Here is a 104,384-nt window from a genome sequence, read left to right on the forward strand (position 1 = left end):
CCGAAGGTCAGCGGAATACCGATCAGCAAAATAATCAGGCTGATCATGATGGTCGCACTCAGCGTGGCACGTGAGCCAGACTTGCGGTAAATCCATTGATACCAGGGCCAGGTCATATAGGCAATAATGGCTGCCCAAAGTACAGGCACAATAAAGTATTTGAGGACGTTAAAACTCAAGAAAAGGAGGATGAAAAACAATCCAAATAATAATACTTTTTGTAATGTTGGCGCGTACTGTTGCACTGCATTCACTGATTTGTTTCTAAGGTCCATGCCATCTTAACTGAAAAAAAAGCTCGCGAAAATGAATGCCGAGTAACTTCTAGTGAATAATCAATAAGCAAACACTGCTTCTAGACGGAAAGCTAGACCTTATAAGACCCTAAAACCATTTGGTCGGATCATCAATAATGGCATTTAAAACCGGCTGCCACTGATTTTGCATGCTTAAATAGTTTTTTTGCGTTTTATCAAATACGGTTAGACCTTGCATCGCTAACTGACTATAAGCCGTGCGTTCAGAAATCCAGGCCACCGGTTGCTGTTCAATTTTGTTGAAAAAATCCTGAATTTCTTTAGCGCTGGCACTATTGGCTTTAACGCGATTGGCCAGAAGTAAAATTTGCACTTTACCTTTGCGAATACGCTTGATGTCCTGTAAATGTTTCAAGAAACGGCGCGTGCTGTCGATATCGAAAAAAGAGGGTTGTAATGGGGTGATAATGGCGTGCGCTTCCCCAATCAGTTGTTCAGCATGTTCACCAGAAAGTGCCCCGGGCGCATCAATAATCAGATATTCTAAATTTTTAGGCACATTATCAAATGATTTTCCAGGACGCCAGTCCAGGCTTTGAATCGGGGCAGCATCTTCAGGGCGGTGTTTAAGCCATTGCATAGTTGATTTTTGGTTGTCGGCATCGGCAAGTGCAACCCGATAACCTTTTTGTGCTAAAGCCGCAGCCAGACTGATTGCGGTAATGGTTTTACCACATCCACCTTTTTGATTTGCAATTAAGATTGTTTTCATGACCCTGACGATTTTATTCTGCTCCGCCCTAGCATATCATTGTTTGATGCGATGAATATGACACATGACAAAAGTCTTAAAGATGCATGTCATGTGGTAGTAAATTTTTGAATTAGGAAAGAATAATGTCCATCTGGATGGCAATGTTGATTGGTGCGTGTATAGGAGTGGTATTAACTACCCTGATTTTAAGCAATACCCGTAATGGACGGGTCAAAGCAGAGTATGAGCAATACATTGCTGAGCTGGAGTTAGAGCATCAACAGGCTTTAATCCATGCACAAAAGCGTAGTGTCAATACCAGTCGTGCGGTGTTAAAAGGCAAAATGGCAGAGCAAATGGCGCCGATTATGCCCGAGTTTCAATACCTGCCCAGTGATGCCAAATTCTTGGGTGATCCGGTTGATTACGTGGTGTTTGATGGTTATACCGACCTACGCGATGGTGAAGGGCGGGCAGAAGATATTGAAGTGGTGCTGATTGATATTAAAAGTGGTGGCGCACGCCTTACTAAAGGGCAACAGGCGATTGCCCAAGCGATTCGTGATGGACGGGTGCGTTTTGAAACGGTTCGCATCGACTTTAATGATTAATGTGGTGTAGCTAAACAATTTGCCCAGATTCAATCTGGGCAACAGAGGTATTGAGCAGAGGGTTGAATTTAAGCGAATCCAACCGCTATGCTTTTTCAGCCCGGGCAAAGAACATGCGACTGCCAATTTTAGGAATCCCGGTCGCATCGAAATAATGTTGTTCTTTAAAGCGGAAATTTGCATCTAACAGGGCTTTCTCAATATTACGGTTGAGATGACAACCATCAGCCAAACGCTTTTGAATCGGAGTCAGTAAATTCTGTAAATGCTTAAGCGTCTTGTTGTCCTGATACTGAACATGTTCGACCAAATGCAAAGTACCGGTCGGTTTGAGTACGCGGTGCAATTCAGTTAAAGCCTGGGGTAAATTTTCAATACTGCATAAAGTCCAGGTACTGACAATGTGCTCGATGCTGTTATCCGCAAAAGGTAGATTTTCTGCATTGGCCTGAATATGCTGGACATGTATTGCACTTTCAAGCACGCGTTTGCTTGCCAGTTGATAAATATCTGCATTCGGTTCGAGTGCGTATAACGTATCGACATTTTGATAAAAAGGCAGATTAACCCCGGTACCAAAGCCAATTTCTAGAACTTCACCTGAAATCGGTAACAGTAATTCCCGACGCTGCTCCATCAGGCTAGGCGTTTGCATTACCTGATTGAGTAAATGCGGGAAAATATGCTGCTGATAAAATTTATAAATCATTGATCGCTTAATTTTTCTTTATATCTATTTAGCTTACTGGATATTTCAGTCAATTAATAAGACAAAAAAGTGACTGAATATATCTATATTGTTACCAAGTCCATATAGCCATTTAAGTTTCATGAATTAAGATAAAAGTTGAAAATAAAGAAATTCGTTTTGAGGTATACAGATGACTAGACAATTATTATTCAGTGCTTTACTTGCAACTTGCATGTTACAAGTGAGCGCCAGCGCATCTGTCGATCATAATATTTCTAAAGGTTTGGCACCTGTCTCTAAAGACCAGTCGATTAAAAAACTACAATCCTTTAGAGGTGATTTTCGTATTTTAGGCTCGAAAATTTATACTAACGATGAACAGGCCAAGTTTTCGCCGATTGATTATGCTGTGAGTTGGGGCTTGTTTGCCGAACCTGAAATTGCACGGCATATCTCGGTGAATCAGTATGACCGTTATCTAAACTGGAAAATTGATCGTCTACCTGTGCCTGCCGATCAAGCCATGCAGATGGTGTCGAATATGCACATCATTCCGGCAAACCCGCAAATTGCCAAGCAAATTAAAAATGTAAAACGGGGCGATTTGGTGCGTTTAAAAGGCGAGTTGGTTGAAATTAAAGATAAAGATTTGGTCTGGACCTCATCTCTAACCCCGACAGATACTGGTGATGGTGCCTGCGAATTATTCCGCGTCAGTTCAATTGAATGGATTGAAAAAGTAAAAGGTTAATCCTTTTAAAGGCTCCCTTTTTGAAAGAGAGGAGTAAAAATCCCGCTTTATTAAAGCGGGATTTTTATATTCTAAGACTTATATAGAAACTTATTTTGCAGTTAAAGCCTGACCTTCAAATTGGATACCATCCCAACCATTTTGCATAAACTGGCGAATATTCTGGTGGTCAGTTGCCTCAGGTGTCGCTAGCACGGCAGCATAATGTTCAGCAAACAGGCTTAAAGTCTGTGCTTGATCTAAACCGTTCAATTGCGCAAAAGAAAACACTTTTGCACTGCCCTGATTTTCAGTCGCAGCATTGGCTTGTTGTCCATTTTTAAATGCGGTTGGCGTGTGATTATAACGGGCTTCAATATATGCAATCACATCTGCAAATTTCGCTTCGCCTGCTTGAAGTTGTGCCAATAAATCTTGAGCCATTATTTTCTCAGTCCATATAAATAGTCAATTTAACCGCAAGACTATAGCAATTTTTACGTGTTTTATTCAGCATTATTTCTTTGTAAAAAATACAGAATCATGCAAAAGTATTGTTCAATGAAAACAGGGCTGTGGATAAAACACGGGTTGTGCACACCCGATACTGGATGAAATAAATGAGCTGGTTACTGGTAGCGATGGGTGGGGCGATTGGGGCAAGTTTGCGTTATGGCGCAGGCGTATTTTTACTGAAACCGACCAGCATTTTCCCCTGGACGACATGGTGGGTGAATATCTTTGGCTGCCTGCTTGCAGGCATATTCTTTGCCTATAGCCAAAAATTTCCAAGCTTACAAAATGAAGCACGGCTGTTTTTGATGGTCGGGATTTTAGGCGGCTTCACCACATTTTCCAGTTTTGGTTTAGAAACCTTTCAGCTATTAAAACATGGTCAGACTACACTGGCTTTGGGCTATGTGATTTCAAGTGTGATTATGGGTGTAATATTTTTGGCATTGGGTTTTTATCTGTTTCAATGGTTATTACACAGCAAATAAAACCTGAATACTGTTTCAGCTAAAAAATACAATAGATAAAAAAGAAGCCCAAGCTGGAGGAGAGTGCTTGGGCTTTTCAAGTTTTAAGACTAACCTTGAAATCTTAAAATAATATGAAGTTAATGTGAGCGTTTGAAACGCGCAAAACGCTTATTGAAACTTGCCACGCGACCTTCATTACTGGTTTGACGTTGCTCACCGGTATAAAACGGATGCGATGCACTGGAAATGTCTAAAGTCACATAAGGATAGTCCTGACCTTGGTAACTCTTGGTTTGTGAGGTTTGCAAGGTACTGCCAATAATGAAATAAGCATCTGCATTGGTGTCATGGAACAGGACTTCACGATATTCTGGATGGATATTAGCGCGCATGATAAATTCCAAAATTACTGGTAATATTGTTATGTTATAATATAACATTAAATTTGGCAAATAAAACCCAAATCAGGAGCTGTATTTGGGTTTTAAAAAGGATTTATTGACGCGGTGGCACCAGTTCATCAAACAGGTCATTGAGATTGTCATGCATTTTTAAATGAATCATGTTCCAGTAATGTCCAGACACGGTACGATTCACCATCAATGTTTCTGGTGAAGGCTTGAATATATCCCAATACTTCAATGAGGGTTTAAGCAACTCCATTCCATCATGATGTGCCGAGTTTTCTTCAAAATCGTACAGGGTGGTCAGTGGACGCATCAATACTTCTAACCATTGCTTATACAATTCGGCCGGGAATTTACCTTGTTCTGAAATGGCATGCAGGGCATTCAGCTGCTGTTCCATCTCAGCAATATTGCCTTCTCGGGCAGACTGAACTAAATGTTTAAAGTGCTGCACAGTTGCACTGGATAATGTTTTTACACCGCCGTAATCGTAAATAATCACCGTGCCATCTTCACGGAAAGCAAAGTTGCCCGGATGCGGGTCGCAATGGAAACGTTTTAAATAGAAAATCTCTTGCCCAATGGCACGAAATAAACGGCGACCCAGTTCATTGCGGGTTGCTTGAGACCAGGTGCTCGCAGTTTCAATACTTTCACCCTGTTCTAGGCTCAAGGTTAAAATATGCCGTGAAGAATAGTCTTTATACACTTGCGGAATAATAATTTTAGTATCTAAAGCTTCATGGAATGTACGCGCGACTTCGAGGTTTTGCGCTTCAATCTCATAATTTAATTCATTGTCCAGACTTTCCTGAATTTCCTTGAACAGCCGATCTTGTAATTTGCGATCGACTTTTAGTACACCCATCAAACGCAAAGCCAAACGCACTTGTTTCAGGTCACTTTCGCAGGCTTCATCAACACCCGGATATTGCACTTTAACCACTACTTGCTGCCCATTCGGCAGAAAAGCTTTATGCACTTGCCCAATCGAGGCCGCGGCAAAAGGCTGTTCATCGAAGTGCTTAAAGATTTGATTCAGTGGCTTACCCAGTTCTTTTTCGACTTGCGCTTTAATCTCAGCAAAAGGCATCGCAGGCGCTTGGCGCTGTAACTTGCTGATGGCACGCGCGACTTCAGGTGGAAAGATGTCTTTATATTGTGAAGCAATTTGCCCCACTTTCATGACCGCACCCTTCATTTCCCCAAGGGTATCCGCAATTTGTAGCCCTATATCTTGAAAAAGCTTACTGCGTGAGGCATTTTTTTGTTCTTCGTCGGCATTAAAATTTTTGATTGAATTTGAGACGGTTTTAGTTGCGATGCTCGCCGTCATAGTGGCAAGTTTCATAAAACGACGACCGGGTGTGCTAGCCGTTTTTGCCATGCGATATTCCTCAGGATCATCAAAGATGTGTTTCAATGATCATAGGCGTTAAACTCGATATTGCCTACTTTAAATTGTTAAAAGCTGCATTTTTAATATTCGATTTTAAAAATTATAAGCATTTTTTGAAGCTTAAATTGATGAAGTTTTTATGATTGTTTTTTATTCATGTTGCTGTTCATCTCATTCCTTTTTCATGAGAAAAGGAATGAGATCGAAATATTTAAGCCGTTTTAATCCGGTTATTCATCATAAATAATCGGGTCAATAACAGTATACAGGCAACAGTTAAACCAACAATTAAGCCAACCCAAACTCCAGCCGCTTTCATTTCGGTAAAGCGTGCCAGGTAAATTCCCACAGGGAAGGCAATCACCCAATAAGCGATCATGGTGATCCACATGGGCCCTTTGGTGTCTTGCATACCACGCAGGCAACCTGCTGCACTGACTTGCCATGCATCCATCAACTGATAGGCAATCGCAAATAACAGCAGATACATTGCCACTTGTGCTACCTCATAATCTGAAGTGTAAATCGAAACAATTTCAGGACGGAAGAACCAAATCAATACCATAGTGGCAAGGGCTAAAATCGTACCGGTCAGTAAACCCAGATACTGAACTTTACGCATCGCCAGCCAGTTTTTTTCACCATAATAGGTGCCAACACGTATGGTGAGTGCAATCGCGAGTGACATTGGAATCATGAACAATTGTGAGGTCACAGAAATGGCAATCTGGTGGGCGGCTACCAAGGTTTCACCCAAAGGACTTAAAACAATCGCGGCAGTACTGAAAATACTGACTTCAAAAAAGATGGCTAAACCAATCGGGAAACCGAGCTGTAAAATACGTTTTACCCAATAAGGATCAATTTTTTCCCATGCCGCAAAGACTTGAGTTTTACGGTAAGCCTTGCCTTTAAACACATAAGTGGCCAAAGCAATGAACATCAACCATTGCAAAATAGCCGTAGCAAAACCACAGCCGGCACTGCCCAGTTCAGGAATTGGACCCCAGCCATACATAAAAATAAAGTTCAGTGGAACCAGTGCAACCAATGCACCCAGACTAATTGCCGTGACAGGGCGTGGATAGCCAAGGGCTTCCGAGTAGCCACGTAGCGCTGCATACATGGTGACAGCCGGCATACCCAAACCGATGGCATGCAAGAACAAGCTTGCTTTAGGCAGTAAAGCTTCAGGTACGCCTAAAACAGGCAACAAGAACGGCATGATTTGTAAAATCAGTGCGGCAATGATCCCCAAAATAAAGGCCACCCAAAGTGACTGCCGTGCAATGGTGGCAATTTTTTCAGGGGTACGTGCACCGTTAGCTTCGGCAACCAGAGGTGTGGTTGCAATCATGATGCCACTGAATAACAGCATCACCGGAATCCACAAACCTACCCCGACCGCAATGGCAGCCAGATCAGTTGGGGAAAGATGCCCCGCCATAATGGTATCAATTAGTCCCAAACCAGCTTGGGCAAATTGAGTCACCAAAATTGGAATCATCAAATGGAAGAGTTGTTTTAATTCATAACGGGTCGTTGTAAGCGACGAGACATTAGACACAAAAATTACTCATCATGTGCTTAGAATAATGAGGTGTTAGCGTTGTAAAGTGAGAAGCACACCAATAAAAATCACTACGCCACCGAATAGACGTTGCCAATTGATCGCTGTTTTTTCTGTACCCAATAAACCAAAATGATCGAGGAACATTGAGGTGATGACCTGTCCAAAAACAATCAGTCCTGTGAGCGTGAGAAACCCCAGTTTGGGCGCGGTATAAATGCTGATACTAATTGCATAGACCCCTAAAAACCCACCCAGCCACATAAACCACGGCAGTTGAGCCAAAGTTGTAAGATTAGGTTTATCAACGTTTTGAAAAAACACCAACACAGCGAGTACTATTGTACCAACCAAAAAGGAGAAAAGGGCGGCTTGCAAAGGTGAATATAGAGATTCTCTTAACTGGCTATTAATCGCAGTTTGAAACGTCATGGCTATACCAATACCCATGGCTAAGGGCATCAGCAAGAGTAACTGGGCTGATATTTTCATCATATTAAGCATTTATTCTTGTTGGGTTTTTCTTAGTCTAAAACAATAACACGGAGAATTTCTCAGAGTCTTGATGCAGTCATGTTAAAATATTCATCTTCCTGTTTTGTTGTTTTGAGCTTATTCCTTGGCTGATTTAAATCCTGCACTTGTTCCATTGTCTTTATATATTCACATGCCGTGGTGTGTGCGGAAGTGTCCGTATTGTGACTTTAATTCACATGCGGTACCGGATGGAAAATTGTCTTTAGATTTAGAGCAGCAATATTTACAGGCTCTGGTTGCAGACTTTAAAACTCAGGTTGAATTTGCTCAAGGTCGCCAGATTCATAGTGTCTTTATTGGTGGGGGTACGCCATCTTTAATTTCTGCCAAAGGTTATGTATGGTTGTTCGAGCAACTGAAACATATTATTCCGTTTGAAGATGGCTGTGAAATTACTTTGGAAGCCAATCCGGGAACGGTGGAGCATGATCCCTTTGCCGGTTATTTAGAGGCTGGGATTAACCGTCTTTCCATTGGTGTGCAAAGTTTTAATACGGATCACCTGAAAAAATTAGGGCGTATTCATAGCAATGATGATGCAGTTAATGCCATTCATTTGGCCGGCAATGCCGGTTTTGAACGCATTAATGTCGATTTAATGCATGGCTTGCCTGAGCAGACTCTAGAGCAGGCGTTACTGGATTTAAAACTGGCGGTAGAAAATGGCGCAACGCATGTGTCGTGGTATCAACTGACCATTGAACCGAATACAGTATTTTTCCGTACCCAACCTGTTTTACCCGTTGAAGATGTGTTGGAAGATATTCAGGAACAGGGCGAAGCCTATTTAAAAGCTCAAGGTTTTGTGAATTATGAAGTCTCAGCTTGGCGTAAAGAAAAGCCGTCTGCACATAATTTAAATTACTGGCAATTTGGTGATTATCTGGCGATTGGCGCTGGAGCGCATGGCAAAGTTACCCAGCCGGATGGCGTGTATCGTTTCCAGAAAACCCGTTTGCCAAAAGATTATTTAGCCAAAGTTCCTGCCGAGCATCTTCAGCTTAAACGTATTGAAGATGAAGACATGCCGTTTGAATTTATGATGAATGCCTTACGTTTAAATAATGGCGTAGATGCAAAACTTTATCACGAGCGTACAGGTTTAAATTTGGAAAGTTTGGATGAACTTTTAACTTCATTACGTTCACGTAAGTTGATGGTTGAAGATCAAAACCGTTTGTCTTGTACCGAGCAGGGACATGTGTTTTTAAATTCGGTATTGGAAGAGTTTCTTTAATCAGATATGTTCTTTTATTTATTAATTTTCATTCGATAAATACGGCCTAAGAATTGTCCATTATTGCCTATGGTATATAAAATGTAGAGCTGATGGTTTTGACTATCTACCGTTAGGCCTTCTGGCTCCCAATATTGGATGGCATGATTGGATAAGGAATCAAAATGACCGAGTGTCACATGATCCATTTTTTGAATCAGTTTGCCGGTTAAGTCATAAACATAAATTCTTTTAGGGCCTTTATTTTTATTTCCGCTTAATAAATATACGTAAGTCCCATCGGTGCTCAGGCCTTGAAATGCAGATTTATCATGCGTGAAGTCCGAATCAATCGGCCATTCATCTTCATATAAAAAACGAATATCGGTTAAGCTTTTTTGGGTGATGAGATCTAATTTAAAAATACGGATGACATTCACTTTATGGTTATTGCCTCGCACCAGTAGATATTTTCCATCCGGTGTGATTGAAGGCATGGTGTTGGTGATCTTGCTGTATCGGTTATCAAATACCTGAATGACTTGGGTGTTACTGGGGGCAGCATTGGGCGTGTATTGAAATTTGAGAATATACCAACCTTTATTGGGAATGCCGGTTCCTGCAGAAGCAAAAATAAAGTCACTCTGTGGATCGACTGAAATGCCTTGATGACCAATCAGGGAGGAGGGTTTTTGTGCATCTTGAGCAGACCATAAATTTGAGTGGTGCAACTTAAATCTATTCATCACGCCTTGTTCAGGATTACCCTCGACATGCGTGGTGTACAAAAGCTCGTGCCTGTGATCAAGCGCTAATCCCTGAAGAATATGATCATTGCCCAGTCCTGTTCTGATCAGGGTAATCGGCTGGGCAGCATCACCCCAGTTGGCAGGATCAGGTGAATCAAAATTTTGCTCAAGATGATGGGCATTTAGAGGAGTCGTTGCGCTATAAGTCTGATAAAAGCGACTCAGCAACGAAAATAATTTTTTCATCTAAACGGCCACCGAATTGATTTTTTATTATTCTATTCTTTGGAGGATTGAGCTTGCATTGGGATTATTGTAGCGCATAAAAAAGAGCACCGAAGTGCTCTTTTTTTGATTCTAACTTTACAACTTAGTAGTCAAAGCTGAAGTGTTCAGGTGCTAAAGAAATCATGGTTTTCGATGGATTAACCATAGCTTCTGCATGACCTTGAGTACGAGGCAATATACGCTCGAAGTAGAAATCGGCAACTTTGATTTTTGCTTTATAGAATTCAGGAACTTCTGCACCGTCACCCGATTCCAATTTCTCAGAAGCGACAGCCGCTTGTTGCGCCCAATAGTAAGCCATCATCGCATAGCCAGAGAACATCAAGAAATCAACAGAAGCTGAAGAGACGATGTCACGGTCTTTACGTGCTGCAAGCATGATGCGTACAGTCAAAGCATTCCATTGTGCACAAATCTTGGTTAAGTCCCATGCAAAACGACGCATGTATTTGTTGCGTGCGTGGCGACCACAGAAACGCAAGATTTCAGCAGTATAGTCACGAACCACTTTACCTTTAGAAGAAAGCAGAACTTTACGACCAATCAGGTCAAGTGCCTGAACACCGGTTGTACCTTCATATAAGGTAGCAATACGGGCATCACGTGCAATTTGTTCCATACCATGTTCTTTAATATAACCATGACCACCGAACACCTGCATGCCGTGGTTCGCCGCTTCAAGACCCAATTCAGTCAAGAAACCTTTCAAGATTGGCGTGTAGAAACCAAGTTTGTCATCATATTCTTCAAACTTGGCTTGGTCGCCTTGGGTCAGAGCATCGGTCATTTTGTCAGCAAGCTGTGCAGCATGATAAATCATGGCACGACCACCTTCAGCAATGGCTTTTTGCGTCAGCAGCATACGGCGCACGTCAGCATGGTGAATGATTGCATCTGCCACTTGTTCAGGGTCTTTCTTGCCTGATAGCGCACGCATAGACATGCGCTCTTTGGCATATGGCAATGCACCCTGGAAAGACAATTCTGCATGGGCAATACCTTGCACAGCTGTACCAATTCGTGCAGTGTTCATAAAGGTAAACATGGCATGCAAACCTTTGTGCGGTTCACCAATCAGGTAGCCGGTCGCAGCATCAAAATTTAAAACAGCGGTTGCTGAAGCCCGAATCCCCATTTTGTGTTCAATTGAACCACAGGTCACAGGGTTACGTTCACCTACGCTACCGTCTACAGTCGGGGTAAATTTAGGCACGATAAATAAAGAGATACCTTTGGTTCCTGTTGGCGCATCAGGAAGACGGGCAAGGACAATATGGACAATATTTTCAGTCAGGTCATGTTCACCTGCAGAGATGAAAATTTTGGTTCCAGTAATTTTATAGGTGCCATCCGCTTGCGGTTCAGCTTTGGTTTTGACTTGTCCCAAGTCTGTACCACATTGTGGTTCAGTCAAGCACATGGTGCCCGACCAGGTTCCCGCAGTTAAATGCGGCATATAGATATTTTTTTGTTCTTCAGTTCCGAACTGCATGATGGTATTCATACAGCCCATGCTCAAACCTGGATACATGGTGAATGACCAGTTCGCTGTACCCATCATTTCAGATTTGATCAGGTTAAGTGACATCGGTAAGCCTTGACCACCAAACTCTTCAGGATAAGACAGACCTTGCCAGCCACCTTGTACGAATTGGTCATAGGCTTCTTTAAAGCCTTTTGGTGTTTTAACTTCGCCGTTTTCAAAATGACAGCCTTCTTCATCACCCGACTGGTTTAAAGGAGAGAGTACGTTTTCACAAAAATCTGCTGCCCCTTCAAGAATCATGTCTACAGTGTCAGGATCGGCAGCTTCGCCATTTGATAAAGTTTTGTAATGTTCTGGGTAATCAAAAACTTCATTCATTAAAAAGCGAATGTCGTGTAAAGGAGCTTTATAAGTTGGCATAATGTTAATCCTAATTTAGAAATAGTTTTGGATTATCCGAATCGATAGTTTGATTATTCACATTGTTCATCAAAATACATTGATGGTGTAGCCTTGTAAAAATGTCAGAAAGGCGAATTATAAATAGATGAATTTAGCTCTTAATGTAACTGATTATATTGTTTGCTTCACATTTTTAATGTGCTTGATGCAAACAAATATTGTAAATAATAATTAAATTATAGTGTTAGTACCTGTCTTAAGTTTTGGATAGGTGAATGTTTTAATCATTTTCATCCGCTTTAATGAATGAAGCATGAGGTCATAAAAGCCAGTTTAAATTTTTTATGTGCAATAGTGGAAAGAAGCAAGATTTTACTTCTTTCCACTCACTTTATTTCAAACTGTTAAAGAAAATCTTTCAGGGCTGGCTTTACACCATTCCAGATGGAGAAAGATTCAATCGCTTGACCCACCAACATGCCATAACCTTCTGAAGTTGGAATACCACGAGCTTTGGCTTGATCTAAAAAGCTCGACGGTTTGCCATACGCCATTTCATAGGCATGTTTAAACTGTAAAGATTCAGGTAAAACCAGAGCATCGCCACTTAGGCTGGCAGAGGTCGCATTAATGACCAGATCAAACTCACCCGCCAAATCATCTAAAGAGATTGCAGCCAGTGTTGCTTGTGGAACTGCATCTTTTAAATCGGCAACAAGTTGTTCAGCACGGGCAAGGGTACGATTGGCAATCACGATTTTTTTCACGCCAGCCTGAACCAAAGGGTAGACCACACCGCGTGTTGCCCCACCAGCACCAATAATTAAAAGATCGGTATTGTCCAGATTCCAATCCAGGGCTTTAATCGCATCTACCAAGCCTTGACCATCGGTGTTATCACCATGCAGCTTGCCATCTTGCATCCACAAGGTATTTACCGCTTTGGCAATTTTGGCACGTTCCGTCAGGACTTGGCACTGTGCAAACGCTTGTTCCTTAAAAGGCACGGTTACGTTCATGCCGATGCCACCCTCGGCAAAGAACGCCTGGATACTGGCTTCAAAACCATCAAGAGGAGCAAGACGTTTGCTGTAATTCAGGTCAATCCCTGTTTTTTTGGCAAAAGCATGATGAAGTTCTGGCGAACGTGACTGTTCGATTGGATGCCCAACCACCGCGAATTGTTTGCTCATTTCACAAGGTCCATGTGCGGAAATGGCATTCAATATACGTGATTTTTAAACCAGGCTAAAGGCAGAGGCAGGGAAAAATGAAAAGTTAAGCAGGTATAAAAGTAATTGAGTTAGGTTCAGAGAATTAAAGCGGATTGAAATAATATTAAGGATTACAGATTTCATGAACCATATCTTCTAACCACATTGCTGCGGTAAAAAACAAGGCAAACCCTGCAAAGACAGTAAATGTAATCGATAAACGATCAGAAAGGTTATTGTCTGATGAGAATGTGATGGCGATGGAACATAGGATTAGGGTGAAAATGGACCAAAATAGAATCACCTTGTGATTTAAAATTTTATCTAACATTGTAGGCTTCCTAAAGCACGATTTTTTTAATTGATATGTGCTTTTTAAATATGTGTGAATAGTAAATTGATTTTCTCAGTCTAAACGATTTTATAAAATCTACAGAGTCTAGTGCTGTAAGGAAATATGTCGGTAGAATTATTATAAGTAAAATATGATGAATTTTTGATGACATGAAAATATTGATTTAAATTTTTTTATTGTTCTAAGCATCTAATTTTATGTACAAAGAAAATAATAAATATAAAAAATCCCTTCATCCAAAATGGAAAAAGGGATTAAATATATTTTTAACTATTGAAGTTCAGTCAACCAATCCTGTGGTTTTAAATAATAGTCAGTTAAGCGTTTTTCAGGAGAATTTTCTTCCCATTCCGGACGATACGACCAAGCGGCAAGCGGCGGCATACTGACTAAAATCGATTCAATCCGACCACCGGTTTGTAGGCCAAACAAGGTGCCACGGTCATAAACCAAATTATATTCCACATAACGACCACGACGGTAGAGTTGGAAATCACGTTGCGCTTTGCTATAAGGTTGATTCTGATGGCGCTGGAAAATCGGCAAGATCGCTTCCAAATAACCATTACCGACTGCTTGAATGTATTTAAAGCAGGTTTCAAAATCCCACTGATTTAAATCATCAAAGAACAATCCACCCACGCCACGTTGTTCATCGCGATGTTTTAAATAGAAGTAGTCATCACACCACTTTTTGTGTTCCGCATAAACCGTTTCACCAAATGGCGCGCAAAGATCATGGGCTTTCTGGTGCCAGGTCAACACGTCTTGATCATTTGGATAGAAGGGGGTTAAGTCAAAACCACCCCCAAACCACCACACTGGATCCTGTCCTTCAGGCTCGGCAACAAACAAACGCACGTTGGCATGTGAGGTTGGAACATTAGGGTTCTTTGGATGAATGACCAACGACACGCCCATAGCCTGTGCTTTTGCACCGGCAATTTGTGGATGACGTTCAGTTGCAGAGGCCGGTAATTTTGAAATGTTGATGTGAGAAAACATCACCCCACCTTTTTCAATCACGGTTCCATTTTGTAAAACACGTGAACGGCCGCCACCACCTTCCGGGCGTTCCCAATCATCAATCTCAAAATGAGCAGTGCCACCACTCTCTAATTCTCGTTGTTCTAGACCTGCACAAATACGTGCCTGTAAATCGAGGAGAAATTCGCGAACGCGTTGAATATCAGCGGAATTAGGATGCTGCATCAGAACCCTCATGGGGAAAGATAGAGAATGCATACATCAAAACATAAAATCATAAAAAAATTAAGGGATTTTTACCAATTGATCTGATTGGGAAAAGCCGTGATGCTTTTTTAAAATGGAAAATAAATTCAAGATATTCCGACTAAAAGGCTGGGTTGAATTCATTGATCAAGCTCAGCACAATAAGGAAAAGCAGACTGTGCATCTTAGGTCAGCGTGGTTAATTAAAATGGGGCAATCTTGATGTCAAAGCCGGCAAGTTCTTTAATCCAAAAATATAATGTTCCGGGGCCGCGCTATACCAGTTATCCGACGGTGCCCTATTGGCAAGAGGACTTGTTTTCTTTACAGCTTTGGAAAGAAACACTAAAACGATCTTTTGATGAATCCAATCAAAGTGAGGGGATTAGTCTTTATATCCATCTGCCATTTTGTGAAAGTTTATGCACCTTCTGCGGCTGTCATAAACGGGTCACCAAACGCCATGAGGTGGAACAGCCTTATATACAGGCAGTGTTGAAAGAGTGGCACTTGTATTGCGAACTTCTTGAAGATAAGCCAGTCATTAAAGAGATTCATTTGGGTGGGGGAACGCCGACCTTCTTTTCAGTAGAACACTTACAACAACTGATTCAAGGCATTTTGTCTAAAGCCGAAATTGCACCCCAGCACGAATTTAGCTTTGAAGGACATCCCAACAATACGACCAAAGAGCATTTACAAGCCCTGTATGATTTGGGCTTTCGTCGGGTCAGTTACGGAGTGCAGGATTATAATGAAAACGTGCAAAAAGCCATTCATCGCATTCAGCCTTTTGAGCATGTAGAACGGGTTACACAATGGGCGAGAGAGATTGGCTATGAGTCAATTTCGCATGATCTGGTGTTTGGTTTGCCGTTCCAGAATCTGGAAGATGTGCTAAATACCATCGACCAGACCAACCGTTTAATGCCAGATCGCTTGGCCTTTTATAGCTATGCACATGTGCCTTGGATTAAAGGCAATGGTCAGCGTGGTTTTAAAGATGCTGATGTACCCAAAGATGAGTTGAAGCGCCAATGCTATGAGGAGGGTAAAAATAAATTACTCGCACAGGGCTATCATGAAATTGGCATGGATCATTTTGCCTTGGAAAAAGATGGGATGTATCAGTCTTTTCAAGAAGGGACTTTACATCGCAACTTTATGGGCTATACCGCATCTAAAACGCAGGTGATGATTGGCTTGGGCATTTCATCGATTAGCGACAGTTGGTACAGCTTTGCCCAGAATGAAAAGAAACTGGAAGACTATTACACACGTTTGGAAAATAATGAAATTCCTGTGTATCGAGGCCATGTGCTCAACACAGAAGATTTAATGATTCGTAAACATATCCTGAACTTGATGTGTACGTTTACAACGTCATGGCTAGATGCCGAGATGCAATTTCCTGAAATTGATGAAGTGTTGATGCAACTTGAAGAAATGCAGCAGGATGAACTGATTAAAATTGAGAACCGGTCGGTCACGATTTTAGAAAAAGGGAAGCCCTTTGTACGCAATATCTGTATGGCGTTTGATTTGCACTTAAAGCGTAAAAAGCCTGAAAACCGGATTTTCTCGATGACGATTTAATGTTATTTAATCCCTCCAACCTCCCTTTAAAAAAGTGAGGCTTTTTCCCCTCTTTTTCAAAGAAGGGTGAGGGGAGATTTATAAAATAAGTAGGATTTAAAAATCGCCTTTCTTATACATATGCGCCATGCGTTCATGTTTGGTTTTTAGATATTCTGCATTGAACGGATTTAAGCCCACGGTGAGGGGAACACGATCTATCACATCAATACCCAGTTCTTCTAGTGCTGCAATTTTTGAAGGATTATTGGTCACCAGTTTAACTTGTTTGACCTTTAAATGATCCAGCATGATGGTGCACATGTCATAACGTCGCGCATCTGCAGGTAAATTCAACATCAGATTGGCATCCACGGTATCATGTCCCTGATCTTGCAGGGCATAGGCGCGAATTTTATTGGTTAGTCCAATACCACGACCTTCCTGGCGCAAGTATAAAATCACGCCTTGACCGACTTCATTAATGAGTTTCATGGTGGCCTGGAGTTGTGGTCCGCAATCACATTTCAGTGAGGCAAAGGCATCACCGGTTAAACATTCAGAGTGAATCCGAACCAGTACCGGATCGGTCGGTGGAATTTCGAGTCCTTTAGAAAGTGCGACATGTTCTTCACCGGTTTGAGGATCTTGAAATACAGTGATTTTAAATTCACCAAAAGCGGTTGGTAATCTTGAAGTTGCGACAAATTCTATAGGCACTGCTTAACCCGTCAAATAGTTCATTAATTGGCTAAAGTATAGCGTAATGCTTGGACATTGGTAGAATTGCTATGATGAAATTATGCAGAAGATTTTCTTTTTTGTATAAAGCGAACGATAATGGTTGATAAATAGTAAGATTATTCAGGATAATCTCGCTCATGAACAAACACCCAGTGTAGAGATCTGCCTCTAAACTGCATCGCTAGAAATGTGGCTGATTTAAAGGTGATACAATTCGACACTTGCTTGTGCTCGAATAACCCATTTACCTAGCTTAGGATTTGCCAGGCTTTAGAAGGCTTTGCCATTTATGTTGTATACAGAAATACCGACTCATCGCCCTGTAACACCGTTGCTGGATGCAATTGATCATCCCCAACAATTACGATTGCTCGAGCGCAGCCAATTAGAAAAAGTGGCGGATGAGTTACGTCAGTACATTTTGTATGCAGCAGGACAAAGTGGCGGGCATTTTGGTGCCAATCTGGGTGTGATTGAACTGACGGTGGCTTTGCACTATTGTTTTAATACCCCGCATGACCGTCTTATTTGGGATGTGGGTCATCAGGCTTATCCGCATAAAGCCTTGACTGGTCGCCGTGAGCAATTGACCACCATTCGTGCCAAAGATGGCTTGGCAGCTTTCCCATCCCGTGAAGAATCAGTTTTTGATACTTTTGGTGTAGGCCATTCATCAACAGCAATTTCAGCTGGACTGGGTATGGCACTGGCACGTCGTTATCAAAAAGACCCATGTGAAGTGGTTTCGATTATCGGTGATGGTGCAATGACCGCAGGGATGGCTTTTGAAGCCATGAACGATGCGGTGGCACACAATGCTGATTTAATCGTGGTGCTGAATGACAATGACATGTCTATTTCATGCAGTACCGGTGGTTTTGCCAAACACCTGGCTGCCATTTGGGAACGTGGTCATTCGGTGAATGTGTCCGATGAGGGTGATGCTTATATTCAGCCGCATCCTGCATGGACCTATAATGCTCGTTTACATAGTGCAGCAACAGATGCCGCAGACAATTTATTTAAAGCCATTGGTTTTGACTACTTCGGTCCTTTCGATGGTCATGATATCAATCAACTGGTACAAGTTTTTGAGGCACTGAAAAAACGTAAAGGTCCGCGTTTAATTCATGTCTATACCAAAAAAGGCAAGGGCTTTGCACCTGCTGAAGCAGATCAGATTAAATATCATGCGATCAGCAAAATAAATTCAACGCCTGCAGTAAATACAGCCCCTAAATATTCGGATGTATTTGGACAATGGCTGTGTGACGAAGCTGCACAAGATGATCGCTTACTCGCGATTACACCGGCAATGTGTGAAGGCTCAGGTATGGTGCAGTTCGCCAAGCAATTTCCTGAACGCTTTTTCGATGTCGCAATTGCTGAACAACATGCCGTGACTTTGGCTGCAGGTATGGCTTGCGAAGGCTTAAAACCGGTGGTTGCCATTTATTCGACCTTCTTGCAACGTGGTTATGATCAACTGGTGCATGATGTCGCTTTACAGAATTTAGATGTGACCTTTGGCATCGACCGTGCCGGTTTGGTCGGTGAAGATGGCCCAACTCATGCCGGTGCTTATGACTATGCCTTTATGCGTACCGTACCGAATATGGTGATTATGGCGCCTAAAGATGAAAATGAATGTCGTCAGATGTTGCATACAGCTTATCAATACAATGGTCCTGCAGCGGTACGTTATCCGCGTGGAAATGGTATCGGTGTTGAAATTCAACAACAATTGACTGCTTTAGAGATTGGTAAAGCAGAAATTGTGGCCAGTTTTAATGAACAGCAAGATGAACAGATTAGTATTCTGGCATTTGGTAGTCGTGTAACGGTTGCGATTGAAGCTGCACAAGCAGTGGCACAAATACATGATGTGGGCGTTCGTGTCGTCAACATGCGCTTTGTGAAACCGTTAGATGAGCAGATGATTGCAGCACTTGCCAGCACCACCAGTTTATTTGTGACGGTTGAAGAACATGCAGTGATGGCAGGTGCGGGGAGTGCGGTCAATGAATATCTGGCTCAAGCACAAATTGTTAAACCGACTTTAAATTTAGGCTTAGCTGATATTTTCATGCACCAAGCATCACATGCACAAATGTTGCAACAGGCTGGACTGGATGCCAAAGGCATTGAAAAATCAATTGAATTGGCTTGGCTAAAGCTTGTGCAAACCGTTTCATCATGATGAATTAAATTTTAGAAACATTTTTCCCCTAAAAGCCCTCATATTTGCTAAAATGTGAGGGCTTTTATGCATTATTCTTTATCAGTATCTTCAAATTTGTAGTGGGTGTTCAATGGAACCTATGGTGGTTATGGCTGCGCGTGCGGCTCAATTAGTTGGTCAAGAGCTTTTAAAAGCGCATCAAAATCGTCATAAACTCGATCTACAAGTCGAAGAAAAAGGGATTGATGGTCCGGTAACGCGTGTAGATCGTTATTTGGAACAGTTGACTATCGATACTCTACGTAAAAGCTATAAAAACCACAGCTTCCTTGGTGAAGAGTTTGGTCTGCAAGAAGGTAAAGGTCACGACGCCGATTGGTGTTGGGTGATCGATCCTTTGGACGGTACTTTAAACTTCATTAACGGTTTTCCACATTTCTGTATCTCAATTGCAGTTCAACATAAAGGCGTAACTCAACACGGTGTTATTTATGACCCTGTGAAAGACGAGCTTTTCTCTGCAAGTCGTGGCCGCGGTGCCATGATGAATCAACGTCGTATTCGCGTAAATATTAAAGATAACCTAGACAAGACCTTCTTGGCTGTAGGTCATGCTTACCGTAATAAACGTAACGGTGAAGTGGTTTCTTATGCGAAAAACCATTTTGATTCATTATTAAACGTGACTGAAGCGGGTGCACAATTCCGTCGTTCAGGTTCTGCTGCGTTAGACTTGGCGTATGTTGCTGCAGGTCGTCTTGATGGCTACTTCGAACTTGGTTTGAAACCTTGGGATATCGCTGCAGGCGAGTTAATCGTAAAAGAAGCAGGTGGTACTGTAGTGGATGCACGTGGTGGTGCCGATTCTATGGACAATGGTCAAGTAATTGCTTGCTCTATGAAAATGCTCAAACCTTTAATGCAAGCTGTCGTTCCAGCTTGGGGTGAAGCCGCAAAGTAATACCGATTTAATCGAGTGATATGACAAAGAAAAGCTCTCCATGTGAGGGCTTTTTTATTGCTACACAAAGTTGATATTCATCTTTAATGCTGGTTTTGATCCCTTTTAAGGAATGATATTAAGAACGGGGGCAATTAAAAAATTTACGATTAAAAAATAAACAAAATTGAGTTGTAAAATAGACTGTTACTGAAAAAAACAGTACCAATTCATAATTCGATCGAAAAAAATGATTACTTTTTAAAATGATTCTGTTATTATGCCGCCACGCACTTAAATTTCCGTTCTTTACCTGAACATTATCTTCTAATCATTGTATGCGCGTCCTGTCCATAGAGAGGACATATCCTTCGCGCCCCAATCGCTTAAGCGATTCCTTCAGGTTTGCGGCCGTAATCATATACGTGCGTTATATCCACATCGTCGTTATTCGGATCGCTGCTGAATCCTTATTTTTCAGCTCTATTTGCTGTGCCGCTTTTTGCCGATGTCCATATTGTAATTTATTAAATGGAGCACCCACTTCAGGGTGAACACTCTCTATGAGCAAAACTTTTGCTGATTTTTCCCTCGATGAGTCTTTAACACAAGCGATCGAAGGTTTAGGTTTTACTACACCAACTCCTGTACAAGAACAAGCGATTCCAGCTGCACTTGAAGGTAAAGACCTTCTTGTGTCAAGCCAAACAGGTTCTGGTAAAACTGCTGCATTCTTGTTACCTACTTTAAATGGTTTAGCAAATCAAGATACGCTTGTATCATTTAAAGATCGCATGAAAGCGGTGACTCAACCGAATATTCTTGTGATTTCTCCTACTCGTGAATTAGCACAACAAGTATGTCAAGATGCGATTGCATTTGTTCGTCATATGAAAGGTGTTCGTGTTGCTGCGATCATGGGTGGTATGCCTTTCGGTAAACAAATTCAACAATTAAAAGGTGCACAAGTTGTCGTTGCGACTCCAGGTCGTTTACTTGATCTTGTAAACCGTCGTCAAATTAAACTTGACATGGTTGACGCGTTAATCGTCGATGAAGCTGACCGTATGCTTGACTTGGGTTTCTCTGAAGACCTAGAAGCAATTGGTGATTTAGCGGCTAACCGTAAACAAACTTTGATGTTCTCTGCAACGTTTGCACCGCGTATCATCACGCTTGCTGAACGCATGATGAATAATCCTATGCGTATTGCGATCGAAACTGGTCACTCTACAAATACTGACATCACTCAAACATTGCATTGGACTGATGGCTTTGAACACAAGAAAAAATTGCTTACTCACTGGTTATCTGATGAATCAGTAGATCAAGCAGTTGTGTTTGCAAGCACTCAAGAAGATACAGACATGTTGGCTGAAGAACTTGCTGAAGCAGGTCTATCAGTTGTAGCACTTCACGGTGCTATGCCACAGACTGTTCGTAACCGTCGTTTACGCAGCATTCGTGAAGGTCGTGCAAAAATCCTGGTTGCTACGGACGTAGCGGCGCGTGGTCTTGACGTACCAACAATTTCACACGTAATCAACTTCGGTTTACCGATGAAAAACGAAGACTATGTACACCGTATCGGTCGTACAGGTCGTGCCGGTCGTACAGGTAATGCAATTACTTTGGCGACTTACCGTGAACGCGGTAAAATCCGTGCGCTTGAAGACTTCCTGGATGCACGTTTAAACGTGTCTGAAATTGAAGGTCTTGAGCCATCTCCACCTCCTGCACGCGGTAGTCGTGATGGCGGCGGTCGTGGTCGTGATGGCGGTCGTGGTGGTTTTGGCGGCGGTCGTGGTCGTGATGGCGGTCGTGGTGGTTTTGGTGGTGGTCGTAGCCGTTTTGAAGGCGAAAGCAACTTCAAACGTCGTGAAGGCGGTGATGATCGTCCACAACGTAGCTTCGATGACAAACCACGTGGCGAACGTCCTTCTTATGGCAATGATCGTCCAAAGCGTGATTTCGGTGATCGTCCAGCACCACGTCGTGAAGGCGGTTATGGTGATCGTCCACAACGTTCTTTTGATGACCGTCCAAAGCGTGATTTCGGTGATCGTCCAGCGCCACGTCGTGAAGGTGGTTTCGGTGATCGTCCACAACGTTCTTTCGATGATCGTCCAGCACCACGTCGTGAAGGCGGTTTTGGTGATCGTCCACAACGTTCGTTTGGTGACAAACCACGTTCGAATGATGACAACCGTGGCAACCGTGTAGATTACAAACCAGCTCGTGAAGGTGATCGTTCAGCTCCACGTCGTGATTTCGGTGATCGTCCAGCTCCACGTCGTGAAGGCGGTTTTGGTGATCGTCCGCAACGTTCTTTCAGCGATGATCGTCCTAAGCGTACTTTCGGTGGTGAAGATCGTCCACGTCGTAGCTTTGATGACAAACCACGTGGCGAACGTCCAGCTTTTGGTGGCGAAGATCGTCCACGTCGTAAATTTAACGACTAATTTAATCGTTAGATTTAGATAGAAAAAACCGGTGGAAACACCGGTTTTTTTATGGATTAATCTTTGATCTTATAAGATAAAAATGTATACTCAATCATGTTTTGTTTTAAAATCGTTAAATATGAACAATAAATCTGCTCATTATATTTGGAATTTTAATCAAGAGGTGATTATGCCTTATATTGGTTTGGCCTTATTGTTATGCAATATTGGGTACTATATCTATAACTCTGTTCTGTAACACAGTGTCCTGTTTTTATATCTGTTTTTTATAAAAAAAAGAATTACAATTAAATTCATTAGAACATTCACTGGATTGGTTAGCTTTTATCTAAAAGTAACATTTTAAACTTTAATCCTTTTATAGTATGCATGCTGAAAAAATGTAGGAAAACGCTCAGCTATGAATAATCAAATACCTCAACAAGCTGAATCTTGGATTGAAGTCAATGATTTGAGCTTTAAACGAGGGAAACGTGTCATTTTCGATCATGTCAGTTTAAAGATTCGGCGTGGTCAGATTACCGCCATTATGGGGCCTTCAGGTACAGGTAAGACAACCATGCTGCGTCTGATTGCTGGGCAGCTCGTTCCAGACCATGGGCAAGTCTTATTGGATGGAAAAGATATTGCACATATGTCGCGCCAAGAATTATTTGCGACTCGGGCACGTATGGGCATGCTATTCCAAAGTGGTGCTCTGTTTACCGATATGAGCGTCTATGAAAACGTGGCTTTTCCGTTACGTGCACATACCCAACTCCCTGAACATCTCATTGCAGAACTGGTGGCACTTAAACTGGAAGCGGTGGGCTTACGCGGTACTGAAAAGTTTATGCCTGGAGAGCTATCTGGAGGGATGAACCGTCGTGTCGCCTTGGCACGGGCCATTGCGCTTGATCCAGAACTGATCATGTATGATGAACCCTTTGCTGGACAAGATCCGATTGTGAAAGGGGTACTCACGCGTTTAATTCGGACCTTGCGTGAAGCACTGGATTTAACCACGATCATTGTCTCGCATGATGTCGGGGAAACCTTATCGATTGCCGATTACATCTATATTATCGCTGAAGGTGTCATTCAGGGTGAGGGAACGCCTGCTGAATTAAAACAACATGAATCGGCATTTGTCCGTCAGTTCCTAACCGGTGCTGCCGAAGGTCCTGTCGATTATCAGTTTAGTCATAAGGCTTATTTAAGTGATGAGGTGCGTTCATGAATGCTATTGCCTCATTAGGTAGACGCGTCATTGAACGTGTGCAGGGTATTGGTGTGGCAACCCAGATGTTGCTGCAAATCCTATTTTCCATGCCGACCTGGCTCGGGGTCAAACTGTTTATTTACCAAATGCACCGTATTGGTGTGATGTCTTTATTGATTATTGCCGTATCAGGTTTGTTCATTGGTTTGGTGCTGGGCTTACAAGGCTATTCCATTTTGGTCAATATTGGCTCAGAAGCCATGCTCGGCACGATGGTATCTTTAACGCTATTAAGAGAGCTGGCTCCTGTAGTTGCTGCATTGTTGTTTGCAGGTCGTGCCGGTTCGGCTTTAACGGCTGAAATTGGCTTGATGAAAGCGACAGAGCAGTTGGCCAGTATGGAAATGATCGGTGTCGATCCGTTGAAACGTATCGTTTCACCCCGTTTATGGGCAGGTATTGTCAGTCTGCCGATGTTATCGATCATTTTTGGTGCCATTGGCATCATGGGCGGTAAAATGGTAGGCGTCGATTTTTTAGGGGTGGATGAAGGTTCCTTCTGGAGCGGGATGCAAAATAGCGTGCAATTCTATAAAGATATTTTCAACGGCACCATTATTAAAAGTCTAGTTTTTGCAGTACTTTGTACCTGGATTGCAGTGTATCAGGGTTATGCCTGTGTGCCGACTTCTGAAGGGATTGCAACATCCACTACGCGAACAGTCGTGTATTCCTCATTGTGTGTTTTAGGTTCTGATTTTGTGTTGACTGCGGTCATGTTTGGAGGTGTTTAATGAAATCACGTACAAGTGAGCTGACCGTAGGTATTTTTGTCATTCTTACCGGTATTGCATTATTTTTCTTGGCCATGAAAGTGAGTGGTCTGGTGGGAACCAACCTGCGCGATAGCTATGACATGACCGCAAGTTTTGACAATGTGAATGGTTTAAAACCGCGCGCAAAAGTCACCATGAGTGGGGTTACAATTGGTCGGGTGACTGATATTACCCTTGATCCGGTATCGCGTTTGGCGACAGTACATTTCGAATTGGATGGTAAGCTGACTTCATTTAATAAAGAACAGCTTAAAACGGTGGAAGCCAATGCTTTAGAAGAACTGCGCTATAGCACAGAATATACTGAAGCGACGCCTGCGAAACAAAAAGAAATGGAAAAACAACTTTTGGATAACATGCGCTCCATCACCAGTATTGATGAAGATGCTTATATTATGGTGGCGACCAATGGTTTATTGGGTGAAAAATACTTAAAAGTGGTACCGGGCGGTGGTTTGAACTACGTGAAACGTGGTGAAAGTATTGCCAATACTCAGGGTACTATGGATCTTGAAGATTTAATTAGTAAGTTTATTACTGGTGGTGCGGGTAAATCATCGGCAAAAGCGGCAGATGCAAAGCCATCGGGTGAATCAACTGATGCAGAAACATCATTTGTTGAATAATTTGGAGAGGAAGTTTTAGTGAATACTTTAGTTAAACAGACACTTGCAGCTAGTGTTTTATCAATAATGATGGCGACTACTGCATTTGCAGCACCGGCAGAAGCACCGCCTGCTTTTGTTAAAAAAGTTGCGGATAGTCTGATTTCACGCTTAAAAGCGGATAATGCGAAATTGCAAAATAATCCGGCTGCAGTGAAAGCTATTGTACGTCAAAATCTTGACCCATATATTGATTCACAATCATTTACCCGTATTGTGATGGGTACCTATGCGACCAATCAATACAGTACCGCTGCCCAGCGTGCTCAATTTGAACGTAACTTCCGTGAAACTTTAATCGAAAATTACGGTAGTGCATTTGCCAAATTCTCAAATCAATCTTATAGCCTTCGTCCATACAAAGACACCAACAGTAAAAACCCTGTTGTGACGATGGACTTTAATAACAAAGGTGAAAAAATTCCTGTATCTTTCCAATTGGTGGATAAAGGCAATCAATGGAAAATCCGCAACATTAATGTTTCGGGCATTGATTTAGGTTTGCAGTTCCGTAATCAGTTTGCTTCAACCGTAAAACTGAATGGCGGTAACTTGGATAAAGCGATTGCAAACTTCAAGCCAGATGCAGATGTAGCTGTTAATAAAAAATAACTAAGTAGGTGTTCGGTGATTGAAATCATTAATCAGGAATTACAGGTTTCTGGAAAAATAGATTATGTAAATGCTGAAAGCTATTACCAGCAGGGTTTGAAACTGATTCAATCTCAAAATCAGTTTCCTGTAGTGGTGAATTTGGCACAGTTAGAGCAAGGTAGTACTTTGGCTTTGGCGGTATTGGTTCGCTGGTTACGTCAAACTCCGAAAGCACAAGGCATCCAGTTTAAAGCTGTGCCTGAAAAAATGATGAAAATTATTCAAGCCTGTCATTTGCAAAATGATCTGCAATTGATTGACTGAACACACACAATAAAAAAGCACCGAAAGGTGCTTTTTTATTGTCTGCAAATAGGCATTTATCAAATCGGGAGCGTTTCTTGCGCTTCGCTTTAAAAGCAGGGCTTTAAAGTTCGCTCAAATCCATTTTTTCCAGCGGAAATAAATCAATGGTCCAATAAAGAAAGCGACCAAAATAATACCGACCATAATGAAGCTGCTTGTTCCTCTCGCAAAAGGCAGTACGTCGGTATTCATGCCATAAACACTGGCCACCAGCATCGGTGGAGCGAGCATACTTGGCAAGATCGAGAATCGACGAATCGTGTCATTCTGTTCGGTGTTAATGAATCCAGATGTGGTATCCAGTAAGAATCGAACCTTCTGGAATAAGAAGGCATCATGTTCAACAAGGGAGCGCACGTCTTCACTGAGCTCTCGAATATCCGCATCGTAAATATGACTGCCCAAAGCACGTGGGCGAGACAAGAAAGTCAGCACACGGCGTAAGTCAATTAAACACAATTGCGCTTTTCCAAGCATGTCTTCTAATTGTGCCAGACGCGTAATCATGTCATCCAAATCGAGCATTTGTTCACGATGACGGTTGTTCAACACTTCGGTGGAATATTTTTCCAGGTCTTTGTGGATATCTTCCAGGATATCCGCAAGTTCATCCAGTTTGGCTTCAAGCAGACCCAGTAACACCCAGGTGGGGTCTTTATAATCAATTTCGTAATCATTACGGCGCGCACGGGCACGAAAGGCACGGAATGCAACCAGCTTTTCACCACGCAAAGTAAACAGATGTTGTTTGTGCAGAATAAAAGCAACGGTTTGTACAGTGGCTAAAATACTCGAATCGTCATCTGTTTCGCCATCAACCTGAAAGTTTTTATTTTTCGTTAAAAAGTAGGTGCTGATGTGTAAAATACCGTCATCATCACGGTAAAATCGTGCTGATGAGGAAATGTCTTCTAATGATTTTAGTGTGGGTAAATTCTGTTCATAAGCATCTAATACCCATTGTTGTTCTTCTTGTGATGGAGCAATTAAATCAATCCACACTAAATCTGGGTGAAGATCGAAGCCCCCATTAATAGTGGCATCTTCCAAACTACCGCGCTCTGTGGCATAAAAGGCTTCAAGCATGCTGTCTTTTCCCTGCGCAGTATAGGTTAATCGATGGGTGTATTTTAGACAAGGAATTGAATAAAAACACTGATTGAATCGCTTATTTGTTAAAAAATCTCCTGAAAATTTACTTTATTAGTATGATATCTTCAAAACATGGTGAAAAAATGACGAAATCAATCGCAATTTTTTGTGGTTCAGCTGTGGGGACAGATTCCATTTTTTTGGACACTGCACAGAAAATGGGTCAAACAATTGCTCGGCAAGGTAAAACACTGGTCTATGGTGGTGGTCGTTCAGGTTTGATGGGTATTGTTGCGGATAGTGCCTTACAGGCGGGCGGTAAAGTTATAGGCGTTATCCCAAATGCATTGGTCGACCGCGAGCTTGCGCATCCACATTTAACTGAATTGCATGTGGTTGCGAATATGCATGAACGCAAGACCAAAATGTCGGAACTTTCCGATGCTTTTATTGCTTTACCGGGTGGTGCTGGAACTTTGGAAGAAATTTTTGAGCAGTGGACTTGGGCACAATTGGGTATTCATTTAAAGCCGTGTGCATTTTTAAATGTGGCGGGTTTTTATGATGATTTGCTGAAATTTATTCATCTGACCACAGTGAAAGGTTTTACTCATCCACGTTTTTCTGACAGCATTATTGCCTCAGATTCTATTGAAGATATTTTAGAGCAATTTGATGCTTTCCAAGCGCCACAACCGAAATGGGGCATGGTGGATCAAGAAGCATTGGTGAAACATGCATGAAAATCATTACTGTGGCAGCAGCCATTATTTTAAATGATCAACAACAGCTTTTAGTGGTGCGTAAACGCCATACCTCATGTTTTATGCAGGTGGGCGGGAAACTGGAACCGAATGAACCTCCTGAACAAACCATGCTGCGTGAAATTCAGGAAGAAATTGGTTGTCAGGCATCGATTGAGCAATTTGTCGGTCGCTTTGAAACAGCCACAGCCAATGAGCCAGATCATTTATTGGTGAGCTATGTTTATGTGGTGACTTTGGATCATGCACCAAAAATTGATGCAGAAATTGCAGAAATGAAGTGGGTTGATTTAGATGATCAGCAAACTAAACTTGCGCCCTTAACCACTGAAATTGTAATGCCGTGGGTGAAGCAATTTTTAACCGAAAGCTCTGTCATTTAATTTGCTTAAAAGGAAAATGACTCCTTCTCCTCTAAAGTGAGGAATGTATTCTGCAAGGAGATGAGGGAAATCAGTCCCCTTTATTTCCTAAAAGCAGAGCAGCCTTTAAATCTCCGCACTCGCGACACATGCAGCATAAATTTTCTGACAACCGAGTTCCTCAAGCTTTTGTTTTAAAGCATAGATGGAACTGCCTGTAGTCACGACATCATCTAAAATAAGTACACGGCGATAACGAAGTTTGGATGTGGTATTAATCTGAAATTGTTGTTCAATATCTTCAAGACGTTCCAACCGGCTTAAGCCTTTTTGTGAATGCTGTTGTAAACGGGTGATGGGTTGCCATATTGGAATATTCAGTGCTTTGGCCATGATTTTAGCCAGTACCAAAGACTGGTTGTAACCGCGTTTGACCAGTCGTTCATTTGATATCGGCATCGGGACAATGGCTTGAATTTTGGATGGGCGAAGTTCCAGTAAGGTGCCTGCAAGCAGGTTTTGAAAATGCAGCTGTTGTTCATATTTAAATTTTTGAATAATGCGATCAATCGGGTAGTTATAATGACAAGCCACCTGAATATCCATTTCCTGTCGCTGAACAGTACCTTTAGACCACGGCAATTGTTGCCAGCAATCTTCACACAGTGAATGGTGTTGCTGTCGGTCGATTCCACAAAGTACACAAGGCGAAATGCTCTGGATTACTTTGTGGAGCAATGGATTAATGAATTGGAGCATGTTTTTATTCTTCTTTTATTTGCGTTCATTTTGTACAGTTTGTATTTAGTTTCAACAACGGCAGCATCCATGCCGCTCATGCAATCATAACTAACTGACTAAGCGTGTTATTTTGTACTGGTTATCAAATATATTTTTTGAAATGATTCTCTACACATAAGCGTATCGTGGTGCTTCAGGCAACCAGCGTTTTAATAAGGCATTGGCATTTTCCGGATAATCTTTGAGAATTTGCTGTGCCACATAATGTGCTTGATTCAGCAGATGGTCATCACGTTCTAACTTGGCAACCCGAAAACCCATATCTCCAGTTTGTTTGGTGCCGAGCAGTTCACCCGGACCGCGAATTTCCAGGTCTTTTTCTGCAATCACAAAACCATCATTACTTTCACGCAAAATGCGTAAGCGTTCCTGTCCATTTTGCGACAGCGGGCTTTTATAGAGCAGGGCACAGAAACTGGCGGTTGCACCACGTCCAACGCGCCCACGCAACTGATGTAATTGTGAAAGTCCTAGGCGTTCAGCATTTTCAATCACCATAATCGAGGCATTCGGAACATCAACCCCAACCTCAATCACGGTGGTGGCAATCAGCAGTTGCAGCTGATTATCTTTAAATTGTTGCATTACCGACTGCTTTTCATCGGCTTTCATTTTGCCGTGTACCAAGCCAATATTTAGATGAGGGAAGCGTTCTTTAATTTCCTGATAAGTTGCTTCTGCAGCTTGGGCATCCAGAGTTTCAGACTGTTCTACGAGCGTACAAACCCAATAAGCCTGCTTGCCTTCAGCACAGTTGCTGGCAATCCGAGCTAACACTTCTTCACGGCGGTCTAAAGGAATGGTCACGGTTTGAATCGGGGTACGGCCGGGAGGAAGTTCATCAATCACCGAAGTATCCAGATCGCCATAAGCCGACATCGCCAGCGTACGTGGAATCGGGGTAGCAGTCATGACCAGTTGATGTGGTGTCATGCCATTTAAGCCTTTGTTGCGTAAAGCCAAACGCTGATCCACCCCAAAGCGATGCTGTTCATCAATAATTACCAAACCGAGTTTGGCAAATTCGACATTTTCCTGAAACAGGGCATGGGTACCAACCACTAAATTGGCGGTGCCTTGTTTAATGCCTTGTTCTGCTGCTGTGCGAGCTTTACCTTTTTGTTTGCCTGAAAGCCAAGAAACATTAAGCCCTAAGGGTTCAAACCATTTTTTAAAGTTCAAATAATGCTGTTCAGCCAAAATTTCAGTCGGTGCCATCAGTGCCACTTGCCAGCCTTCTTCAAGCGCATGACAGGCTGCCACGCCAGCCACCAAAGTTTTACCCGCACCGACATCGCCCTGAACCAAGCGTAACATCGGTTTGTTCTGTTTTAAATCCAGCACAATTTCTTTGGAGACACGTTTTTGTGCAGAGGTCAGGCTAAACGGCAAACTGCCTAATAATTGTTTGGCAAAGTTTTTACTTGGTGAAAAAGAAGGGGCTTCAATTTGCTGAATGTAAGCACGACGTGAAAGTAAACTAATCTGATGTGCGACCAGTTCTTCAAAGATTAAACGTTGCTGAGCCGGATGAGAGCCTTGTGCCAGTTGCAACATATTTGCATTCAGTGGCGGCTCATGAATATATTCCAGTGCCTGTTTCAGCACATAACCATTGGTGAATTTTTCTGGCAATAATTCAGGCAGGTCATCACTGTGCTGTTTCAGTGCCTGTTTGACATAGTCACGGATTTTGGCTTGGGTTAAACCCTCAGTAGCCGGATAAATGGCGGTCAGTTCAGTTTTGGGTAAGGGGGTATGTTCGGTGATTAGCTGGATTTCAGGATGATAAAGCTCCAAACCACGCGCGCCGACACGCACTTCACCAAAGATGCGCAGTTGATTGCCTATTTTGGCACGATCGGTCAGGGCTTTATAGACATGGTAAAAACGCAAGGTGACTTTGCCAAAATCATCCTCTAATAGCACCGCCATCGATTTGCGTTTACCCGGTGGAAAATCCACACCTCTGACCACGCCTTCTAGCAAATAGCTGCGCCCCACGGTCAATTGGTTCATGGGGATGATCGTGCTACGATCTTCATAATCACGCGGCAGATGAAAGAGTAAGTCATCTGTGGTGAAAATATTCAGTTTTTCCAGTAAAGCAGCAGAGGCGTTTCCAACCCCTTGCAATTGATGGAGTGCAGCCATTTACCCTCAACTTAGGTTATATAATCAGGTGTTTAATGCATATATTATTTATTGGTTATGGTAAAACATCTCAGCGCGTTGCTAAACACTTATTTCAGCAAGGCCACCAAATTACCACAATTAGCCGAAGTCCGAAAACGGATGAATTTGCGACGCATCTGATTCAGGATGTCCATCAACTAGATTTAATGCATGTTCCAGCTATCGATTGGGTATATGTATTACTGTCACCTTCGCAAAGTACGGTCGAAGCTTATCAACAGACTTATGTTAATTCTGTTGCACCTATCGTAAAGGCATTAAAACATCATCCAATTCAAAAGATTGTAGTTGTTTCATCCACCCGTGTTTATGATGAAAATAAGGGTGAGCGGATTGATGATGATTCAATCATGCAGCCCAGTGATGAGCAGGGCCAATTACTATTAAAGATGGAACAGCTTTATCAGCAGGCTTTCCCGAATCAATGCATCATCATTCGTCCGACAGGGATTTATGGCACGTCGGTGGCGAGGATGATCAAGCTGGCTGAACAGACCCAAAGCTATCCTCTGATTCACTGGTCAAACCGGATTCATATCGATGATCTGGCCCGGTTCCTGGCGCAATTGCTTCACGTGGAACATCCGGAAAAATCGTATATTGTCAGCAATAATCAGCCGATCCCTTTGCATGAAACCATTCAATGGTTTCAACGGCAGCTGCATTTACCTGAACTGGTTTTGGAAAGTCAGAAGGAATCTGGAAAACGGATTTTTGCGAAGCGGATGGTTGAAACTGGATTTGAGTTGGAACATGCAGATTGTTTTGGGGGTTATTTAAAGATGTTAGAAAATAATTGAAGCTCCTTCTCCTTCTGGGAGAAGGTTGGGATGAGGGTTTTTAATCAACCCTAGCTCTAACTTGCACTTTATAATAGCTTAGGAGTGTATTAATAGACCTCTCCCTTTCCCTCTCCTAGAAGGAGAGGGAAAGGACAAGGAAGATTATTTCTTCTTACGTTTCAGACGACGTTTCGCTTGTTGAGCCGCAACCGCATCCAAAGCTTCCTTCAACTCTTCATCACTAAAAGTGGTAATGTGCTGAAGCATTTGTAAAGTCACATCATCCAAAACCAGATTGGCGTACTGCGCAACATTCTGGAAGTTCTCATCAAATACAATCGCATTATCTTCATTGTTACGAATATAGCCCTGTTGAGTCAGCACCTTAATAAAGCTTTGGAACAGGGCTTTATCAAAGAATTCAGGTGAATTGAACTCATACAGAACAGACAAACGTTGACCAACCAAATGACTGAGTTCTTCCACCTGACGGGTCGAAATATTGCCTGAACCGCGCTGAGTGATCAGTGCCAAAGTCATGTAATAACGTTCAAGACTTTGCATCACTGGGGCAGCTAGAACCACCAGCTGATTATGATCTTCCGAGTTTGGTGCAGGAGATTCCAGGTTGCCTTCCGCATCTTCAGAAATCAGTTTCGCCTTAATTAATGCTTCAACATAGGCACAGATTTGATCTTTCAGTTCATCATCTCGCCATTTTAAGAACAATTCAGCTTTCAAGAATGGATAGAGCGTGCGAATCACATTGATCAAATCGCCACGACGGATCGAACCGTTATGTTCAACCAATGCAGCAATTAAAGACGGTAATACAAAGGCATGCAGAATGTTATTGCGGAAGTAAGTCAGTAATACGGCTTGATTGTCTTCAATCGCAATAATGTCGCCCAACACATGTTTGATGCGTTTAATCAGTTTCAGTTTTAAACCGTAGGCAATAATTTCTTTGCCTGAAAGTGGTGTGACTTGTGTGCGTGCATCATAAGGTAAGGCAGCGACCAGATTGCGATAAGCATCCAGTTGTTTGATGCAGATTTCTTCATCTAAAGTATGTTTTGGTGTTGCCAGTAGAATCAGAGAGAGTAGTGAAACAGGGTTAATCACTACAGCACGGTTAATATTTTCTAGAATCGCATGAGCAGAGCCGTTGACTGCATCCGACACTTCCGACGGAATAGGATCATCATTCTTTTCAATCTTGATTTTATCTGCGCCGTGTTTTTTCAGCATGTCATCTAAAAACACAGGTTCACCGAAGTTCACATGCACTTTACCGAAAATACGCTCGATTTTACGCAAGGTTTTTAAAATGCCCACAATCGATTCAGACTCTTTCGGCTTGCCTTGCATTTCACCAACATAGGTTGAACCTTCCATCAGACGTTCATAACCGATATACGTCGGCAAAAACACGATTGGTTTTGATCGACCGCGTAAATGGCTATGTACAGTCATCGCGAGCATGCCGGTTTTCGGTGGCAACAAACGCCCTGTACGTGAACGGCCACCTTCAATAAAGTATTCAAGCGGGGTGTTACGTGACAAAATGCTGTACAAGTATTCTTTGAATACCGTGGTATACAAGCCATTGCCACGGAAAGTACGGCGAATAAAGAATGCACCGCCACCACGGAGTAATTGCCCCACAAATGGCATATTCAGGTTATCACCTGCAGCAATGTACGGCACCATCATGCCACGCTTGTAAATCACATAAGATAGCAATAGATAGTCGATGTGACTGCGGTGACATGGGGTATAGATAATTTCGTAGTCTTTGGCTAGTTCACGCACAGTGCTGAAGTTATGCACTTCCACGCCGTCATAAAGTTGCGTCCATAAACGGGTCAGCGCCATATCGGCAAAATGCACCGCAGAATGTGAGTAATCAGAAACGATTTCGTTTAAATAACCAATCGCACGACGTTCAGATTCAATCATGCTGACTTTGCTGCGGATGCTTTCACGGCGAATGGCTTCTTGCACATCCGTAGATTTAATTAACGAATGCATCACATTGCGACGGTCTGACAGGTCAGGGCCGAGCACAACTTCACGTTGTCCATCTAAATAGTTATTCAGGGTATTTAGAATGTAAGTCGCTGGTGATAAGTTGGGATGGGTCTTTTTGGCAAAATCGACAAGCGTACGTAAAGATTGCCCTTGATGGAATTCCAAATAAGATTGACGACCATGCAAACCAATATTCACCAATTGTTTAACTGTACCTGGGGTTGCCCAAGTATCAGTAAACAGCAGCTTGAACCAGGAATCTTCTTTATCTGGCGAGCGTCCCCACAGCACAGTCACAGGAATCAGTTCGATATCCACTTCAGGATGATTTTCTAAAATATCGATTAAACGGAGTAAACGTGGCGGAAAAGCATGCGGTGGTGGGTTAAGTAAATTATTTTCATTGTGATGCTGCAAGAACAACACCGATGCTTTTTCTTTCTGATTACCGACCACTAACGGGTTTAGGGCAGGTGAAAGTTTGAGACGTCGTGTTTCACCATCGACAATCAGTGCATTGCTACGCGAGTAATTTTGTAAAACATAGCAGACCATTTTTTGCTTAATCGGTTGATCTGTTGCTGCATTTTTTTCTGTAGTTGTCGGTTCAGTAGGAACCTCACCAAGAACATGTGGGGTTACCACGAGGTCAAGCAGCTTACTGGAAAGCTGACGATACATTTGACCAAAGCCACTCTTGGACATATACACTCCTACTTAAATGACCGAAACCACAGATTTTCTGAGGGGGAAATAGTTTTGCATCATTGTAATTTAAAACAGTATGTCATTTTCTGACAAAATTCATATTGAGTGTTAAATTTTATCGTTAAAAATCGTATTTTTAGCCAATATGAGCTAAAAATAATGTGACACAGCAGTCAGCCTAACTCTAGGGTTTTAATCTGGAATTGTGGCAAAATAGCTGCAATAGCTTATCTGATTGATTTAAATTTTTCGCCTACATTTCAGGTATCCCACATCAAAATAGGTCGCTTATGAATGCGTTAACCCAAGAATTGGTTGAATTACTTAGCCTTGAAAAAATTGAAGAAAATGTCTACCGAGGTATCAGTCGCAACTTGGTCGGAAAACGTGTCTTCGGTGGTCAGGTGTTGGGGCAGGCATTACGCGCGGCATCCTATACCACCGATCGTCCTGCACATTCATTGCATGCTTATTTCTTGTATGGCGGTGATGTCAATGCACCTATTTTGTATCAAGTGGATCGTTTGCGTGATGGGAAAAGTTTTGTCAGTCGCCAGGTTCGTGCCATTCAGCATGGGCGTACCATTTTTACTGCAATGATTTCTTTTGCTTATCCGGAAGAAGGCTTAAATTATCAAATTAGTGAACCTGAATATCCTGCTCCAGAACAGGTAAAATCAGAAGCTGAGCTGAAAAAAACGATCGTGGAATTTGTGCCGGAAAATGTGCGTGCCAGCTTTATGCGCGATCGCCACATTGATATCCGTCCGATTGATCCAAGCAATCCATTTCAACCACAGCCTGAAGCGCCATCTTATGCGCACTATTTACGGACGCATGATCAAATTGCACCAGAAATTGACGAGATTTCTTTACATCAGGCCATTGCTGCATTCTATTCAGACTTTACCTTAATGACCACGGCACTTCGTCCGCATGGTTTAAGCTATTTATCGCCAAGTTTGCAATGTGCCAGTATTGACCATGCTATGTACTTCCATAAGCCATTCCGTGTGGATGAGTGGATGCTATACGACATGGAGGCTACGGTGAGTGCAAGTTCACGTGGCTTGAACTTCGGTCGCATGTGGCAAAACGGTGAGCTGGTATGCAGCACCACCCAAGAAGGTTTAATTCGTATCCGCGAAATTGAAACCCAGTAAGCGATCAGTTGAAATGAAAAAACCGGACAGTTCGTCCGGTTTTTTAATGATTGTGGGTTAATGGCAGCGGGGAATATCTTCCGATACATCTTTATGGCAGCCATGACTTGAATGAGCAAAAGTCTGCCCAATACTTAAAATTAGTGTGGTGATGAGGATTATTTTTTTCATAAGTATGCTCTTTTAATTATGGGTAGGTTAGTTGTAATTCAAAAGCAGATTTTATGCCATTTATTTAGTAAGTCGTTCATGATTCAGACAAAGTGTAAATCATACTTTTACCTGTTTATGCTGAACTTGTGACAAAAAATTCCTCGATTCTAAAAATAGGGCATGGCATAGTGCCTGCAAGACTTAACAATAAAAGCATGCAGAGATGAGCTTAAACACCCAAATTTTGATTGCTGCGATTTTAGGCGTGGCTTTCGGTTTTATCCTGAATCTTTATCCCAATACCCCATTTTTTGATGCCAGTTTGTATGGTTTGGGAATTGCCAGCAGTATTTTTATTGGCTTGTTAAAGATGCTGTTAATTCCCCTGATTTTTAGTTCAATTGTGGTCGGTGTATCTAACTTGCAATCGGGTGGGCAATTAGGCAAAGTCTGGAAAATTACTTTAGCCTGCTGCGTGACCACCACGACCTTGGCATTAATTCTAGGAATCAGTTCTGCGCATTTGTTTGATGTGGGCAAAGGCGTAGACATCGCCATGTTTCAAGATGCGATGAGTACCCATCAAACCCCGGATACCTTAACGCCAACTTCATTTTTGACCAATTTTATTCAAAATACCTTAATTAATCCTTTTAAAGCTTTTTCTGAAGGCAACGTCCTTGCTGTGGTTTTGTTTGCCTTATTTTTTGGGGTGGCTTTGGTTCATGGCGGTGAGCGTTTTAAAACCGTACGTCAGGTCAGCCAGCAGTTTTTTGACATGATGATGTTCATGATCATCTGGGTGATGCGACTGGCGCCGATTGGTATTTTTGCTTTACTGGCAAAACTCATTTCCACCGAGGATATTTCTGTACTGAACCGTCTGGTGGAGTTTGCGGCTGTCGTGACGGGAACCACGATTTTCCACGGTGCGGTGGTTTTACCGCTATTACTGTGGATTTTCGGCAAGATGAATCCGCTGACCTTTTTTAAAGGGGCACGTAGCGCACTGATTACGGCTTTTGCCACCAGTTCCAGTTCTGCCACCATGCCACTTTCCATGAAATGTGCCCAAGAAAACTTGGGGGTACGTCCGGCAACAGCAGGTTTTGTGATTCCACTGGGAACGCAATTAAATATGGATGGAACGGCACTGTATGAAGCTGCCGCGGCTCTATTTATTGCCAATCTGATGGGGCTGGATTTAACTATTGGTCAGCAGTTGATTGTTTGCGTAACAGCAATGATTGCCTCGTTAGGTGCACCGGGCATTCCAAGTGCCGGCATGGTGACCATGATTATGGTGTTGCAATCGGTCGGTCTGCCTGCCGAAGCCATTGCCATTTTATTGCCGATTGACCGTTTACTGGATACGGTGCGCACTGTAGTCAATGTGCAAGGCGACATGATGATTAGTGTGGTGGTGGACCGTCATACCCGTGATGAGAATAAAATTCCAACCTAATCATTTTCCCAGCACGGATTCCATACCACTTCCCATAAATGTCCATTAGGATCTTGAAAATAGCCTGCATATCCGCCGTAAAACGTGGCTTGTGCAGGTTTGATAATTTGAGCACCTGCACGTGCTGCTTGCGCCATGATTTGATCCACTTCTAGTGGACTATAGACGTTATGTCCAAGGGTCATTTGAGTCGGGCACATTGGAGTCAGTTCCAGACCCGTGTCATGCTGAATACTTTGTTGCGGCCATAAGGCGAGTTTTAAATCTGATTGCAGTTCTATAAAAGCGACTGCACCATATTCATAGTCTTGACCTAAAATGCCTTCGTTATGTAAGCCTAAACCTTCACAATAAAACTTCAGTGACTGCTCTAAATCCTTGACGGCAAGCGTGATGACAGAAATATAGGGTTTCATCTTTTATCCTTGTCTTTTTTTCTTATCTGGATTTATTGTAGTGCAAATAAAAGCAGGGCATAAAGCCCTACTGTTTGGTATTTGTGTGATTGTCTTAAGCGAATTTCAGGGTTGCTTGTTTTGTGGCAGGGGAGTTATCTAAATAGGTGATGGCATCTTCAGTTCTGGCTTCATACACAGGATCGTACCAAGGCATTAAATATCCCAGTTGTTGTGAAACCAGCCAGAGTAGATTCGGTATTAAGCGGTTATCTTTATCCTGTTGTTGTTCTGTTCGTGATCAAGAGCACATTAACTTAGAATCAGTATAAAAAAATGTCCTCAATTGTGATGAGCAATAGAGGACATTCAAATATCAATAGATGATGAATTTTGGCAGACAATCGGTATTAGTCAGCTTGTCTGCTTTCATCGGTCACATCGTCGGCAATTTCGATCTCTACTGTCTCATCATCTTCATGCATAGATTCTACTGGCTCATCCAGATCATCGACATCTGCTTCTGGAATGCTATCCAAATCGAATTCAGTCGATTGTTCCAGGGTAAAGTTCAAACGACCTGCCATTACGCTGGCAAGTTCTTCCAAACCTTGTTTGTTCATCGATGAGAACAACTGAATCGAGAAATTAAGCTTCATTTTTCTCAATTGCTGTTGCACTTCTTGTAGCGCTTTTGATGCAGGGCCACGGTTCAATTTGTCTGATTTGGTCAATAACACGTGTACAAACAATTTACGTGAATAGGCCCATTCCAGCATCATCACGTCAAAGTGTTGTAGGGGATGGCGAATGTCCATCAACAACACCAAACCTTGTAGGCTTTGGCGATGAATCAAATAGTTTTCTAGTTCTTTTTGCCAAACCAGTTTCATTGCTTCGGGTACGGCTGCATAACCATAACCCGGTAAATCGACCAGACGTTGGTCAGGATTACCTAAGCTGAAAAAGTTGATCATTTGGGTACGACCCGGTTTTTTCGATGCACGCGCCAATTGTTTTTGATTGGTTAATGCATTGATGGCACTGGATTTACCTGCATTTGAACGGCCTGCAAAAGCAATTTCATAGCCAGTATCTTCCACACAAAGATTGAGCTTTGGCGCACTCATCAAGAATTCGGCTTTGCGTAACCAGTTGAGTGAACGCACAGAATATTCAGTAATGGCAGAATCAACTTTTTTCTCATAGCTGATCTTTTGCTTAGGCGCATTCGCTATCTTACTGTTTTTGGATTTTCCTCTGCTGTGGTGCATAACTCAACTTCAATAAATGATCTACAAAGAAACATTATAAAGGAAGTCGTCTAGGCAAGCGACCTTTGCATTTTGAAAGCAGCAAAACTTCGGCTGATGATTTAAAGATTAATCAGTGAAATGGGGGATAAGGTGGCGACTTTGCTGGAGCTGCTTTGATCGAGCACATCGCTTAAACGATAGTGATCTAAAGATTGGTAAAACTGTTCAAGTGCTTGATATAAAATGCCTTTAAGGCCACAGTTGCTGCGGAGTACGCAGGCTGGAGTATCGCATTCCACAATCTGGTTATTGCCTTGCAGAATACGCACAATGTAACCCAGATTTAAATTTAAAGTTTCTGCATTTAAGCGAATCCCACCGCCTTTTCCGCGGGTGGTAATGATCCAATCCTGTTTTCCCATGAAATGGACAATTTTAACCAGATGGTTTTGAGAGACATGCAAATCCTCTGCAATTTCTGCAATGGTATAAGGGGTGTCTCTAGGTCTGGAGATGTACATCAATAGACGCAAGGCATAATCAGTAAATTTATTGAGTTGCATGGAGTCTTTAAAGGCAGAGGAAAGGTATATATAGCGTAGCTTGAAAGTCCCCCGAAAGGAACTTTCAATAACAAGAAATTAATGATTTATTAAGCATTTAGCCTTTAACTGGCGCAGAAACCTGAACCACATCACCTGCTTTGTAGTTTTCAAGTAAGATGTTGGCAACAGAATATTCTGTATGATTTACTTCAGGTTTTACATCAAAAACAAATTGATCCGCAGATTGGGCGTCAGCAAACGTAAATTGTTGTGGCTGTTGAATGTCATGTCCAGGCACTTGAACTTTCACAGAAATATAGCTTCCTGTTTCGGCACCAACAACAGGCTGAGCATCTTGTGCTTTTAAAGTAAAACGTTTACCAGCATCAGTTGCTTCAACTGCAGCAACTTCAAAGGCACGCCATCCAGCCCAACCGCCATTTTGTGCAGCCAAGTTTTCATATTTCTGTTTTTCTACCCCAGCTAGGATGCCTGCCAATTGCATATACGCTTCTTTCCAGGCAGCAATCAGGTCAGATTCAAACGGTACATTTAACACTTCGCTAATTGAATGCAATAGGTTGTCACCCACAATGGCATATTGATCGGGTTGGATATCAAGGCTGACATGCTTAGTGGTAATGTGCTCGATTGCTTTCGCCAATACACTTGGATTTTCAATATGTTCTGCATAAGCCAATACAGCAGCAGCTAAGGCACGCGGCTGACGACCGCTAGTTTGGTGATCTAGGTTAAAGACATTTTTTAATTCTGGATTGTTATTCAGCATGCGGTTGTAAAAATAGCTGGTCAGTGCAACACCATTTTCACGAAGGACAGGGACAGTTGATTTAACAAGTTCAATATGTTGTGGAGTCATGGCTAGAACATCTGTATTGTGGCTATAAGATGTATTTAAAATACATTTTATAAAATCGGTTGTAAATACATCTTTTATAAAAACCCTAAAATAATTATGGGATATCTGAATATCCCATAATTTTAAAAATTTTGATAGGAATAAAAAGAGTTATTTTCTGCCGAAAAGAGAGCCGAGTAAGCCACGGACAATTTTCTGTCCGGTACTGCCACCTAAACTGTGTGCCGCACTTTTCGCAAATGTTCCGACAATATCTTGGGTCATTTTCTCACGCTGTTTTGATGCGCGTTCAGTTTCTTTCTGCTGCTCACGTGCAATACGCTCTTGTTCGCGTGCTTGCTGCTTGGCAAAAGCTTCCTGTTCTTTGGCTTGTTGTTTGGCTAGAGCCTCTTGTTCCTTGGCTTGCTGTTTCGCTGTTTCCTCGGCAACGGCTTGTTGCTGACGCTGGGCTACTTTTTGCTGCAACATTTCATATGCACTTTCGCGGTCAACAGATTGCTCATAGACCCCTGCAACAATGCTTTGATTCATCAGTATTTTACGTTCATCTACGCTAATCGGGCTAAATGAAGAGTAGGGCGCCATCACCCAGCCACGTTCTACAATTTGTGGAATGCCTTTTTCATCCAGGCAGCTAATTAAGGCTTCACCCACACCCAGTTCGGTAATGGCTTGATCGACTTTAAATTCAGGGGTGGCACGGAAAGTATCTGCTGCGGTTTTTACCGCTTTTTGATCTTTTGGGGTGAAGGCACGTAAGGCATGTTGTACGCGATTACCGAGTTGTCCGAGTACGCTTTCAGGTAAATCCAACGGGTTTTGCGTAACAAAATAAATCCCCACCCCTTTGGAACGAATCAAACGCACAACCTGTTCAATTTTTTCTTGTAGCGCTGCGCTGGCATTATCAAACAATAAGTGCGCTTCATCAAAGAAGAACACCAGTTTGGGTTTATCCATGTCGCCCACTTCAGGCAATTGTTCAAAGAGTTCCGATAACATCCAGAGTAAGAAGGTGGCGTATAGTTTTGGGGTATTCATCAACTTATCGGCGGCCAGTAAGTTGATATTGCCCCGTCCTTGGCTGTCGGTCTGAATGAAATCCAGAATATTTAAACTGGGCTCACCAAAAAACTGATCACCGCCTTGGTCTGCGAGCGCCAATAAATTACGTTGAATAGCCCCAAGACTGGCGAGGGAGAGGTTGCCATATTCCGCCTGAAACTCCGTGGTATGTTCCGACACATAGCTAATAATTGATTTTAAATCCTTAAAATCAATCAATAGTAGGCCTTGATCATCTGCGATGCGAAAAACCGCTGAAAGTACGCCTTCTTGGGTGTCATTCAGATTGAGCATTTGCGCTAATAGTAATGGTCCTATTTCCGACACCGTGGTACGAATCGGATGACCTTGCTCTCCAAATAAATCCCAAAACACCACCGGTGATGCTGCAAACGGGATGGATTCAATATTTAAGACTTTTAGGCGTTCGTCAAATTTGGGATTGCTTGAGCCAGCTTTGGCCAGGCTGGAAACATCGCCTTTGGCATCGGCTAAAAATACGGGTACACCAATTCGTGAAAAGTTTTCAGCCAGTACTTTTAAGGTGATTGTTTTACCTGTTCCGGTTGCACCTGCGATCAGTCCATGACGGTTGGCGAACTGTGAATGTAAAACAATCTCTTGTTGTGTATTTGAGGTTTTCTTGGCAATAACGATAGGTGTACCCATATGTGTTCCTATTTTATATTCTTGTGTCTGAGGTTATTCGAGTTGTGGAGTATTCAATTGTTTTAACGCGTTTTCTATATCTTGTATTAAATCGGTCGGATGTTCTAGCCCTATACAAAAGCGAACCAATAAACCTTGTTGTAAATGTGTAGTTTCCAAAACACGCATATCTTTTAAGTTGTATAGCATGACTAAACTAACCGGACCACCCCAGCTAAAACCCAGCTTAAACAGCTGTAAGGCATCACAGAATTGACGAATATCTGTAAGTGTATATTCAGGTTTAAAAATAACACTGACCAAGCCGGCGCTTTGACCTGTAGTACAAATCTCTTTCCAATAGTCATGTCCAGAAGAAGATTCATCGGCAGGATGCAGTACCTGAATAAATTCTTTTTGTTGTTTTAGCCAATCGAGTAGTTTTAAAGTACTTTGTGACTGATGTTGATAGCGCACTTGCATTGAAGCAAGGCTACGTTGAACTTGTGCAGCATCATCACCTGAAACGGAGATGCCTTGAATGGCATGCATACGGAATAGTTTGTGATGTAGATTCTGATCATGTGTCACTACTGAACCCATCAAGATATCGCCACCACCACTTGGATATTTCGTTAGCGCATGCACGGTGAGATCGACACTTAAATGCTGGTCAGAAAAATCAAAGGCATTAAAGGCAAGACCGGCACCCCAGGTATTATCCAGTGCAGTCAAGACATTGGCTTGTTTGGCTTTGTTGACGAGACCCACCAAGTTGGGGAATTCTAAAGTGACTGAGCCTGCAGCTTCTAACCAAATCAGTTTGGCTTTATTTGTAGGTTGAAAACTATCCACATCTATTGCATTGTAAACCTTAACTGTAATGCCATAACGCGTTTCCAGATTGCGCAAATGTTCCATGTTTGGCCCATAGATGTTGTCTGCAACCCAAACTTCATCTCCGTGTGCCAAAAAGCATGAATTAACCAGGTTGATCGCAGACAAACCACTTGGTGCCAGCAGGCAATATTCACCTCCTTCAATTTGAGCAATGTTGTCGCCTAAGGTGAAAGTTGTCGGTGTGCCGTGGGTGCCATAACTATAGTCATAGTCATCTGTCCAATGGCGATTAAACAGTGCATTGGTATTTTCAAAAATAATGGTCGATGCACGAAACAGGGGAGGTTGAACTGTAGAAATGTATTGCGGGGCTTTTCGTGGTGCATGAATGAGTTCTGTCTGTGGTTTTTTTTTCAAGGTTCTGCTCTAAGTCGTATCAAAATTAGCCTTAGCTTAAGAGAAACTCGCAGATTAGGCTATATAAATGCCTAAATGTATAGAAACGTTAATCTGCACATAAAGTTGGCTTCATTTTTGCTAAACCTATAACAGAACACAACAATAGGTAGGAGCGCATGAAGTCGCATTTAAAAGTACATTATTTTCAGCATATTGCTGGTGAAGGGTTCGGCAGTTGTTATGCATTTTTAAAACAGCACCATGCTAAAATTAGTGCAACGGAGTTTTTTGCATTACCTGTAGATCGTCCTTTGGATATTGAAGCTTTACCTCATGTGGAAGATGTTGATTTGCTCATTATTATGGGTGGACCGATGAGTGTGAACGATGAAGCAAATTTCCCCTGGTTAAAGGTAGAAAAACGCTGGTTGCGACGTTATTTGTCAATGGGTAAGCCTGCAATCGGTTTGTGTTTGGGTGGGCAACTCATCGCTAATGCATTGGGTGCAGCAGTTCGCCGTAATGAAAAACAAGAACGCGGCTGGACAGGGGTGCGCAAAGTTAATCATGTGCCTGAAGAGTGTTTTGAATTACCTGATCAATTTAATGTGATGCAATGGCATAGCGAAACCTTTGAAATTCCGAAAGGAGCGATTCATTTGGCGGAAAATGATGTTTGTCGAAACCAAATGTATCAAATCGGAAAAAATGTCTTGGGATTCCAGTTTCATCCAGAAATCACCCCAGAGGTGTTAAAGCTATTTTTGGAAAATGATGAAGAGCTGGTAAATTTTTCAGGAGAATATGTGCAATCTGAACAACAATTAAAAAAGTCGCCAAAAAGCAATTTTATTCAAGGAAATCAAATATTAAACCAAGCGATAGAGTACGTTTTACAAAAAACCGCAAGTTGATTTATTTTTAAACAATGTTACAAATTTAAGATGTGAGAAATATACTAAAAAGTTGAAAAGGGATTTGCTTAAGTGTTAAACAATAGCTATAATGAGCGGCCTTTTAGTAAAAGGGTTAACTACGAATAAAGTAGTTAATATCGTGACAGTCGTGGCATCGATCATGACCTTAGTGATTTTCACTGCCTTTGACACTTACCAATAGGGTGAGATGCGTCAGAGGTGATTCTTTATATTTTTGGCTTGGAGTTTACTGGTATGTCTAACCAGAGAATCCGTATCCGTTTGAAGTCTTTTGATCATCGTCTGATTGATCAATCTGCTCAAGAGATCGTAGAAACAGCAAAACGTACTGGCGCACAAGTTTGTGGTCCAATTCCGATGCCTACACGCATCGAACGTTTTAACGTTCTAACTTCACCGCACGTTAATAAAGACGCGCGTGACCAGTATGAAATCCGCACTTACAAGCGTTTGATCGATATCGTTCAACCAACAGACAAAACTGTTGATGCATTGATGAAATTAGATCTTGCAGCTGGTGTTGATGTTCAGATCGCATTGGGTTAAGGCTTTCGGGTTAATTAACACTCTAAGTTAATTAAGCCGCTTTTTTAGAGGTTTATGCACATGGCTATTGGTTTAGTCGGTCGCAAGTGCGGTATGACACGTATCTTTACAGATGCTGGTGTTTCTGTACCTGTTACAGTGATTGAGGTTGATCCTAACCGCATCACTCAAATCAAAACGCTTGAAACTGATGGTTATCAAGCGATTCAAATCACTACTGGTGAGCGTCGCGAATCTCGCGTAACTAATCCTCAGAAAGGTCACTTCGCTAAAGCGGGTGTTGCTGCTGGTCGTTTAGTTAAAGAATTCCGCGCTACAGAAGCTGATCTTGAAGGTCGTGAAGTTGGTGGTACGCTTACCGTTGAATTGTTCACAGTGGGTCAAATTGTTGACGTAACTGGTCAGTCTAAAGGTAAAGGTTTCCAAGGTGGTGTTAAACGTTGGAACTTCCGTACGCAAGACGCTACTCACGGTAACTCACTATCTCACCGTGTTTTAGGTTCTACTGGTCAAAACCAGACTCCTGGTCGCGTATTCAAAGGCAAAAAAATGGCTGGCCATTTAGGTGCTGAACGCGTAACTACACAGGGTCTTGAGATTGTATCTATTGACACAGAGCGTTCAGTTCTTGTTGTTAAAGGTGCGGTTCCTGGTGCTACTGGTGGCGACGTAATCGTTCGCCCTACGATCAAGGCCTGAGGGGAAATATTGTGAATTTAAATACTGTTTCCGGCTCTGCTGTTGAATTATCTGAAGTTGCTTTCGGACGTGAGTTTAACGAAGCTCTTGTACACCAAGTTGTTACAGCTTACTTAGCTGGTGGTCGTCAAGGTTCTAAAGCTCAAAAATCACGTGGCGATGTATCTGGCGGTGGTAAAAAACCTTTCCGTCAAAAAGGTACTGGCCGTGCGCGTGCTGGTTCTATTCGTAGCCCAATCTGGGTTGGTGGTGGTAAAACTTTTGCCGCTCGTCCACAAGATTGGTCTCAAAAAGTTAACCGTAAAATGTACCGCGGTGCTATGCAATGCATCTTAGCTGAACTTGTTCGTCAAGATCGCTTGGTATTGGTTGAAGAGTTTGCTGTTGCTGCTCCTAAAACTAAAGAATTGCTTGCTAAACTTAACGACTTAAATGCTGTTCGCGCATTAATCGTTACGGATGCTGTAGATGAGAATCTATATCTTGCTGCACGTAACCTTCCACATGTAGATGTGGTTGATGCTGCTGCAATTGATCCTGTTAGCTTGATCGCGTTCGACAAAGTTGTTATGTCTGTAGCTGCTGCTAAGAAAATTGAGGTAGAACTCGGATGAACAACGAACGTATCTATCAAGTCCTACAAGGACCTGTATTCTCAGAAAAAGCACAAGTTCTAGGTGAAGCTGCTGGTGTTCAAGTTTTTAAAGTTGCGTTAAACGCAAACAAACTTGAAATCAAAAAAGCAGTGGAACAACTCTTTGGTGTTCAAGTTGTTAAAGTTAACACAACGATCACTAAAGGTAAGACTAAACGCTTTGGTAAAACATTAGGACGTCGTTCTGATGTTAAAAAAGCATACGTCACCCTGAAAGCTGGCCAAGATGTTGAAATGGCTGACTTGGGCGATACCGCTGAAAGCGCAGCGGAATAAGGACGAGAATTATGCCTATTCAAAAATGTAAGCCAACGTCACCAGGACGTCGCTTTGTAGAGAAAGTCGTTCACGACCATCTTCACAAAGGCGCGCCTTATGCTCCGTTGGTTGAAGCTAAAAAACGTACTGGTGGTCGTAACAATAACGGTCACATTACGACTCGTCACGTTGGTGGCGGTCATAAACAGCACTACCGTTTAGTTGACTTTAAACGTAACAAAGACGGTATCCCTGCTACTGTAGAGCGTATCGAATACGATCCTAACCGTACTGCACACATTGCTTTAGTTTTGTATGCTGATGGTGAACGTCGTTATATCATCGCTCCTAAAGGTTTGCGTGCTGGTGATAAAGTACAATCTGGTAACGATGCTCCAATTCGTCCAGGTAACTGCTTACCACTTCGTAACATGCCTATCGGTTCTACTCTTCACAACATCGAACTTAAAATCGGTAAAGGCGCGCAATTAGCTCGTTCAGCTGGTACTTCTGTTCAGTTGTTGGGTCGTGACGGTTCTTACGCAATTGTTCGTCTACGTTCTGGCGAAATGCGTAAAATTCACGTTGAATGCCGTGCTGTACTTGGTGAAGTTTCTAACCAAGAAAGCAACCTACGTTCACTCGGTAAAGCGGGTGCTTCACGCTGGCGTGGCGTTCGTCCTACCGTACGTGGTATGGCTATGAACCCAGTTGACCATCCACATGGTGGTGGTGAAGGGCGTAATAAAGGTATTCAACCTGTAAGCCCATGGGGTCAAAAAGCTAAAGGGTACAAAACACGTACCAACAAGCGTACGACTAAGATGATTATTCGCGACCGTCGCGTTAAGTAACAAGTAAAGGAATCTGACAATGCCTCGTTCTCTGAAAAAAGGCCCATTCGTCGATGCGCACTTGTTCGCTAAGGTTGAAGCGGCTATCGCGGCTAATAACCGTAAGCCGATCAAAACTTGGTCGCGTCGTTCGATGATACTCCCAGATTTTGTTGGTTTAACAATTTCTGTTCATAATGGTCGTAACCATGTTCCGGTAATTGTATCTGAACATATGGTTGGTCATAAACTCGGTGAATTCGCGCCAACTCGTACCTATCGTGGTCACGGTGTTGACAAGAAATCTAAACGTTAAGGTGCTATGATGGAAGTTACTGCTAAATTACGCGGTGCCGCTATCTCGGCACAAAAAGCACGTTTGGTTGCAGATTTGATTCGTGGCAAGTCTATTGCTCACGCTTTAAACATCTTAAACTTCAGCAACAAAAAAGCTGCAGTTTTAGTGAAAAAAGCGTTGGAATCTGCAATTGCAAATGCTGAACATAATAACAGTTTAGATGTAGACGACCTTAAAGTTGCTACGATTTACGTTGATGAAGGCACTAGCCTTAAACGTATTTTGCCACGTGCTAAAGGCCGTGCAGATCGTATCACTAAGCGTACTTGTCACATCACCGTTAAGGTAGGGGTTTGATATGGGTCAGAAGGTTCATCCAATCGGTATCCGCCTAGGTGTTGTGAAACGTCATAACGCTAACTGGTATGCGAGTCCGAAACAATACGCTGAATATTTGCTTAAAGATCTTCAAGTTCGTGAGTTTTTGAACAAAAAACTTAAAAACGCGATGGTTAGCAAAATTCTTATCGAACGTCCTACAGGTGCTGCTAAAATTACAATTAGCACTGCTCGTCCAGGTATCGTTATCGGTAAAAAAGGCGAAGACATTGAGAAATTACAACGCGAATTAACATCTATTATGGGTGTTCCTGCGCAAGTAAGCATCAACGAAATCGATCGCCCAGATTTAGACGCTCGTTTAGTTGCTGAAGCAATCGCTTCTCAATTAGAAAAACGTGTAATGTTCCGTCGTGCTATGAAGCGTGCGGTTCAAAACTCTATGCGTGCTGGTGCTAAAGGTATCAAAGTTGAAGTTTCTGGTCGTTTAGGTGGTGCAGAGATTGCCCGTACTGAATGGTATCGTGAAGGTCGTGTACCTTTGCATACACTTCGTGCTGACATCGACTACTCATCTGTACGTGCTGAAACTACTTACGGTACGATTGGTGTTAAAGTTTGGGTATTCCGTGGCGAGATCTTAGGTGGCATGAAACAAGTCATGAACCCTGCTCCTGCTGAAGAACGTCCAGCTAAACGCGGTCGCGGTCGTGGTGAAGGTCAAGAGCGTCGTGGTCGTCGCAATGATCGTTCTGCTGAAAAAGGAGAATAATCCATGTTGCAACCTAAACGTACTAAGTTCCGTAAGGTACAAAAAGGCCGTAACACTGGTCTAGCGCATCGTGGTAGCACTGTATCTTTCGGTACTATCGCACTTAAATCTCTCGAGCGTGGTCAAATGACTGCTCGTCAAATTGAAGCTGCGCGTCGTACAATTAGCCGTCGTGTAAAACGTGGTGGTAAGATCTTTATCCGTGTTTTCCCAGACAAACCAATTACTGAAAAACCATTAGAAGTTCGTATGGGTAAAGGTAAAGGTTCTGTGGAATACTGGGTTTGCCAAATCAAACCAGGTAAGATCTTGTACGAAATGGATGGTGTTAGCGAAGAATTGGCACGTGAAGCGTTTACGCTTGCAGCTGCTAAGCTTCCGTTTAAAACCACTATCGTTACTAAGACGGTGATGTAATGAAAACTAATGATCTACGTGAAAAATCGGTAGAAGAGTTGACAGCTTTGCTTGATGAGCAACAGCTTAACCAATTCCGTCTTCGTATGGCTAAGGCAACTGGTCAATTGGGTAAATCGCATGAAGTTGCGCTTACTCGTAAGACTATTGCTCGTATTAAGACACTCCTTACCGAAAAACAGGGGAACGGACAATGAGTGAACAAACAGTTCGCACGTTAACCGGCAAGGTCGTAAGCGACAAAATGGACAAGTCTATTGTTGTGCTTATTGAACGCCGCGTTCAACACCCGTTGTATGGCAAATCAATCCGCCGTTCAACTAAATTACACGCTCATGATGAGAACAATGTTGCTAAAACTGGCGACTTGGTAACCATTAAAGAAAGCCGCCCAATTTCTAAAACTAAAGCTTGGGCTTTAGTGGAAGTTATTGAAGCTGCTGCTGAGTAATTAGACGTTCTTGTTGCATCATCGGTTAATTTCGAGTACTCTTTGAGCCTTTCGAAATTGTAACCGGTGATGCTCGGTTTTGGAGTAGGGCAATGATTCAAACCGAAAGTATGCTCGACGTAGCAGACAACAGTGGTGCTCGCCGCGTACAATGTATTAAAGTACTTGGTGGTTCACACCGTCGTTATGCTTCTGTTGGCGATATTATTAAAGTTACTGTAAAAGAAGCTATTCCTCGCGGTCGTGTTAAAAAAGGCGACGTGATGAATGCTGTAGTTGTACGTACGAAATTCGGTGTACGTCGTCCGGATGGTTCTATCATCCGTTTTGATGACAATGCTGCTGTGATTTTGAACAACAACAAAGCGCCGATTGCAACTCGTATTTTCGGACCAGTGACTCGTGAACTTCGTACTGAACAGTTCATGAAAATCATTTCATTGGCTCCTGAAGTTCTATAAGAGGCACTCATGGCTAAGATTAAAAAAGGCGATCAAATTATTGTGATCGCAGGTAAAGAAAAAGGCAAACAGGGAACTGTTCTGTCTGTTTCAAATGACCGTGTTAAGGTTGAAGGCCTTAACTTGGTTAAGAAGCATCAAAAGCCGAACCGAGCTACTGGCGCTGAAGGCAGCATCGTAACTCAGGAAGCTACGCTTCATATCTCAAACGTGGCAGTTTTTAATGCTACAACCCAAAAGGCTGACCGTGTTGGTTACCAAGTGATTGATGGCGTGAAAACTCGCGTATTCAAATCAAATGGTGAATCAGTGGCGGTAGCGAAGTAATAGGTTGATATAGGCCATGGCCAGACTTAAAACACGTTACAACGAAGAACTTAAAGCTCAATTGTTAGAAACATTGGGCGTTAAGAATGTGATGGAAATTCCTCGCATTACAAAAATCACCATCAACATGGGTGTTGGTGCTGCATCAGCTGACAAGAAATTGTTAGACGGCGCTCTTTCTGATATGCAAGCAATTGCTGGTCAAAAACCAGTACTTACTTTAGCTCGCAAATCTATCGCTGGTTTTAAAATCCGTGATGGTTGGCCGATTGGTTGTAAAGTTACTTTACGCGGCGAACGTATGTACGAATTCTTAGACCGTTTGATCTCTATTGCGATCCCTCGTATCCGTGACTTCCGTGGTTTTTCTGCGAAATCATTTGACGGTCGTGGGAACTACTCAATGGGTTTGAAGGAACAGATCATGTTCCCTGAAATCGATTTTGATAAGATTGATCGTATTCGTGGTATGGATATTACCGTTACTACGACTGCTCGCACCGATGACGAAGGCCGTGCGCTATTGCGTGCATTCGGCTTCCCGTTTAAATAAGAGGTCGATATGGCTAAGAAAGGTATGATTAATCGCGAATTGAAACGCGAAAAAACTGTTGCTAAATTTGCTGCAAAACGTGCTGAATTAAAAGCTACGATTGCAAACGTAAATGCAACAGAAGAAGAACGTTTCGAAGCGATGATGAAATTTCAGGCATTACCACGTAATGCGTCTCCAGTACGTCTTCGTAACCGTTGTGGTTTAACTGGTCGTCCTCATGGTTACTTCCGTAAGTTCGGCTTAAGCCGTAACAAATTACGTGAAACTGTCATGCAAGGTGATGTACCGGGCATGGTTAAGGCAAGCTGGTAAGGAGCGACTATAATGAGTATGCAAGATACCGTTGCCGACATGCTAACCCGTGTTCGTAACGCACAAATGGCTAAGAAACAAACTGTTTCTATGCCTAACTCTAAGTTGAAGGTTGCTATTGCTAACGTTCTTCAACAAGAGGGTTACATTTCTAACGTAGAAGTTGCTGATGCTGAAGGCAAAGCAACTTTAACAATTACGTTAAAATATTTTGAAGGCAAACCAGTTATCGAAACTGTGAAACGCGTAAGCCGTCCAGGTCTACGTCAGTATCGCGGTAAAGATGCACTTCCGAGCGTTAAGCAAGGTTTAGGTATTGCAATTGTTTCTACAAGCAAAGGCATCATGACTGATCGCGCAGCACGTTCTGCTGGTATCGGTGGTGAAGTTATTGCTTTTGTTTCTTAATAGGTGAATCCTCATGTCTCGTGTGGCTAAAGCCCCAGTAACTGTGCCTAACGGTGTTACAGTTACTCAGAACGGCCGGCAGGTCGAAGTGAAAGGCAGTAAAGGTACATTGTCTTTCAACCTGCATGCGCTGGTCGAGCTAAAACAGGAAGAAGGTCAGCTTCATATTGCTCCAGTTAAAGAATCTAAGGATTCTTGGATGCAAGCTGGTACTGCTCGCGCTGTTCTTAACAACCTTGTTAAAGGTGTTAGTGAAGGCTTCGAACGTAAGTTACAACTAATCGGTGTTGGTTATAAAGCTGCGGTTAAAGGTGATGTTGTTCATCTTAACCTGGGTTATTCACACCCTATCGATTATAAACTTCCTGAAGGTGTAACTGCTGAAACTCCAACTGCTACTGAAATCATTTTGAAATCAGCAAGCAAACATATGTTGGGTCAAGTAGCTGCAGATATCCGTTCATATCGTGAACCAGAGCCTTATAAAGGTAAAGGTGTTCGTTATTCGGATGAAGTTGTTCTTCGTAAAGAAGCTAAGAAGAAATAAGGCGCGAGGTTCTTATGAACGAAAAGAAACAATCCCGTTTGCGTCGTGCGAAAAGCACACGCTTGCACATTCGTGCATTGGGTGCGACTCGCTTGTGTGTAAACCGCACTCCGCGTCACATCTATGCTCAAGTTATTTCAGCAGATGGTGGCAAAGTTTTAGCGCAAGCTTCAACTTTAGATGCTACTTTACGTGCTGGCACAACTGGTAATGTTGAAGCAGCTCAAAAAGTAGGTGCTTTAATCGCAGAACGTGCTAAAGCAGCTGGTGTAACTAAAGTTGCATTTGACCGTTCTGGTTTTAAATATCATGGTCGTATCAAAGCCTTGGCTGATGCTGCTCGTGAAAACGGCTTGGAGTTCTAATCATGGCTAAAGTTGAACAAAACGAAGGTCTTGTTGAAAAGCTGGTTGCCGTTGATCGTGTAGCCAAAGTTGTTAAGGGTGGTCGTATCTTCTCTTTCACAGCATTAACTGTTGTGGGTGATGGTAATGGTCGCGTAGGTTTTGGTCGTGGTAAAGCACGTGAAGTTCCAGCTGCTATTTCTAAAGCACTTGAAGCTGCACGTCGCAACATGATTACTGTTGATCTTGTTAACGGTACTGTACAACACCCTATTAATGCTCGTCACGGTGCAAGCCGCGTTTACATGCAACCTGCTTCTGAAGGTACTGGTGTAATTGCTGGTGGTGCTATGCGTGCAGTTCTAGAAGCTGTTGGCGTACATAACGTATTGACAAAATGCTATGGTTCTACAAATGCTGCTAACGTAGTTAACGCAACTTTCAAAGGTTTGCGTGACATGACTTCTCCTGAGAAAGTCGCTGCGAAACGTGGTCTTTCAGTAGCACAAATTCAAGGGTAATCAATCATGAAAACGATTAAAGTTACCCAGACTAAATCTTCATCGCATCGCTTGAAAAATCACAAGCTTAGCCTTCAAGGTTTAGGTCTGCGTCGTATTGGTCATACTGTAGAAGTTGTTGATACTCCTTCTAACCGCGGTATGATCAACCAAGTCTACTATATGGTTAGTGTAGAGGAATAAGCCATGACTCTGCGTTTAAATACTATTGCACCTGCAGAAGGTGCTAAACGTGACAACCTTCGTCTAGGCCGTGGTATCGGTTCTGGCGTTGGTAAGACCGGTGGCCGTGGTGTCAAAGGTCAAAACTCACGTAAGAGCGGTGGTACACGTCCAGGATTTGAAGGTGGTCAAACTGCATTATATCGTCGTTTGCCTAAATTCGGTTTTACTAGCCAACTCGCTCTAAAAACTGCTGAAGTACGTTTATCAGAGCTTGCTAAAGTTGAAGGTGATATTGTTTCACTTGAAACTTTAAAAGCAGCGAATGTTGTTCGTAGAGATATGACTCGTGCTCGTATCGTACTTTCTGGTGATATTACTCGTGCATTCACTATTCAAGGTGTTGCATTGACTAAAGGCGCTAAAGCTGCTGTTGAAGCTGCTGGCGGCAAAGTCGAGGAGTAATCGCTAGTGTCTATGTCTCCTAGTTCTTCGGGTCATGTTAACATGATGAAAGGGCAGCCGTTTCATGTGAAATATCGTGAAATTATTCGCCGAATGATGTTCCTTATTGGTGCATTAATGGTCTTTCGACTAGGAGCACATATTCCAGTACCAGGCATTAATAATGCCGCACTTGAAAATCTTTTTAATGCAAACCAGGGTACTATCCTTGGTTTGTTTAACATGTTTTCAGGTGGTGCATTAGAGCGGATGTCAATTCTTGCTCTTGGGATCATGCCTTACATTTCTGCCTCAATTATTGTGCAGTTAATGTCAACGGTTGTTCCTTCGCTGGAAGCTTTAAAGAAAGAAGGCGAGCAAGGTAAGCGTAAGATTAATCAATATACGCGACAAGGTACATTGTTGCTTGCACTTGTGCAGTCGGTAGGGATGTGTGCAGGACTTATTAGTCAAGGGATTACTTTGACTGGAGGTCTGGCTTTTTACATTCCAGCCGTGACTTCACTGGTTGCTGGTACTATGTTCTTGATGTGGTTGGGTGAGCAAATTACTGAACGCGGAGTCGGGAATGGTATATCCATGATCATCTTTGCGGGTATTGTTGCTGGATTGCCGAATTTAATTATGCAATCTTTATCATCGGTAGATAATGGTCAAACCAGTCTTATCGGCTTGGCAATCTTTGGCTTGTTATCTGTAGGTGTGTTGGCAGCGATTGTGTTTATTGAAAAAGCACAACGTCGCATACCAGTCAATTACGCCCAAAAACAACAAGGTCGTCGTGTATTTACTGCACAGCAGACACATTTGCCATTAAAAATTAATATGGCGGGTGTGATCCCAGCAATTTTTGCAAGTTCATTGCTTTTGTTCCCCGCGAGCTTGGGGCAATGGGTGGGTAGTGCTGATCCTAGTGCAGGAATTATCAAACGTGGCCTGCAAGATTTGGCGCTCGTGTTGTCGCCTGGACAGCCGTTGTATTTGGTGCTCTTTGGTGCGTTAATTATCTTTTTCTGTTACTTCTATACTGCGCTAGTATTTAGCCCTAAAGAAGTGTCGGAAAACTTGAAACGCAGCGGAGCTTATGTGCCTGGTATTCGTCCAGGTGAGCAAACTGCTCGTTACTTAGATCATATTCTCAATCGTTTGACCTTTATTGGCGCGATTTATATCACAGTGATTTGTTTAATGCCGATGGTGTTACAGAGCTCATTTGGTATTCCATTCTCTTTGGGTGGTACCTCTTTGCTGATCGTTGTGGTAGTCGTGATGGACTTTATGGCTCAGCTACAAGCACATCTCACCTCGCATCAATACGATAATCAAACGTTAATGAGAAAAACGACTGCTCATCCTAAGGGATAAGCGCACTTGAGGTTTCATCATGAAAGTACAAGCTTCTGTAAAAAAAATTTGTGGTAGCTGTAAAGTTATCCGTCGTAATGGGGTTATCCGCGTGATTTGTAGCGCTGAACCTCGTCATAAACAGCGTCAAGGTTAATCTAATCAAGACCTGTTGATTTCAGTAGGTGAATTGGGTTAATATCCGCCCCTCAAGGTTTTTGTCGGGCGGTTGATTATCTCTACTGCCTTTTTGGAGAAAGTGAATGGCTCGTATTGCCGGTGTAAACATTCCGGATAACAAGCATGCTGTTATCTCCCTCACGTATATCTTTGGTATCGGTCGCCACACTGCTAAGAGCATCTTAGCTGCTGTAGGTATTCCAACTACTACTAAGATCCGTGAATTGGATGATGCTCAGCTTGATGCGATTCGTGCAGAAATTACTAAGGTTCCGACCGAAGGTGATTTACGTCGCGAAATTTCCATGAACATTAAACGTTTAATGGATTTAGGCTGCTACCGTGGTCTTCGTCATCGTCGCAGCTTGCCTGTCCGTGGACAACGCACCAAAACTAACGCACGTACCCGTAAAGGTCCGCGCAAACCTATTAAGAAATAAGATTTCTGGAAGCTAAAAGATGGCTAAAGATACTCGCACACGCAAGAAGGTCACCCGTACCGTCTCTGAAGGTGTTGCACACATTCACGCTTCTTTTAATAACACCATTGTGACTATTACCGATCGTCAAGGTAATGCACTGGCTTGGGCCACTTCAGGTGGACAAGGCTTCCGTGGATCACGTAAATCAACTCCGTTCGCTGCTCAGGTAGCTGCTGAAGTTGCTGGTAAAGCTGCTTTAGACTACGGTTTGAAAAACTTGGACGTCCTTGTAAAAGGTCCTGGTCCTGGTCGTGAATCTGCGGTTCGTGCTTTAGGTGCAGTGGGTTATAAAATTAACAGCATTACCGATGTGACGCCAATCCCGCACAACGGTTGTCGTCCACCTAAAAAACGTCGCGTGTAAGGAGAAACATTCATGGCTCGTTATATTGGTCCAAAATGCAAACTCTCTCGCCGCGAAGGGACAGACCTGCAACTTAAATCAGGCGTTAAACCGTTTGACGTTAAGACAAAAAAACATGCGAAAGCTCCTGGCCAACATGGTCAAAGCCGCGCAAAACAATCTGAGTACTCACTACAATTACGTGAAAAACAAAAAGTACGTCGTACGTATGGTGTTTTAGAACGTCAATTTAGTAATTACTATAAAGAAGCTGCTCGTGTTAAAGGCGCAACAGGTGAAAACTTGTTGAAATTGCTAGAAAGCCGTCTTGATAACGTTGTTTATCGCATGGGTTTTGGTTCTACACGTGCAGAAGCTCGTCAGCTTGTATCTCACCGTTCAATCACTTTAAATGGTCGTCGCGTTAACATCGCTTCAATCCAAGTTAAAGCGGGTGACGTGGTTGCAGTTCACGAAGGTGCTAAACAACAATTGCGTATTAAAGGCGCAATCGAGTTAGCTACTCAACGTGGTATTCCTTCTTGGATGGAAGTTGACCATTCTAAATTGGAAGGTACGTTTAAAGCTGCACCGGATCGTTCTGATTTACCTGCTGAAATCAACGAAAGCTTGATTGTAGAATTGTATTCTAAATAATCCCTTGAGGTAGCAATAATGACGCGTACTGCAAATGAGTTTCTAACTCCGCAAGCGATCAAGGTCGAAGCGGCTAGCGGGACCTCGGCAAAAGTGATTCTAGAACCATTAGAGCGTGGCTTTGGTCATACTCTTGGTAATGCTTTACGTCGTATCCTTCTTTCTTCTTTACCTGGCGCTGCTGTGGTTGAAGTTGAAATAGAAGGGGTTGAGCACGAGTACAGTACCTTGGAAGGCTTGCAGCAGGACATCGTCGAGCTCTTGCTGAACCTAAAAGGATTGTCGATTAAGCTGTTCGATCAAAACGAAGCATACTTGACATTAGAAAAACAAGGTCCTGGCGACGTAACTGCCGCTGATCTTCGTTTACCTCATAATGTTGAAGTGGTAAACCCTGAGCATTTGATCGGCACGTTAAGTGCTTCAGGCTCATTAAAAATGCGCCTGAAAGTTTCTCAAGGTCGCGGTTATGAGACTTCTGACTCACGTTTCCCAGAAGGCGAAACTCGCCCAGTGGGTCGTTTACAGTTAGATGCTTCTTATAGCCCAATCAAGCGCGTTTCTTACACAGTTGAAAATGCTCGTGTAGAACAACGTACTGACCTTGATAAATTGATCATTGACCTTGAAACCAACGGTACAGTTGATCCAGAAGAAGCAATCCGCAAAGCGGCAACAATCTTGCAACAACAAATTGCAATTTTTGTTGATCTTCAGAAAGATCAAGCTCCTGTTGCTCAAGAGCCTCGCGAAGAAGTGGATCCAATCTTGCTTCGTCCAGTAGATGATCTAGAGCTTACTGTTCGTTCTGCTAACTGTTTGAAAGCAGAAAATATTTACTACATCGGTGATTTGGTTCAACGTACTGAAGTTGAGTTGTTAAAAACTCCTAACTTAGGTAAAAAATCGTTAACTGAAATCAAAGATGTTCTGGCATCGAAAGGCTTGCAATTGGGCATGCGTTTAGAGAACTGGCCACCGGCTAGCCTCCGCATGGACGATCGCTTTGCTTATCGTAGCCGTTAATTAAGTAGGACTATCACCATGCGTCATCGTAATAGTGGTGTGAAATTAGGCCGTACAAGCAGTCATCGTAAAGCGATGTTCCAAAACATGGCTAATTCTTTGTTCGAACATGAGTTAATTAAAACTACTGTTCCTAAAGCAAAAGAATTACGTCGTGTTGCTGAGCCTTTAATCACTTTAGCTAAAGTCGATTCTGTAGCAAACCGTCGTTTAGCGTTTGCTCGTACTCGTTCAGCTGCAACTGTAGGTAAATTATTTACAGTTCTTGGCCCTCGTTACAAAGAACGTAACGGCGGCTATCTACGTGTTCTTAAAGCGGGCTTCCGTGCAGGTGATGCTGCACCGATGGCTTACGTTGAGCTAGTAGATCGCGAAGTTAAATAATTTCGCAAAAAGAACTTCAGTTGTTCGAAAAAGGCCGGTGTTTCACCGGTCTTTTTTATGCCTGATTGTTTTGTATTGTCAGACAATTTTAGATTTTGTCCTGAACTGATATATTTTTTGTCAGATTTATTGAAACTTGACATTGTGTATTGTCAAATTTATGGTTTAATAAAAGAAAGTTCAACAAGGTTATAAAAAGAACATGGAAAAGCACATTGATATTTTGATTGTGGGCGCAGGTATTTCCGGTATTGGTCTTGCTGCACATCTTTCAAAAAACTGTCCACAACGTCAATTCGATATTATTGAACGTCGTGAAAGTTTTGGTGGAACTTGGGATTTATTTAAATACCCCGGGATTCGTTCAGACTCAGACATGTCGACCTTTGGCTTTAATTTTAAGCCTTGGCAGAAAGCCAATGTCCTCGCAGATGGGGCATCCATTAAAGGCTATTTATCTGAAGTTGTTGATGAATATCAATTAAAAAATAAAATTCATTTTAAGCATCGTGTGCTATCCGCTAATTATGATTCTTCAATCCGTAAGTGGATGATACAAATTGAAGATGCAAATCAAAAACAACAGACCTGGATTGCCAATTTTATATTGGGTTGCACCGGCTATTACAACTATGACCAGGGCTTCCAGCCAGATTTCCCAAATCAAGCCGCATTTAAAGGTCAGTTCATTCACCCACAACATTGGCCAGAAAATTTCGACTATACCGGTAAGAAAATTGTGATTGTTGGCAGTGGTGCAACTGCCATCACACTGGTGCCTGCAATGGCAAAAGGTGGCGCAGCGCATGTCACCATGCTACAACGCTCACCGACCTATATTGCTTCGGTTCCTTCAATTGATTTTGTCTATGGCAAAATGCGCAAAGTACTCCCTGAAGATTTAGCTTATAAGCTAACGCGTGCACGTAACATTGGCATGCAACGTGGTATTTATGCACTTGCGCAAAAGCAGCCGAAATTGCTGCGTAAGCTGTTACTCAAATCAATTGAGATGCAGCTTAAAGGTAAAGTGGATATGAAACACTTTACGCCAAGCTATAACCCTTGGGATCAACGTCTTTGTGTAGTACCTGATGGTGATTTATTCAAGATTTTACGCTCAGGCAAGGCGAGTGTAGAAACGGATCAAATTGAGAAATTTACTGAAACAGGTATTCAGCTTAAATCCGGTCAACATTTGGATGCCGATATTATTGTCTCTGCGACAGGTTTGCAGATTCAAATTCTAGGGGGTATCAAAGCCAGCATTGATGGGAAACCTATAGATACCTCTAAGCATATGTTGTATCAGGGGATTATGGTCAGTGATGTACCGAATATGGCGATGATTATTGGTTATATTAATGCATCCTGGACGCTTAAAGTTGATATTGCAGCTGATTATATTTGTCGTTTGATTAATTATATGGACAAGAACAGTTATGACCAAGTGATTGCCCAAGGTGATCAGACTGAATTGATGGAAGATACCGTGATGGGGAGTTTATCTTCAGGTTATATCGCACGTGCAGCGGATGTCATGCCGAAACAGGGTAAACATGCGCCTTGGAACGTGACCAATAATTATCTGGCTGATCGCAAAGTATTAAAAAATGCCAGATTTGATGATAATGTACTTAAATTTCAAAAGCACACAAGCGTAGATTCGCATAAGCCTAAATTAGTGTCTTAATTCAAACAGTAAATAAAAAAGGAGCCTAAAGCTCCTTTTTTATTTTATTTAGAGAGAACGAGAGATTAACTCTTTCATAATTTCATTGGTGCCTGCATAAATGCGATTTGCACGGTTATCGATATAGGCTCGTGCAATTGGATATTCCATCATGTAGCCATAGCCGCCATGCAGTTGCAGACATTCATCGACCACTTTAGAGAACATCTCTGAAATTTTGTACTTCGCAGCCGCAGCTGCATCAATTCCAAGTTTTTCTTCAAGCTGTAATTGCATGCAGCGGTCTAAATAAGCACGACAAAAATCAATTTCGGTACGCAATTCGGCAAGCTTAAAACGTGTATTTTGAAAAGCGCTGACCGGTTTGCCAAAGGCTTGACGCTGTTTGGTATATTGTACAGTATGCGCGAATGCTGCTTCTGCACCGGATTGACAGATAATGGCCGTTCCCAAGCCAGCTCTTTCATCAGCATCATAAACCCCATGCCTTGCATACCGAGCAAATTTTCTTTAGGTACCCGCACGTTATTGAAGAACAATTCACAGGTATCTTGTCCTTTCATGCCAATCTTGTTGAGTGGTTTTCCTTTGCTAAAACCTGCCAGATCCGCTTCAACAATGAGTAAGGATAAATTGGCAGAACCTTTATCACCACTGCCGGTTTTGCAGACCACAATGACCATATCGCATAAGTAGCCATTGGTGATAAAGATTTTTGAACCATTAATCACGTAATCGTCACCATCCAAAACTGCCGTGGTACGTACAGCTTGCAGGTCAGATCCTGTTCCAGGTTCGGTCATGGCAATGGCTGTAACGACTTTCCCGGTAGCCATTTTCGGTAACCATGTTAATTTCTGGTTTTCATTACCGAAATTATTGAGGTAATTAGCAACAATATCCGAGTGAAGAGAAAAGCCTGTGGAGGAATCCATGGCGTAGGCCTGTTCCTCAATCAGAATCATGCTGTAAAGGCGATCTACTCCCGAACCCCCATATTGTTCTGGCATGGTGGCGCAGAGCAGTCCCATGGCACCGGCTTTATTCCATAAATCACGGTCGACATGCTGTTGCTGTTCATATCTTTCAATATTGGGAACCACTTCTTTTTCATAAAACTTGCGCACAGTTTCACGAAAGGCAGCATGCTCTGCGGTGAATAGATTGCGCGGTAACATATTGGCTATGGGGCGGATCGCAGCTGATTGCATTTTTATTGTGTCCATTTTCAGAGTCATTGTGGTATAGAAAGTAAAAGATCCATCAACAAGCGACAATGTGCTGAATGCTCAAATATTTCGAGGAAATGATGAATTTGGTCAATTGCAGGAAATGGCTCGAAACATGCAGCACTGATAGGGTAAACTAGCAAAAATTTGCACACTATTGGGGAAGACTATGAGTGAAGAAATGAGCTTGGAAGAACGCAAAGTAATTTACCGTGCCCGTCGTGGTTTAAAAGAAATTGATGTGTACTTTGACCCCTATGTTAAGAATCATTATTTACAAGCCGATGCCGCTGAGAAAGAAACTTTTGCTGAATTGGTGGCACAAGAAGATCCAGATTTACTAGATTGGTTTATGGAAGTGTCTGAACCCCCACGTCCTGAAATGAAAGATCTGATTGTTAAGCTGAAACACTACGTACATGGTTAATCTGTCTTTTCAACTGAAACGCAGCCGCTTGGCCTTTGTGTTTCAGTTGATCATTTTTACACTGGTGATTGTCCTTTTGCAGCAACTCTTAGTGCCATGGCTATGGTTGCTTTGTGTGCTGCTGGGTGTGATGGCTTATGCCTATGGTTTAAAAGTACCGCAACCCATTTACTTTGAACATTTAGAAGCGCGAGAGTGGTCACTTTCAAGTGTCAAATCTGAACAGATTAAACGCGTTTCGATCAGTCATATTATTGACCATCAACTTTATATTGTGGTTTATTTCCAGCATTTTCAGGAAAAACCGTTGCTGATTTGGATTGATCAACTACAATTACAGCAGTGGAAAGCATTAAAGAAATTGGCGAAATTGATCTAATTGTTAGACAATTGTATATTTTAATTTATTATTAAAATATTAATAATCAAAAATATAAATATTTAAAACTCATCTTTGTAAGACAACTTTAATATAAAGTTGCAAAATATTCCAATTGTCAGACAATTTTTCCTGTTAATTATTTACGCTAAATGTACATTAAATTTACCAACAGCAAATGAGGAAATCATGATGGTGATTCCAACTTGGATGTTTCTGGTGGTAGCGATTGTTTTGGCAATTGTTATTGGACGACTAGGAACTGTGCTGAAGGAGCGATTTGCACAACATGAAAGCCCTTAGGCTTCGACCCCTTGATAAGTAGCATGTGCCGAACCGTCGCAATGCTACTTTTTTTTGCCCAAAAATTATAACTTCATTCAATCCAGTCAATTTTCCAAACTTTATTTCATGGCAAAGTAGCTGATCTGATTAGAGTAAATACTCTTTTATTCAGATTTCGCATCTGATATGTTTAGTTGCTATGGACATAAACACAATTATAGAGGACAGGAAAATGTCGAGAGTCCAAAAAATATGCCAGGGTATGGCAGTTGTTGCAGTTGCAAGTTCTTTATTATCAGGTTGTTCTCAAGTGGTTAAAACAGGGGCCAATGTCGCACTGGGTTTTAGTGAGAAACACATTGTACCGCCTATTTTAGCGATGGATGATGCTGATATGGCGTGTAATTCGGGGAATGCCTTAACTCCAGCCATTATGTCAACTAAGGATATGGGCGCAGATCCAACCCGTATTGCCGTTCTTTTATATGCTTCATCGGGTATTTGTGCTGAAAATCAGGCACTCGAATCAGAGTTGCGTTATTTACGTGCCTCTAAAGCGGGTCAAGTTTCAGAAGCGCAAGATGCCCGTATAGAACAAAAACGATGGGCAGCGATTGCAGCACAGCGTCAATATGCAGGTTACCAGCTGCTTGAAAATCGTTGGGCAGCAAAATATAACAAGAAACTGGGCGAAGGCTGTCCGAAAATGAAGAGTGACCTGGATCAAACCGTTTATTTGATGGGGATGATTAGTGGTTTGCAAGCCATGACCAATGACATTAATTCTGGCGGTGCAATCAATGTGCCAAAAGATATTGCGGCAGTGGTCGAACGTGGCATGACATGTTTGGACAATGCCAAATTCTGGGGTGCACCCAATGCAGCCCGTGCTGTGATTTGGACGCTATTGCCGGGTGCAGGTGATGGTAAACCTGATCCGTATCAAACCTTAAAAGAATCCGTGCAATTGGGTGAGCAAAAAGGGGTGCGCCTGTCACATGCCTTATATGCCGTTGCTGCGCAAGCCAGTGGTGATGATGCCAAAATTCGTGAGGCACTCAAAACATTTGCCGCTTCACGTACAGAAGAAAAACCTGTGAATCCCCAGTTTAAGCTGGTCGATAGCATGTCAAAAAATATGGTACAGAGTATTTCAGACCGTTATTGGACAGAACATACCGGTATTCGTACCAGCGATGAGGGGATGCAGCGCTTCTGGGATGATGAAGACAACACCGCAGAATTAGATGATTTATTTAGCGAAGAGGTCACGGCTCAATCCTAAGTTGAGTTCAGTTAAAAGAGGATTTTAATTGGCCTGAATGGATGATTTTAATCTTTGATAAGTCATTTTTAAACAGAGGGCATGTCAATGAAAGACCAATTTCTCACGCGAAAAATTGTTTTTATTGCAATAGTGGTGTCATTTTCGGCATGCCTTCAAGTTTTTTCAGATTCATTTATTTATTGGCAAGCAGGCTTTTTTAAAGAATTTTGGCGGATATGGACCGGGCATTGGGTACATGTAGGATGGATCCATTATGCGCTGAACATGCTGGCTTTTGCCTGTTTACCTTTCATTTTTCCCCGGGTAAAAGTTTGGCATTTTGTTGCTTTGCTGCTGTTACTTCCATTATTTATTAGTCTGTGTTTCTACTATTTCTTTCCTGATATTGAAGCCTATGCAGGGTTATCTGGAGTCTTGCACGGCGCTTATGTCACAGTTGCCTGCGTACATTTGCTGTATAAAAAAGAGCGAAATTTCGCAGCGTTTGTCTTGTTTCTTATTCTGGCCAAATTGATTTGGGAAAATACCATCGGCAGTGTAGGAACGGCTGAACTGATTGGCAGCCCGGTATTGGTTGAGTCACATTTATTAGGGGTAATTGGGGGAGTCATTATCGCAATGTTTTATATTTTATGGGATTATTTCTTTGAATAGTGATGAGATTGACATTTAAAACATAAAAGAAAATGCATATTGTCATTTTTATTCATACAAAATTGATGCAAATTTATTCATAACAATAAAGAGATTGAATAGAGAAAGGGTATTTTCTATTCAAAAAAGGAAAGTTGGTATTGCTGAACCCGTTGCAATGACCAAGATAAAAAATAGGAATGCACATGCAAAATGATGAAAATAATAGATCAGGATTAGGTCTGTTACGTTATATATGGACGGAGTGGATTTCGACTTTTGTCATTCTATTACTACTTTTGCTAACGCTCATCATCGGTACCGGTGAGATGATTCATGGTCAGTTGTTACGTATGGGAGAGCGTTTGTATGGCAATGAAGAAATTGGCATGCAATATTCCTTTTTACGTGCAGAGCCAACAACGCCCACTTGTGACCGTCATCCAGATGTAGATGCGCAAGTCCAGCAGCAAATGAAATCCAATGCCAATGATGAATTTGCCGATATTTTTGGTACCACATCGGAAGCAGACGTACGTGCTTCAGTATTGGCGGGGCAACAACAATGCGAAGAAAAGTACCAGTTCTATGACAAAGCCATGCAATATATGGATGAGCATTCAACAATTAGAGCTTACCGTACGCTTGAAACATCGTTCTTTGGTATTTTTAAATTTGGGACTGAAAACCGGGTCATCATTTTATTATTGATGGTTGTCGTTGCTGCGATTACTGCATCAGTGAAGTTTCATCATATTGGTTTGCGTGCTCCAACCACCAAACTGGATTATCGAGTCTATGCGCTGTTGATGATGCTCGGTAATGGTTTGCTGGCATCATCTGTGCTCAGTCAATATCATTCAATCATCAATTCAGGTGTGACCTCTACTTATGAAACATTGACTGTTTACTGGCTGTGGATTTTCCTGTTTATTACCCTGACCTTGATCAGTTTACTCCAGCTCATTAAGCCACCTGCAGCCAAACAGGAAGGCAGAGGTAATTTCGGCTTAGCTTTACTGAGTGTGCCTTTATATGCCTACATGGCATTACTGACCGGGATTGTCTTTACCTTTGTCATGGATTATCCAATGGGGCAAGGGATTTACCTCGGAATTCTGGTTGAATTCTCAGGCATCTTCTTAAACCTCGCACTGTTTATCTGGGCTGGGATGTTGCTGACCCAAACCCGTGTTATGGATTTATTCCTCGGGATTTTACGTCCGTGGAACCTTGCACCTGAAACGCTGACCTGGCTAATTTTGATTGCTGCTGCGATTCCAACCGCCTATACCGGTGCTTCAGGGATTTTCGTTGTTGCCGCAGGTGCGATCATTTATAAGGAAGTGTGGAACTCGGGTTCTCGTCGTCAATATGCTTTAGCTGTCTCTGCAATGTCAGGCTCACTAGGTGTGGTGATTCGTCCATGTCTATTGGTGATCTTGATCTCGATGCTGGATAGTCGTCATGTGACTTCTGACGAACTGTTTAATCATGGTCTCTATGTTTTCTGGCTGACTGCGTTTATTTTCCTTGGGGTATCGTTATATCTGGCTGAAACGCGTTTCCGTGTCAATTCACCGAAAATTGCGGTTCCCGGCATGTTGAAAGCCATTGTTCCGGTGATTCCTTATATCGTGATTACCATTATTGTGATTGCTTTATATAAATATGGTTTAGACACCAAAATGGATGAATTCACAGCACCTGTGATTCTGCCAATTATTTTGATTGCTTATATTATGTTTGATAAATGGTGGGGCGACCGTTTTGCGACACCACCAGATCGACATGCCGCTTTGGCCTTGGAACATGAAAAGCAATCGACCTTTATGCGCGAACATACGCCGCATCCGGGAGAAAAATCGCGAGGTTTTGGTCATTCACTGTGGTTTGCTTCGGCAGAAACCGTTGGACATATTGGTGCACTCATTATCTTAATGGCTTTGTCTGCAAGTGTGGGTGGTCTGATTGAACGTAGTGAAGTAGTGGAATTGTTGCCAACGCATTTGGGTAATATCTATATTTCACTGGCATTTATTGCTTTGTTACTGGCCATTATTGGCATGACTACAGACCCATTTGGTGCGGTGATTCTGGTTGCTGCAACCATTGCGCCAGTGGCCTATGAAAATGGTATCCATCCAATTCATTTCTGGATGATTGTACTGGTTGCATTTGAATTGGGTTATGTCACACCGCCAGTTGCCCTGAATCATCTCTTGACGCGAATGTCTGTGGGAGATGATGAGGTTCGAGCGGCCGATGCAGAAGCCAAAGTGAAATATACCAAGTTCTATTACCGTTATGAGCGCTGGCTATTACCAATTATGGTGCTGTTCCCATCATTGCTGATCGTGACCTATGCACCGTATATTTTTAGGTTGTTTGATTGGTATCAATAGTTTTAAGTGATAAGAAAAAAGCACCTTCGGGTGCTTTTTTTGATGGCAAGTTATTTTTGCTTATTGCGTTGAGCGTTTTTGTACTAAAGGGCTACATAGCACAATCGCTGTAAGAATCAGTGCAAAACCCATCAAACTATATTGATCCAGTGTTTCTTGCCAAAACATGAAACCCCAGATGCCGGCAAAGATAATTGCAATATAATTCACCGGTCCAATCTGCCCAGTAGGTGCAAGTTTATACGCATTCGACATGAATATTTGACTGATATTCGCCAGTAAACCTGCACAAATCAGGAAACCGAGTTCAGTCCATGAATAAGGACGCCACAGCCAAAACATCGGAATCATGGAAATAAGTGTGCCGATAAAGCAGAAATAAAACACGATTTTTTCAGGTGACTCGGTACTGGTCAGTGCTCGAACCGTGACAAATGCCATGGCAGCCAAGAAGCTTGCACCCAGTCCAATCACTGACATTTGATTAAACATACCGGCATCCGGCTTGGCGACAAATATCACACCGATTAAACCAATCGCTGCAGCAAGAAACATGGCGTTGGTGATTTTTTCTTTGAGGAATAGCCAGGCAATCAACGGAATAAAAATCGGGGACGAGTAGGTAAACACCATGGCATTGGACAGTTTTAAGTGAGCAATGGCATAGAAGAAGCCATACATCGCAATCAGCCCAATGACTGCACGCCAGCTATGCATCCAGATTTTTTCAGTCTTAAAAAATCCTGCCCCTTGCTTGAAAATGAGAGGAAGGAAAATGAATAATCCGACAGCATTTCGGAAAAAGACAATAGTGGGATTGTCGACCGTATGCGATGCATAACGAATACAGACACCCATCAGGGAAAACAGAAAAGCAGAGCAGGTGAGTAAAGCAAGTGCTTTAAATAAATTGTGATTGCTTGTAGCTATAGGCATGAAAAGAATCAGCTAGAACATTTGCTGATATTTTAGCTGAATCGACAATTATAAAATTATTGTTTTTGAGCCAGTTGAGCTTCAAGTAATTTAATTTGCTCTTCTTTTAGTGCAACTAAGTCGTCGGCATCTGCATGTTGTGCTTTCAACATGGCTTCCTGATCCTTCAATTGGGCCTGAATATCTTCCAGTTTAGCGACTTCTTCTTTGGCTAATGATTCATTTTCTGGAACGGCTGCTTTCAGAATTTTTTCATCGACCAATTGAATGGTTTTTTCATCTGTCGCAACTTCGGGTTCAGTCGGTTTAGCTTCAGCAGAAGCCGCAGGCTTTGCCGGTGTATTTAAGCTGCTTCCTTCATGTTCAGGAAGTACTTCATTTGATGTTGCAAAAAACCATTGATATGCCAAAAAAAGCACAATGATTGCAACCAAGCCCCCAGTAATGCCCAATAAAAGTTTTGGGCTATTTCTTTGATCTAACGTCATGTATCGAACCTGTTTTTATTTTGGCTGACGAGGTTTGAATTGAATGACGCCAATTTCATCCGGTACTTCCGGCATTTGTGGTTCATCAATATGCGTCGGGCGGTTTTCCGTATAATCGCATTCGACACATTCAATCCATTCATCTTCGCCAGAGGTAAGCATGACCACTCTATCTAGCGCTTCACATTTAGGACATTTTGCACCTGCAATGAAACGACGTTTAATAGCCATCTTACTTACCTTCTGATCAATCTAAGACGCCTAGTTTAAGCGTTTTTAACGGGGTTCGTCCAACCTTGATGACGTAATAACGCATCTATTTTTGGCTCGCGTCCGCGGAAATTGATAAACGCATCAAGTGCTGTATCTTTTCCGCCAACTGCTAGAATAAATTGACGAAATTCTTTTCCTGTCTGAACATTAAAAATTCCTTCTTGTTCGAAACGATCAAAGGCATCACTGGCCAAAACTTCGGCCCATTTGTAAGAGTAATAACCTGCGGCATAGCCTCCAGCAAAAATATGGCTAAAACTATGCTGGAAACGGTTATAACTTGCCGTTGGTGCTACTGCATATTTTTGACGAATATCATCCAAGGTGGCTTGGACCTGTTCTGCACTTAAAGCGGAACTGTGCTTGTGAATGGACAAGTCAAACAAGGCAAATTCGATCTGACGCAAAGTTTGCATACCAGATTGGAAGAAACGTGCATCGAGTAAAGATTTAAGTAAATCTTGCGGAAGATGCTGTTTGGTTTCGATGTGTTCACTGAGCAGGTCCAGACTTTCGGTATCCCAGGTCCAGAATTCCATAAATTGACTTGGCAGTTCGACAGCATCCCAATCGACGCCGTGTGTTCCTGCTACTGCAATATGGTCGACTTCGGTCAGCATGTGATGCAAGCCATGACCAAATTCATGGAATAAGGTATTTACTTCATCATGGGTGAGCAGTGCCGGTTGATCACCGACTGCAGGAGTGAAGTTACACACCATGTAGCAAATCGGTTTTTGTAAGCCATTTTTAGTTTGCATACGTGAACGGAAACCACTCATCCATGCGCCACCACGTTTGCCACTGCGTGCGTACAGATCAAAGTAAAAACCGCCAACCACAGTGCCTTGATCTTCCAGTTCAAAATAATGAGCATCGGGATGCCAAACCGGAGCTTCTCGTTCCACAATGTTGATGCCGTAAAGACGGTTCACAATACTGAACAAGCCTTGCAGAATTTTTGGTGCAGGGAAGTAGGGCTTTAATGATTCTTGAGACAAATTGAACTGCTGAACTTTAAGCTTTTCAGAATAGTAGCCGGTATCCCAAGGCTGTAAATCCTGAATGCCGTCTTGAGATGCGATGGCCTTGAGTTCGGCAATTTCTTGCGTTGCAGGCGCACGGGCATGTTCAGCCAAGTCGACCAGAAATTTATCGACAGTTTCGACATCAGGCGCCATTTTGCTGGCCAGTGAAAGCTCGGCATAGTTCTTAAAGCCTAACAGCTGTGCCATTTCATGACGTAGGCTTAAAATTTCTTCGATAATTTTGGTGTTATCAAATTCTGTATGTTCAGACTGATCTGAGGCACGTGTGGTATAGGCTTTATACAGCTCCTCACGTAAGGCACGATCATCTGCATAGGTCATGATTGCAAGATAAGAGGGAATATCTAAAGTGGCAACTGGCTGCTCAAGTTCACGTTGCTGACCATATTGTTTGAGTAGATCGATGCTGCTTTGCGGCAAGCCTTTGAGTTGCTCTTCAGTCAGTGGTTTGAAGTAGGCTTGGGTTGCATCAAGCACATGATTGGAGAAGTCGGATGAAAGCTGAGATAAACGTGCAGAAATTTCCGCATAACGTGTTTTTGCTTCGCCTTCTAAAGCCACACCTGAAAGTTTAAAGTCACGTAGTGCCAGTTTGATCGCACTTTGGTGTGCTGCAGGCAAGGTATTAAACTGGGGCGCATCATGTACATGTTGATAGGTTTGATACAACACCGTGTGTTGACCCAGTTGGGTATAGTATTCACTTAAAGCAGGAAGCAGGGATTGATAGAGCTCGCGGGTTTCTGCGTTGTTCATTACTGCATTGAGATGTGACAGCACACCCCAGGATTCACTCATATTATTTTCGAGGGTATCGACTTGGTCTAATACAGCCTGTTGTGCCTGAATATTGTCAGGGACTTCAGTTAAATTATTTAAAAAATTTTGTCCTTGTTGAATGGCTTGTTCAATCTGTTGTTTTAAATCTGCAAGTTGAATTTGATTAAATCGTGGAACAGGCAAAGTCGCCTTTTCTAAAGTCATTTCTATACGCCATATCATTTATAAACTTAATAGTAGATGTAGGGCTTAGGCACGAGGAAATCAAGGTCTATGCCTGTTTTAGTCGGTAAATAGCTATGAATCTCACTGAGCAATAAAAAAAGCCCTACCGAAGTAGGGCTTAATTTTTAAAAATTACTCTATCTTAGGTTTCGCATTGGCCTTTTTCTTTTTCGGCTTAGACTTTTTCTTCACTTTGTCTTTATCTTTGGCTTTTAGATCCGATTTAGCTACAGGCTTTTTATCTGACTTTCTAGCAAAAGTATCTGACTTGGTTTTTGGCTTTTTCTTGCGAATTGGCTGTTCACCATCTTCACTGACTACGGCTTTGGCACGAGGGTTATAAACCTCTTCTTTCGCTGTAGTTCTGGCAACACGCGGTGCTCGGCTACGAATCGCACGGCCGGCATGGGTCATTTGCTGCAACAGTTCAAAGTCAATCTTGCGATCTTCCAGATTTACGCCTGCCACTTTAATTTTGACTTCATCACCCAGACTAAAGGTTTGACCACGACTTTGACCGACCAAGCTTTGACTGGCTTGATCATAAACAAAGAAGTCATCGCCCAATTGGCTAACGTGAATCATGCCATCGACATATAAGTCTTTGAGGGTGACGAATAAACCAAATTCAGCGACTGCACTGATGATGCCTACGAATTCTTCACCTAAATGCTGCTGTATATAGTGACATTTTAACCAGGTGGTCACAGAACGGGATGCTTCATCAGCACGGCGTTCAGTTTGAGAGAAATGCTCGCCGGCATCATCTAAAGCGGCACCTGAAAGCGCAAAAGGCTTTTGTTTTAAATGCGCTTTGATGGCACGGTGCAACAACAAGTCAGGGTAACGACGAATTGGTGAGGTGAAGTGCGTATACGCATCATAAGCCAAACCAAAATGTCCGGCGTTACTTGCGCCGTAATAGGCCTGCATCATTGAACGTAACAGCACCGCATGAATACTTGGCGCATCAATACGGTCTTTAGTCGCATCAATCACCGCTTGGTAATCTTTTTGTGTTGGCTGTTCCGGGAATGGCAAGCCAAGCAACTTCACATACTCACGAACTTTTTGGATACGCGAAAATTCAGGTGGCTCATGCACACGGTACAACATTGGAATGTCGTTTTCCAAGGCATATTCTGCTGCTGCCACATTGGCAAGCAACATACATTCTTCAATCAGTTTGTGTGCTTCATTGCGTGAACGCGGCAGAATTTCTTTAATCCCGCCTAGCTCATCAAAAGTCATGTAGGTTTCGACGGTTTCAAATTCCATCGCATGACGTTCGGCACGTAAACCTTTGAGGGTCTGATAGAGCTGGAACAGGGTATTCAATGACTTGTGCACACTGCGGTCTTCAGGAATCGCATCGCTTTCGCCATCAAAATATTGCGCCACCTGAGTATAGGTTAAGCGTGCTTTTGAATGCATCACCGATGGATAGAACTGGAAGCCTGTCACTTTACCTGCACGGGATAAAGTCAAATCACACACCATACATAGACGGTCGACGTGTGGATTCAGTGAGCACAGACCATTGGATAATGCTTCAGGCAACATTGGCAAGACAAAATGCGGGAAATACACCGAAGTACCCCGTTCTTTGGCTTCCTCATCCAGCGGGTGATCATTACGCACATAATGGCTGACGTCAGCAATCGCAACCACCACACGGTAACCGCCACCTGGACGTTTTTCTGCATACACGGCATCATCAAAGTCGCGCGCATCTTCACCATCAATGGTCACTAAGGCTAAATCACGTAAATCGATACGACCTTGGCGATCCTGTTCATTTGGTTCTTTAAAGCTTTCTGCTTCACGAATTCCTTCTTCCGGAAACTCATACGGCAAACCAAATTCTAAAATGGTTTGTGGAATAATGATTTCAGTGTCGGCTTTGTCCGCCATCGATTGCACGATGTGTCCTGTAGGTAACTCTTCACGGGTCGGGTAGTCATCAATGGCTACACGAACAGAATCACCGACTTTGACTTGGGCATGTTCAATCAGTTCTTTTTCTAAGGTAATCGGTTGGTGTGCATTTGGATTTGCAGGTTGAATAAAGTATTCACCATCGTAAATTGCCACTTTACCAATAATCTGTTTTACACGATGCTGCACGACTTCAGTAATAAAGCCCCAAGCTTTACCTTTACGGTCGACAGAAGTCTGACGCACTTTAACGCGGTCACCATTAAAGACTAAACGCAGTTCACGTTCAGGCAATAAAATGTCATCATGACCTGAAATATTCGCGCTACCTAAACCTTTCGAGTTGATGTATACGGTTGCTTCATGAGTCGGCTGGCTGGTTGCGAGCAGGAACTTAAATCCATCTTTCATCAACTGGCCATCGCGTACCATGGCACTTAAACGATGGCTGAGTGCTTCTATACTTCTTTCATCTGCAATATTAAAGTATTCCACTAAATCTGCATGAGATTGTGGTGCTTGTAATTTTTCAATCGTTTCTGAAATGAGAATACGGCTTGGAATAGGATTGTCATAACGTTCGGCTTCAGCCTTAGCTTCAGGGTCGACCCAATTTTTCATAATGTCTTTGGCTTCATGTCAGAAGATAGGATTAGCATAAGTCATGCAGCATGATACTGCACGAAAATGATTGCAATATTGTGTTTTCAATTCCAATTTTACAGTGAAGCTGCACATTTCACACGAGCAACTGTCGAAAAAAGCGGGAAAGGGGCTCAATAAGGGTGGAAATCGTTTAAAAAATAGATGATTGATTAAAAATATCAGAATTTTTTGAAATGTGACTTGAAGTAGTAGAGTTTAGTTTGTATTATGGCGGCTCGTTACGGTGAGGTGGCCGAGTGGCTGAAGGTACTCCCCTGCTAAGGGAGCGTGGGTCTTAAAGCCCACCGAGGGTTCGAATCCCTCTCTCACCGCCACGAATAACTTGAAATGCGCTCATAGCTCAGCTGGATAGAGCACTTGGCTACGAACTAAGGGGTCGGGAGTTCGAATCTCTCTGAGCGCACCAATCAAGTTAAACGTAAATGTAACGAATGCTGAAAAGCAACTCAAGTACGCGCTCATAGCTCAGCTGGATAGAGCACTTGGCTACGAACTAAGGGGTCGGGAGTTCGAATCTCTCTGAGCGCACCAACTTGAACACATCGGCAGATGTAAAAATGGAAAAAACCGCACATGTTGCGGTTTTTTTGTTTCTGAAATTTAGTTATAGCTTCCCCTTAAAGCTGCTTAAATATTTTTAAAAATATGTCTTACTGCATTTGTCAGAAAGAGTTTCAAACATAGAGATTTTTTATATTTAGGTTTAGTTTATTAATTCAAAAAAATTACATCCGAGAAATTATAAGAGTGAGGGTTTAAATATGGCTCTACTTGCGTTAATCAAAGATAATCAAGACATTCATGGCCAAAATGGCTATATCAATTCAATTCGAAATAAAATTACGGCGCAGCCAATCTCGGATATTACCGATCCCCAAGGCAACCAATATATTGATTTGGTATTAGAGGGAGGTGTGGTATGGGGACTTGCGTTAATCGGTTATACCTACACACTTGAACAGGCAGGTATTCGTTTTCTCAACCTGGCTGGGACTTCAGCTGGTGCAATCAATGCAATCGTGCTTGCAGCTTTAGGGCAATCATCGGATACCAAAAGTGAAGAGCTGCTTGCTATTTTTAATCAGATGGATTTAAAACATTTTGTTGATGGTGGTGTTTTGGCAAAAGAGTTAACCGCTGATATTGAACAAAAAGATTCTCCATTTTTTGCTATGTTTCCAAAACTGGTCGGTCTTTTAGGTCTGGGGAAATTTAGCAAAAATAAACTGGGGATCAACCCGGGCCGGTATTTTGAAAACTGGTTAGAAGGGATTTTAAATCAGCATAATGTTTCAACAACAGCTCAACTTTTTAAAAAATTAGAAAATAAAAATTTAAAAATCAGAGAAATGAGCAAAAGAAAATACCCTGTTCTTGATCAGATACGCTTTGAAAATAGTTTTAAAACTAATGAATTGGCTATTATTGCATCAGATATTACAACTGAAAGTAAAATTATTTTTCCTCAAATGGGGTATTTATATTGGAAGAATCCCCTAGAAACTCATCCTAAACACTATGTCAGGGCTTCTATGTCCGTTCCGTTGTTTTTTGAACCTGTTCGAATCAACAAGATACCTGAAAAGCGTGAAGAGTTTTGGCAGGTATTGACTGGTTTTGAAGGGAATCCTCCTGAAGTTGCTTATCTTGTTGATGGCGGTGTGATTTCTAACTTTCCAATTGATGTTTTTCACTCTCGGGACAGCATTCCATTATGTCCTACATTTGGAGTCAAACTTGATATTAGTAGGAAAAAAGCTTCAACAGTAGACAGTATATCCGACTATTTAACCGCACTTGTCAAAACGACTATTCATACCAATGATTATACTTTTTTGCTTAATAATGATGATTACAAACAATTGATTACATATATAGACACTTCACAAAAGTATGTACCCAATAATAAAAATAAATCGAATAATATTTTGAGAAGAATACTAGGGCCTGTCATCAATTAGCTTGAGAAAATCTAACCTGTCCTCATTATTTTTTCATGACTAAACGCTATGCATTAAGAGATGATCAGTGGGAACAGATTAAGGATCTGTTGCCCGGACGAGCGAGTACTGTTGGAGTAACTGCCAAAAACAACAGGCTATTTGTTGAAGCAGTATTATATCGGTATCGTTCAGGTATTCCGTGGCGAGACTTACCAGAACGCTTTGGGGATTTTAGAGTCGTGCACACTCGCTTTAGCCGTTGGGCTAAAGCAGGCGTATGGCAGAAATTTTTTGAAGTGCTATCACACGAAAGTGATAATGAATATGCCATGCTGGACTCAACCATTGTGCGCGCTCATCAACACAGTGCCGGAAAAAAAAAGAACAGGCAATCGGACGCAGTAAAGGTGGCTTAAGTACCAAAATTCATGCCCGTACTGATGCTTTAGGCAACCCAACAGGATTTTATCTCACTGCCGGGCAGGCTCATGACTTAAATGGTGCTGATGTGCTGCTGGACTTATCGTTAAGTCAGACTTGGCTCATGGATAAAGCCTACAATTCCAAGAATCGGGTGATTGATCCAATCCATAAGATCAATGGTCAGATCGTGATGCCGTCCAAAAGTAACGCGATTGATCAGCGTGATTATGACCCACATCTTTATAAGGCAAGACATCTGATCGAGAACTTCTTCGCCAAGCTCAAGCAGTATCGAGGTATTGCTACGCGCTATGATAAATTGGCTCAAAACTTCCTGTCAGCGATCTACCTTGCCTCAATCATGATATGGCTTAATTGATGACACGCCCTAGGAAAAATTAAGCATAATGAATCAGATACATTTGGTATTCTTGACTTCAATATGTCGGATGAAAAGAAAGCCGCACTATTTGCATTAGGTGCAAAAGCTGCATGTGATTTTATTTGTGGAAATGAAGTATATGCCTCAAGTAATAAACAAAAACCTTATCCGCCAAATACAATTCCACCATTTCATTGGGAAGAGTATAAAGATTTAAGAGAACAATTAATTGTGGCTGATACCCAAGCCTATCAAGAAAAAAAGGAGAAAATTAAAAAATTCTCTTTATTGCCATAAATATATTTATAAAATTATATGCATATTTTCCTGTAGTTCTGAATATTCTAGAACTACAGGTGATATCTAAATGGCTTCACATCTTTCTCTACCAATTAAATAAGTTTCTTGAGTGTGATCATCTAGAGCATTGATGTATTTTCAGTGCTTGTTGCTGGTTTTCAAGATCAACTTTTGGGGAAAAATGTGCTGAAAATATCTAAATTGGGTATTTTCGTTTAAAAAATAGCTGAAAAATTCAATTTTGCCCAATAACTGTCCACTTGATTACGGATTTGTTAAAAAGCACTTAACAGAGCGTTAAAAACGCGTATAATGCACCACATCAAGACGTCGCGCTCATAGCTCAGCTGGATAGAGCACTTGGCTACGAACTAAGGGGTCGGGAGTTCGAATCTCTCTGAGCGCACCAACTTGATCACATCGACAGATGTAAAAATGGAAGAAACCGCTTAATTGCGGTTTTTTTGTGCCTAGAATAATTCAAAACCATTACATCATTATTTCATGCGTTGTTTGATCTTTAAGGCCAGCAAGGTATTGCCACCAATTGCCGGTAATATATCGTGATAAGGCATACTGCGCATCGCCCGAAGTAGAAATGGTGCTTTGTCATGGATTTTCATGGCACTGGTGACATTTAATAATGTTCCGTTGCCTTGCGGAATCAGCTGCATTCCACCTCTGACAAACTGCAAATCTCCACCTACCGCATCAAACTGATTTTCTGAACTGTTGGGATAATCAAAGCGCAGCTTAAAATCGAAGGGAATATTGATCATGCCCAATCCGACTGAAATTTTGTAGTCTGCATCAAAAGTGTTGGGATCAATTTTTTTGATGTCGATGTCTTTAATCTGGCGCGGAAAAAGTTCCTGATAAGCAGGAGCACTGAGCCAGCGTTGCATGTGTTGCGGGCTTTTGGCGAAATATTGATAACTGCTCGTAAAACGCAAGCTTTCCAAACCGTGTGGATAAGGCACTTTATTGGATGGCAAGATGAAAGAAACCGGTTCCTGGGACAGCTTGCTCAGTGTGGCAATTTTTTGAACCTGGCTCGAATTTAATGATGTTTCAGGTAATTCTCCAGCTTTTAAGGTTTGGTAACTTGGTGTTTTAAAGTGTTGTTGCAAGGCTTCTAATAAAAAAGCGTTGGTACCTGAGGGAATACCAAGTTTGGCTTCAGGAAGGGCATTTAAAATGGTACTAAATAAAAAGCCTTTGGGATGGTTTAAGTCGCCCCACTGAGTAACGGTAATTAAAGTCCTGTTATTGCCCAAGTCAAACCATTCAATTTTGCCCGCGCCGTAAGGAATGGGCGCATCCAGAACAAGGGTGGAAATACTGTTGGCCGTTAAATGATGCTGCATCACCACATTTTCTTTAAAGTTCAAGATCGGAATTGGGGTAGGAATATGCACCTGATATTTCATCTGGGTAATATTGCCTTGTTGCTCCAGTACTTTTGCAGATTTTAAGGTTGGAAATAGGCCGTTATAGTGGCTGTAATTCATTAAAAGCCGCGCTACATTCTGGCTATTGCTCGGTACAACCACTGCACCGGTATAAAATTTGCCGCTCATGCTTTGCGGATTTTTAAAGGTCGGTAAAGTAATTGCCTGTGCGGGATGGGCATAAATCAAAATACAATTTGCAGTTAAGTCTGCCAGCGGCTGAGCCTTGCCTTGAAATACACTTAAGCTACTGGGAATCTGTTCTTTCCATGGAATATTTTAGCCGAAGTCTGCGTGCCAATCAGACAGCACAGAATCAGTAGACTGCATTTGTTTTTATTGTTTCGCATATCACATCCTGTTTATGCTTTTTATCAGTGAATGCTGATGTTTTAATCAATTTACCAGCAATTGTGAAGCAAACTTATGTAATTTAGGCCGGCAAAAACAATAAGGAAAAGGCTGAATCTGGTGTAATATCTAGCGCAATTGTTGTAATAATTTGATGATCAATTATGTCAGAGACCAAGCCGGCGGTATCGCTACGTTATTCCTTAAATCTGGAAGAATCACAAGATGGTTTTGCCCTTGCGACTTTTGGTAAAAAGCAACTCACTCGCTTTATTACGCCACTGGTGAGTATCGGGATTATCGTCTGGGGGTTTTATCTCGGCTTTAATGGTGTGGGGCGCTATTATGTGGCGTTGGGGGCTTTCTTTTTAGTTTTACAATTGATTATGCGTTACTGGTTTTTACCGATGATGTTTAAACGTCAATTTGTAAAATACCAATTTGGCAAAAGTGAACAAGGCATCGAATTATTTCAAAATTATGCAGAAATTTATGCCAATGGCCGTAAGCAAATTTTCAACTACAGCGAAGTACAAAACTTTGCCATAGGCAAGCTGACCTATATGATTGAATTAAAAAATCGTACGGTCATTATTGTACCAAAACGTGCTTTTGAGCAATCTGCGGATCAGACCGTATTTGAAAATACATTCAAAAAGTAAGTTTTAAAATATTTAAAAGTGAAATAAAAGGGAAGATCATGAGTACACGTCCATCTAAAATTGTCTGTGTCGGTCGTAGCTATGCAGACCATGCCAAAGAATTAGGTAATGCTATTCCTGATCGTCCAGTTTTATTTATTAAGCCGCCAAGTAGCTTGATCGGTTTAGAACAAGGTATTTCATGGAACCCGGCTTGGGGCAATTGCCACTATGAATGTGAATTAAGCTTGCGTATCGACCGCACTTTAAAAGCAGAAACCGACCTAGTCAAAGCCTTGCAAGCAGTCGGTGCAGTCACTTTAGGTTTGGACTTGACGCTACGTGATTTACAAGATGACTTAAAAAAGAAAGGTCAGCCTTGGGAACGTGCCAAAGCCTTTGATGGTTCATGTATCTTGGCAGACTGGGTCGAGCTTTCTGAAATTAAAGACTGGAAAGATGTGCATTACTCTTTTCATGTTAATGATGAGCTACGTCAAAAAGGTGATACTTCTTTACTGATTTTTGACATTGCCACTTTGCTTGCAGACATCAGTCAGGTCTTTACTTTAGAACCGGGTGATGTGGTGATGACCGGTACACCTGCAGGTGTGGCTGCATTAAAAGCAGGAGATCAACTCACCATGACTTTACATGGTCAAAGTCAGGATTTTGTCTGGAAAACCTTTGTTCAGGCTTAAGCTTTGAATCAAAAAAAAGGACTGCTTTGGCAGTCCTTTTTTTTAAATAGATATGACGCTGAATACTTTTTTAGATTCTCTGCAATTTCAAAGTTGAGGGGTTTAGCGTATCTTTGGACGCGTAAAAAATACGGTAAGTTTCAAGGAACAATAGTGATAGAACGCAAGGCACTGGATGTACAAGCATCGACCATCATGTTGGGCTTGTGTATTCTTTGGGGCTTACAGCAAGTCGTCTTGAAAATGGCGGCTCCAGATATTTCTGCTTTAATGCAAGTTGCCTTGCGATCAGGCCTTTCCGCCTTAATGGTCTATCCACTGATCAAGCTTGCGGAAGGGAACTCACTGTGGAGCAAAGATTATTTGTATCCTGGTTTAGTCGTGGCTTTATTATTTGCAGCTGAGTTCTTTATGCTTGCTCAAGCCATTCGATTTACTTCTGCTTCGCATGCCGTTGTTCTGCTTTATACCGCACCTATTTTTGTGGCTTTAGGTCTGCATTGGAAATTGCCTTCGGAACGATTATCTGTTTTGCAGTGGAGCGGTATTTTTATCGCATTTTTAGGCATCGTAGTAACGTTTGTTGGACGCGATGGCAGTTCAGGGCACGATCTATCGCAAATGTTGTTTGGGGATTTTCTCGCTTTATTGGCAGGCATACTCTGGGCTGCAACCACAATTGCCGTCCGCTTAAGCAAGCTTTCCGATGCACCAGCAACCCAGACTTTATTTTATCAATTGGCAGGTGGTTTTGTGTTCCTGTTGCCTTTAACTTTCATGTTGGGGCAAGCGACTATTCATTGGACAACGCTTGCCATGAGTAGTTTGATTTTTCATAGTATCGTTATTTCATTTGCCAGTTATCTGATCTGGTTCTGGTTGCTGAAAAGCTATTTGGCTTCACGATTAGGCGTATTTTCATTTTTAACACCGTTGTTTGGCATGCTGTTTGGTGTGTGGTTGTTGAATGAAAGCATCGAAATGAATTTTATTATTGGCACAGTCATGGTGATGATGGGGGTGTTGATCGTAAGTTTACAGGGCTGGTTGAAGCTGAAAAATAGCAACGCATGAAAGCGTTCAATAAAGCCACCCTGATAGGCTTCTCATCTATCTTGATTTGGGCAAGTCTGGTTGCCGTGGTTAAACTGATTACTGAATCTTTGAGTGCTGTTTCAGCGATTGCACTGATTTATAGTTTTAGTGCAATGGCTATTTTAGGGTTTAATGGACTGCCGCATTTTAAGCAAATGTCGAAAGCTTATGTGTGGGGCTGTGGCGCTTTATTTGTGGCTTATGAAATTTTATTTTTGGTTTCGATTGCCTTGTCACAAAATCATGATCAGGTGTTGATTATTGCGATGATCAATTATTTATGGCCACCGTTAACCATTGTCTTTTCAATACTGGCGAAGCAGCTGAATTATCGTTGGCCGGTGATTTTAGGATTTATTGTTTCTGTGCTTGGATTATTGCTGGTGGTTAATCCAGACATTTTGAATTGGTATCAATTTCTGCAAATACTGCGACAAAACCCGATTGCCTATTTTTTTGCATTTTTGGGGGCACTACTTTGGCCATGTTATAGCGTACTGACCAAAAAATATGCCCAAGGGAAAAATGCGGTGCCGCTATTTTTTCTGGTGACGGCAATCGCTTTATGGTGCATTCATTTTATTCTGGATGAGGCTTTTATTTTTCCACAGCTGAGTATGTGGTTATTGATTGCAATGACAGGTGGTTTGGTGGGGATTGCCTATAGCAACTGGAACCAGAGTTTGCAGTTCGGCAATATCAAGCTGCTGATTCTCGCCACCTATTTTATGCCAATTTTATCTTCCTTTATGTCGATGCTGATTTTGGATGCAACACCCAATCTCACCTTTTGGATCGGGACATGCTTAGTCACTTTCGGGGCAATGATGTGCTGGAAGAACACTTCGGAAATTTAAGTCTGATTCATGTTCCTTCCTCTTTTACCGAGGAAGGCGAGATATTTTTATCTCGGGGAAATTTTCTTGAGACTAAGTGCGGTGAGAGAAATAGCGTGCTATTTCTCTTCCAGAATTTTGGATAAGGGGATGGCCAATTTTGCTGCCAGATAGTCATCTGCTTCAATCAGTGCAGGACCCAGTTTTTGCATCCATACATCTTCAGGATAAATCTTGCCCATATCTTGACGGCGTGGAAGTGGATAAGGTAACTGGGTATAAAAACTCCAGAAATCGACTTGAGCCAAATTGCGCGCTAGAACAAATTCGTCATTGTCGGTACGTTTGACCAGGTTTTGTTTCTCAAGCATCAGCACATAAGAAGGCCAACGACCAATTTCGCCACGACCCAAGACCTCTAATGCTTCTTCATCAGAGACACTTTCGCCTTTCTGTTGCTTCTGATAAAACAATTCCAGCAAGTCTAAGAGCATGATCATCGGATGGCGTTTGCGATCCTTCCCTGAATGAAATGCAGTCAGGGCATAACTGATTTCAACCCCTAATAACACGATATTCCAGGACAGGAAAATCCATAACAGGAAAATCGGCACGGCAGCAAAAGCACCATAGACAATTTCATAACTGGTGAAATTGGACATGATCACGCCAAACAGATTTTTTAATAATTCAAATACCACCGTACTGAATGTCCCTGCAATCAAAGCCGCCTTGATGGGAACAGCCCGATTAGGAATAGTCCAATTTAAAATGAAAAAACCCAGAATGGTCAAGACAAAGGAAATACACCAAAAGATAAACTCACCATTTAACTCGTAGCCGGCAAAATTATTGCTCAGCACATTTAGCGAGGCTACGGTAGAGGAAATAGCGAATGCGCTACCTAAAAGAATTGGACCGAGTGAAATAATGGTCCAATAACGCATAAAACCAATAATGCCGCCCCGGGTTTCCCGGACTCGCCAAATGCGATTAAAAACGGTTTCAATACTGGTCAGCATCATCACCGTGGTGATAAACAGAAATAAAATCCCAATAATGGTTAGATTGCTGGATTTATCGGTAAAGGCATTAAAGGCTTTGTCAAAAGCAATCGTGGATCTGGGTAAGAAATGACTATAAATCAGTTGTTGTAATTGTTGCCTTGCCGGCTCAAGCGCTTTAATGGAAGAAATGATGACCAGGAAAACGGTCAGCATGGGAACAACTGCAAATAGCGTGGTATAGGTCAGTGAACCTGCCTGTTCACGACAACGATCTGCTTCAAAACGTCTTATGACAAATAAAACAAACTGAAACCAAGTCTCATTATAAAAAGGAAGTTTTTTTAAATACTTTTCTAACATAGGTATAAAGTCTCAATTTTTTTAATCATCTTTATGAATTTTCATGACCAAGCTTAACCAAAAAATGGGAAAAATACCGTATAGTTTTCATTTTTAGCTTCGTTTATAAAAATTATGCAGTCTTATGTCCTTGTTTTATATTACAGCAAATATGGTTCGACTAAAGAAATGGCACATTTAATTGCCAATGGTATTGAATCTGCAGGTATGGCTGTAAAAATTCGCACTGTTCCAAATTTATCAACAGTGGTCAAAGAAGCTGAGCCAAGTATTCCTGACGAAGGCGATATTTATTGTACTTTAGATGATTTGGCGAATTGTTCAGGCTTGGCTTTGGGTTCGCCAACACGTTTTGGCAATATGGCATCTGAGATGAAGTATTTTTGGGACCAGACTACAAGTCTCTGGCTGAATGGGGCTTTACACCAAAAACCTGCCTGTGTATTTACCTCATCGGGTTCTATGCATGGCGGGCAGGAAAGTACCTTGCTGAGCATGCTTCCACCTTTGTTCCATCATGGCATGATGATTATGGGACTACCGAATGCCAATCCAGCGTTATCCAATACTAAATCGGGTGGTACGCCGTATGGTGCAAGCCATGTCAGTGGTCCACGCCACGATTTGGGCTTAAGCCAAGATGAAAAAGTCTTGTGTGAAGAGCAGGGCAAACGTTTGGGCGATGTGGTTAAGAAACTCCAAGCAAACTCATAATTGTCTAAAGTGGAAAGGACACTTAAATAGGTGACTTTCTAAATAGAATTTTTATCGATATATAAAAAATAAAAAGACCATTTTAAAATGAATGGTCTTTTTTAATTACAGGATAAAATTTAAGAGTTGAATCGTTATACTTTTTCTTTAAAGCGATGATTGCACTTTAGGCATTTGTAATCTAAGAACACATTTTTATCGATAATCACACCGGCTTTTTTCCCGAAGATATTACCTAAAATACCCCCAGTAACCCCTACGGCAATTGCTCCGACAAAAGTCCCCACGGTTCCACCGAAAATAACCCCTAATGGTCCAGCGACAGCGCCAATCGCTGCCCCAGCGGATGCGCCAGTTGCCGCCCCACCGACTGTTCCTGCAGTTGCCCCAGCAGAAGTAAGAAGGATTCCGCTTATTGTCTTGATGTTTTTCTCATGATCTCGTTTCTCAACTTCCGAAGATCCACATTTAGGACATTGCATAGATTTTTCCATCCGCTATTTATATTTGCTTATCTTGAAATAAAGTTTAGATCTGACTTTCTTTATCAAGATAATGTTCAGTGCATCGAGGCACAGCAGTATGTATCTTCTCATTGGAGATGTCAGGAACATTTCATGCCAACTTGATTCTAGTTGAAACAAAGTCATAGAAGTTTATCTGAGTTGTAAATACGCAGCTTTAATAGGAGGAATCGAGATAAGGCATAATCATTTTTTCTTTATTTTGTTGACTGTTTATGAATTGAATAGTAAGAAAAATATAAAAATTATGACTTATAAATAAAGGGATTTTTAGCAATATTTCTAACTGTATTCGTCGCATATAGAGTAAAGAGCTGCTCCTGAAAGAAAATTATTTTCCAATCATTCTTAAAATTTACTCTTTTTTAAAGTTACTTCATCATCTAACTCCGGTCCTCTCTGAATATTCACAATTCAAAACATAGACATGCTCCATTGCTCATATATTTATGCTTCTTAATTGTACTGGTGAAGCAGGCAGAGCCTTAAGCGAAGGTACCGTATAACTTCCTATCTGGCATATGATGCTCGCAAAAATCCACATTTATGGCAGAATTTTTTTACAAACAATATTAATTGTGATTGGTTAATTGTATTTTTAATAAAGTGTGATATTTATCGCATTTAAATAAGGCTTCTAATAAAATCAAAGTTTACAGCTTCATAAAACTGCAGCGGTTTGCAAGTTTGGTCTTTCTTAACGGAAACTTTCACTATTTTTTGATATAAAAAATATATTAGTTTAATTAAATTATTTATGTGAATTTTAAATTTTAAATTTTATTACATCATGATTTCTTACAATTCACAAATAAATAACAAATAAAAAAATCATAATTAAAACAATAATATATTTTTTATATTGGAAACAGAAAATAACTAAATAGTGATAAATTTCGCATTTTATTTTTTTTATGTGATTTAATATTTATTAGATAAATTAAACAATAAACATCTTAGATCAAAGGGCGTTAAAAATTATGAGAATATCAGTGATTAATGTTGGTTTATTTTGTTTATGTTTTCTGAGCAACGCTTATGCAACATCTGATGAGTGGAGTCAGCGCTGGAAAGCATCAAGTAACCGTTCCAATGAGAATTTAGTCCAAGCGAATCTGATTGAGCTCAAGGAGTCAGACTATTATTCCGGATTAGGTAAAACCACCATTCATAGCACCTCAACTACCTCCATAGGTACGGTAAATACACCGACCAACAATATCAATGTAGAGGGTACAGACAACAATATCGATATTTCGAGTGAGTTGCTGAATGAAGCACCTGTCAATTCAAATACCAATCAAAATCCTCAGCGCTGTCTTAATTTAAGTACTCAATCAGGAGAGTCACTATGCTGAATTTCTCCTTGACCAGAAGAAATATATCTTTCGTGAGTGTCACCGTCCTTTTCAGTTCTTTTTTAACAGGCTGCACAGGTTTAGCACCCTCAAACAAGAAGCCAGTTAGCCTGGTACAAGGTCCCCCAATTACCGATATTTTTACCCCTTTTGATATGGCTTTATCCTGCCTAAAAGGGCAATTACGTAGTGATGTGAGTTTTTCCGTGGGTGCGATTCTGGATCAAACTGGTAAAGATGTAGTCACCAATGGTGGTAGCGGCAAAATGGTGACCCAAGGTGCTGGAGATATGGTGCAATCTGCCTTATTTCAGGCTGGGGTGAGCTTAATGAACCGGCGTGATCCCCGTATTATCGAAAGCGAAGCCAAGTGGGGTATTCGTGATCCAAGACAAATTCAGGCCTCTGATTATTATGTAACAGGCAGTATTAATAGTCTGGATTTTATTCCGGGTGGTGGTTTTGACATGCAGATTGCCGGTGTCGGTCCAAATTATAGTCAAACCCGTATTATGGTTGGTTTGGATTTATCTTTGACCGATACCCGCAGCAGTAAAGTCGTAGGTAATGTTTCATTGCAGAAGCAAATTGCTGCACAGGATTATGGCTTGAGTGCAGGCCGATTCGCTGGTCGTACATTATTGAACATTCAGATTGGAAAAGGAGAACGGGAGGCAACTAACTTTGCCTTGCGCCAAATGTTGAATCTGGCCACATTTGAATTACTCAGTCAGGTTGTCCCACCAGCAGTTTTTGAAAGTTGCCGTGCGGAAATACCCCCTGAATTTGGCCGTTTAAATTTAACCCGCAGTTCTGTTGCGCTGCATAAATACAAGAAAAGCCAGCAACAAAATAGTACAGACTCAAGCAGCGCTGTTCAGGAGTCAGCTTCACGCCAAGCAGATTCATCCAATGAAAAAAATAAGTCAACCAACTCCCCAAGTAAAGATACTAAGCCGCCTAAACAGAAAGAATCTGAGGTGATTCAAAATCCTGAAGCGGAGCCTGAAATGAGTAAACAGGACTTAATTAAATATATCAGCAAGAAGCAGCGTTCATCTTCTTCAAATGAAAAGAATGAAGAAAAAGATACTCAAGAAAAAGCTGACAAAGAACAAGAAAATGAAAAGACAGCCATGCTATGGGATGTCAATCCTGAGGTGGTAGAAAATTACTGGTCTAGTACCCAACGTGATTAAAAGTATTTGAAAATGGGCTCGCTCCCATTATCAGAAGAAGTACTTAGCGAGAGGTACTTCAAAACAAGAGTAGGAAGAACAACAATGAAAAACACGATCAAAACAATCGCTTTATCCGTCGCCTTTCTGTCCGGCACAGGGATGGCGTATGCTCAGGAAGATACGGATGTGGAGGTAGACACTGGTTTGCAAGCTACCCTGGATTCTATTTCTCAGCAGGTTGAAAATGGTTCTGCTTTGAATCTTGCAGTGAATACAGGTGATGTTGATGCAAGCGTCGATTTACAAGCACTTGCAGAAGCAACAAGAGAAGTACCAGACGCCATTAGTTCAATTGAAGGTACTGTTGAGACTACAGCGATTGGTGCTGCGAATACAGGTAGTATAAGTATCGAACAGGGCAGCTTCAATAAGGTAGTATCAGACGTATCAGATGGAACTTCAGACTATTCATATGCTGAGGTAACTAGTGCAATTAATAATTATGAAAATGTAGATGAGCTATCAGAGGTTGCGAATAGTTCAGATATCTCGGAAGTTGTGAATTCAACACTGAGTACCAACTATAGTGAGGAAATCAATAAAACTTTAAGCAATTATAGTGTAGCGAACATTGCTTATAATGCAGGTACTATTGATGCATCTGTAAATGCTATTTCAGAAGGAACTCAAACTGCTATTAACAATAGCATCACAACTACCGCTATCGGTGCTGTGAATAGCGGTAGTATCACTGTGACTGTTAAATAGACTCTTTTTCAAGGTGAACACAGGTCTAACTATTGGCAGATAGTTAGACCTCTTTATTTTATAATAACATCAGCATAAATTGTTGTTTATTCGTCGGATAGTAATGCCACTTAGTTCATGGAAATAATCATTTCAAAAGTTTAATAGGCTAGAACGGAAGAGTAATCCATTCATCTATGATCAAGTTTGGGATAATGGATAAGAAGTTAGACTGAGCTGTAGTCGAGCTTTATATATTTTTAATTGATGTAATTAGACAGACGAAATAAAAAAGAGCACCTAAGCGCTCTTTTTAAATTCAGTTGAAATTTTAGTCACGGACAAATTCAACCGTACCATTTTCCAAAGATTTAACACGTGCTAAAGATTCAACACGGTAACCTTTATCCAGTAACAATTGGCGGCCTGGCTGGAAAGATTTTTCAATCACAATACCAATACCCACAACTTCAGCTTTTGCCTGATGAATTAAATCAGCAAGACCTAAAGCAGCTTGACCATTTGCCAAGAAGTCATCAATGACTAATGCTTTATCGCTAGAGTTGATGTGCTTGTTTGAAATCGCAATGGTACTTTCAATCTGTTTAGTGAAAGAGAAAACTTTAGAGCGATATAAATCATCTTTTAAAGTTAAAGATTGATATTTACGTGCAAAGATCACAGGCACGCCAAGTTCTAAACCTGCCATTACTGCTGGGGCAATACCAGAAGCTTCGATGGTGATAATCTTCGTGATCCCTGCATCTTTAAAACGAGCAGCAAATTCCTTACCAATTTGCTGCATCAAGACAGGGTCAATTTGATGATTCAAGAAAGCATCAACTTTCAGAACTTGATCAGATAGAACGATACCTTCACTTAAGATTTTCTGTTCTAGTGCGTGCACGGGAGAATTCCTCTAAGGGCAGATGCTTTTTCAAGCAAAAGCGTATTTTAAAAAGGCTCTCAAAAAATGCAAGCGAAATTGATCAAATCGATTAATTCGTTGAGCCTTTATAGCCTGTTAGCAGCAAACCGTATGATGTTTTGCCATCTTGGTGAGAAACCTTCACTGGAACATAGTCAAGTTTAGGGGCTAACCAGAAAATTGTATCGCGGTTTGGCTTATCATGTTTCATCACCACTTTAATGGTGTCAAAGGTACCGTAAGAGGTTTTAACTTTTTCAGTGCCTTGTTTTACAAAGCGACGTGATTCAACTTCTTTGGCATCGGCAATTGCATAGCTTGATTTTAAGCCTGAAGCTTTTAAGTCTTCACGGAGTTGCAATTCAGCATTTAGCTCATCCAGAACACCAGATTTCCAAGCAAAAGAACGTGCTTTGTCATCTTTCTTGGTGTTAATGGTTTTAGCATTTGGATTAAAGTTAATACTCATGGTGTTGTTGTGCACCAAAATTTTGCTGCTGCGGCTAAAGTTGTTTGAAATGATATTGTTACCATTGAAGCTAAAATGACTGGTTTCCGTTGCAGAAGCAATAGCACCTGCTTTGGCAGCAAAAACATAAGTCCAGTTATTCCCTGACTTGCTTAAAGTGCGAGTTGCTGAACCCATATTTTTGCCATTATAGCTAAATTGATAACTTGCCTGGAATGGACTCATGGCAAATGCTTGGCTTGAGAAACCAGCAAACAACAGTGTAGTGCTTACACCAGATGCTAACGCGATTGTTTTCAATACATTGTGAGCCATAAGTAGGGTGTTCCTATGAAGTTTGAATAAAGTGCATTTTTTTGCTTGGTTGCTATTATGCGCTTTGATTATGAAGATAAAATTCGAAATTTTGTCCAATCTGTATCTTTATGTAGTTTTTTTCCAGTTAAAAATACAGATTTTAATCATGAAAAACAATTCAGCTTATTTTTGTTTAAGCGGACTAACTTCAGTTTCAGGAAGATCTGCTATATCCCAATCATCTACCGGTTCTTCTGACATTTTTCTAAATAGCGCTGTCAGATTCACATTGCCCATAACCACCAATTCAGCTTCACGTAAAACTGCATGGTTTACATGGACTTTGGCTAAAGTATCGATGATGGAACGCTTTTTACCCAGCCAGCGGTTTAGGTCTAAATGCAGTAAATCGTCTTTGACCTTAATGACATTGAGCTTTTCCAGAATCATACCCAAAGGGTCTTGGTTTAAAACTTTTTGGTAGAAAAATAAAGCAAATTTTACTGCAAGCTTTTGGAATATATTTTTGTATTTTGCGTCAATTACTTCGGTATCACTGATTTGTTCAAACACAATAAGCTGGGTGTCTTTATTCAGCTCCATCTGCACCAGTTTTAAATCAACTGAAAGGGTGATATATAGTCCCTTTACATCCAGCGTTGCATATAAACGTAGCCAGTCATCATGCAGATCGGCATGCAAATCTTTCAACATGGAAACATTGTCAGTCACAAAACGCTGGAACGTTGCATTTAGAAAAACTTGAGATAATGGAAATTCACGCTCATCTTCAATAAATCCCTCGGCTTTTTGGTACACTTGACGTATACGTTTCGAGATATTGGATATTAGCGTTTGCATATGGGGCATCCTAGCAAGTGAATCTTCTTAGGCTTCGAGAGATGATAGATTTTGTCGAAAAGTATTAAAAATACAAGTATTCAATCTTGCAGTTTAGCAAAATTAATTGCACCATTTTCATGATTTTAATTGTCTACAGTTCACTTGTTGATTGAGTTCTCGTTTTTTATTCAAAAGTGAAAACTGTGTTTATTTTATACTGCTTTATGCAGTCTGGGGACCAGACATTTTGTCGGTTTAATGTGATGCTTAAGAAAATCAGTTTTGCACCTTTCATGAATACATGGTGGAAAGATCCTATTTTCACAAGCGCAGTGATTTTAGCTGCTGTTCTACATTTAATGATTTTGACACTGCAATTTGCAATGCCGGAAGAAAGTGATGCGGCAGTGAAAGAAATTGCAGTGACTTTACGCCCGAGTAAAGACAAAGTGGAAAATGCCGATTTTCTTGCACAGGCAGATCAGCAAGGTTCAGGAACCTTTCGTGAAGCACATCGCATGTCGAGTGATATGCCCGCACCAATGCTTGAGCAAAGTGCAGGTGAGCAACAACAGGAAAGTTTAGAGCGATTACAGCAAAAACGTGAATTAAGCTTTGAAGAAAAAGTCTTAATGACGACTTTAAGCTGGAAGAAGGAAGCTGAACAGAATCAACGTAAAAAGGCCATGGAAGCGCTGAATAGCCAGTTCCAAGCCAAAGCAGCGATGGTGGCAAGTTTAGAAGCACAATATTTACAACGTCAGCAAAATTTCAGCCGTCAACAAAAAATTAAAACTGTGGATGGCATTCAAGCCAAGCAGGATATTTCAGCTGCTTATTTAGAAAAATTCCGTCAAAAAGTTGAATTTTACGGTAACCGTTATTATCCCGACGCTGCAAAAGTGAAACGCTTGGCAGGGGAAGTTCGTTTAATGGTCATTCTGAATAGAAATGGTGGAATTCGTGCTATTCGCCTGATTGACAGTTCCGGTCATGCTTTATTGGATGAGGCAGCAAAAACTTCAGTACGTAAAGCAGCTCCTTTTGGTGGTTTTGATCAAGGCATGAAAGATATTTCAGAACTACGTATTGTGCGTACCTGGCGTTTTGACCCGGCAGAAGCAGAGTTTGAAGTGCGTTAATAATCTAATAAGACTCCCTCTTCCTATGGGATGAGGAATATTATTCCGCAACGGGGGAGGGAGAATAAGTAAAATAAGTTCTCTTTTGAAGAGGATGAGAAGATTAGTAGTTTATTAAATAAATCTTGTTCTAATTAACTGTTATTAAGCATTTAAGTCTGCATAACTTTTCTGAATTTCACAAATTTCAACGCTAAAACTTTTATACCATTTCTCTTTCCCTAAGAACTGTGCAACCTGATGTTCTGCATCTCTATGCCAAGTTTGAATATCTTCTAAACTATTCCAGTATGACAGGGCAATCTCAAAATCATTTTCGCTGATCGCTTCAAATTTCTGGCAATTAAATTGTGTTAGTGCTTTTTCACGTAACAGTTGGGCCATTCTGGAATATTCATTATCTAAAACATTTATTTTTGCTTTAAAAATAACAATGTATTTCATTCTGTATGATTTTTATTTTATTGAGTCTGTTCTTTTATAAGGGATGCGATGTTTCTTTTGCAATAAAAGAATAGTGAATCTAATCTGAAAAAAGCTGAATAAAAATAGGATTCTGGATGTTCTTAGAACAATATTGGTCGCAATCGTATGGAAATAAATCCTCTCCCTTGCGAACTCAGAATATATTCTGAGGATGCTCATCTCCTTTTAAAGGAGAGGGAATTTAAGGAATTAAAAAAGCGAGCCTAAGCCCGCTTTTTTATTGAATGGGTTTTAGTCTTGCTCGGTATAAGGATTTTCAAAACCTAATTTGGCTAAAATCTGAATTTCCAGACCTTCCATTTCTTCAGCGTCTTCATCTGAAGTTTCATGGTCATAACCCATTAAATGCAATGTGCCATGAACCAGCATATGGGTGAAATGCTCAATTGGTGTTTTGTTCTGATCAATGGCTTCTTGCAAAACCACAGGAATACAAATCACTAAATCGCCAATGGGGAAGGCATCTAAATATTCAGCCATTTCATCTGGAATGTCGCTTGGGAAAGACAACACATTGGTGGGTTTATCTTTTTGACGATATTCCAGATTAAGCTTATGACTTTCGTCATTATCGACACAGGCAATGCCGATTTCGCAATTACTTTGTGTGCCGATATAACGTAAAGCTGTTTCTACAACTTTTTTAAGGTAGGCACGTTTCAAGACCAATTCAGGGGCTTGAAAGTCCTGTTGTAGGGAAAGACTAAGTTTCAAAATGAATCCTTATTTAAAGCTCACTGCTGTGCATCGGCAGCCGCATCATTTTCAGCAATTAAGGCCTCTTGACGCGCTTTACGTTCTGCCCGAGCTTCAGCACTTAAACGCTGTTGTTCACTGTCCCAACCCTCATAGGCTTCAACAATTTTTTGTACCAATTGATGACGCACCACATCACGAGAGTGGAAACGGGTAATATGAATTTCCGGAATTTTATCAATCACACGTAAAGCGTGCGATAAACCTGATTGCTGACCACGCGGTAAATCGACCTGAGTCACGTCACCGGTAATCACTGCACGAGAACCAAAACCTAAACGGGTCAGGAACATTTTCATCTGTTCAGGAGTGGTATTTTGCGCCTCATCTAGAATGACGAAAGAATGATTCAAGGTACGACCACGCATATAGGCGAGGGGCGCAACCTCAATCACTTGACGTTCAATCAGTTTGGCGACTTTTTCAAAGCCCAGCATTTCATACAGGGCATCGTAAAGTGGACGTAAATAGGGGTCGATTTTCTGGCTTAAATCACCCGGTAGAAAACCGAGTTTTTCACCGGCTTCAACCGCAGGACGCACCAGCAAGATACGCTGAATTTCATTGCGTTCCAGCATATCGACTGCCGCTGCCACGGCCAGATACGTTTTACCTGTCCCGGCAGGACCAATACCGAATGAAATATCGCTCTGTAAAATACGTTGCACATAGCGTTTTTGGTTCGCGCCGCGCGGGTTAATACGACCTTTACGGGTTTGTAACCAGACTTCATCCAGTCCCGTATGTTCTTGGTGCTCATCAATCTGTAATTCACGGTCAGTTTGACTACCCTGAATCATCAGATGCAAAGTATCAGCGCTAATTTGCTGGGTAATCTCAGTTTCTTCATACAGACGCATCAAGAGGCTTTCAGCTCTCTCTACTGCATCGAGCTCCCCATCGATGAAAAATACATCACCTCGATGGGAAATTTGGACATCTAAACGTTGTTCGATTTGTTTCAAGTGACCGTTATAAGCACCCAGCATGCCTTTTAAACGCTCCATTGAAACACCAGGAAAATTTACTGTACGTCGAATCGCTGCAGTCAAGAGAATTCCTTATAAAATGATCTTACTGATCACCTTACATTACGCCACGTCAGGCTCAAGATTCAATAGCTCACCGTAAACAAAATTTAAAGTTTTAATTTCGGTAATTTCAATCTCTGCAAAACGTCCAACCCAAGCCGGATCACCAATGAAGGAGACATAGCGGGTGTTGTCGGCAGTACCCACCAGCAGGTTTGGATCCTTGTCAGAAACATTTTCAATCAAGACACGTTGAATTGTTCCAAGCATGGCATCTGTTTTATCAATGCTTGAACGCTTGATCCATTTTTGTACTTTGCCAAGACGTTCTTTTTTCACATCTTCAGGGGTACTGTCTGGTAATTCAGAGGCTGGTGTGCCCGGACGTTTTGAATAAATGAAGCTGTAAGAATGGTCGAAATCCAAATCTTGAATGAACTGATAGGTCTCTTCAAAGTTTTCATCGGTTTCGCCTGGGAAGCCAATAATAAAGTCTGAAGATAAATGCATATCCGGGCGGACTGCACGTAACTTTTTAATCTTCTCGATATAGACATCAATAGTGTGGTTACGTTTCATCGCTTTCAATACATCGTTTGAACCACTTTGTACTGGCAAATGCAGATGTGAAACCATTTGTGGTAAATCACGGTAGCATTGAATCAGGTCATCATTAAATTCAAGCGGATGTGAAGTGGTATAACGCAAACGGCCAATCCCCGGAATTTCAGCGACTAAACGCAGTAAATCGGCGAAGGTACAGATATTGCCTTCAAATGTTTCACCACGGTAGCCATTGACGTTCTGGCCGAGAAGTGAAATTTCACGCACGCCTTTTTCAGCCAGACCTGCAATTTCAGCCAGCACATCATCTAAAGGACGAGAAACTTCCTCACCACGGGTATAAGGCACCACGCAGAAAGAACAATATTTTGAACAGCCTTCCATAATCGAAACAAAAGCTTTGTAACCTTCAACACGCGGTTCAGGTAAAAAGTCGAATTTTTCGATGTCTGGGAATGAAATATCCACCAGCTTGATTTTATCTTTCTTTGGTTTTTCAATTTGATCGCTATGCTGATCCAGCATTTGCGGCAAACGGTGCAAGGTTTGTGGACCAAATACCATATCGACATAAGGTGCACGTTTTTGAATGTTATCGCCTTCTTGCGAAGCCACACAACCACCAACCCCAATCACTAAGTCAGGATTTTTTTCTTTCAGTTTGCGCCAGCGACCCAGTTCAGAGAACACTTTCTCTTGCGCTTTTTCACGAATCGAACAGGTATTCATCAGCAGAATATCGGCTTCCTTCGGATCGGTCGTTAACACATAACCGTGTGAGTCGCCCAACAGGTCTGCCATACGATGACTGTCATACTCATTCATCTGACACCCTTGCGTTTCGATATACAGTTTTTTCACTGATCCGTCGGCTGGGGTGTGCTGTGGCTGGGTAACAGTGTTTTCTGAAGCAGCTTGGGCACTATTTGGAATGAAGGTTTGAACCGTCATGTAGGCTCCTAAAGGATAAATCGATGAAATCGCAATTTAAGATTTCCCATGTTTTGGGCAGGGCTAGCAATATTTTCTATTTTATTTCAACGCTTAGCTGAAAGTCATTCAGGAAGATGATGCTGGCTGTAATCTTTAAAAGTTGCGATTAGAATACAAGAAAGGCGCATATTTTAGCAGGAATCGCGGCTAAACTTATAGATATAAATAAACCGACAAGAAGATTGATTTATACAGTAAAAATGCTTGAAAATTAATATTGCCTAATCATAAGGTTACACAACAGAACAGTAGAGTAGTTTAATAATAATTAAACTATTCAAAAATGATTAGGTGCGACCAAGGCAATACTAAATGACAGAAGGTAAGCATATGTTTAATCGGGTAATCAATAAAAAATATTATAAAATGCTTGCTTTAAGTCTGGCATCGACAGGTTTCGTTTCTATTGCCCATGCGGCAGATGAGCAATTCAATGCTGCTTTACAAGCCGCAAATGCGGGAAATATTGGATTATTACAACAATACCAAGCCTCTATGCAAAATGATGTGCTGGGTTATTACCCTGAATATTGGTCACTGAACGCGAATTTATCTGCACAACCTTCCAGTAATATTGTTAATTTTGCACAGCGTTATCCGCAATCCGCCATGGCCGAAAAACTGGCAGCGGATTATGTCGAAGAAAAAGTAAAACAGGCCGATTTTGTAACCGCACAACCGGTTTTACAGTATGTGACCAATCCCGACCAAGCCGAAAGCTGTGCAGTGGCACAAGTTCGAGCAAAGTCAGGTGATCCGCTGGTTTTTGCTGAATATAAGGATGTTTGGCTTACCACCAATTCACAACCTGAATCATGTACCGGTTTGGGACGCATGATGCTTTCTAGTCCACTCATGACAGAACAAGATCGACAGCAACGTCTGTGGGGGCAACTTCGTGCAGGTCAGTCCGGTCAGGCTTTGGCTACAGCACAGACTTTGGGTATGAGTTTATCGCTCGCGCAACTCAATCAAATTCAAGCCAACCCTCTAAATTACTTATGGTCTGCGCCTAAGGCATCGACTGCTGATCATGCCTATTTAATTTTTGCGATGGGACGTTTAGCGGATAGTGATTTAAATACTGCAATATCTTCAGTGCAAAATGCTGCACAAGGCACACCGCTACAAGTACAAAAAGCCTTATATCGGGCGGTGGGCTATATTGGCGGCACTACGGTGATGAAAAACAACTTCAATCGTGAAGTACTGAATTATTTAGATGCCAGTTATGGATTGCCATTCAGTTTAGAAGAAGCCGAAATTTATGCTCGCCAGGCCATTCGTTTTAGTAGTTGGGAAAGTTTAATTCGTGCCATTGATGCCATGAGCGTGACCCAAAAACAGGAAGATCGTTGGCAATATTGGCTGGCACGTGCATCAGAGCAGCGCGGAGATACCAGTTCTAAACGTACTGCACAGGAAATCTTTAAAAAATTGGCGCAAGGTGATGATTACCATAATTTATTGGCCAAAGATAAACTGGGGCAAAGTTATAATAATATTCCAAATAATGTTCAACCCTCCAATAGTGATGTGCAGCGCTTAAGCCAGGATATTCATTTTAGCCGTGCTTTTGCGTTACGCCGTGTCAATGCACCGGATAATTATATTAATCGCGAGTGGAACTGGGCGGTTCGTCAGGCCTATTTAAAACATGATGATGGCTTACTGCTTGCCGCAGCGAAACGTGCGACCGATATGGGCTGGTATGACCGGGCAATCTATGCTGCGGATCGCACTGAAAATAAACATAATTATTCATATCGTTATGCCATGCCGCACCAAAACTATGTGGTGAGCCATAGTCGTAATGCAGGGATCGATCCGGCATGGGCATATGGGCTGATGCGTCAAGAAAGCCGTTTTAATACCGGTGCGCGTTCCCATGTGGGCGCGGGGGGGCTGATGCAGATTATGCCGGATACCGCAAAACTGGTAGCACGTCAGATGGGGGAAACGTATAACCCGGCGGCATTAACGGATATGAATACCAATATTCGTTATGGCACCTTTTATTTATCCATGATTCAAAGTCAGTTGAGCAGTAGTTCTGTTCTGGCCACAGCAGGTTATAACGCAGGTCCAAACCGGGCACGTCGTTGGCAGCCCGATTCGCAGTCGATTGCTGCGGATCAATATACTGAAACCATTCCACTCACGGAAACACGTGATTATGTAAAACATGTGATGACCAACGCAACGCATTATGGGGTGTTGCTTGGACAAGGGGCACAATCTATTGAAAAAAGAATGAATATCATTCCATTGAGAATAAATCCTTAAATTTTAATTTTGTTGATGGGGTTTGAGTTATTAATGATTGTTTTTGACTACATGCCAGTTTTAACCAGGTTGGCACTGTTCGTCGTGAGCGGTGCAGGACTGGGGCTGTCTTCATCTCATATTTTTGCAGCGCCAGTGCAAGGGTATGTGATGGTGGTACAAATGACGCCTGCGGTGTGTATGTTGGATAATCAAAAATCAAAAAAACGAAAATGTTTAGAAGGTTATTCTCTTAATATTTCAGGTTTATTGCCCGAAACGTCAGAACCGGAGTGTAAAACGGCGGCTTCAGCAGCCTTATCACCCTTACAAGCGAAAGTCGTGGCACGCATCATGCCGGATGAGAGTACGCGAGTTCAGCTCTGGCATGCGATAGGGGGGTGTGTGCCGATGAATGCAAGTCAATATTTTCGTACTGTAATTAATTATGCAGAACGTCTAAAAGTACCTGCTGAACTCACCAGTCCTGAAAGTCGAACCATGCATATCAGCAATCTTCGCTTGCAGTTTTTACGTTTAAATCCGGCTATGCCTGTGAGTGCGATTAAGTTTAATTGCGTAGCTGTGAATGGAACGCCCATTCTGACAGAGGTCAAACTTTGTTATAAATCTAATGGGCGGTACAAACAGTGTCCAACAACAGTTGAAACGAATTGTCCAAACTCTTTCACCATAAAAGGTTCTTATTAAGCTTTTCGGCATATTTTATTTATATTTCCTATCAGACTTTTGTTGAAGTTCTATCTCTTTTGCATGCATCAGTCCAATGATTGGAGTACAATCTTCGGCGTTTATGATTATTAGATTAAATGGACTAACTATTTAATCGCATTGACTATCCTCAATTGGAGATAATTAGATGAAGCAAGCCGTTCGTGTTGCCGTTACTGGTGCTGCAGGTCAAATTGGTTATAGCTTACTATTCCGTATCGCAAGCGGCGAGATGCTAGGTAAAGATCAACCGGTTATTTTACAATTGCTCGAAGTTCCTTTTGAGAAAGCTCAACAAGCGCTTAAAGGCGTAATGATGGAACTTCAAGACTGTGCATTCCCTCTTTTAGAAGGCATGATCGGTACTGATGATCCTAAAGTTGCATTCAAAGATGCTGACTACGCGTTATTGGTAGGTTCACGTCCACGTGGTCCAGGTATGGAACGTGCTGACTTATTAAAAGTAAACGGTGAAATCTTCATCGGTCAAGGTCAAGCACTAAACGAAGTTGCTAGCCGTGACGTTAAAGTTCTAGTTGTTGGTAACCCTGCAAACACGAATGCTTACATCGCAATGAAATCTGCTCCAGATCTTCCAGCGAAAAACTTCACTGCAATGTTACGTCTTGACCACAACCGTGCTGCATCTCAAATTGCTGCTAAAACTGGTAAAGCGGTTAAAGACATCAAAAACCTTACAGTTTGGGGTAACCACTCTCCAACAATGTATGCTGACTACCGTTTTGCAACAATTAACGGCGAAAGCGTTAAAGACATGATCAACGACCAAGAATGGAATGCAAACACATTCCTTCCGACTGTTGGTAAACGTGGTGCTGCGATCATCGAAGCACGTGGTTTGTCTTCTGCTGCTTCTGCTGCAAATGCTGCAATCGACCATATGCGCGATTGGGCTCTTGGCACAAACGGCGAATGGGTAACCATGGGTATTCCTTCTGACGGTTCTTATGGTATTCCTGAAGGCGTGATGTTCGGTTTCCCTGTAACGACTGAAAACGGCGAATACAAAATCGTTCAAGGTCTTGAAATCGACCAATTCAGCCAAGAACGTATCAACTTCACGTTGAACGAACTTGAAGAAGAGCGCGCAGCAATTGCTGACATGCTTAAATAATTTAATCTTCTAGATTAAGTTATAAAAAAGCACTCCATTTGGGGTGCTTTTTTTATGCTTGCAATTTACGGTTGAACAAAAAATAACAAGCTGTGATGCAGTAATAACTGAATTTTTAGGCGTTTTAGTCTAATTTGAAGACTAATAATAACAGCTTAAGGATAATGACATGTTTGATCAGCAACCCACATTAGAACTCTTGTTTGAACAATTGGGTCTCGACGCGAGCCAAGAAGCCATTGATCAGTTCATAGAGACTCATCAATTGACGATGGATGTCGCTTTGCATCACGCTCCATTTTGGACGCAAGCACAGCATGATTTCCTGATCAGTCATTGGAAAAAGGATGATGACTGGGCGATGGTGGTGGATATCTTAAATGAGCAATTACATACTGAATATCAGCCACATAAATAAGATAAATTTTTAATCACAAATTGAAACAACATAATTAAAGTGATGACTATTATTTTTCTGATATTTCTTATAAGTTAATTGAATAATAAATGACAATTTAACGAATAAGGAGTTTGCAAAGATGATGAGTAATAAACCATCCTTAGAATTATTGTTTTCGCAGTTGGGATTGGCCAATAGCCCTGCAGCCATTGAGCTTTTTATACGTACCCATCAATTACCTGCAAATCAAAATTTACACGATGCACCTTTCTGGAGTAAATCTCAGCGTGAATTCCTGATTCGTTATCTGGTCGAAGATGCGGATGAGTGGGTCATCTGGATTGATGAACTGAATCAGCAATTGCATATGAATGCCAATAAATTACAAATGGCTTAAAGTTGGAATAAAATTTTTAAAAAAGCATACCCAAATAAAAAACTCTCCATTTTAGGAGAGTTTTTTATTTTCTGGAATTAGTGCAATTTGCTTTGTAGCAGTTTCACAAACCAGATTTCTTCACGTACCATCCTAAACGAAGGATGTTGCTGTAATAGTTCTAAATCAAAGTCCGCAGATTTACTGTATTTGGTTAACCAATGTCGAGTTAATGCAATTTGATTTTTGGAAACCGATGCATAAGCAAGGAAAAAATAGATATCACTGTGTTCATGTTGCGATAGCGGTTTTAAAATCTGCTGGGTAATTAAAGCAAAACGCTGTTCCTTGGTGATTTCGAAATACAGCATATAGGCTTTTGCCAGATGTAAAGACAGATTCAAATACAAACGCATCGGCATTTCTTCATATTCAATCCGTGCCTGCTCTAAAAGAACCACAGCTTCTTGCAGAAAATGAATCTGTTCTTGACGTGAATTGCTTATAACCACCAGTTGTAAACGTAAATCAGCACGTTCTAAGGCGAGATCCGGCGTATTGTTTTCCAAATACAATTGATCCGTCTCACCGATACGCTCGATAATTTTTTTTGTATTTTCAAACATTAGCCAATACCTCATTGATGAATAATCAGTATATCGGGGCAAAACCGGGAATTTAAAGGCAAATGCAGCATCCTGCTTTTATAATAAACAATTAGAACAAGACATTACTACTACGCAGCCATGCGGTAATCGACAAGCGTTGATGCTTGGCTTTAATCACTTCATGCAATAAATCGCTTTGGAACATGGCAATACGATTTGGTTTGGGTTGAATGGTATGCCATTGTCCATTTTTGTCCTCTAGATGCAATTCTCCACCCCAGTCATCTTGCCAATCTTCATGTAAATAATAGACCGTAGAAATAATACGACCATTTTTACCTTGGGGATTGTCGCGATGCAAAGCGTAATATTCTCCCGCGTTATAGCAGGCAAAATGTGCTTCGACTTCGTGTATGCCTAAATAAAAATTACGGTTTAATAATTGAGAGATTTCTTTAAGTGTTTCAATGTGATGTTGTGCGATTTCTAGTTCTTCGCCAATCCATAGAATATGGTCACTGCGGATTTTGCTGACGACACCACTTTGAATGGCTGCATCGCGAAAATGATTTAAATTAGAAGTGCATTCTTCAACTAAAGCATCTACATAGTCTTGAGGGTAGGCATTGTCAATAAGGGTAAAACCCTGTTGATCTAAATCTTCAATAATCTGATCAACATTCCATGACTTTGGGACGTGAATTGCATCCATACACATATACTCAAATACAATCTGGAGAAAGGTGACGTATTCTAGAGCAAGATATCCTTCGGAATGAAACATTTTTTCATGCTAAAATGTCGGTTGATTATAGGAATTAAAGAAACATGAATTACCGTCACCATTTCCATGCAGGCAACTTTGCCGATGTTATGAAGCATGTGTTATTGCTCCAACTTTTAGCACGTTTAAATGCCAAAGATAAACCATATCGCTATATCGATACGCATGGTGGTGCAGGTAAATATGATTTATCTACCTCTGCTGCACAAAAATCAGGTGAGTTTTTAAACGGTATTCATCGTTTAGTAAAGCTTGATGATTCAATTATCCGTAATGCCCCTGAAGGTGTGAAGCAATATCTTAAAATCGTTGAGGATATGCGTGCCGGTTCAGGTAAAGGCGCTTATCCAGGTTCGCCTTGGTTTGCACTAGAAGGTATGCGCGATATTGATAAAGCAACGATCTTTGAAATGCAAAAAGAAGTTTTTCAAGAATTGTATTTCAATATTCGTGACCGCCGTGCCGGTTTGCATGAACGTGATGCTTATGAAGGTTTGTTAGGGGTTATTCCACCAAAAGAAAAACGCGGTTTGGTGATGATTGACCCGCCTTACGAATTAGAACGTAAAGATTTCCCTCAATTGGTAGAATTGCTTGCTGCTGCACACAAAAAATGGCCGACAGGTTGTTTTGCAGTTTGGTATCCAATTAAAGACCGTGCCATGATTGATCGTTTTGAAAAGAAAATGATGAAAACCGGTATTCGCCGTCAATTGGTGTGTGAAATTTGTGTATGGCCCGATGACACCCCAGTCGGTTTAAATGGTTGTGGTTTACTTGTGATTAATCCACCTTGGAAGTTTTCTGAGGATGCTGATGAAGCACTACAATGGTTGTTCCCGCATTTACGCATGAGTGAAAATGGTGGGCATGCCGCTGTACGCTGGTTAGTTGGCGAATAAGATATACCTTTAAGAGAGATACGGTTACAGTTAGGATCGACAAGAATGACAAGTATAAATAAACCTGAAAGTGAATCTTCTACACGTGATGAACATAGTTTTGATGGCATCACTTTTGAAGTGGAAGAAGAAGAGCAAACCCATGAGGGACAAAAGGTGAAACGTCGTGGCATCTATCTGTGGCCGAATCTGATCACGACAGCAGCATTGCTGTCGGGGTTTTACTCGATTATCGCCAGTATGAATGGTGATTTTACCCAAGCGATTTACGCTATTTTTCTTGCAGCGTTGTTAGATGGTTTAGATGGCCGAGTTGCTCGCGCGATTGGCGCACAAAGTGCTTTTGGCGAACAATATGACTCTTTATCCGACTTGTTAGCGTTTGGTGTGGCACCGGCTATTCTGATGTATAGCTGGAGCTTGCATGATTTAGGTCGTATCGGTCTGGCATGTTGCTTTGTTTATACCGCATGTGCGGCATTCCGCTTAGCCCGTTTCAATGTACAAATTGGCGTGGTCGATAAACGCTACTTTATTGGTGTTGCAAGTCCCTTAGCCGCCATTTTGATTATCACCATGGTTTGGGTTGGACGTGATTTCCCTGCAATTTTTGATTTGCGTGAAGTCGGTATTCAAATCATCAATGCTGTACTTATTGTTGCAGTCGGCTTGTTGATGATCTCAAATATTAAATATTATTCATTTAAGACTTTTGACCGTAAACGCGTACCTTTTGCCGTGTTACCGATCGCTGTATTTATCTTTGCTGCGATTACTTATAATATTCCGGTAGGGATTTTAGTGATTTCTATTATCTACGCACTCTCTGGTTTCGTAACGACATTCATGGCCAGAAAAAATACCCCCATATAAAAATGAGACCTCTATACTGAAAATAAAAAGGAGCATGGTATGCAGTTGTTTCAAGATTTATTTGACCAGTCTAAACAACTCAATCAGGCTCCATCTCAGGCGCAATTGGCTTATCATGCGCAAAAAGGTCGCTATAAAATTATTCATCAAGGCTTGATGATTCCGAATTTGCCAGCGCCATTACATTATTTAAACTTTTTAAGTGTGATTGGTCAGCCCAATGTCCCCATGCTTCGCAATGAAAGTGCCATTCATTCCACTGCTTTAGATACAGCGACCATTATTGCCAGTGTCAGCCCACATATGAGGGGGCAATTAAATTCCTATTCTGTGGAAAAAGAATGTCAGTTTAAAAAAGAATATTTCAAATTTGCAGATCGGGAATTGATTTCAGGATGTTTTCCGCATTTTAGGATTCAGCGTGAAGATAAAGAACTGAGTTTTGATTTATCGGTGACCACCAGCAATATCATTTCTTATTTTACCAAATTACGTATGGGCTTGGCGGATCACTGGTCTGCATTATGTCAATGTGAAGGTCAGATTGTCTATAAAGGGCAGAAATTTGAAATTCAGCAAATGGGCTGTTTCGAATATGCCCGTTCGATTAACTTTTCCTATTTGCCGTTAGTATTTTTTACTTATCAGATTATTAATCTGGAAAATAATCGTCAGCTTCTGTTAGCGCAAATTCGTGACCCTTTTAATAGCATTGTGCAATCACGTTTGTATTTACGGGATGCCAAGATGGGCGTGGCACAAATGTTTGATGATCATGTCCGTTTTAAAGTCCATCGTGTTTATCCGAAGGTGAAAACACCGAATGGACAATACATGTATTTGCCGCGTGAATTTGAGTGGGGCTATGAAGGAAAAGATGGCACCTGTATTTCAGTTCAGGCACAAAGTCGTGGAGATTTTAAATTTGGTTTGGCTGCCGGTTATGTAGGTAGCTTTAAATATCAAATCAAAATTAATCATTATGAAGAAATGGGCGAAAGTGGCTACTGCGAATATATCGATTGTCGTTCATTGAACTGGCAGGAAAAAGATAAAGAAGAAAAAATGCGTGATGAATTGGTTAATACAGTACCTTTTGCGTGCAAAAAATAAGAAAACCCCTCCATTTTGAAGAATAAATAAACAGTCGAGGCATTATTTTAGGAATAATGCGGAAAAGGGGTTGTGTCTGACCTGAAATGCTGTAGAATGCACATCCATCGGCGGTGATGTTGATTAAAACTTGTTGAAAAACAAGGATTTAGCCTGAGTGGTGTGAATCTGGAAGTCTTGAATAAGTTTAAAAATAATCAATAAAACCTGTTGACTTTTTAGAGATAGAGAGTAATATAGCCGACCTAGCTTGCTG

General features: G+C 41.7%; 111 protein-coding genes, 4 tRNA genes and 5 pseudogenes (1 of these 120 cut by a window edge). 77 read left to right on the top strand and 43 right to left on the bottom strand.

Going from position 1 to position 104,384, the window contains the following annotated elements; genetic code table 11:
- On the bottom strand, window positions 1–245 hold the beginning of the coding sequence (locus tag HLH18_RS14860) for an AI-2E family transporter (RefSeq protein ID WP_171547509.1). 886 nt of this gene lie to the left of the window's left edge; the window shows 245 of its 1,131 coding nt (coding positions 1–245); its start codon is at window positions 243–245; its stop codon lies off the left edge, out of view.
- Between the two features lie 139 nt (window positions 246–384).
- On the bottom strand, window positions 385–1,029 hold the full coding sequence (locus tag HLH18_RS14865; RefSeq protein WP_171547444.1) for a ParA family protein: 645 nt from the start codon (window positions 1,027–1,029) through the stop codon (window positions 385–387).
- 125 nt (window positions 1,030–1,154) lie between these two features.
- Between HLH18_RS14865 and HLH18_RS14870 the strand changes: the two genes are divergently transcribed.
- Entirely contained in the window at window positions 1,155–1,622 is a 468-nt protein-coding gene (locus HLH18_RS14870; protein WP_171547445.1) for a Holliday junction resolvase-like protein, read from the top strand.
- Between the two features lie 85 nt (window positions 1,623–1,707).
- Here the strand turns inward: HLH18_RS14870 and HLH18_RS14875 are convergent, their stop codons facing one another.
- Entirely contained in the window at window positions 1,708–2,331 is a 624-nt protein-coding gene (locus tag HLH18_RS14875; RefSeq protein WP_171547446.1) for a class I SAM-dependent methyltransferase, read from the bottom strand.
- Window positions 2,332–2,503: 172 nt separating this feature from the next.
- On the opposite strand from HLH18_RS14875, the gene HLH18_RS14880 reads away from it, so the two are divergent.
- The gene (locus tag HLH18_RS14880) at window positions 2,504–3,064 is read left to right on the top strand and encodes a hypothetical protein (RefSeq protein ID WP_171547447.1); all 561 of its coding nucleotides are present in this window, start codon (window positions 2,504–2,506) and stop codon (window positions 3,062–3,064) included.
- Between the two features lie 90 nt (window positions 3,065–3,154).
- On the opposite strand, the gene HLH18_RS14885 is transcribed toward HLH18_RS14880, so the two are convergent.
- The gene (locus HLH18_RS14885) at window positions 3,155–3,487 is read right to left on the bottom strand and encodes a HopJ type III effector protein (RefSeq protein ID WP_171540874.1); all 333 of its coding nucleotides are present in this window, start codon (window positions 3,485–3,487) and stop codon (window positions 3,155–3,157) included.
- Window positions 3,488–3,663: 176 nt separating this feature from the next.
- On the opposite strand from HLH18_RS14885, the gene crcB reads away from it, so the two are divergent.
- Window positions 3,664–4,044 carry a fluoride efflux transporter CrcB gene (gene crcB / locus HLH18_RS14890; RefSeq protein ID WP_171547448.1) on the top strand — a complete coding sequence of 127 codons (381 nt, stop codon included), beginning with the start codon at window positions 3,664–3,666 and terminating at the stop codon, window positions 4,042–4,044.
- 119 nt (window positions 4,045–4,163) lie between these two features.
- On the opposite strand, the gene HLH18_RS14895 is transcribed toward crcB, so the two are convergent.
- The 4 genes from HLH18_RS14895 to HLH18_RS14910 all read right to left on the bottom strand — a co-directional run bounded on the left by HLH18_RS14895 (window position 4,164) and on the right by HLH18_RS14910 (window position 7,897).
- Window positions 4,164–4,418 (bottom strand): type B 50S ribosomal protein L31, encoded by a 255-nt coding sequence (locus tag HLH18_RS14895; protein WP_171547449.1) that lies wholly within the window; start codon window positions 4,416–4,418, stop codon window positions 4,164–4,166.
- A gap of 103 nt (window positions 4,419–4,521) precedes the next feature.
- The gene (locus tag HLH18_RS14900) at window positions 4,522–5,820 is read right to left on the bottom strand and encodes an ABC1 kinase family protein (RefSeq protein WP_171547450.1); all 1,299 of its coding nucleotides are present in this window, start codon (window positions 5,818–5,820) and stop codon (window positions 4,522–4,524) included.
- A 223-nt stretch (window positions 5,821–6,043) separates the two neighbouring features.
- Complete coding sequence (locus HLH18_RS14905; RefSeq protein ID WP_350643624.1) at window positions 6,044–7,399, bottom strand: MATE family efflux transporter; 1,356 nt, start codon at window positions 7,397–7,399, stop codon at window positions 6,044–6,046.
- 36 nt (window positions 7,400–7,435) lie between these two features.
- Window positions 7,436–7,897, bottom strand: a complete 462-nt coding sequence (locus HLH18_RS14910) for a DMT family transporter (RefSeq protein WP_171547451.1) — start codon at window positions 7,895–7,897, stop codon at window positions 7,436–7,438.
- A gap of 124 nt (window positions 7,898–8,021) precedes the next feature.
- Here HLH18_RS14910 and hemW point away from each other — a divergent pair, with 124 nt between their 5' ends.
- A complete protein-coding gene (gene hemW / locus HLH18_RS14915) occupies window positions 8,022–9,176 on the top strand; it encodes a radical SAM family heme chaperone HemW (protein ID WP_171547452.1) in 1,155 nt (384 codons plus the stop codon).
- Between the two features lie 14 nt (window positions 9,177–9,190).
- Here hemW and HLH18_RS14920 read toward each other — a convergent pair whose 3' ends face one another.
- The 5 genes from HLH18_RS14920 to hemF all read right to left on the bottom strand — a co-directional run bounded on the left by HLH18_RS14920 (window position 9,191) and on the right by hemF (window position 14,861).
- Complete coding sequence (locus HLH18_RS14920; RefSeq protein WP_171547453.1) at window positions 9,191–10,150, bottom strand: phage baseplate protein; 960 nt, start codon at window positions 10,148–10,150, stop codon at window positions 9,191–9,193.
- Window positions 10,151–10,274: 124 nt separating this feature from the next.
- Window positions 10,275–12,098 carry an acyl-CoA dehydrogenase C-terminal domain-containing protein gene (locus tag HLH18_RS14925; protein WP_171547454.1) on the bottom strand — a complete coding sequence of 608 codons (1,824 nt, stop codon included), beginning with the start codon at window positions 12,096–12,098 and terminating at the stop codon, window positions 10,275–10,277.
- A gap of 386 nt (window positions 12,099–12,484) precedes the next feature.
- Window positions 12,485–13,273: a shikimate dehydrogenase gene (gene aroE, locus HLH18_RS14930; RefSeq protein ID WP_171547455.1), complete on the bottom strand. Its 789-nt coding sequence runs from the start codon at window positions 13,271–13,273 to the stop codon at window positions 12,485–12,487.
- Window positions 13,274–13,418: 145 nt separating this feature from the next.
- Window positions 13,419–13,625, bottom strand: coding sequence for a hypothetical protein (locus HLH18_RS14935; protein ID WP_171547456.1), 207 nt, complete (start codon window positions 13,623–13,625; stop codon window positions 13,419–13,421).
- A 294-nt stretch (window positions 13,626–13,919) separates the two neighbouring features.
- Window positions 13,920–14,861, bottom strand: coding sequence for an oxygen-dependent coproporphyrinogen oxidase (hemF, locus tag HLH18_RS14940; protein ID WP_171547457.1), 942 nt, complete (start codon window positions 14,859–14,861; stop codon window positions 13,920–13,922).
- A 243-nt stretch (window positions 14,862–15,104) separates the two neighbouring features.
- Here hemF and hemN point away from each other — a divergent pair, with 243 nt between their 5' ends.
- Complete coding sequence (gene hemN, locus HLH18_RS14945) at window positions 15,105–16,478, top strand: oxygen-independent coproporphyrinogen III oxidase (protein ID WP_171547458.1); 1,374 nt, start codon at window positions 15,105–15,107, stop codon at window positions 16,476–16,478.
- A 96-nt stretch (window positions 16,479–16,574) separates the two neighbouring features.
- On the opposite strand, the gene ribA is transcribed toward hemN, so the two are convergent.
- Complete coding sequence (gene ribA / locus HLH18_RS14950) at window positions 16,575–17,177, bottom strand: GTP cyclohydrolase II (RefSeq protein WP_171547459.1); 603 nt, start codon at window positions 17,175–17,177, stop codon at window positions 16,575–16,577.
- A gap of 313 nt (window positions 17,178–17,490) precedes the next feature.
- Here ribA and dxs point away from each other — a divergent pair, with 313 nt between their 5' ends.
- The 8 genes from dxs to HLH18_RS14990 all read left to right on the top strand — a co-directional run bounded on the left by dxs (window position 17,491) and on the right by HLH18_RS14990 (window position 26,408).
- The gene (dxs, locus tag HLH18_RS14955) at window positions 17,491–19,401 is read left to right on the top strand and encodes a 1-deoxy-D-xylulose-5-phosphate synthase (RefSeq protein WP_171547460.1); all 1,911 of its coding nucleotides are present in this window, start codon (window positions 17,491–17,493) and stop codon (window positions 19,399–19,401) included.
- A gap of 112 nt (window positions 19,402–19,513) precedes the next feature.
- Entirely contained in the window at window positions 19,514–20,344 is an 831-nt protein-coding gene (locus HLH18_RS14960) for an inositol monophosphatase family protein (RefSeq protein ID WP_171529407.1), read from the top strand.
- A 542-nt stretch (window positions 20,345–20,886) separates the two neighbouring features.
- Window positions 20,887–22,785 carry a DEAD/DEAH box helicase gene (locus HLH18_RS14965; RefSeq protein ID WP_171547461.1) on the top strand — a complete coding sequence of 633 codons (1,899 nt, stop codon included), beginning with the start codon at window positions 20,887–20,889 and terminating at the stop codon, window positions 22,783–22,785.
- 403 nt (window positions 22,786–23,188) lie between these two features.
- A complete protein-coding gene (locus tag HLH18_RS14970; protein WP_171529409.1) occupies window positions 23,189–24,007 on the top strand; it encodes an ABC transporter ATP-binding protein in 819 nt (272 codons plus the stop codon).
- A complete protein-coding gene (mlaE, locus tag HLH18_RS14975) occupies window positions 24,004–24,783 on the top strand; it encodes a lipid asymmetry maintenance ABC transporter permease subunit MlaE (protein WP_171547462.1) in 780 nt (259 codons plus the stop codon). Before HLH18_RS14970 ends, mlaE begins: the two co-directional genes overlap by 4 nt.
- Window positions 24,783–25,451, top strand: coding sequence for an outer membrane lipid asymmetry maintenance protein MlaD (gene mlaD / locus HLH18_RS14980; protein ID WP_171547463.1), 669 nt, complete (start codon window positions 24,783–24,785; stop codon window positions 25,449–25,451). Before mlaE ends, mlaD begins: the two co-directional genes overlap by 1 nt.
- Window positions 25,452–25,469: 18 nt before the next feature.
- Entirely contained in the window at window positions 25,470–26,102 is a 633-nt protein-coding gene (locus tag HLH18_RS14985) for an MlaC/ttg2D family ABC transporter substrate-binding protein (RefSeq protein WP_350643637.1), read from the top strand.
- 15 nt (window positions 26,103–26,117) lie between these two features.
- Complete coding sequence (locus HLH18_RS14990; RefSeq protein WP_131291465.1) at window positions 26,118–26,408, top strand: STAS domain-containing protein; 291 nt, start codon at window positions 26,118–26,120, stop codon at window positions 26,406–26,408.
- A 114-nt stretch (window positions 26,409–26,522) separates the two neighbouring features.
- On the opposite strand, the gene HLH18_RS14995 is transcribed toward HLH18_RS14990, so the two are convergent.
- Window positions 26,523–27,536 (bottom strand): CorA family divalent cation transporter, encoded by a 1,014-nt coding sequence (locus HLH18_RS14995; protein WP_131291463.1) that lies wholly within the window; start codon window positions 27,534–27,536, stop codon window positions 26,523–26,525.
- A 149-nt stretch (window positions 27,537–27,685) separates the two neighbouring features.
- Here HLH18_RS14995 and HLH18_RS15000 point away from each other — a divergent pair, with 149 nt between their 5' ends.
- A complete protein-coding gene (locus HLH18_RS15000) occupies window positions 27,686–28,285 on the top strand; it encodes an LOG family protein (protein WP_171547464.1) in 600 nt (199 codons plus the stop codon).
- Window positions 28,282–28,689, top strand: coding sequence for an NUDIX hydrolase (locus HLH18_RS15005; protein WP_171547465.1), 408 nt, complete (start codon window positions 28,282–28,284; stop codon window positions 28,687–28,689). The genes HLH18_RS15000 and HLH18_RS15005 overlap by 4 nt, the downstream gene beginning before the upstream one ends.
- A 105-nt stretch (window positions 28,690–28,794) precedes the next feature.
- On the opposite strand, the gene HLH18_RS15010 is transcribed toward HLH18_RS15005, so the two are convergent.
- Both HLH18_RS15010 and recG read right to left on the bottom strand, forming a co-directional pair.
- Window positions 28,795–29,427 (bottom strand): ComF family protein, encoded by a 633-nt coding sequence (locus tag HLH18_RS15010; RefSeq protein WP_171547466.1) that lies wholly within the window; start codon window positions 29,425–29,427, stop codon window positions 28,795–28,797.
- A 150-nt stretch (window positions 29,428–29,577) separates the two neighbouring features.
- Window positions 29,578–31,623, bottom strand: coding sequence for an ATP-dependent DNA helicase RecG (recG, locus tag HLH18_RS15015; RefSeq protein WP_171547467.1), 2,046 nt, complete (start codon window positions 31,621–31,623; stop codon window positions 29,578–29,580).
- Between the two features lie 35 nt (window positions 31,624–31,658).
- On the opposite strand from recG, the gene HLH18_RS15020 reads away from it, so the two are divergent.
- A complete protein-coding gene (locus HLH18_RS15020) occupies window positions 31,659–32,465 on the top strand; it encodes a sugar nucleotide-binding protein (RefSeq protein ID WP_171547468.1) in 807 nt (268 codons plus the stop codon).
- Between the two features lie 144 nt (window positions 32,466–32,609).
- Here the strand turns inward: HLH18_RS15020 and plsB are convergent, their stop codons facing one another.
- Entirely contained in the window at window positions 32,610–35,186 is a 2,577-nt protein-coding gene (plsB, locus tag HLH18_RS15025; RefSeq protein ID WP_171547469.1) for a glycerol-3-phosphate 1-O-acyltransferase PlsB, read from the bottom strand.
- 293 nt (window positions 35,187–35,479) lie between these two features.
- On the opposite strand from plsB, the gene HLH18_RS15030 reads away from it, so the two are divergent.
- Entirely contained in the window at window positions 35,480–36,352 is an 873-nt protein-coding gene (locus HLH18_RS15030; protein WP_171529418.1) for an acyl-CoA thioesterase, read from the top strand.
- A gap of 376 nt (window positions 36,353–36,728) precedes the next feature.
- Window positions 36,729–37,970, top strand: a complete 1,242-nt coding sequence (locus HLH18_RS15035) for a dicarboxylate/amino acid:cation symporter (RefSeq protein ID WP_171529419.1) — start codon at window positions 36,729–36,731, stop codon at window positions 37,968–37,970.
- Here the strand turns inward: HLH18_RS15035 and HLH18_RS15040 are convergent.
- The 7 genes and pseudogenes from HLH18_RS15040 to HLH18_RS15070 form a co-directional block, all read right to left on the bottom strand.
- Window positions 37,967–38,386: a VOC family protein gene (locus HLH18_RS15040; RefSeq protein WP_131291445.1), complete on the bottom strand. Its 420-nt coding sequence runs from the start codon at window positions 38,384–38,386 to the stop codon at window positions 37,967–37,969. The genes HLH18_RS15035 and HLH18_RS15040 overlap by 4 nt on opposite strands.
- 94 nt (window positions 38,387–38,480) lie before the next feature.
- Window positions 38,481–38,639, bottom strand: a pseudogene (locus HLH18_RS15045) (metal-dependent hydrolase); the annotation flags it as partial.
- A gap of 136 nt (window positions 38,640–38,775) precedes the next feature.
- Window positions 38,776–39,639: a ribosome biogenesis GTP-binding protein YihA/YsxC gene (gene yihA, locus HLH18_RS15050; protein WP_171547470.1), complete on the bottom strand. Its 864-nt coding sequence runs from the start codon at window positions 39,637–39,639 to the stop codon at window positions 38,776–38,778.
- A 101-nt stretch (window positions 39,640–39,740) separates the two neighbouring features.
- Window positions 39,741–40,184, bottom strand: a complete 444-nt coding sequence (locus HLH18_RS15055) for an RrF2 family transcriptional regulator (RefSeq protein ID WP_171547471.1) — start codon at window positions 40,182–40,184, stop codon at window positions 39,741–39,743.
- A gap of 97 nt (window positions 40,185–40,281) precedes the next feature.
- The gene (locus HLH18_RS15060) at window positions 40,282–41,046 is read right to left on the bottom strand and encodes a globin domain-containing protein (RefSeq protein WP_171529423.1); all 765 of its coding nucleotides are present in this window, start codon (window positions 41,044–41,046) and stop codon (window positions 40,282–40,284) included.
- A 150-nt stretch (window positions 41,047–41,196) separates the two neighbouring features.
- Window positions 41,197–42,780 carry a helicase HerA-like domain-containing protein gene (locus HLH18_RS15065; protein WP_171547472.1) on the bottom strand — a complete coding sequence of 528 codons (1,584 nt, stop codon included), beginning with the start codon at window positions 42,778–42,780 and terminating at the stop codon, window positions 41,197–41,199.
- A 33-nt stretch (window positions 42,781–42,813) separates the two neighbouring features.
- Window positions 42,814–44,016 (bottom strand): PLP-dependent transferase, encoded by a 1,203-nt coding sequence (locus HLH18_RS15070; protein ID WP_171547473.1) that lies wholly within the window; start codon window positions 44,014–44,016, stop codon window positions 42,814–42,816.
- Window positions 44,017–44,174: 158 nt separating this feature from the next.
- On the opposite strand from HLH18_RS15070, the gene HLH18_RS15075 reads away from it, so the two are divergent.
- The 30 genes and pseudogenes from HLH18_RS15075 (at window position 44,175) to HLH18_RS15220 (ending at window position 60,416) form a co-directional block, all read left to right on the top strand.
- Entirely contained in the window at window positions 44,175–44,912 is a 738-nt protein-coding gene (locus tag HLH18_RS15075) for a type 1 glutamine amidotransferase (RefSeq protein WP_171547474.1), read from the top strand.
- 258 nt (window positions 44,913–45,170) lie between these two features.
- Window positions 45,171–45,482 carry a 30S ribosomal protein S10 gene (gene rpsJ / locus HLH18_RS15080; RefSeq protein ID WP_000070912.1) on the top strand — a complete coding sequence of 104 codons (312 nt, stop codon included), beginning with the start codon at window positions 45,171–45,173 and terminating at the stop codon, window positions 45,480–45,482.
- 60 nt (window positions 45,483–45,542) lie between these two features.
- Entirely contained in the window at window positions 45,543–46,181 is a 639-nt protein-coding gene (gene rplC, locus HLH18_RS15085) for a 50S ribosomal protein L3 (protein WP_131291435.1), read from the top strand.
- A gap of 11 nt (window positions 46,182–46,192) precedes the next feature.
- A complete protein-coding gene (gene rplD, locus HLH18_RS15090) occupies window positions 46,193–46,795 on the top strand; it encodes a 50S ribosomal protein L4 (protein WP_131291433.1) in 603 nt (200 codons plus the stop codon).
- Complete coding sequence (rplW, locus tag HLH18_RS15095; protein WP_171547475.1) at window positions 46,792–47,112, top strand: 50S ribosomal protein L23; 321 nt, start codon at window positions 46,792–46,794, stop codon at window positions 47,110–47,112. The genes rplD and rplW overlap by 4 nt, the downstream gene beginning before the upstream one ends.
- A gap of 11 nt (window positions 47,113–47,123) precedes the next feature.
- Window positions 47,124–47,948, top strand: a complete 825-nt coding sequence (gene rplB, locus HLH18_RS15100; protein ID WP_131291429.1) for a 50S ribosomal protein L2 — start codon at window positions 47,124–47,126, stop codon at window positions 47,946–47,948.
- A 19-nt stretch (window positions 47,949–47,967) separates the two neighbouring features.
- Window positions 47,968–48,243, top strand: coding sequence for a 30S ribosomal protein S19 (gene rpsS / locus HLH18_RS15105; RefSeq protein ID WP_004281508.1), 276 nt, complete (start codon window positions 47,968–47,970; stop codon window positions 48,241–48,243).
- A 9-nt stretch (window positions 48,244–48,252) separates the two neighbouring features.
- Complete coding sequence (rplV, locus tag HLH18_RS15110; protein ID WP_131291426.1) at window positions 48,253–48,582, top strand: 50S ribosomal protein L22; 330 nt, start codon at window positions 48,253–48,255, stop codon at window positions 48,580–48,582.
- 1 nt (window position 48,583) lies between these two features.
- Window positions 48,584–49,400: pseudogene (gene rpsC / locus HLH18_RS15115) on the top strand (30S ribosomal protein S3).
- Complete coding sequence (rplP, locus tag HLH18_RS15120) at window positions 49,340–49,753, top strand: 50S ribosomal protein L16 (RefSeq protein WP_067726649.1); 414 nt, start codon at window positions 49,340–49,342, stop codon at window positions 49,751–49,753. The pseudogene rpsC and the gene rplP overlap by 61 nt, the downstream one beginning before the upstream one ends.
- The gene (rpmC, locus tag HLH18_RS15125; RefSeq protein WP_005012982.1) at window positions 49,753–49,950 is read left to right on the top strand and encodes a 50S ribosomal protein L29; all 198 of its coding nucleotides are present in this window, start codon (window positions 49,753–49,755) and stop codon (window positions 49,948–49,950) included. Before rplP ends, rpmC begins: the two co-directional genes overlap by 1 nt.
- Window positions 49,947–50,204, top strand: coding sequence for a 30S ribosomal protein S17 (rpsQ, locus tag HLH18_RS15130; protein ID WP_067726647.1), 258 nt, complete (start codon window positions 49,947–49,949; stop codon window positions 50,202–50,204). Before rpmC ends, rpsQ begins: the two co-directional genes overlap by 4 nt.
- Window positions 50,205–50,296: 92 nt before the next feature.
- On the top strand, window positions 50,297–50,665 hold the full coding sequence (gene rplN / locus HLH18_RS15135) for a 50S ribosomal protein L14 (RefSeq protein ID WP_004650480.1): 369 nt from the start codon (window positions 50,297–50,299) through the stop codon (window positions 50,663–50,665).
- Between the two features lie 9 nt (window positions 50,666–50,674).
- On the top strand, window positions 50,675–50,992 hold the full coding sequence (gene rplX, locus HLH18_RS15140) for a 50S ribosomal protein L24 (RefSeq protein WP_131291422.1): 318 nt from the start codon (window positions 50,675–50,677) through the stop codon (window positions 50,990–50,992).
- A gap of 16 nt (window positions 50,993–51,008) precedes the next feature.
- A complete protein-coding gene (gene rplE / locus HLH18_RS15145; protein ID WP_067726643.1) occupies window positions 51,009–51,545 on the top strand; it encodes a 50S ribosomal protein L5 in 537 nt (178 codons plus the stop codon).
- Between the two features lie 9 nt (window positions 51,546–51,554).
- Entirely contained in the window at window positions 51,555–51,860 is a 306-nt protein-coding gene (rpsN, locus tag HLH18_RS15150) for a 30S ribosomal protein S14 (protein ID WP_067726641.1), read from the top strand.
- Window positions 51,861–51,872: 12 nt separating this feature from the next.
- The gene (gene rpsH, locus HLH18_RS15155) at window positions 51,873–52,268 is read left to right on the top strand and encodes a 30S ribosomal protein S8 (protein WP_067726639.1); all 396 of its coding nucleotides are present in this window, start codon (window positions 51,873–51,875) and stop codon (window positions 52,266–52,268) included.
- Window positions 52,269–52,281: 13 nt separating this feature from the next.
- Entirely contained in the window at window positions 52,282–52,815 is a 534-nt protein-coding gene (gene rplF / locus HLH18_RS15160; protein ID WP_067726637.1) for a 50S ribosomal protein L6, read from the top strand.
- 14 nt (window positions 52,816–52,829) lie between these two features.
- A complete protein-coding gene (gene rplR, locus HLH18_RS15165) occupies window positions 52,830–53,180 on the top strand; it encodes a 50S ribosomal protein L18 (RefSeq protein ID WP_004281497.1) in 351 nt (116 codons plus the stop codon).
- Window positions 53,181–53,182: 2 nt separating this feature from the next.
- Entirely contained in the window at window positions 53,183–53,680 is a 498-nt protein-coding gene (gene rpsE / locus HLH18_RS15170) for a 30S ribosomal protein S5 (RefSeq protein WP_067726635.1), read from the top strand.
- Between the two features lie 6 nt (window positions 53,681–53,686).
- Window positions 53,687–53,863 carry a 50S ribosomal protein L30 gene (gene rpmD / locus HLH18_RS15175; RefSeq protein WP_067726633.1) on the top strand — a complete coding sequence of 59 codons (177 nt, stop codon included), beginning with the start codon at window positions 53,687–53,689 and terminating at the stop codon, window positions 53,861–53,863.
- A 3-nt stretch (window positions 53,864–53,866) separates the two neighbouring features.
- The gene (rplO, locus tag HLH18_RS15180) at window positions 53,867–54,307 is read left to right on the top strand and encodes a 50S ribosomal protein L15 (protein ID WP_067726631.1); all 441 of its coding nucleotides are present in this window, start codon (window positions 53,867–53,869) and stop codon (window positions 54,305–54,307) included.
- A gap of 45 nt (window positions 54,308–54,352) precedes the next feature.
- Window positions 54,353–55,672, top strand: coding sequence for a preprotein translocase subunit SecY (gene secY / locus HLH18_RS15185; protein ID WP_171547511.1), 1,320 nt, complete (start codon window positions 54,353–54,355; stop codon window positions 55,670–55,672).
- A 19-nt stretch (window positions 55,673–55,691) separates the two neighbouring features.
- Window positions 55,692–55,808: a 50S ribosomal protein L36 gene (gene rpmJ / locus HLH18_RS15190; protein WP_000867907.1), complete on the top strand. Its 117-nt coding sequence runs from the start codon at window positions 55,692–55,694 to the stop codon at window positions 55,806–55,808.
- Window positions 55,809–55,914: 106 nt separating this feature from the next.
- Entirely contained in the window at window positions 55,915–56,271 is a 357-nt protein-coding gene (gene rpsM, locus HLH18_RS15195; protein WP_067726626.1) for a 30S ribosomal protein S13, read from the top strand.
- A 19-nt stretch (window positions 56,272–56,290) separates the two neighbouring features.
- A complete protein-coding gene (gene rpsK / locus HLH18_RS15200) occupies window positions 56,291–56,677 on the top strand; it encodes a 30S ribosomal protein S11 (protein ID WP_001040166.1) in 387 nt (128 codons plus the stop codon).
- 12 nt (window positions 56,678–56,689) lie between these two features.
- On the top strand, window positions 56,690–57,313 hold the full coding sequence (gene rpsD / locus HLH18_RS15205) for a 30S ribosomal protein S4 (protein ID WP_067726624.1): 624 nt from the start codon (window positions 56,690–56,692) through the stop codon (window positions 57,311–57,313).
- A gap of 18 nt (window positions 57,314–57,331) precedes the next feature.
- Complete coding sequence (locus tag HLH18_RS15210; RefSeq protein ID WP_004650465.1) at window positions 57,332–58,339, top strand: DNA-directed RNA polymerase subunit alpha; 1,008 nt, start codon at window positions 57,332–57,334, stop codon at window positions 58,337–58,339.
- 18 nt (window positions 58,340–58,357) lie between these two features.
- Complete coding sequence (gene rplQ / locus HLH18_RS15215) at window positions 58,358–58,723, top strand: 50S ribosomal protein L17 (protein ID WP_067726622.1); 366 nt, start codon at window positions 58,358–58,360, stop codon at window positions 58,721–58,723.
- Between the two features lie 202 nt (window positions 58,724–58,925).
- Window positions 58,926–60,416 carry a flavin-containing monooxygenase gene (locus HLH18_RS15220; RefSeq protein WP_171547476.1) on the top strand — a complete coding sequence of 497 codons (1,491 nt, stop codon included), beginning with the start codon at window positions 58,926–58,928 and terminating at the stop codon, window positions 60,414–60,416.
- A 48-nt stretch (window positions 60,417–60,464) separates the two neighbouring features.
- Here the strand turns inward: HLH18_RS15220 and HLH18_RS15225 are convergent.
- A pseudogene (locus HLH18_RS15225) lies at window positions 60,465–61,627 on the bottom strand (acyl-CoA dehydrogenase family protein).
- A gap of 187 nt (window positions 61,628–61,814) precedes the next feature.
- Between HLH18_RS15225 and HLH18_RS15230 the strand changes: the two are divergent.
- The 5 genes from HLH18_RS15230 to HLH18_RS15250 all read left to right on the top strand — a co-directional run bounded on the left by HLH18_RS15230 (window position 61,815) and on the right by HLH18_RS15250 (window position 67,062).
- Complete coding sequence (locus HLH18_RS15230; RefSeq protein WP_131290841.1) at window positions 61,815–62,072, top strand: FAD assembly factor SdhE; 258 nt, start codon at window positions 61,815–61,817, stop codon at window positions 62,070–62,072.
- A complete protein-coding gene (locus tag HLH18_RS15235) occupies window positions 62,065–62,451 on the top strand; it encodes a hypothetical protein (RefSeq protein ID WP_171547477.1) in 387 nt (128 codons plus the stop codon). The genes HLH18_RS15230 and HLH18_RS15235 overlap by 8 nt, the downstream gene beginning before the upstream one ends.
- 517 nt (window positions 62,452–62,968) lie before the next feature.
- Window positions 62,969–64,021: a hypothetical protein gene (locus HLH18_RS15240; RefSeq protein WP_171547478.1), complete on the top strand. Its 1,053-nt coding sequence runs from the start codon at window positions 62,969–62,971 to the stop codon at window positions 64,019–64,021.
- Between the two features lie 87 nt (window positions 64,022–64,108).
- Window positions 64,109–64,678 carry a rhombosortase gene (gene rrtA, locus HLH18_RS15245; protein WP_171547479.1) on the top strand — a complete coding sequence of 190 codons (570 nt, stop codon included), beginning with the start codon at window positions 64,109–64,111 and terminating at the stop codon, window positions 64,676–64,678.
- 185 nt (window positions 64,679–64,863) lie between these two features.
- The gene (locus HLH18_RS15250) at window positions 64,864–67,062 is read left to right on the top strand and encodes a TRAP transporter large permease subunit (protein WP_171547480.1); all 2,199 of its coding nucleotides are present in this window, start codon (window positions 64,864–64,866) and stop codon (window positions 67,060–67,062) included.
- A 60-nt stretch (window positions 67,063–67,122) separates the two neighbouring features.
- Here the strand turns inward: HLH18_RS15250 and HLH18_RS15255 are convergent, their stop codons facing one another.
- The 5 genes from HLH18_RS15255 to rnr all read right to left on the bottom strand — a co-directional run bounded on the left by HLH18_RS15255 (window position 67,123) and on the right by rnr (window position 73,372).
- Window positions 67,123–67,998 carry a DMT family transporter gene (locus HLH18_RS15255; protein WP_171547481.1) on the bottom strand — a complete coding sequence of 292 codons (876 nt, stop codon included), beginning with the start codon at window positions 67,996–67,998 and terminating at the stop codon, window positions 67,123–67,125.
- Between the two features lie 56 nt (window positions 67,999–68,054).
- Window positions 68,055–68,486 carry a hypothetical protein gene (locus tag HLH18_RS15260; RefSeq protein ID WP_171547482.1) on the bottom strand — a complete coding sequence of 144 codons (432 nt, stop codon included), beginning with the start codon at window positions 68,484–68,486 and terminating at the stop codon, window positions 68,055–68,057.
- A 15-nt stretch (window positions 68,487–68,501) separates the two neighbouring features.
- Window positions 68,502–68,711, bottom strand: coding sequence for a YheV family putative zinc ribbon protein (locus tag HLH18_RS15265; protein ID WP_171547512.1), 210 nt, complete (start codon window positions 68,709–68,711; stop codon window positions 68,502–68,504).
- A gap of 41 nt (window positions 68,712–68,752) precedes the next feature.
- Entirely contained in the window at window positions 68,753–70,807 is a 2,055-nt protein-coding gene (locus tag HLH18_RS15270) for a M3 family metallopeptidase (protein ID WP_171547513.1), read from the bottom strand.
- 138 nt (window positions 70,808–70,945) lie between these two features.
- Complete coding sequence (gene rnr, locus HLH18_RS15275; RefSeq protein ID WP_171547483.1) at window positions 70,946–73,372, bottom strand: ribonuclease R; 2,427 nt, start codon at window positions 73,370–73,372, stop codon at window positions 70,946–70,948.
- A 267-nt stretch (window positions 73,373–73,639) separates the two neighbouring features.
- On the opposite strand from rnr, the gene HLH18_RS15280 reads away from it, so the two are divergent.
- The 7 genes and pseudogenes from HLH18_RS15280 to HLH18_RS15310 all read left to right on the top strand — a co-directional run bounded on the left by HLH18_RS15280 (window position 73,640) and on the right by HLH18_RS15310 (window position 76,874).
- Window positions 73,640–73,731, top strand: a tRNA-Ser gene (locus HLH18_RS15280).
- A 15-nt stretch (window positions 73,732–73,746) separates the two neighbouring features.
- Window positions 73,747–73,823 (top strand) — tRNA-Arg (locus HLH18_RS15285).
- 48 nt (window positions 73,824–73,871) lie between these two features.
- Window positions 73,872–73,948: transfer RNA gene (locus HLH18_RS15290), tRNA-Arg, on the top strand.
- Window positions 73,949–74,178: 230 nt separating this feature from the next.
- The gene (locus HLH18_RS15295; protein WP_171547484.1) at window positions 74,179–75,378 is read left to right on the top strand and encodes a patatin-like phospholipase family protein; all 1,200 of its coding nucleotides are present in this window, start codon (window positions 74,179–74,181) and stop codon (window positions 75,376–75,378) included.
- A 35-nt stretch (window positions 75,379–75,413) separates the two neighbouring features.
- A pseudogene (locus HLH18_RS15300) lies at window positions 75,414–76,162 on the top strand (IS5 family transposase).
- Between the two features lie 63 nt (window positions 76,163–76,225).
- Complete coding sequence (locus HLH18_RS15305) at window positions 76,226–76,462, top strand: hypothetical protein (RefSeq protein ID WP_171547485.1); 237 nt, start codon at window positions 76,226–76,228, stop codon at window positions 76,460–76,462.
- A gap of 335 nt (window positions 76,463–76,797) precedes the next feature.
- Window positions 76,798–76,874 (top strand) — tRNA-Arg (locus tag HLH18_RS15310).
- Between the two features lie 88 nt (window positions 76,875–76,962).
- Here the strand turns inward: HLH18_RS15310 and HLH18_RS15315 are convergent.
- A pseudogene (locus tag HLH18_RS15315) lies at window positions 76,963–78,266 on the bottom strand (SRPBCC family protein).
- Window positions 78,267–78,431: 165 nt separating this feature from the next.
- Between HLH18_RS15315 and HLH18_RS15320 the strand changes: the two are divergent.
- The 4 genes from HLH18_RS15320 (at window position 78,432) to yddG (ending at window position 81,561) form a co-directional block, all read left to right on the top strand.
- Window positions 78,432–78,929: a YcxB family protein gene (locus HLH18_RS15320; RefSeq protein ID WP_171547486.1), complete on the top strand. Its 498-nt coding sequence runs from the start codon at window positions 78,432–78,434 to the stop codon at window positions 78,927–78,929.
- Window positions 78,930–78,967: 38 nt separating this feature from the next.
- Entirely contained in the window at window positions 78,968–79,609 is a 642-nt protein-coding gene (locus tag HLH18_RS15325; protein WP_171547487.1) for a fumarylacetoacetate hydrolase family protein, read from the top strand.
- Window positions 79,610–79,804: 195 nt separating this feature from the next.
- Window positions 79,805–80,683, top strand: coding sequence for a DMT family transporter (locus HLH18_RS15330; protein ID WP_171547514.1), 879 nt, complete (start codon window positions 79,805–79,807; stop codon window positions 80,681–80,683).
- Window positions 80,680–81,561, top strand: coding sequence for an aromatic amino acid DMT transporter YddG (gene yddG / locus HLH18_RS15335; protein WP_171547488.1), 882 nt, complete (start codon window positions 80,680–80,682; stop codon window positions 81,559–81,561). The genes HLH18_RS15330 and yddG overlap by 4 nt, the downstream gene beginning before the upstream one ends.
- Window positions 81,562–81,659: 98 nt before the next feature.
- Here the strand turns inward: yddG and HLH18_RS15340 are convergent, their stop codons facing one another.
- Window positions 81,660–82,907, bottom strand: coding sequence for a YihY family inner membrane protein (locus tag HLH18_RS15340; protein ID WP_171547489.1), 1,248 nt, complete (start codon window positions 82,905–82,907; stop codon window positions 81,660–81,662).
- Window positions 82,908–83,021: 114 nt separating this feature from the next.
- Between HLH18_RS15340 and wrbA the strand changes: the two genes are divergently transcribed.
- Entirely contained in the window at window positions 83,022–83,621 is a 600-nt protein-coding gene (gene wrbA / locus HLH18_RS15345) for an NAD(P)H:quinone oxidoreductase (protein WP_171547490.1), read from the top strand.
- A gap of 134 nt (window positions 83,622–83,755) precedes the next feature.
- Here the strand turns inward: wrbA and HLH18_RS15350 are convergent, their stop codons facing one another.
- On the bottom strand, window positions 83,756–84,115 hold the full coding sequence (locus tag HLH18_RS15350) for a hypothetical protein (RefSeq protein WP_131290876.1): 360 nt from the start codon (window positions 84,113–84,115) through the stop codon (window positions 83,756–83,758).
- Between the two features lie 1,010 nt (window positions 84,116–85,125).
- On the opposite strand from HLH18_RS15350, the gene HLH18_RS15355 reads away from it, so the two are divergent.
- From HLH18_RS15355 to HLH18_RS15365, 3 genes are all read left to right on the top strand, one after another.
- Complete coding sequence (locus HLH18_RS15355) at window positions 85,126–85,503, top strand: hypothetical protein (protein ID WP_171547491.1); 378 nt, start codon at window positions 85,126–85,128, stop codon at window positions 85,501–85,503.
- On the top strand, window positions 85,497–86,702 hold the full coding sequence (locus HLH18_RS15360) for a CsgG/HfaB family protein (RefSeq protein ID WP_171547492.1): 1,206 nt from the start codon (window positions 85,497–85,499) through the stop codon (window positions 86,700–86,702). Before HLH18_RS15355 ends, HLH18_RS15360 begins: the two co-directional genes overlap by 7 nt.
- A gap of 84 nt (window positions 86,703–86,786) precedes the next feature.
- Window positions 86,787–87,452 (top strand): hypothetical protein, encoded by a 666-nt coding sequence (locus tag HLH18_RS15365; protein WP_171547493.1) that lies wholly within the window; start codon window positions 86,787–86,789, stop codon window positions 87,450–87,452.
- A gap of 310 nt (window positions 87,453–87,762) precedes the next feature.
- Here the strand turns inward: HLH18_RS15365 and HLH18_RS15370 are convergent, their stop codons facing one another.
- The 3 genes from HLH18_RS15370 to HLH18_RS15380 form a co-directional block, all read right to left on the bottom strand.
- The gene (locus HLH18_RS15370; protein WP_067723750.1) at window positions 87,763–88,338 is read right to left on the bottom strand and encodes a xanthine phosphoribosyltransferase; all 576 of its coding nucleotides are present in this window, start codon (window positions 88,336–88,338) and stop codon (window positions 87,763–87,765) included.
- Between the two features lie 91 nt (window positions 88,339–88,429).
- On the bottom strand, window positions 88,430–89,143 hold the full coding sequence (locus HLH18_RS15375) for a DUF3108 domain-containing protein (protein ID WP_171547494.1): 714 nt from the start codon (window positions 89,141–89,143) through the stop codon (window positions 88,430–88,432).
- 165 nt (window positions 89,144–89,308) lie between these two features.
- Complete coding sequence (locus HLH18_RS15380) at window positions 89,309–89,986, bottom strand: hypothetical protein (RefSeq protein ID WP_171547495.1); 678 nt, start codon at window positions 89,984–89,986, stop codon at window positions 89,309–89,311.
- Window positions 89,987–90,231: 245 nt separating this feature from the next.
- Here HLH18_RS15380 and HLH18_RS15385 point away from each other — a divergent pair, with 245 nt between their 5' ends.
- On the top strand, window positions 90,232–91,110 hold the full coding sequence (locus HLH18_RS15385; protein ID WP_171547496.1) for an energy transducer TonB: 879 nt from the start codon (window positions 90,232–90,234) through the stop codon (window positions 91,108–91,110).
- A gap of 144 nt (window positions 91,111–91,254) precedes the next feature.
- On the opposite strand, the gene HLH18_RS15390 is transcribed toward HLH18_RS15385, so the two are convergent.
- From HLH18_RS15390 to miaB, 4 genes are all read right to left on the bottom strand, one after another.
- The gene (locus HLH18_RS15390; RefSeq protein WP_171547497.1) at window positions 91,255–91,554 is read right to left on the bottom strand and encodes an antibiotic biosynthesis monooxygenase family protein; all 300 of its coding nucleotides are present in this window, start codon (window positions 91,552–91,554) and stop codon (window positions 91,255–91,257) included.
- Window positions 91,555–91,827: 273 nt separating this feature from the next.
- Window positions 91,828–92,310, bottom strand: a complete 483-nt coding sequence (gene ybeY / locus HLH18_RS15395; protein WP_171547498.1) for an rRNA maturation RNase YbeY — start codon at window positions 92,308–92,310, stop codon at window positions 91,828–91,830.
- A gap of 20 nt (window positions 92,311–92,330) precedes the next feature.
- Window positions 92,331–93,404 (bottom strand): PhoH family protein, encoded by a 1,074-nt coding sequence (locus HLH18_RS15400; RefSeq protein ID WP_214647363.1) that lies wholly within the window; start codon window positions 93,402–93,404, stop codon window positions 92,331–92,333.
- 39 nt (window positions 93,405–93,443) lie between these two features.
- Window positions 93,444–94,898, bottom strand: coding sequence for a tRNA (N6-isopentenyl adenosine(37)-C2)-methylthiotransferase MiaB (miaB, locus tag HLH18_RS15405; RefSeq protein ID WP_131292367.1), 1,455 nt, complete (start codon window positions 94,896–94,898; stop codon window positions 93,444–93,446).
- A 408-nt stretch (window positions 94,899–95,306) separates the two neighbouring features.
- On the opposite strand from miaB, the gene HLH18_RS15410 reads away from it, so the two are divergent.
- The 5 genes from HLH18_RS15410 to HLH18_RS15430 all read left to right on the top strand — a co-directional run bounded on the left by HLH18_RS15410 (window position 95,307) and on the right by HLH18_RS15430 (window position 99,869).
- On the top strand, window positions 95,307–97,226 hold the full coding sequence (locus HLH18_RS15410) for a lytic transglycosylase domain-containing protein (protein ID WP_250852451.1): 1,920 nt from the start codon (window positions 95,307–95,309) through the stop codon (window positions 97,224–97,226).
- A gap of 33 nt (window positions 97,227–97,259) precedes the next feature.
- Complete coding sequence (locus HLH18_RS15415) at window positions 97,260–97,916, top strand: ribonuclease T2 family protein (RefSeq protein ID WP_171547500.1); 657 nt, start codon at window positions 97,260–97,262, stop codon at window positions 97,914–97,916.
- Window positions 97,917–98,085: 169 nt separating this feature from the next.
- Entirely contained in the window at window positions 98,086–99,072 is a 987-nt protein-coding gene (locus HLH18_RS15420; protein ID WP_131292361.1) for a malate dehydrogenase, read from the top strand.
- A 169-nt stretch (window positions 99,073–99,241) separates the two neighbouring features.
- Window positions 99,242–99,490: a DUF2789 family protein gene (locus HLH18_RS15425; RefSeq protein WP_171547501.1), complete on the top strand. Its 249-nt coding sequence runs from the start codon at window positions 99,242–99,244 to the stop codon at window positions 99,488–99,490.
- Window positions 99,491–99,611: 121 nt separating this feature from the next.
- Window positions 99,612–99,869, top strand: coding sequence for a DUF2789 family protein (locus tag HLH18_RS15430; RefSeq protein WP_502699853.1), 258 nt, complete (start codon window positions 99,612–99,614; stop codon window positions 99,867–99,869).
- 77 nt (window positions 99,870–99,946) lie between these two features.
- Here HLH18_RS15430 and HLH18_RS15435 read toward each other — a convergent pair whose 3' ends face one another.
- Together HLH18_RS15435 and HLH18_RS15440 are read right to left on the bottom strand one after the other, a co-directional pair.
- On the bottom strand, window positions 99,947–100,474 hold the full coding sequence (locus tag HLH18_RS15435) for a hypothetical protein (RefSeq protein WP_171547502.1): 528 nt from the start codon (window positions 100,472–100,474) through the stop codon (window positions 99,947–99,949).
- Window positions 100,475–100,565: 91 nt separating this feature from the next.
- Window positions 100,566–101,168, bottom strand: a complete 603-nt coding sequence (locus tag HLH18_RS15440) for a 2OG-Fe(II) oxygenase (RefSeq protein ID WP_171547503.1) — start codon at window positions 101,166–101,168, stop codon at window positions 100,566–100,568.
- A gap of 116 nt (window positions 101,169–101,284) precedes the next feature.
- On the opposite strand from HLH18_RS15440, the gene HLH18_RS15445 reads away from it, so the two are divergent.
- From HLH18_RS15445 to HLH18_RS15455, 3 genes are read left to right on the top strand one after another with little or no spacing between them, the layout of a single operon-like run.
- On the top strand, window positions 101,285–102,142 hold the full coding sequence (locus HLH18_RS15445; RefSeq protein WP_131292353.1) for a 23S rRNA (adenine(2030)-N(6))-methyltransferase RlmJ: 858 nt from the start codon (window positions 101,285–101,287) through the stop codon (window positions 102,140–102,142).
- 45 nt (window positions 102,143–102,187) lie between these two features.
- Window positions 102,188–103,015 carry a CDP-diacylglycerol--serine O-phosphatidyltransferase gene (pssA, locus tag HLH18_RS15450; RefSeq protein WP_171547504.1) on the top strand — a complete coding sequence of 276 codons (828 nt, stop codon included), beginning with the start codon at window positions 102,188–102,190 and terminating at the stop codon, window positions 103,013–103,015.
- A gap of 39 nt (window positions 103,016–103,054) precedes the next feature.
- Window positions 103,055–104,128 carry a DUF6670 family protein gene (locus HLH18_RS15455; protein WP_171547505.1) on the top strand — a complete coding sequence of 358 codons (1,074 nt, stop codon included), beginning with the start codon at window positions 103,055–103,057 and terminating at the stop codon, window positions 104,126–104,128.
- The last annotated feature ends 256 nt before the right edge of the window (window positions 104,129–104,384 follow it).

This window comes from Acinetobacter sp. ANC 5414 (assembly GCF_013004295.1).
Lineage (GTDB): Bacteria > Pseudomonadota > Gammaproteobacteria > Pseudomonadales > Moraxellaceae > Acinetobacter.

Excerpts from the sequence above, each read along its gene's own strand:
- HLH18_RS14865 (WP_171547444.1), bottom strand. The coding sequence starts at position 1,029 with ATGAAAACAATCTTAATTGCAAATCAAAAAGGTGGATGTGGTAAAACC.
- HLH18_RS14870 (WP_171547445.1), top strand. The coding sequence starts at position 1,155 with ATGTCCATCTGGATGGCAATGTTGATTGGTGCGTGTATAGGAGTGGTA.
- HLH18_RS14875 (WP_171547446.1), bottom strand. The coding sequence starts at position 2,331 with ATGATTTATAAATTTTATCAGCAGCATATTTTCCCGCATTTACTCAAT.
- HLH18_RS14880 (WP_171547447.1), top strand. The coding sequence starts at position 2,504 with ATGACTAGACAATTATTATTCAGTGCTTTACTTGCAACTTGCATGTTA.
- HLH18_RS14885 (WP_171540874.1), bottom strand. The coding sequence starts at position 3,487 with ATGGCTCAAGATTTATTGGCACAACTTCAAGCAGGCGAAGCGAAATTT.
- crcB (WP_171547448.1), top strand. The coding sequence starts at position 3,664 with ATGAGCTGGTTACTGGTAGCGATGGGTGGGGCGATTGGGGCAAGTTTG.
- HLH18_RS14895 (WP_171547449.1), bottom strand. The coding sequence starts at position 4,418 with ATGCGCGCTAATATCCATCCAGAATATCGTGAAGTCCTGTTCCATGAC.
- HLH18_RS14900 (WP_171547450.1), bottom strand. The coding sequence starts at position 5,820 with ATGGCAAAAACGGCTAGCACACCCGGTCGTCGTTTTATGAAACTTGCC.
- HLH18_RS14910 (WP_171547451.1), bottom strand. The coding sequence starts at position 7,897 with ATGATGAAAATATCAGCCCAGTTACTCTTGCTGATGCCCTTAGCCATG.
- HLH18_RS14920 (WP_171547453.1), bottom strand. The coding sequence starts at position 10,150 with ATGAAAAAATTATTTTCGTTGCTGAGTCGCTTTTATCAGACTTATAGC.
- HLH18_RS14925 (WP_171547454.1), bottom strand. The coding sequence starts at position 12,098 with ATGCCAACTTATAAAGCTCCTTTACACGACATTCGCTTTTTAATGAAT.
- aroE (WP_171547455.1), bottom strand. The coding sequence starts at position 13,273 with ATGAGCAAACAATTCGCGGTGGTTGGGCATCCAATCGAACAGTCACGT.
- HLH18_RS14935 (WP_171547456.1), bottom strand. The coding sequence starts at position 13,625 with ATGTTAGATAAAATTTTAAATCACAAGGTGATTCTATTTTGGTCCATT.
- hemF (WP_171547457.1), bottom strand. The coding sequence starts at position 14,861 with ATGCAGCATCCTAATTCCGCTGATATTCAACGCGTTCGCGAATTTCTC.
- hemN (WP_171547458.1), top strand. The coding sequence starts at position 15,105 with ATGTCAAAGCCGGCAAGTTCTTTAATCCAAAAATATAATGTTCCGGGG.
- dxs (WP_171547460.1), top strand. The coding sequence starts at position 17,491 with ATGTTGTATACAGAAATACCGACTCATCGCCCTGTAACACCGTTGCTG.
- HLH18_RS14960 (WP_171529407.1), top strand. The coding sequence starts at position 19,514 with ATGGAACCTATGGTGGTTATGGCTGCGCGTGCGGCTCAATTAGTTGGT.
- HLH18_RS14965 (WP_171547461.1), top strand. The coding sequence starts at position 20,887 with ATGAGCAAAACTTTTGCTGATTTTTCCCTCGATGAGTCTTTAACACAA.
- HLH18_RS14970 (WP_171529409.1), top strand. The coding sequence starts at position 23,189 with ATGAATAATCAAATACCTCAACAAGCTGAATCTTGGATTGAAGTCAAT.
- mlaE (WP_171547462.1), top strand. The coding sequence starts at position 24,004 with ATGAATGCTATTGCCTCATTAGGTAGACGCGTCATTGAACGTGTGCAG.
- mlaD (WP_171547463.1), top strand. The coding sequence starts at position 24,783 with ATGAAATCACGTACAAGTGAGCTGACCGTAGGTATTTTTGTCATTCTT.
- HLH18_RS14995 (WP_131291463.1), bottom strand. The coding sequence starts at position 27,536 with ATGCTTGAAGCCTTTTATGCCACAGAGCGCGGTAGTTTGGAAGATGCC.
- HLH18_RS15000 (WP_171547464.1), top strand. The coding sequence starts at position 27,686 with ATGACGAAATCAATCGCAATTTTTTGTGGTTCAGCTGTGGGGACAGAT.
- HLH18_RS15005 (WP_171547465.1), top strand. The coding sequence starts at position 28,282 with ATGAAAATCATTACTGTGGCAGCAGCCATTATTTTAAATGATCAACAA.
- HLH18_RS15010 (WP_171547466.1), bottom strand. The coding sequence starts at position 29,427 with ATGCTCCAATTCATTAATCCATTGCTCCACAAAGTAATCCAGAGCATT.
- recG (WP_171547467.1), bottom strand. The coding sequence starts at position 31,623 with ATGGCTGCACTCCATCAATTGCAAGGGGTTGGAAACGCCTCTGCTGCT.
- HLH18_RS15020 (WP_171547468.1), top strand. The coding sequence starts at position 31,659 with ATGCATATATTATTTATTGGTTATGGTAAAACATCTCAGCGCGTTGCT.
- plsB (WP_171547469.1), bottom strand. The coding sequence starts at position 35,186 with ATGTCCAAGAGTGGCTTTGGTCAAATGTATCGTCAGCTTTCCAGTAAG.
- HLH18_RS15030 (WP_171529418.1), top strand. The coding sequence starts at position 35,480 with ATGAATGCGTTAACCCAAGAATTGGTTGAATTACTTAGCCTTGAAAAA.
- HLH18_RS15035 (WP_171529419.1), top strand. The coding sequence starts at position 36,729 with ATGAGCTTAAACACCCAAATTTTGATTGCTGCGATTTTAGGCGTGGCT.
- HLH18_RS15040 (WP_131291445.1), bottom strand. The coding sequence starts at position 38,386 with ATGAAACCCTATATTTCTGTCATCACGCTTGCCGTCAAGGATTTAGAG.
- yihA (WP_171547470.1), bottom strand. The coding sequence starts at position 39,639 with ATGCACCACAGCAGAGGAAAATCCAAAAACAGTAAGATAGCGAATGCG.
- HLH18_RS15055 (WP_171547471.1), bottom strand. The coding sequence starts at position 40,184 with ATGCAACTCAATAAATTTACTGATTATGCCTTGCGTCTATTGATGTAC.
- HLH18_RS15060 (WP_171529423.1), bottom strand. The coding sequence starts at position 41,046 with ATGACTCCACAACATATTGAACTTGTTAAATCAACTGTCCCTGTCCTT.
- HLH18_RS15065 (WP_171547472.1), bottom strand. The coding sequence starts at position 42,780 with ATGGGTACACCTATCGTTATTGCCAAGAAAACCTCAAATACACAACAA.
- HLH18_RS15075 (WP_171547474.1), top strand. The coding sequence starts at position 44,175 with ATGAAGTCGCATTTAAAAGTACATTATTTTCAGCATATTGCTGGTGAA.
- rpsJ (WP_000070912.1), top strand. The coding sequence starts at position 45,171 with ATGTCTAACCAGAGAATCCGTATCCGTTTGAAGTCTTTTGATCATCGT.
- rplC (WP_131291435.1), top strand. The coding sequence starts at position 45,543 with ATGGCTATTGGTTTAGTCGGTCGCAAGTGCGGTATGACACGTATCTTT.
- rplW (WP_171547475.1), top strand. The coding sequence starts at position 46,792 with ATGAACAACGAACGTATCTATCAAGTCCTACAAGGACCTGTATTCTCA.
- rplB (WP_131291429.1), top strand. The coding sequence starts at position 47,124 with ATGCCTATTCAAAAATGTAAGCCAACGTCACCAGGACGTCGCTTTGTA.
- rpsS (WP_004281508.1), top strand. The coding sequence starts at position 47,968 with ATGCCTCGTTCTCTGAAAAAAGGCCCATTCGTCGATGCGCACTTGTTC.
- rplV (WP_131291426.1), top strand. The coding sequence starts at position 48,253 with ATGGAAGTTACTGCTAAATTACGCGGTGCCGCTATCTCGGCACAAAAA.
- rplP (WP_067726649.1), top strand. The coding sequence starts at position 49,340 with ATGTTGCAACCTAAACGTACTAAGTTCCGTAAGGTACAAAAAGGCCGT.
- rpmC (WP_005012982.1), top strand. The coding sequence starts at position 49,753 with ATGAAAACTAATGATCTACGTGAAAAATCGGTAGAAGAGTTGACAGCT.
- rpsQ (WP_067726647.1), top strand. The coding sequence starts at position 49,947 with ATGAGTGAACAAACAGTTCGCACGTTAACCGGCAAGGTCGTAAGCGAC.
- rplN (WP_004650480.1), top strand. The coding sequence starts at position 50,297 with ATGATTCAAACCGAAAGTATGCTCGACGTAGCAGACAACAGTGGTGCT.
- rplX (WP_131291422.1), top strand. The coding sequence starts at position 50,675 with ATGGCTAAGATTAAAAAAGGCGATCAAATTATTGTGATCGCAGGTAAA.
- rplE (WP_067726643.1), top strand. The coding sequence starts at position 51,009 with ATGGCCAGACTTAAAACACGTTACAACGAAGAACTTAAAGCTCAATTG.
- rpsN (WP_067726641.1), top strand. The coding sequence starts at position 51,555 with ATGGCTAAGAAAGGTATGATTAATCGCGAATTGAAACGCGAAAAAACT.
- rpsH (WP_067726639.1), top strand. The coding sequence starts at position 51,873 with ATGAGTATGCAAGATACCGTTGCCGACATGCTAACCCGTGTTCGTAAC.
- rplF (WP_067726637.1), top strand. The coding sequence starts at position 52,282 with ATGTCTCGTGTGGCTAAAGCCCCAGTAACTGTGCCTAACGGTGTTACA.
- rplR (WP_004281497.1), top strand. The coding sequence starts at position 52,830 with ATGAACGAAAAGAAACAATCCCGTTTGCGTCGTGCGAAAAGCACACGC.
- rpsE (WP_067726635.1), top strand. The coding sequence starts at position 53,183 with ATGGCTAAAGTTGAACAAAACGAAGGTCTTGTTGAAAAGCTGGTTGCC.
- rpmD (WP_067726633.1), top strand. The coding sequence starts at position 53,687 with ATGAAAACGATTAAAGTTACCCAGACTAAATCTTCATCGCATCGCTTG.
- rplO (WP_067726631.1), top strand. The coding sequence starts at position 53,867 with ATGACTCTGCGTTTAAATACTATTGCACCTGCAGAAGGTGCTAAACGT.
- secY (WP_171547511.1), top strand. The coding sequence starts at position 54,353 with ATGAAAGGGCAGCCGTTTCATGTGAAATATCGTGAAATTATTCGCCGA.
- rpmJ (WP_000867907.1), top strand. The coding sequence starts at position 55,692 with ATGAAAGTACAAGCTTCTGTAAAAAAAATTTGTGGTAGCTGTAAAGTT.
- rpsM (WP_067726626.1), top strand. The coding sequence starts at position 55,915 with ATGGCTCGTATTGCCGGTGTAAACATTCCGGATAACAAGCATGCTGTT.
- rpsK (WP_001040166.1), top strand. The coding sequence starts at position 56,291 with ATGGCTAAAGATACTCGCACACGCAAGAAGGTCACCCGTACCGTCTCT.
- rpsD (WP_067726624.1), top strand. The coding sequence starts at position 56,690 with ATGGCTCGTTATATTGGTCCAAAATGCAAACTCTCTCGCCGCGAAGGG.
- HLH18_RS15210 (WP_004650465.1), top strand. The coding sequence starts at position 57,332 with ATGACGCGTACTGCAAATGAGTTTCTAACTCCGCAAGCGATCAAGGTC.
- rplQ (WP_067726622.1), top strand. The coding sequence starts at position 58,358 with ATGCGTCATCGTAATAGTGGTGTGAAATTAGGCCGTACAAGCAGTCAT.
- HLH18_RS15220 (WP_171547476.1), top strand. The coding sequence starts at position 58,926 with ATGGAAAAGCACATTGATATTTTGATTGTGGGCGCAGGTATTTCCGGT.
- HLH18_RS15230 (WP_131290841.1), top strand. The coding sequence starts at position 61,815 with ATGAGTGAAGAAATGAGCTTGGAAGAACGCAAAGTAATTTACCGTGCC.
- HLH18_RS15235 (WP_171547477.1), top strand. The coding sequence starts at position 62,065 with ATGGTTAATCTGTCTTTTCAACTGAAACGCAGCCGCTTGGCCTTTGTG.
- HLH18_RS15240 (WP_171547478.1), top strand. The coding sequence starts at position 62,969 with ATGTCGAGAGTCCAAAAAATATGCCAGGGTATGGCAGTTGTTGCAGTT.
- rrtA (WP_171547479.1), top strand. The coding sequence starts at position 64,109 with ATGAAAGACCAATTTCTCACGCGAAAAATTGTTTTTATTGCAATAGTG.
- HLH18_RS15250 (WP_171547480.1), top strand. The coding sequence starts at position 64,864 with ATGCAAAATGATGAAAATAATAGATCAGGATTAGGTCTGTTACGTTAT.
- HLH18_RS15255 (WP_171547481.1), bottom strand. The coding sequence starts at position 67,998 with ATGCCTATAGCTACAAGCAATCACAATTTATTTAAAGCACTTGCTTTA.
- HLH18_RS15260 (WP_171547482.1), bottom strand. The coding sequence starts at position 68,486 with ATGACGTTAGATCAAAGAAATAGCCCAAAACTTTTATTGGGCATTACT.
- rnr (WP_171547483.1), bottom strand. The coding sequence starts at position 73,372 with ATGAAAAATTGGGTCGACCCTGAAGCTAAGGCTGAAGCCGAACGTTAT.
- HLH18_RS15295 (WP_171547484.1), top strand. The coding sequence starts at position 74,179 with ATGGCTCTACTTGCGTTAATCAAAGATAATCAAGACATTCATGGCCAA.
- HLH18_RS15305 (WP_171547485.1), top strand. The coding sequence starts at position 76,226 with ATGTCGGATGAAAAGAAAGCCGCACTATTTGCATTAGGTGCAAAAGCT.
- HLH18_RS15320 (WP_171547486.1), top strand. The coding sequence starts at position 78,432 with ATGTCAGAGACCAAGCCGGCGGTATCGCTACGTTATTCCTTAAATCTG.
- HLH18_RS15325 (WP_171547487.1), top strand. The coding sequence starts at position 78,968 with ATGAGTACACGTCCATCTAAAATTGTCTGTGTCGGTCGTAGCTATGCA.
- HLH18_RS15330 (WP_171547514.1), top strand. The coding sequence starts at position 79,805 with ATGTTGGGCTTGTGTATTCTTTGGGGCTTACAGCAAGTCGTCTTGAAA.
- yddG (WP_171547488.1), top strand. The coding sequence starts at position 80,680 with ATGAAAGCGTTCAATAAAGCCACCCTGATAGGCTTCTCATCTATCTTG.
- HLH18_RS15340 (WP_171547489.1), bottom strand. The coding sequence starts at position 82,907 with ATGTTAGAAAAGTATTTAAAAAAACTTCCTTTTTATAATGAGACTTGG.
- wrbA (WP_171547490.1), top strand. The coding sequence starts at position 83,022 with ATGCAGTCTTATGTCCTTGTTTTATATTACAGCAAATATGGTTCGACT.
- HLH18_RS15350 (WP_131290876.1), bottom strand. The coding sequence starts at position 84,115 with ATGGAAAAATCTATGCAATGTCCTAAATGTGGATCTTCGGAAGTTGAG.
- HLH18_RS15355 (WP_171547491.1), top strand. The coding sequence starts at position 85,126 with ATGAGAATATCAGTGATTAATGTTGGTTTATTTTGTTTATGTTTTCTG.
- HLH18_RS15360 (WP_171547492.1), top strand. The coding sequence starts at position 85,497 with ATGCTGAATTTCTCCTTGACCAGAAGAAATATATCTTTCGTGAGTGTC.
- HLH18_RS15365 (WP_171547493.1), top strand. The coding sequence starts at position 86,787 with ATGAAAAACACGATCAAAACAATCGCTTTATCCGTCGCCTTTCTGTCC.
- HLH18_RS15375 (WP_171547494.1), bottom strand. The coding sequence starts at position 89,143 with ATGGCTCACAATGTATTGAAAACAATCGCGTTAGCATCTGGTGTAAGC.
- HLH18_RS15380 (WP_171547495.1), bottom strand. The coding sequence starts at position 89,986 with ATGCAAACGCTAATATCCAATATCTCGAAACGTATACGTCAAGTGTAC.
- HLH18_RS15385 (WP_171547496.1), top strand. The coding sequence starts at position 90,232 with ATGCTTAAGAAAATCAGTTTTGCACCTTTCATGAATACATGGTGGAAA.
- HLH18_RS15390 (WP_171547497.1), bottom strand. The coding sequence starts at position 91,554 with ATGAAATACATTGTTATTTTTAAAGCAAAAATAAATGTTTTAGATAAT.
- miaB (WP_131292367.1), bottom strand. The coding sequence starts at position 94,898 with ATGACGGTTCAAACCTTCATTCCAAATAGTGCCCAAGCTGCTTCAGAA.
- HLH18_RS15410 (WP_250852451.1), top strand. The coding sequence starts at position 95,307 with ATGCTTGCTTTAAGTCTGGCATCGACAGGTTTCGTTTCTATTGCCCAT.
- HLH18_RS15415 (WP_171547500.1), top strand. The coding sequence starts at position 97,260 with ATGATTGTTTTTGACTACATGCCAGTTTTAACCAGGTTGGCACTGTTC.
- HLH18_RS15420 (WP_131292361.1), top strand. The coding sequence starts at position 98,086 with ATGAAGCAAGCCGTTCGTGTTGCCGTTACTGGTGCTGCAGGTCAAATT.
- HLH18_RS15425 (WP_171547501.1), top strand. The coding sequence starts at position 99,242 with ATGTTTGATCAGCAACCCACATTAGAACTCTTGTTTGAACAATTGGGT.
- HLH18_RS15430 (WP_502699853.1), top strand. The coding sequence starts at position 99,612 with ATGATGAGTAATAAACCATCCTTAGAATTATTGTTTTCGCAGTTGGGA.
- HLH18_RS15435 (WP_171547502.1), bottom strand. The coding sequence starts at position 100,474 with ATGTTTGAAAATACAAAAAAAATTATCGAGCGTATCGGTGAGACGGAT.
- HLH18_RS15440 (WP_171547503.1), bottom strand. The coding sequence starts at position 101,168 with ATGGATGCAATTCACGTCCCAAAGTCATGGAATGTTGATCAGATTATT.
- HLH18_RS15445 (WP_131292353.1), top strand. The coding sequence starts at position 101,285 with ATGAATTACCGTCACCATTTCCATGCAGGCAACTTTGCCGATGTTATG.
- pssA (WP_171547504.1), top strand. The coding sequence starts at position 102,188 with ATGACAAGTATAAATAAACCTGAAAGTGAATCTTCTACACGTGATGAA.
- HLH18_RS15455 (WP_171547505.1), top strand. The coding sequence starts at position 103,055 with ATGCAGTTGTTTCAAGATTTATTTGACCAGTCTAAACAACTCAATCAG.